This is a genomic window from Paenibacillus wulumuqiensis, from assembly GCF_000971965.1.
Taxonomy (GTDB): Bacteria; Bacillota; Bacilli; order Paenibacillales; family Paenibacillaceae; genus Saccharibacillus; species Saccharibacillus wulumuqiensis.
Map to the genome: position 1 here is coordinate 173,014 of NZ_LAQP01000004.1, position 115,343 is coordinate 288,356.

Below are 115,343 nucleotides of genomic sequence, written 5' to 3' on the forward strand. Positions count from 1 at the left end.
CAGTTTGATAATGCCATTTTGTTCGGCTCCAAAGTCATGATCTGGAAAGACGATCAGCTGATCGAGCCATTTGCGCGGCTGGTCCGTCATAACCGGGAGCGGGTGATTCTCGATGATCATCGCACCTTCACCAAAGCAGATCATCAGTTTGTCGTACGCTCACGCAGGGGATGCTGAGCTGTATAACTGTGCAATAAAACATAACCGTTCACAGACTATCGTCTTTTATACAGGACGATAGTCTTATTTTGGAAATTAAATGGCTTTTTTTACATACAAACCTTCATTCTATGTGTTATTCCTCCGATATTAATAGAGGATTGGATACAGACGATACTATACTAAGGGGAGAAATGAATGACACGTACTGCTAAATTGGGGAATTGGATGCTTGCACTAGTATTGGTCAGCACGATGCTCTTTCCAAGCGGAGTATTCGCGGCGGACACTACTGCGGTATCACTCAAGTTCGATGATAACAATACGCTGACCTTGTCACTTGAGGATGACGGACAGGAACTGAATGTATACACCGTTGACGGTTCAGGCAACACAACAGACGTATCCGACAAAGCAACATGGTCTACCAGCAGTGCAGCTGTAGCTACCGTGAAATCCGGGCAAGTTACACCGGTAAGCGTAGGTACAACGACCATTACTGCCAAGTATGGCGACCTTGCTGCAACCAAGAAAGTGACAGTAACATCACCTTATACCGCTCTCGCACTGTCTCCGGCAGCTGGAACCAATGTAACCATTGGCGAACCTGTTGAGTTCACAGCAACAGCTACTAAGCAGGACGGAAGTACAGTAGACGTAACCGATAGTGTTACATGGTCTACATATGACATTAAAGTAGCCAAAGTAGTCGAAGGCAAAGTAACAGGAATCTCCCAGGGAACAACATCCCTTACGGCCAAATATGCAGGTCTCGTAGCAACGACCGATCTGTATGTACGCTCTTCCTTCCAGGGACTGATGCTGACTCCGGAAGATGATCAGATCATGTTCATTGGCCAGCAGCCGAAGCAGATTGTAGCTGAAGTAGGCGATGCCAGCCGTGTACCAACCAATGTCACTTCCAAAGTAACATGGACATCATCCAACCCGCTGAATGCTACAGTCGAGAATGGCGTACTGACCCCATGGGTAGAAGGTACGTCCACGATCAAGGCTCAATATGAAGACTTTACCAAGACATTCAAAGTAACGGTCTACAAAACAATGACCAAAGTACAGGCAAACGTAGATTCGATCGACCTCGTAACCGGCGGATCGGCAGCATTGCCAAAAGTAACCGGTACAGCAGTGGACGGTACCACCAAGGACCTGTCCAAACTGGTGGACTGGACGATTGATAGCTCCATCGCATCCGTAACCACTACCAAACTGGAAGCCGAAGGCGAAGGCGACACCAATCTGGTCGGCAAAATCGGCGATATGACGGTAACCGTTCCGGTAAGCGTCAAAGCCAAAGCGCTGACACTGACACCGAGCGCATCCAGCCTGAGCATCGTGGTTGGATCTACAGCCAACCTGCCCAAAGTAGAAGCTGTCACTGCAGATGGTAATACCATCGATGTGACCGATGAAGTGGAGTGGACACTCAGCTCCGATAAAGCCCTTCTTCAGGAAGGAAAAATCAAGGCACTGGTCAAAGGCAGCACGTCTCTCAAAGGAACCTACTTGAACAAAAACGTGCGTGTAAGCATCAAAATGGAAAGCAAAATCAATTCCATCACGGCGACACCGGCGATCATTGACCTGAATGTGAACAAAAGCAAATCCATTATGGTTAAAGGCGTTTATGCCGATGGCAAAAAAGCAACACTGTCTTCCAAAATGAACTGGGTATCTTCCAATCCGGCAGTAGCTACTGTCAAAGGTGCCAGCGTTAAAGCGGTTGGTGTAGGTTCTGCTACACTGACAGGTTCATACCAGGGTCTGACAGCAACCGTTAAAGTAAATGTAACCTCCAAGCTCAAAAAGCTGACCCTGTCCGAAAAATCACTGAAGATGACTACCGGTGATGCCAAGACCGTTACCCTGACAGCCGAGTACGATACCGGTGAAATTGTCGATGTAACCAAGGGTGCGATCTGGACGACCAGCAAAGTAACTGTAGCTACCGTAAAAGAAGGCAACATTACAGCAGTAGCCAAAGGATCGTCTTCGATCAAAGCTGACTTCGGCGGCAAACACGTATCCATTAGTGTCTCTGTCAAAGATGTAGCAGCTGCGAAGTAAGCACATTGACTGGATGGTACATGCCAAACAGCATAAACTGCCTGTAGATCATGAACAGGCGAAAAGAACCTCTGCTCTCCGGCAGAGGTTCTTTTTTTTGTATGGATACAGGCCAATAGACAAAGTTTCCTTGCCAAAAAGCAATAGAGAGTATAGAATAGGAACATATGTTCTTTATGTGAAGCCACACCTTTACAGCAGAGGAGGAGAATCATGCTGGATGATTTTGAAAGGAAGCTGCTGCGCGTATTATTTAATTTCTTTGCCCGCCACCGCCGAATGCCGAGCTGGCGTGAACTGTCAGCGATGACATATCGCTCGGCGGATGAACTGGTACATACCCTGAAGGCGCTGGAGAACCGGCAGTACATAGACTGGAATAACAAAAACGATCCATCAACCATCATCATGATCCAAGGCTGGGAGCGCCGGGAGAAGCGTCCGCGGACTACTACTGCACAGGTGACCGACTCTTCTTACTGGACACAGTACTGACCGAATCGGTAGGACTGCTATGGATTAGATAACGGATAGTATTTATTGTATGCCTGCTTTGAGGTGTCTGGCTTTCTGGAATCAGCAAGTTAGATATTGACAGCCCTTATCCGATTTGGTATATTACTTCTTGTGATTGTAATACGACCTGTTAGCTCAGCGGGAGAGCACTATCTTGACAGGGTAGGGGTCAGTGGTTCGATCCCACTACAGGTCATACCGAAAAGTCCTTGATTTCTCAAGGACTTTTTTTATTTGTCTTTTTATTTATTCAAATGAAATGTTTGCAATTTAGGTTTAAACATAACAAACAACAATCGGCCCAGTAAGTTTTGAAACAGCTGTAGAAACTCGGTCTTGTTCAGTTCCGGGCCTTTTACCATTACTTCATAACATTCCCCCGCTTGAATCATACGATAAGCTGCATTCTTATATCCATTTTTCAGATAAAAGTCTTTACGTTTGACTCGCTGAGTATAGTTATCGGCAGTCGAATCAAGTTCTTCAATATTCAGCACCAGTCGGTGTTCGGGATAATCCGCTTCAATCATGGATAAAATGGTTTTGCCATAGCCTTTGGATCTTCTGGAAGCGTCGATAGCCAAATAGAATATAAAAGTAATATTGTTCCTGGAGAACATGTAGGCGAATCCAATAAATTCTTCGCGGTCATAATAAGCAACAAAATGTACACCTTCTTTTTTCGCTTTCCTCAATAAAACAATCATCGGAATTCGCTCTCTTTTTGGGAACGCTTTATGATAAAGTTTTTTTACAAGGTCCATATCTTCAAAATGGTTGTCAATTTTTCTGGTATCTAACATGGTGCCAAGTCTCCTTTGATAATAATGATCTGTAACCAATCCGGTAAGACCATTTCATAATTGGCTGAGAATTTTGCGGCAGATTATATCTTTTCTTCGTTTGTATGTCGGCTTCGTACCATGACTTTTTCTCCATTGATATCCAGTTCACCATTAAATCGGAATCCAAATTTCTGATATAGATACAGAGCCCCGTGATTATCATCAAACAGGCTAAGATAAATGTCGCTTGCATCGTAAAGTCGATCCAGATAGCTAATTAAGGCATCCAGCATTAGGGTTCCCATTCCCTGACCTTGATATTGTTCATCGATCAGGAAGCGGTCCAGCCATACGCGCCCATTCATGCCTTCGCCCGGAAATCGTCCATACATGGCAAAGCCGACCAGTGCATCATCTGCATACAAGGCAGCCGGTTGATAAAGGGAACAGTCCTGCGCTTCCTCGAGGCATTGGGCAGTATTCTCAATATAGGAAGTCTGGTGTTGAGCTACGCGGAGTGCCAAAACGGCAGAAAGATTATCTGTAGTTACCTGTCTGATTTCTATTTTCATAGGATCACCTGATCGTTCTGGAGAGCAGAGAGTCTGTTCTCCTCAATTTGGAAGACATGATTTAGAATAAGGTATACCGTAACCGGATAGTCAAGGGGGCACCATGGAAAAAAGAAAAACGGAAGTGTATTTAATAACGGAGAATTTGCGCGTTTATGCAAGGTGAACAAGCGAACGCTCTTTCACTATGATGAGATTGCAGTGAAAAATCCAGCAGACTATGTCTCCAAAATTACGATTGGAGTGACAGCGAACAGGTCCGATTGAGCACAGAAAACAGCAAGCGAAAGTGGCAGTATTTTGAATAAAAAAATAGCCAAACTTGAAATCGAGCATATACCTTTTCATAATAGAAAACAAAGGAGGGAGAGCTGCATGGCTGAACAAGCGTACGCATATATTGACCGGACTGCTGGACAGGTATTCCATGTACTGACCGACTATACACTGGCTCAGCGGGAAGCGAGAGATCGGGTGATTGAATATCGTGGTGAGCATGAAGGAGGCTACCCGGTTGCCGATCAACGGCAGCTCATTATCTATACCGGGCAGCGGATCGAGAAAGACAATTATCCGATTCCGCTTTATATTCAGGCAGCGATTGACGCACTCGGTTGATGGAGAATGATTATTTTGCCAGCTCCCGGTAGCGGGGGCTTTTTGCTTTGTGTATAATGGACTTTTGGAACACAGGTAATTGCACACAATGTAAAGTAAAGGAGCTAACATCATATGGGTCAGCGTTACCGAATTACCCGGGAAATGCAGCAGGAAGGCAGCGCCCAGCAGCCAATTACGCTGGAAGAATGCAAAGCTTATTTTGAACTGCAGCCTGATATTGTATACACACCGGTCTTCACGGTCAAAGGAGAAGCCACCATGTCGATTGAGGGTGACTTTTTCCTCTGGGAGACAGAAGGGGCTACGATTCCTTTCCGTCATTTTGACGGCGATCTGTATGTCTCCGGCATGAATGAAGCCGTTATTCCCAAAATGATCGAAATTGCCAGCGCGCTGCGTGCGGATATTGCTGAGGATTGATAAAGTGCAGGCTCAGTTTCCTGACAGACTCTGGGCTGGCAACATGAAAGACGAGATTGGAATTTATATAATTGATGCAGAGAAGCTCCTGTACAACAGGGGCTTTTTTGCATCTTCTTTTATAAAAAACTACTAATAGAAACTACCAACTCCCCAAAAAATAATTAAAAAAATTCGCAAATAACTGTTTGAAATTTACAGCTGCGGGGTGATATTAGATAGACAGCGAAATTATATTTTGGAGGCATGAGAAACGTGGAAAACAGAAACGAACAGTATGGCTTTGACATAGAAAACGAAATGGATTCCTTTATTATGCAGGTGAGCCAAATCGTTAAAAACCGTGATAACTCGGATCTGGCAGTACGAGGCAAAGTGACTCAACTCCTCAGCCAGTACATGGAAACCAACTAAACCAACAATTTAATATAGCATTGATCCGGAGGACATTTCCTCTGAAATGAATGATGTATGTAACGGACAGCGTGCAGGCTCAGGTATCCATGGATATCCGGTCTGCACGTTTTTGATTTATACCGTGCAGATGGACGGTGGCTGCTGCCAAATGGGAACCGGGATGAATGGTACTTAAACTCTGCTGCTTTTTTTGTTATGATACATAGGTTATGAAGAAGTCTACTACGATCTCTGGTGAAAGCGGAATGCATTATCGTTTACCAGACTCTATGCATAGATAAACGCTCGCCCAACGCAATATTGCGATTCACGCAGGAAAGGAGAATAACCGCCATGAAGAGAATATTCCCTGCTGCTTCAAAGTCCAAGTACTGGACGATACAGTCGCTGTCTGCCTGGGAGCAAGCCCAGCAGTACGGATTTTTGGAAGGGCATAGCGATCATATTGCCTACCCCGAGCCTTATCACTGGATGATGACCCAGATGACGGAGCGTCTGCCGCTTTATGATGGCAGTTACCCGGTGTGGGTATGGAAAGAAAAACCGGATCTTCTGCAGTTGAATCATTTTACCGGCCGGGAAGAGTGTGTCTGTCTCACCCTGTCCCTGAATCCACTGAATGTATTGCTGTCGGACTTTCAGGAGTGGCATTCGGTATTGAATAATACGTTCAATGCAGTGGACCGGGCAGAGTGGGACGCATTCCAGGCAGGCTGCTCATTACTGACGAAGGAACAGAGCTGGCTGCGCATATTCGATCTCAACCGCCCACTGGATACCGACTGGTCCGGCACACAGGAGAGACGACTGCAGGGTGTCACCGGCAGGGTCCGGCTGCAGCAGGTGCTCAAGGCAGAGTATCTGACCGAATCGAGCCAGGCCAAAAGGTATTATTACTGCTGATGAATTGTACGACGCGTTTACATAAGGAAGGCATCTGAGCTGTATGCTTCGAAAATCGACTTCCATTTGGCAATCTAATATGATGGAGCGACTTGGGCGTACCATCAAGAAAAGCATCGGCTGCGTGCGGATGCTTTTTGCTGTACCAATATGTATCCGAAGAATGAATAGTCATAACCGAACAGTGGTTTAACGTTATCGTTCAGCCATAATTCTTCACACTGTCAAAGTATATTCATATTTTCTACTATTCAATATACAGTACGGGGGTATAGTATATAGAAGAGGTGTATGTATTCATTTTAATCAACAGCACATCAAAAACCAAAGGAGTGTTCCATTATGAAAAAAAGTCTAATCTCCGCTGGAGTCGTCACCCTGCTCATGATCAGCGGCTGCAGCAGCGCTAGCACAGAGAAACCGGCCGATTCCGGCAGCAGTACACCGGCCCAGTCACAGACCGAAGGAATAAATGACAGTTCCATGTCCATGAATAATGAGGGTGACAGTGGAGCCATGCATCATTCCGGTTCGTCTGAAGTACCGGCTGGTCTGCAAACGGCGCAAAACCCTGAATTTCCGGTAGGCAGCAAAGTTATGATGAGTGCAGATCATATGGAAGGCATGAAAGGCGCCGAAGCTACCGTTACAGCTGCTTATGATACGACCGCTTATAGCGTCTCCTATACACCGGTGACAGGCGGCGATCCGGTCAAGGATCACAAATGGGTCATTCATGAAGAGCTTCAGAATGCCGGTGAGCCACCGCTCAAGCCAGGAACCGAGGTCGTACTGAATGCGGATCATATGCAGGGCATGAAAGGCGCGCAGGCAACTATTGATTCGGCTGAGCAGACAACAGTTTATATAGTCGATTACATGCCTACAACAGGCGGCGAAATGGTTAAAAACCACAAATGGGTCACCGAGGATGAACTGACTGCAATGTAAAAGTCAGCAGCCAGGCAGTAGATATGCAGTTCACTGATTCAACTGCACATACAACGGCTATACAATATATGCAGCATATCGATGCTGCCGCCAAATCGGCAGTCAGCTATGTTCATTCGCAGCACTGTGTATTAATATAAATATAGATGATGATCTACGAGGCAAGCCTTTTGCGAGAGGCTTGCTTTATTTGGGCCGTATATACAGAATAAACAGGGGCTCATCGGCAGATCAGACGGCATCACAGCGTTTACCCATTACATTTATACAGGAGGTCCCATGGCTCAGTTTACATATACAGGGTTGATTAATCGGACGATGGAAATCTTTGAACAGCACGGGAGTGCAGAAGCATATCATTTTATAACCGAACATCAGGAAGACGGAGCCGGCAATCCGGCCCAAATATACAATCTGCGTTACAGTCTGGCTGCTTCTTCTGGGATGCACGAAGAGGCGCTGCAACTGCTGCAGGAAGCGATAGTGGAACAGGAGTACTGGTATGCGGCGGAATATCTGTTGGAAGAGGAGTCGCTGGAGTCGCTGCAGGATGATGCGGAGTTTCAGCGACTGATTGGAATCTGCCGGGCACGTGAAGCACAGGCTCTGACCGAAAGCAGTGCCAAGCTGAATATTGTACTGCCTGACCAGGAGAAACCGGCATCCGATTTCCATACCATCTTTGTACTGCATGGCGAACAGGAAAATATGGATATTGTTCAGCCATACTGGAGCTCACTGCTTGAACGGAATTACAAGCTGGCACTGCTGCAGTCTTCGCAGGTGCAGTTCTCGGGTGCTTATGATTGGGTCGATATCGATGCAGGCATGGACGAGCTCAAGCAGTCCATGGAAGAGCTGGCCCGGATCGATAATCCGCAGCTGGAGATTCGGGATTGCCTGCTGCCGGAGAATGCACTGCCTTCCGGCAAAAGACCTGTTCTGGCGGGATTCTCTGCCGGAGCTAGGGTAGCAATGAATACAGCCGCTGAATATTCCACCGGTGTAAGAGGTTTGATTCTCGTCGCTCCCTGGATGCCTGATCGGGAAGAGTGGGAGCTGGGACTGAATGCCTGGAAAGAGCACGGGGTCAAGCTGTATATTATTTGCGGCGAACGGGATGAAGAATGTCTGCCGGGTGCGCAGGAACTGGTGGAAGCACTGGATTTCAAAGGTATTCCTTATGTATTCAAAAACGTGACCGGGCTGGGACATGATTATCCGGCTCATTTTAATCAGATGCTTCAGGAAGCTGCAGCCTTTATTGAAGGCTGAGGCGAGAAGGTGCATCATATTTTCAAACGGAATCGAAATAGTTATAATCAGGTATAAGTGACAAGACATATTATGAATGCTATGAATGCACAGAGGGAAGAGTGAACGGAGTGAAGATAGGGATTTTTGATTCCGGTATTGGCGGCTTGACAGTCATGCATGAAGCGATGAAGCTGATGCCGGACGAAGATTATGTGTTTTATGCGGATACCCGGCACCTGCCGTATGGCGAGAAGCCCAAGGATGAAGTTCGGCAGTATGTGCTGGAAGCTGCGGATTACCTGGCTGCCCAGGATATCAAGGCACTCGTTATCGCCTGCAATACAGCGACCAGTATCGCAGTGACCGATCTGCGGCAAAAGTATGATTTCCCGGTGATCGGTATTGAGCCGGCGGTCAAGCCTGCTGTACAGAACAGTATCGTCAAGCACAAAAAGGTTCTGGTGCTGGCGACCCGGCTTACTTTGAATGAAGAGAAGTTTCATAACCTGGTCAAAAGCATAGATACCGGCGATATTGTGGAAAGTGTACCGATGCCCGGTCTGATCGAACTGGCGGAACAGCGGAAGTTTGCGGATGAAGATGTACTGCCTTATTTGCAGCAGGCGCTGGGTCACCTCGATCTGCGCCAATATGGCACAGTGGTGCTGGGGTGTACGCATTTCCCGTATTTCCGCAGCAATCTGCGCCGCTTCTTCCCGGAGGAAGTTGATATTATCGATGGAAGCAACGGAACAGCACGGCATCTGCAGCATGTTCTGCAGGAGCGCGGACAGCTTGGTGAAGGCACCGGTCAGATGAACTTTATCAAATCCGGTGAACCGGCGGAAAGTCCGGAAGAAATGATGGATTATAAGCATCTGCTGGGATTGTTGTCCTGAGTAGGATGCGGAATCGGGTAGAGTTAGAGCATTGAATTACGGATGCAAAATGACGAGGTGTGTAGGAAGAGTACCGGTCTGGCATTAGCTTAGGATATGGCGAGAGCACAAAGCAACGATACAAGTTGCCATTATTACAATGGCGGGTACCTTTTAGAAGGGGACCCGCCATTTTTTTGTTTATTCCATCTTTGTTTATTTCATTTTGATTTGGGTCACTACTATACATTACAGTGACAGGAGATTGAATGTTAGGTGGGGGAATTGGAAGCCTATAGAAATTGAAGTACAAGGAACTAAAGTACATTGGAGTGGCATCTTACGACACGTGAGATACCACTTTGGTACGTTTGGTGTGTGGGGTATAAGAGGCGGGTTGACGGTAGACTTTGGACGAAGTGGCAGAACGTCTGTGTTGGACTGGAGCAGTGGACCGTGACGCAGCGGAGACAGTAGACTTGGGTGATGGGTTGGCAGTCGATAAGGCTGAACTGGAAGGTGTGGATACCGCTGATGGCGCTCCAGAAGACCTGGATGCGGACGAAGCTTTGATGGTCGAAGCAGCAGCCAGTTGTTTGACGGAAATGGTTGGTCGAATTGCCTTGGAAGGCTGCCAGGCCAATATGTTCTCTTCGCGGAACGTACGTGGTTCCCCAGAGCGGAGACAGTCCGCATACACCAGACCGTTGCGTATTCGCTTGATCTCGATTCGTCGCTGAGTTAGCTTGCCGGTCTGGTCCATATATACAATTTCAAGCAGTTCTCCAATATGTTTGGCTAGCATAATCATCCCTCTAATCAGAACATTTGTTCTCTTATTTATTCTTATTATATACGAACAAGCGTTCTTTTTCAATCCATTATTATAGAGAATGTATGGCGATAGACCGCTTTGTTAAAAGGTAGTCAGCAAGCTCATTACCGGGTACAATGATGAGGATAGTCAGAACAAGAGGATCGGCCTTTTAGTGGTTTGACCGAATGGAGGAGAAGATCGAGATGGCAAGAGAAGTGATAGAGGTTCATACCCAGCAGCAGCTGGAAGCATGTTTTGCAATCCGGCGTAAAGTATTCATTGAAGAGCAGAAGGTACCGGAACATATTGAGATGGATGATTATGACCGGCTCGATAGCAGTGCACACCATATCCTGCTGCTGGAAGAGGGGCAGCCTGTGGCCACAGGACGCATTACGACCTATACGGACGGGTCTGCCAAAATGCAGCGTATTGCCGTACTCGCGGATTATCGCAAAGGCGGATATGGTTCTTCTCTAATGGCAGGAATGGAAGATTGCGCGCGGCGCAGCGGTTATACCGGAGCTGTGCTGGATGCCCAGTGCCATGCAGAGGGATTCTATGCGCGTCTCGGTTACCGCAATATCTCTGCAGAGCCATTTGACGATGCCGGCATTCCGCATGTACGCATGGTCAAGGATTTGTAAATAAAAACAGCCGGGACGGATACTTCACGTTCTGCTGCACGGAAAAAGCTGCTTTTCAGGTCAGCGATACAGGACCTGGAAAGCAGCTTTTTGATGTGGTTACTTGGTTGCGATTAACTATACAAAAGAACTGTACAAAAGCTGCTGCGGCCAATACAATACGCATGACATCGGAATACAAGTACAGCAGCCGGCCAAGACACTCGAACATAAACGCCGATGCAGCAGCCCATGAACAGGCAGGTGATCCGGCGGTTTGTCCTCTATTCCGGCAGTCGGTAGATACGATGCTGCTCGATAAATTCCATGCCGCCCGTTTTGCCGACAAAGTCGTCCTTATCATCATTATAATGCATCAGCTTCACCCGGGAACGCACCGCCTCTGGCAGTGTCATCAGTTCATCCAGTGTGGCATGCACAATACCGGGCGGATGCAGCTGGCAGTCATGCAGAATCTGCTTAACGCCGCGGTCGTGAACGAGCTGTTCCAGCAGATCGGATTGGAATTTCATATCGGCACTGTAGAAAATCTCGTTGTTGATCAGTACGGAATAGCTGTTTTTGCCATCGATATGCGGCGTCTGAATGAGTTCAATTGTTAGCCCGTCAGCGAGCTGCACCGATTGATTGGCTACCAGCGGCTGTACATCGAATACATCCTCGATCTGCTCAATGCCTTCCTGACTCATGCCGCCATAGAGCGTATGCTCCCACAGCGGCCGGATCAGCGTACTGGCGATATAGAGTACCGGCTTGCGGTTATGTACAAATTTGCCGCGGAAGCCCAGCTCTTCCAGTCCGCCGACATGATCCCCATGAATATGCGTAATCAGAATTGCATCGATGTCATTCAGCTTTTTGCCCAGTTCATGCAGAGCCATGGGAGCGGTAATTCCGCAGTCGATCATCAGGGTATAATCCCCGGCAGAGACCAGTGCATTATTGTTGTAATATTTTTTGGCAAAGGCATTGCCAGTACCCAGCATCTGTAGTTCAATTGACATATATATCCTCCTGTTCCCGGTTGAAATGATAATTTCAAGCTTAGCGGACGTGCAGTTTCGGCTGGCCGCTATGGTAAGGCTCTGTTATCACTTTACCATGAGCGGTAAGCAGAATGGAAACGTGCATTTTTGTGCTGGAATTTACCGTAAATCCGGTTCTGCAGCGGCTTAAAAGGTTACAAATTTTTTACCGCAACTGAAAAGAACTTATGGAGTATACATGTATGAAAGATTAGAATGTTACTGAGTGATTAGGATACATTTTGAAGGAGGGGCAACGTATGATGTGGAAAAGAGTAGCTGCCTGCACACTGGCTTTCTTTTTGATGGGAAGCTCGGTTCTGTTTGCAGATTCCGCTTATCAGCAGGTGCGGGTCTGGATTAACGGAAATGAAGTGGATGGCGGTTCTTATGTGATTAACGGCAAGACCTATGTGCCTCTGCGTGAAATGGACGGACTGGTCGATTACGACAATGATGCCAAGACCGTCAAACTGTATAAACCGAATGTACATATCTTTTTGTTCAAAGGGGATACTGCCTTCGGCAATGTCAGCAAGGGCAAACTCAAATTCAATGTATTTACCCAGGTAGACAATCTGGAGACTGATATTGCTGCAGTCAAGGTAGCGATCACCGATCCTTCCGGCAGCCAAAAAGATATTCAGAGTCAGAACATTACCCAGCAAAAAGACAACTTCTGGTTCCGCACGTATGACTTCACCTACAACTTTGCGGCATCCGGAGAATACAGGGTCGGCTTCTATATGAAGAAGTCCAAATCGAGCGATTATGTGCTCGTCTCCGAGAAGGTCATTACGGCGTTAAATCAGTAAGCAAAATGCCTGTACCTGCGTGTTCATGGTTCAATTGACCTGTAGGATGTAAAGTGGTACGATACACAAGTGTTATTTTTAGTATGGAGCTACTGTCCGGATTTGGCAGGTCCATCAAACGTAAAGATATCATCCAAATTGATACGAAAGTGGGTTATCCTATGAGCGATAAACATGTACACGACGAGAACTGCAACCACGATCATGACCATGAGCACGATCACGAACATGATGAGTTTGTACTCAGTCTGACCGACGAAGAAGGCAACGATGTAGAAATGGTACTCGTTGAGACTTTTGATGTAGGCGAGAAACTGTATGCGCTGCTGCTGGAGCGCGGCAACCCGGAAGCAGACGGTTATATCATGCGTCTGGAAGAAGAAGAAGACGGTATGGTACTGGAGAATATCGAAGATGAAGCGGAATGGAAAGCAGTAGAGCAGGCATATGCCGAGCTCGTTGCCGAATCCGAGGAGTAATCTTCCTGTCGGCAGGCAGTTGAGACTGTCTGCGCGATAATATTCAGTACAGAGGAGTTCGGTTCCGCTTGGGAGCCGGGCTCCTTTTGTTTGTCCATAATTGTGCATGGCGGAATCCAGATATGAATTGGCAAAAAGGCGATCTGCTCAGCAGACCGCCTTTTTAATCTTTTTATGGAGAATGTTTTCCTGGGTTACAGAAGAGCTTTTATGAAAGACCCTTTATAGTCTCGTCTATCTGGAATAGTCCGGTCTATATGGTTAAGCCTAGAAAATGGCGTCTGTTTCCACAATGACTTTTACATTGCGAACACTGCGGTCTTCCGGACCTTTGACAGGCAGACCGACTTTGACATGATCGGTAATATAGTCGATATTCTCCTGCGAGATGACTTCACCCGGCAGTAGAATCGGAATACCCGGTGGATAGACATAAATGAATTCCGCAATAATCCGTCCGGCCGATTCTTCGAACGCAATCGTCTCGGTATCCCCGTAAAATGCCTCACGCGGTGTCAGTGACAGCTGCGGAATCTCCGGGATCTTGACGACCAGTTCCTTGATCTCGCGGCCGCTGCCATAAAATGCAGCAGCCATATCGGTTAGAGCACGAATCAGGATATCCACGCTGTCCTGTGTATCGCCGGGAGTCACCAGACAGAGAATATTGTACATATCACTCAGTTCAATCTCCAGATTGTAATGGTCGCGCAGCCAGTTCTCCGCATCATAACCGGTAATGCCCAGATGACGGATATGGATCGTCAGCTTGGTCGGATCATAATTGAATGTCGCTTCCCCGCCGAGCAGTTCTTCGCCAAAGCAGTACAATCCATCGATATCGTTGATCTTGCGGCGTGTCTCCTGAGCCAATCCGATGACACGCTCGGCAATCTCATGTCCGTTTATGGCCAGATTCCGGCGGGATGTATCCAGCGAAGCCAGCAAAATATAAGATGTGGAAGTAGTGGTCAGCATACTGATGATGGTCTGCACCCGCTGCGGGTTCACATGACCATTTTTTACGTTAACGTTCAGTACCGAGCTCTGGGTCATGGAGCCGCCGAGCTTGTGCACGCTGGTAGCCGCCATGTCTGCACCGGCTGCCATCGCGGATACCGGCAGCTTTTCATGGAAATGGATCAGCACACCATGCGCTTCATCGACGAGTACCGGAACGCCGCGGCTGTGAGCCAGATCGACAATTTCCTTGAGATCGGCACATACACCGAAGTAGGTAGGGTTAATCACGAGAACCCCTTTGGCATCCGGATGACGATCGAGCGCCCGGCGTACCGAAGAGGTCGTAATACCATGGTCAATCCCCAGGTTCTCATCACGTACAGGGGAGACAAATACCGGCTTGGCTCCGGCAAAAATAATCGCCGACATGATCGACTTGTGCACATTGCGAGGGACAATCAATTTGTCGCCCGGTGAGCATACGGTCATGATCATCGTCATGATCGCGCCGCTCGTTCCCTGCACGGAGAAATAGGTATAGTCGGCACCGAATGCATCGGCTGCCAGTTTTTGAGCCTGCTCGATCACACCCATCGGCTGATGAAGATCATCAAGTGGTGCGATGTTGATCAGATCTATAGAAAGGGCGTTATCGCCAATAAACTCTCGGAATTCCTGATCACTGCCGAGTCCTTTTTTATGTCCCGGAATGTGAAATTGCACGGGATTGCTGGCCGCATGCTGCTTAAGGGCAGTGAAAAGCGGAGTTTGCGTATGATCCATCGAAGCTGTCACAACCTTTCTAGAGGTGGAATATGGGTAAACATTTTAAAACCAAACAAAAATGAGTATAGCAAAATGAGGGGGGAATGCAATAGTTATCTTATGGGAAACTTGCAGTCCGCCGCCAGGTGCATGCTACAATACAGATGCCAATTGGGGAAACGGAAGGTCTGCTTTACCGGCATTCTCCTGACGGATACCATTGCACCATCTGCTGTCGGAACGTACAGACAGCGGGGCAAGCAGTGTAGATTGCTTGCTGCTAACAACCTGAAGGGAGTATGTCATGTCCGCTACTATCCATCATTCCCGCCAACTGCAAGACCGCAAAAGCAGGTACAAGTTTAACTTTGTATGTCTGTGGCTGCTTATTTTCCTTGTCGAATTTGTAAAGGGTGGGCTGCTCGTAACGCTGCTGCCACTGTACATGGGGCATCGGCTCGGCCTGCCTGCTTTTGCGATCGGCCTGGCTTTTGCACTTCAATATGTAGGAGACAATGTGCTTCGCAGTCCGGCCGGTTGGCTGGCCGAGCGTCTAGGTTTCCGCATGACGATGACGCTGGGCATGATCCTCGTACTGGTATCCGTATTCATGATGGCGACTGTGCAGCAGACTGGCTGGCTGATTGCAGCCTGCGCTATTATGGGCATTGGCAGTGCTCCGCTCTGGCCATGTGTCATGTCGAAAATTACGGATCTTTCCAGCGAAAATGGCAATTATGGCACGCCTATGAGTATTATCGAGATTGCCTCACTGGGAGGCGCCGGACTCGGACCGGTCATTGTGAATTGGCTGAGCAGCCGGGACTCCTATCATTTTACATTTGATATGCTGATGGTGTGTATGGGCGCAGTTATCATTGTAGCTCTCTGTCTGCCGGGCAGAGGGCGGAAGCGGGAGCCGGCAGGTGCTGCACATGCACCTGAACAGCATGGTATTGACGAAGGGTGTTCTAATAAGCTTCAGATGGATGAAGCAAATAACCGCGCAGCCCGTACAGGAATGAATCGTATTCGTTATTATGCCCGTCTGATCCGGTCGCTACATATTCATCCGCTGCTGTATCCGGCTTTGTTTATGCAGTCTTTTGCCCTGGGTATACTGACACCGATCATTACGCTGTACGTGGTCAGGGAACTGGGACTTACTTCTGCTTATTTCAACGCACTGCTGATCGGAGGCGGTGCGGTTACCGTGCTGGGTCTGATTCCGGCAGGACGTTTGATTGACCGTCTGGGCAGTCGGATATTTCTGCGTACCGGATTTCTGCTTGCGGCCGCGGCACTGATTGGGCTGGCTTCGACGCATATGCTTTTTTGGATCTGGGTGTTTGTACTGTGTACAGGATTCAGCTATGCGATGATTCTGCCCGCATGGAATGCTCTGCTGGCCCATCTGGTCCCCCGTGAAGAGAAGGCGGCGGTATGGGGATTGTTCCTGACACTGCAAGGTTCCGGCCTGGTGATCGGGCCGCTCGTATCCGGCCGGCTGTGGGATGCGGTTAGTCCACAGGCGCCCTTTTTCGTCAGTTCGGCAGCGATGCTGTCGTTGTTCGTTATTCACTGGCTGATGACCCGGCGTCGTCCCGATTTGAAATAGCAATTGTTTTGATGAGTTTAAATATCAATTGCTGCAGCACACATCATGTATATATGCGCACAATTTATGAATACAAATGAAAAAGCAATCTTTCCAGCTATACCGGCTGCCGGAAAGATTGCTTTTTTTGTTGAATGGATATTTCTATTCAGGCAAAAGCCATTTTATACAATGGCAGCAATTGCTCAAAGGTCTGTTCGACCGTTTTGACAAAAGCATCGCCGTCACTCAGCAGTGGATCATCCTTGTCAATACGCAGTCCGCAGATGACTTCGGATTTTTTGACATTTTGCAGTTTGCTGCCGATCTCCAGCAGCTGCTGATCATTCAGCTCGGACTGGAGAGTTCCCTGGGGCGACATATGATCGGTCGACCAGTAGAAATGATCCGGCACGGTTTTTCGGATCTCCTGCAGGCGGGAAGCTATGGCTTTGCCAAAGTCCACTTTGCGCGGGCTCTCGTAAATGATCGCAAATACGACAAATACATGGCTGCCAAACATGCCGACTTCAAAATGCGGCAATGCCTTGTAACCGCGCTTGTTGGCAGCCCAGGCTACCCATGTATCCTTGGGAGGATTAACCGTACGGCGTGCATGTTTGGCTACATGCACATACATTTCTTCACCGCTCAGAGCGGACAGATGCGGCTGGATCATCTCGCCCAGCATGGTGAGCTTGGGCCGTACGCGGTCGATCAGGGCTTCCATACGCGGTTCCAGCCCGTCAATCGAGAATACTTCAAAATCGCTTGTCTTAAATCCTGGAAAAACAGTTGCATTCATTGTTGTAAAGCCTCTCTTTCTAACGGTTCCGACTTCTAGCCGAATTATAGCACAGGATCTGCCTAATATTTCATGAAGATTATATGTGTCTCCAATGTTAACTGCTTAGATAATCCGGCAAACGGGTAAAAATAAACAAGTCAAACCAGTAATTATTCCTGCATCAGACTTCTATCTTACTACAATTTATATTGCACAACATCCAGAATGGATCGTTTATACATGAGTGGTTTTACCAATAAATAATACAGGGAAAAGGAGGGACTACCATGAACAAAAGCTATGAAGTGGAATACTGCAATCTGGAACTTCGCTTTGAACGCCGTGATATTCAGAATCTGATCCGTGATTTGATCAAAGAGGGATATTCACTGTACTGGCGTGAAACGGAGGATTCTTTTATCGTATCGATTCGGACCGATGATCACATGACCAAGCTGCGGTTCCAGCAGACACAGGAAGGCTACAAGCTGATCGGTGACTACCGTATCCACGATGCACGGCTGGCGGAGTGGATGGAAAAGCTGATCGGTGATACCAAAGGGCATGCGATTGTGAAGAGGTTCCGGGATCAGCAGATCCTGGTAGAGAATATCCTTTTTGGTGAAGTGATACGGATGGTGGAGATTTCCGGATTCGAACAGCGTATTCTGTATCAAAAGGAATCCACGCCAACCCGCGAATCGCTGAATGCGCTCTACATGTCGACCGAAGGCGAGCAGCGTATTGAATCGACCGAGCGCAAGATCGATGAAGCGCTGGACCGCCTGAATGAAGCGATCAAAGCAGGCGATGCAGAGCAGATAGCAGAATGCAAAAAAGTGTTGGAAAATCTGCGTTTTGAGCTTGTATGTTTGGAAAAGTAAAGTTAAAGGCGTGATATGCATGGTAATCGTAAAAATAGTTTGAATTTTACGTAAAAAATTCAACATTTTTATGAACTTTCATGGGATCACGCCTTTAGACTTTCTTTATAACTATAAAACATGTAAAATGTTGAATTGACTCAACTGAGAATATACAGATTAGTGAATAAAAAATATTGTAGTAAAGGATGGAGAACCAGAAATGTCCAAACAACAAATTGGTGTAGTTGGTCTTGCCGTTATGGGCAAGAACTTGGCTCTTAACATCGAAAGCAAAGGGTTCAGCGTAGCCGTATTTAACCGCTCCCCGCAAAAAACGCATGACCTGATGGAAGAAGCCAAAGGCAAAAATATGGTTGGTACGTTCTCAATCGAGGAATTTGTCCAGTCTCTGGAAGTTCCACGTAAAATTCTGATCATGGTTCAGGCGGGCCCTGCTACAGACGCTACCATTGAACAGCTGGTTCCACATCTGGATCAAGGCGATATTATTATTGATGGCGGTAACGCCCATTTCCCTGATACACAACGCCGCAGCAAAGAGCTTGAAGAAAAAGGCTTCCGCTTTATCGGAGCCGGCGTATCCGGCGGTGAAGAAGGCGCACTGAAAGGTCCAGCAATTATGCCGGGCGGACAGGAAAGTGCCTACAAGCTGGTAGAACCGATTCTTACAAGCATCTCTGCACATGTAAACGGCGACCCTTGCTGTACATACATCGGACCGGACGGTGCGGGCCACTATGTGAAAATGGTCCACAACGGTATCGAGTACGGCGACATGCAGCTGATCGGCGAAGCGTATAACCTGCTCACTTCTGTGCTGGGTGCAGATACCAAAGAACTGCATTCCATCTTCGATGAGTGGAACAAAGGCGAGCTGGACAGCTACCTGATCGAAATCACAACCGATATCTTTACCAAATACGACGAAGAAACCGGCAAACCGATGGTTGATGTCATCCTCGATGCTGCCGGCCAAAAAGGCACAGGTAAATGGACTAGCCAGAGCGCCCTGGATCTTGGCGTACCATTGTCCATGATTACCGAATCCGTATTCGCACGCTTCCTGTCCGCGATCAAGGAAGAGCGCGTAGCTGCAAGCAAAATCCTGAGTGGACCGAAGACAGAAGCTTTCTCCGGTGACAAAGCGGAATTCATCGAAGCCATCCGCAAAGCACTGTACGCTTCCAAAATCGTATCCTACGCTCAAGGTTTCGCACAAATGCGTGCAGCATCCGATGAGTACGGCTGGGATCTGAAATACGGCAACATCGCGATGATCTTCCGCGGCGGCTGCATTATCCGTTCCCGCTTCCTGCAAAACATCAAGGACGCTTACGACAAAGACGGCGGCCTCAAAAACCTGTTGCTCGACGACTACTTCAAAAACATCGTCGAAAACTACCAGGACGCATGGCGTGAAGTCGTAGCAACAGCTGTAAAATATGGTATCCCGGTTCCTGGCTTCTCCAGCGCACTGGCTTACTTCGACAGCTACCGCACCGAACGTCTGCCAGCCAACCTGCTGCAGGCACAACGCGATTACTTCGGCGCTCACACCTTCAAACGTGTGGACAAAGAAGGAACATTCCACTACGAGTGGATGAAAGAACAATAATCCATTCTCTAATCCCGCATCTCCAACCAAGAGATGTCCGGTAATAAGTAAATAAGCAGTACTTCAGCTTCTAACTACAATTCAGCTGTACCCCAAAAACCTCTCTTTCTGCCACCATAGAAAGAGAGGTTTTTTCTATCTTCATTCCCGCTGCCCCTTGGAGGAGGAACTTGATATTTGAAGATCGCACGAAGCGGAGAGAAGGAAAAATGCCATAAGGCCGACATTGAAGAGGGTAGTTTTTACCACCTTTCCACCTATTCGGTCAAAACTCCCCTCTTCACCGGAGGCCGCTAGCATTTTCCTTCCCGCAGCGGTCCCCGCGATTCGCAGCGATCCATTCCTCACCCCACTCTAAACCATTGTCTAAACTTTCTCCCATATGGTATGATGTGTGGAATAAAACACATGCTGAAAGAGGTGTAGCAATTGCATCAGGAAAGTGAAATTCAGCATTCCAATATTATTCTGGTTGGCATGATGGGTACGGGCAAGACGACCGTCGGTACACTGCTGGCTGGCATGCTGGACTATCCGCTGGTCGATATGGATACATTGATTGCAGAGCGAGAAGGGATATCCGTGCAAGAGATTTTCCGCACCCGGGGTGAGCCTTATTTCCGTGATCTGGAGAGTCAGGTACTGGAAGAAGTGCTAAGTCGAAAAGGGCAAATCATCTCCACAGGTGGCGGCTGCGTGCTGCGTGCCGGTAACTGCTCGATCATGCTGGAAAAAGGTCTGGTCGTTGCACTGACAGCGGATGCGGATCATATTGTGAACCGGGTATCCGGAGACAACAATCGTCCACTGCTGGCAGGAGATACGCGGCAGCGGGTCCAATCCATTATGGAAGAGCGCAAGGATGTGTATCGATTTGCACATGTTACGGTGGATACCTCGCTGCTCACACCGGAGGAAGTAGCTTCTCATGTTTTAACACGTTACCGCGTTCAAGCTTTTTAGATTTTAGGCGAGAAAGGAAAGAAAAACCAGAGTGCGGATGTACAGTGCACTCTGGTTGATGGGATTATTCCTGTCCAGCAGGACAGAGAAGCAGGGAGCGAAGATTATTCGCTGTCTACCCAGTCGATCATGCCGCCGGACATGTTGATGCAGTTGGTATAACCAAACTGCTGTAAATATTCGCGTACACGTTCGCTGCGATAACCGCTGCGGCAGATGAGGATTGTCTCGGCGGACGGATCAATCTCTCCCATACGATCGGGGATCTGGCCCATGGGGATATGGCGTGCGCCTTCGATCATGCCCTGAGCGACTTCTTCGTCTTCGCGTACATCAATGAGCTGTAGCTGCTCGCCTGCAGCCAGGCGCTTCCGCAGTTCATCGGTAGTAATCTGTGTATGTTCAGTCATGGTTCTCGACCTCTATTCTTTAAATTTTAACGATGTGTTCATCATACCGAAGCACCGATAAGACTGTCAATTGAGTATACAGGGCTGCAAGCAGGCAAAAGATCGGTCAGCAGCGAATGGAATGCTGTCTGTCCAGACTAACTATATGATTATTGAGGAGAATGGAAAATGGATGTAATTGTAACCCCTACCCCAATTTTAAAAGGAGAGATTGGAGCATTATCCTCCAAAAACTATACGACACGCTATCTGCTTGTTGCTGCGCTGGCAGAAGGCACAAGTACGATTCATTTCCCGGCACACAGTGAAGACAGTGATGCAATGCGCCGCTGTATCCGGGATCTGGGTGCTGTGCTGGAAGAAGATGAAGAGAAGATCGTTATCACCGGTTTTGGCAGCAACCCAAAGGATATCAAAGAGCTGAATGTAGGTAACGCCGGAGCGGTACTGCGCTTTCTGATGGCGATTGCAGCGCTCTGTCCGGAAGTTACTTTTGTGAATACATACCCGGATTCGCTCGGCAAACGGCCGCATGATGATCTGATTGAATCGCTCGGTCAGCTGGGTGTACAGGTAGAGCATCAGAATGGACGCCTGCCGATCACTATTCGCGGCGGACAGCCAAAAGGCGGTAAGATCACAGTATCCGGCAGTGTCAGCTCCCAGTATCTGAGCGCCTTGCTGTTCCTGACACCACTGCTGGAGGAAGACAGCGAGATTACGGTGCTGCATGATCTGAAATCCAAAGTGGTCGTTGGACAGACACTGGAAGTGCTGTCCCAGGCAGGCATCGTGATCGAAGCGAGCGAAGACCTGATGCATTATCGCGTACCCGGTCGTCAGCAGTACAAAGCCCAGGAATACACTGTACAGGGAGACTATCCCGGTTCGGCAGCCGTGCTGGCCGCTGCAGCTGTCACCCAATCCGATGTGACCATTCATCGTCTGCCGGTAGAGAGCAAGCAGGGAGAGAAAGCGGTCGTGGATGTACTGCAGATGATGCAGGTGCCGCTGACTCACGAGAATGATATTGTGCATGTGCAGGGCAATGGCAAGCTGAAAGCTGTTGAATTTGACGGGGATGCCGCTACCGATGCCGTCCTGGCGATGGTAGCTGCTGCCGTATTTGCCGAAGGTACATCCCGCTTTTATAATGTGGAAAACCTGCGGTACAAGGAATGTGACCGGATTACCGATTATCTGAACGAGCTGCGCAAAGCCGGAGCCAATGTGGAAGAACGCCAGGCCGAGATTATCGTTCATGGCCGTCCAGAAGGTGTGGAAGGCGGCGTGACCATTGATGCGCATTATGATCATCGTGTAATCATGGCGCTGTCCATCGTCGGACTGCGTGCCAAGGCACCGATCCGTATTCAGGATGCCCATCATGTGGCCAAATCCTATCCGCAGTACTTTGATCATATCCAGGCGCTTGGTGCCAAGGTAGAATGGGTATAGAGTCTAATAGTTCATTGTGACAAAGGAGGCGGACAGGATGGCTTTTGAGAATCCTTCCAGGGAAGAAATTAAGAAAATACTTGAAGATGTAGGTACAATCGCGGTGGTAGGGCTGTCGGACAAGCCCGATCGTACTTCCTATATGGTAGCCGGAGCGATGCAAAGCCGCGGTTACCGCATTATCCCGGTCAACCCGATGGCTGCCGGTCAGCAGATTCTCGGCGAGACCTGCTACGCCAGTCTGCGGGATATTCCGGAGCCGGTCGATATGGTCAATGTGTTCCGGCGCAGTGAATTCTGCGCAGACGTAGCGCGTGAAGCGGCAGAAGTTCATGCCCGTACGCTCTGGCTGCAGCTGGGTGTATTCAGTGATGAAGCGGCAGAGATTGCCCGTCAGCACGAGATGAAGATCATCATGGACCGCTGTATCAAAGTCGAAGAAGCCATTTTGCGCCCGGTGAGAAACTAGGGCAAGGCGCCCGTCTGAGTGGCAGAAGAGAACTGGGCCTTTCCAGGCATCTCCTGTTCAGAGTTTTTTTAACTTCAAACCCAGGATCTGTCCCGGCTGTTTCTTTTTTGACTTGGCAGGATGCCGAGACAGATATATCTTCATGCGTCGTATAATTATGAAGTGCACCCTTTAAAATGAACATTAGAACCCGCTTCAGGCCATCTAATGCGCATTTTGGGGTGCATTTTGCATGACAGGCATTCAAAAAAATGGATGCCGCCTCTCCATCAGTAGTCCATCATACATACAGGCGATTTGCAGGCTGCAGACCCGCTTGAAAAATAGGACCAATCGGCCGATCATCTCCTCTTTTCAGAGCATAAATTGGTGGATACAAAATAGGGTGCATAAAAAGTGGAAACTGCTTTGACAAATGCAAATCAACAGCGTACCATCAGGTATAGGAAGGGGGAAGGCGCGTTGAACTGGCTAGGTTCCCTGCAGCAGTTCGGAAGGGCAATTATGCTGCCAACGATGGTACTTCCGGCTGCGGCCATACTGCTCAGTGTTGGCGGATTACCCTGGGATGCATGGGGCGCACCTGTGATCTCGGAAGTCGCAACTGTAGCAGGACAGAGTATCTTTCATTATTTACCTTTCATCTTTGCGATAGGTGTGGCGCTGGGACTTGCCAATCAGGAAGGACCTGCCGGTCTGGCTGCATTTGCCGGCATGGCGTTATACGACTATGTTATCAGACATTTCAGCAGTGAATTAATTCAGCCTTCCACATTAATCGGCATTATTATGGGTGTGATTGCCGGAGCGGCCTACAGGCGGTTCAAAAATGTGCGGCTTCCTGAAGCGATCCAGTTTTTTGGCGGATCGCGTTTTGTTCTTTTATTTATGGGATTATTCTCATCTCTGTTCGCCTGTCTGATGCTGTGGATGGCTCCGCTGCTTCAGGATGTATTAAACGGGCTAACCTGGGTGTTATCTACGATGGGTGGTCTGGGGCTGTTTTTGTATGGGGCATTGTACCGCGTACTGTCGGCATTTGGACTGCATCATCTGCTTAATAATATCGTCTGGTTTCAGATTGGCTCGTATGAAGCGCATGGCGATATCGTGCAGGGCGACCTGCCGCGCTTTTTCAGCGGTGATCCGACGGCAGGCATCTATATGGCGGGATTGTATCCGGTAATGATGTTTGCGCTGCCTGCTGCGGCGCTGGCGATTATCCATGAAGCGAGAGAAGATCTCAAACCCAAAGTCCGTAAAACCTTTATGCGGGCGGCTCTTGTCTGCTTTTTGACAGGGGTGTCCGAACAGATTGAGTTTGCGTTTCTGTTCGCTTCACCGGGACTGTTTATGATTCATATCTTCCTGTCCGGGCTGGCGATGTGGATTACGTATGCACTCGATATCCATCATGGATTTTCCTATTCTGCCGGCGTAATTGATTACGTACTGAACTATCATCTGTCCACCAATGCCTGGCTGCTCATACCGATTGGTATCGCGTATGCGCTGGTCTATTATGCCATTTTTCGGTTCGCCATACGAAGGTTCCGGATTCCGACGCCCGGACGTGAGGAAGCTTCTACACTGGGCGATTGGGTCGGCAATATTCCTTATCAGGCACCGCTTATTTTACAGGCGCTTGGCGGCAAGGATAATATCGTACAGGTCGAGGCCTGTATTACCCGCCTGCGCCTCACGGTGGTGAATGACCGTCTGCTCGATAACCGTGCACTCAAGGAACTCGGATCGGCCGGTCTGATCAAGCTCGGCGGAGGCAATGTACAGATTGTGTTCGGTACCTATTCGGAGCTGATCCGGGAAGAAATACGCAAGCTGATGGAGCACGATCTGTCTCATGTGAAGTTCTGTGCGCCGGTACAGGGCAAAATGATTCCGCTGGCGGAAGTGCCGGATCAGATTTTTGCCGGCAAACTGGTGGGCGAAGGGGTAGCCTTCATACCGGAGAGCGGCGAGTTGGTCGCTCCGGTAGCAGGTACGATTATTCATATGTATCCGACCATGCACGCGCTTGGCATACGAACGGTAGAAGGGGTGGAAATTCTGCTTCATATCGGAATAGATACATCCCAGCAAAAGGGATGCTTCGAAGCTCATGTAGCTGCCGGAGATGTAATAGAACCCGGGCAGCTGTTAATCAAGTTTGATCTCGATACCTTGCAAAAAAACGCACCGTCTCTTGCGACGCCTATGGTAATTACCAACCCTGATCGCGTAAGATCCTGGAGCTATGCTCCATTTAAACAGGTGAAAAAAGGACAGGGAACAGTAATGTCGGTCGTATTGCATGACAAGAACGGTGGGGAGGAAAAAGCATGATTCAAGGAATTGCGGCTGCTGCAGGAGTAGCCATTGGAAAAGCATTTGTACTGCCTACCTGGGAATGGGATGTACCGGATCAGAAGCTGGATACCGTGGACCTGACCCAGGAGTTTGAACGTTTATATGAAGGAATACGTACATCCAAGCATGAGATCGAATCGATGAAAAATGAGTTTGAGGAAATTGCGGGTCCGGAAGAATCCAGCATTTTTGATGCCCATATCGCAATTCTGGAAGACCCCGAGTTTATGAATGAAATCCGGGGCCTGATCGAACGCCAGTACAAAGCGGCAGAAGTAGCGGTACAGGAAGCGACAGACCATTTTGTCACGATGTTCGATTTGCTGGATGATGAATATATGAAAGAACGTGCTGCCGATATCAAGGATGTGGGTAATCGTCTGCTCAAACATCTGCTTGGTGCACCGGAAGTTACGCTGCCGACCGATACACAGCCCTACATCCTGGTAGCCAAAGAACTGCCGCCGTCCCAGCTTGTGCATCTGAATCCGCAGCATGTGCTCGGAATCGTGACGATGATGGGCGGCAAAACATCACACTCGGCGATCATGGCGCGCGCGCTGGGCATTCCGCTCGTATCGGGCCTTGAGAATGAGCTGGAATCATTGATCCAGACCGGCGAAATGCTCGTCGTAGACGGGGACCATGGACGGGTGTATGTTGAGCCGGATACCGCGATTGTAGAGTCTTATCAGCGTCTGCGCAACGAACAGCAGCAGCGCAAGCGTCAGCTGGAGCTGCTCACTTCGGTTCATCCGGTGACGACAGATGGCATCAAAATGCGTCTGTCTGCCAATATCAGCTCGATCAAGGAGCTGGATATTGCTTTGAAAAATGGAGCCGAAGGAGTCGGTCTTTTCCGCACCGAATTCATGTATATGGACCGCAAATCGCTGCCCGAAGAGCAGGAACAGTTTGATATTTACCGGTTGGTTGCCGAGAAATGCAAAGGCGAGTCTGTCGTTATCCGTACACTCGATATCGGCGGCGACAAGGAGCTGGATTATTTTGAACTGCCGGAAGAAGAGAATCCGTTCCTCGGGTATCGGGCGATCCGGATCTGCCTGGATTATCAGGATATGTTCAAAACCCAGCTGCGTGCCATTTTGCGTGCAAGCGCCTATGGCAAAGTCAAAATCATGTATCCGATGATCTCCTCACTGGAAGAGCTGCGCCGGGCGAATGAAGTACTTGAGCAGGCCAAGCAGGAGCTGGATCAGCGCGGGATTGACTATGATTCGGATATTGAAGTCGGGATTATGATCGAAGTGCCAGCAGCTGTAGCCATCGCCGATCTGCTGGCGGATGAATGCGACTTTTTCAGTATCGGCAGCAACGATCTGGTACAATATGTACTCGCAGTAGACCGGATGAATGAGCATATTGCCCATATGTATAATCCGTATCATCCGGCGGTACTGCGGATGCTGCGCGCGACGGTAGAGGCCGCACGTGCCAGCGGCATTCCGGTAAGCATCTGTGGAGAAATGGCAGGAGACGAGCGCTCTCTGCCATTCTGGATGCATCTTGGGGTAAGGCAGCTGAGTATGTCCCCACAATCGCTGCTGCGGATCAAGCAGTCCATTTTGCATACTTCATCCACCGAATCTGCACGGGAAGCCGCGCGCTGGATGAAACTCAAGACTGCTGGCGAGATTGAGCAGAGGATGAGCAGTTATAATGCTGCACTGCATGAAGCGATAGCCGCGGATGAGCAATTGCTCTGCTCTCCCATCTCGTGAAAGAACCGATTTAACTCATAAATCATAAATAAAAATAACCGAGTAAGCCAAACAGCCGCTTCCCGATTCAGTGGGAGCGGCTGTTTACTTTGTGCATGATTACCTAAAAGAAATGTATCAGGTGTATTGGCAATGCTGTATATCCACAGATCATATATCCGCATCCTACAGGCCTAGCTTAGAGCAACCTATTTAGAGAAAGGAGTCTCAACATCCTGCAGGTGCAACTGCAGCGATGCCAAAAGCAATAAGAGTAATCCTGTTACTCACCCGCAAGTGCATCGCAGAATGCTTTGCCGTAAGGAGGCAGATCCGGCGGACGGCGTGCCGAGATAATATGTCCATCGACGACAACGGCTTCATCTTTCCAGATGGCGCCTGCATTTTCCATATCGTCACGAATACCGGGGGTGGAGGTGACCGTTACTCCCTCGAGAATCTTGGCCGAAATCAGTACCCAGCCTGCATGGCAGATCTGCCCGATCGGCTTGCGGGCTTCGTTCATCTCACGCACCAGTTCCAGTACTTTCGGATAGCGGCGAAGTTTATCGGGTGCCCAGCCTCCCGGAACGAGAATACCATCATAATCAGCGCTGTCCAGCTCGTCAAAGCTGTATTCCGCTTCAGCGGGTACGCCGTATTTGCCGATATATTTCTTGCCTTTTTCCGCACCGGCCAAATGTACTTCGGCACCTTCCTCGCGTACACGATATACAGGAACCCACAATTCCAGATCTTCAAATTCCTCATCAACCAGAGCGATTACCTTTTTGCCTGCTAATCTCATTATGAACTTCCTTTCTTTACCAATCTTTTTTGGAATAAAAATACAAGAATGATCCTGCCTGATAGCCTGTCGCTATGGGCTATATTGTAACAAAATAACAAAACTCAATCAAAATTAAAGTCTCAATCTTGTTTCACAGCACCAATGTTAAGGATAATTAGATATAATTGCATATAAATGTATACTTCATGAAATCAAAATGAGAACGTTCATGAAAGTGACTTTCAAGCGTAGAAGCCTAAAAAAGCGGTAACAATGACAAAAAAATAGATTTTTCAGCCGTTTTTTGGTAAGATACTTATGATAGTTAATCATGAAAACGTTCTTACATTCTGGATAGCAAAAAAGGGGATGTGTGGATAATGGCAAATGTAAATCAACTGACAACGATTGATCAATTACAGGAAGCGCTCGACCATACTGCACAAAGACCACTTCTTGTATTTAAACATAGTACCCGTTGTCCGATTAGTGCAGGCGCATATAGTGAATTTCAATCTTACCTCGGTGGCAGTCCAAGCGAAGAGGTGGATTACGGATTGATCTATGTCGTGGAGAATCGCGATGTTTCGAATGCAGCAGCCGAGAAGCTGGATCTCAAGCATGAATCCCCACAGGCAATTTTGATCAAAAACGGAGAGCAGGTATGGAACACATCGCATTCCCGTATTACTTCAAGCGCATTACGTAAAGCACTGTCCTAAGCATCATGTCCTATGATTGCATACCATAGTGTTTTATCGTATCATGAACGTAATTGAAAAATTAAGAAAAATGTTGAAAATGTAACGAAAATTTATTGGTAATGGAGAGAAGGCACGTGACAGTAACTATTTACGATGTAGCACGCGAAGCTGGCGTATCCATGGCTACCGTATCCCGGGTAGTGAACAATAACCCTAACGTTAAACCGCAGACCCGCAAAAAGGTCTATGAAGCGATTGAACGTCTGGGTTACCGCCCGAATGCCGTAGCACGTGGATTGGCAAGCAAGAAGACAACAACTGTAGGGGTTGTTATTCCGGATATTTCAAATTCAATCTTTGCAGAAATCGCTCGTGGTATCGAGGATATCGCAAACATGTACCACTATAATATCATCCTCTGTAATGCCGACAAGAAAAAGGAAAAAGAAATTCGCGTTGTGAATACACTGCTGGAGAAGCAGGTGGATGGCCTTCTGTTCATGGGCGGAACCGTAACAGAAGACCATTTGCAAGCGTTCCAGACAGCAGCAGTACCTATTGTATTGTGTGCTACACGAGATGAAGAAGGTATCATTCCTTCTGTTGATATCGATCATGAACAGGCTGCATTTGATGCAGTGAATACCCTGATCCGTCACGGACACCGCGATATCGCGATGATCAGCGGTACGCTGCAGGACCCGGCCAATGGATATGCCCGTTTCCAGGGATACAAAAAAGCACTGGAAGCAGCTAATATCGAATACAAGGAAGATTGGGTACGCATCGGTAACTACCGCTACGAATCCGGTGTGGAAGCGATGAAGTACTTTATCGGACTCAAAAAACGCCCAACCGCTATTTTTGCAGCAACCGATGAGATGGCTATTGGTGCTATTCACAGCATTCAGGATGAAGGACTCAAAGTACCGGATGATTTCTCCGTTATTTCCGTCGACAACATCCGTATGGCTTCCATGGTGCGTCCACAGCTGACAACGGTTGCGCAGCCAATGTACGATTTGGGTGCAGTAGCCATGCGTCTACTCACCAAGCTGATGAAAAAAGAAAACGTGGACAATCCCCGCGTTATCCTGCCGCATGAGACTATCCTGCGTCTGTCTGTGAACCAGCGTTAATTCCGGCTTATTCATTTCGTTCAAGATAAATAAAACCTCCTGTTCTTTAAGAGCAGGAGGTTTTTGCCTATAAAAGTAGTTGTTGCATTTTAGTAGGTATCACATTAATGAGGAAGCATAGCAGGAGAAGTAGGATTAGCAGAAGGAGTAGGGGAGCAGTAAATAAAGTTTAGTACATCCATAAAAAAGCGCATGATCCCGAAATCAGCTGATTTCCAGGTCATGCGCTTTTGAGTGTATTTTATTCTCGATAGGCGACTGCGGAAGTGGGCTTGGAAGACTGATTGCCATTCACAGCCACTACATAGAAGAATCCCCGGATCGCTGAGCCGGTATTGTATTGATACACCGGATCTTTGACATCGCCGATCAGACTGTAGGGACCACCGATTGAGTGGCTAAAGTAAACCTTGTAGCCGGTCGTTGTCTTGGATGGAGCACTCCAGGTCAGATTGGCAATGCCGGAGCCGCCTGACTTCACGCTAAGTGATGAAGGGCTATCCGGTGCTCCGGTGTCGCTCTGTTCCTCCTGTTCATCCCGATCTTCATCGTCAGAGCCACCACCCAGCTCACTGCCCTCCATCGGTTGATCGTCCGGAACGACTTCTTCCGGTGCAGGCACAGGGCTGTAACTTACAGCGCCGCTGGCTGACGATTCATGACCGCCGACATCCACGGCAGTTACATAGAAGGAGGAAGCTCCATCACCCGGTACGCTGGAGCTAAAGTAATTGCTGCCCAGCTGGATCGACTTCTGATACTGGTACGATCCGCCACCGGTTGAGCGGTAGAGACGATAGCCGACTACATCCGAAGAGCCGCTGGAGTTAAAGGTAATGCTGGCACTGCCGCCGCTGATGGAGATGCGGACATTGCTTGGTGCTGCTGGTGCACTGCCATCATCTCTGCGCGGGTCGACCGCTGTTGGTGCATCTGCACCTGCATCTTCCGGCAGATAATGACTCAGCGAATATCTGGCGCCTGATGAGCTGGACAGGGCACGCTGCAGATCTTTGATCAATTGTGAAATAGGCATTTCACGCTTGACGACAGTACGCTGGTTGACCATATCATCTGGTGTACTATCTTGAGGAATATAATTTACGCCATTGTAGGTAATATATTTGGCATAGGATACTCCATCATCAAAGTCTTTCGGTACAAACTTGGCATTGAATATATCCGTAACGAGCTTGCCGGACCGGCGGGTAGCACTGGTCGGCAGCTTGCCGCTGTAACCCGAGACTGTCTGGGTAACAATCCCATCCGGTTTGGTAAAGGAATCGGTCTTGAACAACTGTGGATCACTGTCCGTTACCCGGTTCATAATGGTTGCCCACAGTGTACGGGCACGCTTCTTGCCATCTTCGGATAGCGTATTTACCGGCTCACGATAACCGGCCCATACGCCAAGCGTCACATCCGGCGTAAAGCCCATGAACCATACATCCGCATAATTCTGGGTAGAGCCCGTTTTGCCGGCAATCGGAATCTTGCCGTATTTGTTAAACATCGTCTGCAGAGAACGTCCCGTACCATCGGAACCCGAGATAACGGTACGCAGCATATCGGTCATCAGATAAGCCGTCTGCTTGGAATAGACACGTTTTGGTTCTGGTTTGTGCTGGTAGACTACATTGCCATACGGGTCAACGATTTTGCTGATCATATAGGCATCATTGAATACTCCCTGGTTGGGAATCGAGCCATAGGCATTGGTCAGTTCTTCTACGGTGACTCCGTATTTCAGACCGCCGAGTACTCCGGTCTGTGCGGAATAATCATCCTGGGTAATCGTTGTAATACCAAGTTTCTTGGCAAATGTCCAGGCTTTGGCAATACCTACCTTCTGATTGAACACTTTGAGTGCAGGCAGGTTCAGCGACTCATTCAGCGCTGTACGTGCTGTCACCAGACCCTGGTAACGTCCATTGGCATTACCTGGGATATGGTACCCCTTGCTGCCATTTTCCATAATCAGCGGAGCATCATCCAGAATACTCGCCGGCTGAACGACTCCGGAATCAAGTGCCGGCAGATAGGCTGCGATCGGCTTCATCGTCGATCCTGGCTGACGAGTCATCTGGGTCGCATAGTTCATCTGTTCTTCCTGGAAACTGCGGCCTTCGATCATGCCGAGAATGGCGCCGGTCTTATGATTGATCATCATCGCGGCGGTCTGTTCCCGGCCTTTGCTGCTGCTGTCCGGTGAGAAGTTGCTGCTGTCTTCGGCAATTTCATGCATCGTGTTATAGATGGTTTTGTTGATAGTCGTGTACACCCGGTAACCGCCTGTGAGCAGCTTTTGTCGAGATTCTTCCAGGAGTTCGTTATATTCCTGGGAAGAGAGCGCTGCCTTGTCCAGATCCGGATTGTTCAGATTTAACAGAACCTGTGCGCCCTGCCGCTCGGTCTCCATCATGAGATAAGGATAAGTGGAGTAGGCTTTGGCCGTCGGCTTGGCGAGCGCACCCTTGATATCAAAAGCCAGTGCTTCGCGATACTCGCTATCTGTAATTTTTCCCAGATCCTTCATGCGCTTCAGCACGAGCTGCTGACGTTCCACTGCACGGTTGAAGCCTGTTTCGTTAAAGCTTCCTCCACTGTTAAAGGCAGAATATGCGCTTGGAAGCTGCGGCAGGCCCGCCATATAAGCGGCTTCGGCAATATTGACCTCACTCAGATCGTTAATGCCGAATATGCCTTTGGCGGCTGCTTTGATTCCAAAAATATTGTATCCGCTGGAGCCTTTACCAAAAGGCATTTTATTCAGATACGCCGTTAAAATCTCATCCTTGGTCAAGAAACGCTCGATCCGCATGGATAACAGCATTTCCTTGATTTTACGGTCATTGGTCTTATCCGCACTCAGAAATACCCGTCTCGCCAACTGCTGGGTGAGTGTACTCCCGCCAGTCTGAACCGATTCATTCAGTACTTTCTGCTTGACTGCGCGAAGGGTACCGTTCATATCCACACCCATATGTTCATAAAAACGGTTGTCTTCTATGGATACAATAGCATTGATAACGGATTGCGGAATCTGATCAAAAGTAACGAGTCTCCGGTCTTCTTCGGTCCTGAGCTGACCGATTGGAGAAGCATCACTAAAATAGGCAAAGCCGGTTACCGCATTTTCATCAATCGACTTTACAATTTCTGCACGTGAACGTACCGGTTCATCTTTTACAATGGAAGAGACGTAGCCCAGCAAAATACCGCCTGCAAACAGACAGAAGGTAAATCCTGCAATGAGTATCCACTTGACAGCGGTCCATGTCTTACGGCCCCGGAAGCGGGTACCGGCAGACGAAGCAGGTTTTTTTGTTGGACGATTGTCCTTCTTTTCAGCCATGATTCTTCCCCCTTTTACCAGCCACTATTATAGCATAAAACAAGTGAGTATAATCAGTTTCTTACGACCGATAAGCAGGGTATAGGCACAAAGTCTGAACCGACAGCGTTGACTTGCCTGTACGAGTGTGATATAAACGTAATATCCTGACAGCCCAAAGGTCTATTCGGTCAGGTTGGTGTCATTGCCATCGTAGAGCAGCTTCAGGGAAGCAGTGCTGGGCAGACATGCTGCAGATTACGAATCTGCACATTTACGCAAATTATATCCGACAATTGTATATAGCAAAGGCTGAGAAAGACACCCAGTAGAAGTGAAGATCATCCTGAATCAGAGAGCCGGTGGTTGGTGCGAACCGGAGAGGACTTCCTTTGAATTACAGGTCTGGAGCCGTCCGGTGAAAGATGCATACACGGCCCGAGAGGGCAGATGGAGCAGATGTAAGCCAGGACCGGAATGAAATATTCCGTTATGAATAATGAAGTGAGAATCCGGTCGGTTCCGTTCATGATCGGTGTGCTGTAACAGCAGCCGGTTTGTGAAGGCACATGATTCGATTCTAATTAGGGTGGTAACGCGAGGCCTGCTCGTCCCTTTATAGGGGTGGACAGGTCTTTTTTGCGTTTATACATACCGCGAGCCTGCCCATCCCATCAGGAACAGATACACCATATTCCAATGAATTCATTGAAGGAGCGATTATTATGACAAAGTGGGAAGAACTATCCACAGATCAGCAAAATGAAGTAGAACGCCAGCTAAGCGTCATCCGCCGCGGAGTGACCGAGATTGTACCGGAGGACGAGCTGCGCCGCAAAATTATCAAATCCATTACAACCGGCAAGCCATTGACCGTCAAACTCGGTCTGGACCCGTCTGCCCCGGATATCCACGTCGGCCATACGGTCGTCCTGCAGAAGCTGCGCCAGTTCCAGGAACTCGGTCATGTGGTCCAGCTGATTATCGGTGATTTTACTGGACGAATCGGCGATCCTACCGGTAAATCCGAGACACGCAAACAGCTTACCGAGGAGCAGGTCAAGCATAATGCCGAGACCTACCAGAAGCAGATTAACAAAATCCTCGATCCTGCCCAGACCAAAGTATACTTTAACTCCGAATGGCTGAGCCCGATGGACTTTGCCGAAGTGGTCAACCTGGCTGCCAAAGTAACTGTAGCACGCATGATGGAACGGGATGACTTTACGAAACGGTTCCAGAGCGGACAGCCGATCAGTATTCATGAATTCTTCTACCCGCTGATGCAGGGGATGGATTCGGTAGCGCTGGAGAGCGATATTGAACTGGGGGGTACGGATCAGAAGTTTAACCTGCTGATGGGACGTACACTGCAAAAAGAATACGGCAAAGAGCAGCAGGTAGCGATCATGCTGCCGCTGATCGAAGGTCTCGATGGTGTGCAGAAGATGAGCAAGAGTCTCGGCAATTATATCGGTATCGATGAACAGCCGAACGAAATCTACGGTAAAGCCATGAGTATTCCGGATGAACTGATGGTAAAATACTACGAGCTGACGACCGACATGTCCAATGAAGATCTGGACCAGCTGCGCAAAGGTCTGGAAGACGGCAGCGTACATCCACGCGATGCCAAGATGAATCTGGCGTACACTTATGTCCGCATGTACCATAACACCGAAGCCGCTGAAGCCGCGAAAAACCATTTCGTTACTGTATTCCAGCAGCGCGCACTGCCGGATGATATCCAGGAAGTGACGCTGGAGCCGGCTCTGCTTACCGATGGCAGCATCGGTCTGATCGATCTGATCAGCCATCTGGGCTTTGCTTCTTCGAAGAGCGAAGCGCGCCGGAGCGTACAGCAGGGAGCAGTCAAGATCAACGAGCAAAAAATCGATGATGTCAATGCTATGGTTACACCGGCAGATGGAGATATCATCCAGGTCGGCAAACGCAAATTTGCCAAACTGAAAACCATCTAATCGAAGTATTCTTTATTAGCGGATCTTGCTTTATAAATAGAAGCAAATGAGCTTTCTGGCACATTCTCTTTTCACTGGATTACAGGGGAAAGATCAGTCTGATTTATAACAGATTGCTATCATTTATATGCATTAAGGGAATAGAATATGATTCTATTCCCTTTTTGTAATGTGCATAACTATACAGAAGCCGCTCAGGCTCTTATAGACTCTCATTTCTACGTTTATAATTAGACACAGTACATTTGGCAAATAGTTTTACACTTTTGCAGAATAGGGATACAATTGCATATTTTACTGCTGTAGTGATTTACTCTATTCATTTTATCCAAAAATGTCGATAAAAGGAGGTAGATAACTATCCCACTATGGAAAGGAAGAAAGACTTGACCAGATACCGATTCAAAAGCATTCAGGCGCGAATGATGTGTACTGTGATGCCTATCATATTCGTAGTGCTTTTAATGATCAGCGCAATCTCCTACGAGTTCGCCAAGCAAAAGCTAAACGAACAGATTAACAACAGCGTCAGTCACTCTCTCAGCAATGTAACCGACAATATTACGAATCAGCTGTCCAGCCACTCGCTGCTTGTATCTTCATTCGCAGGTACAGCAGGCCAGCTCGGAACGGATATTACTATTGACCGCTATACAGATATTGTCGAAAAAGACGTGGAGCAAAGCGATATTACCTACGGAATGGGAATATTTTTTGCGGCTGATGCCTATGCTCCCGGTGTAAAATACCGCTCTGCCTATGCCTATCATGATGGGCAGCAAATTGCTACCACGCATGAATATGATGATCCAGCCTATGATTATCTCAACCAGGCCTGGTATACAGGCACAGTAGCAGCCAAGCAAAAGATGTACTATTCGGAACCTTATCTGGATACGAAGCTCAATGTATCCATGATTACAGCAGGTCAGGCGATCCATGATGCCAACAATAAACTGCTCGGTGTAGTAACCGGTGATCTGGATATGAGCAATATCCAGAATATCGTCAGTCAACTGAATGTAGGAATGGGAGGTACAGCAGTACTCACCGACCATCAGGGAAACATATTGGCCAGTGGTAACCCGGCACTGAAAACAGGGGCATCCATGTCTACTGCTGCCGGAAGTGCATTCGAACAGCAGCTTCAGGGTGGTGACTCCGGTCAGGTGGATTTCTCACTCGGTGGAGAAGAGCAGCATTTTCTGTTTCAGACGATAGAGCAAACCGGCTGGAAAGTCGGTGTTATACTGCCTGAAGCAGAAGTTCAGAAGCCTACCAATGAGCTGCTGCTTTTGCTGAGTGTCATCAGTCTTATCGGGATGATTATTATCCTCAGTACACTCTGGATGAACAATCGCAGTATGGTCAAAGAAGTTCGCAAGATCCGTCAGCTGAGCGATTACATGGCTCAGGGTGATTATTCGCATGAATTGACCAGTGACCGTCAGGATGAGTTTGGCCAGATGTCGAACGGATTCCAGCGTGTACTAAATTCCACATCTGCTGTTATCGGACAACTGCGTCAGGAATCGAATACGGTAAGCGAGACAGCGGGGCATCTGTCAGATGGCATGTCGCAAGCGGCTAGCGAAGCCCAGCAAAATGTAGAGCAGATGGAAAAAGTCAAGCACGGAGCGGAAGTTCAGTTGGTCGCTGCTTCAGAAAGCACGACAGCGATGGAAGAGATGGCAATCGGCATTCAGCGTGTCGCCGAGTCGGTACAGCAGGTATCCGAGGCTACGCAAGGGATTGATCACAAGACTCGTCAGGGCAATGCCAAGCTGGCTGAGCTGAATCAGCAGATTCATACAGCCAAAGGTGCACTGGATCAGGCGGGCATGGTCGTTAACTCTCTGGATGAGCGTTCCATTCAGATCGGCGGCATCATCGATATTATTCAGGAAATCAGTGGACAGACCAAGCTGCTGGCACTCAATGCCTCGATTGAAGCGGCACGTGCAGGGGAACATGGCAAAGGATTTGCCGTGGTAGCTTCGGAGATCAGCAAACTGGCCGAGAATGTAAGTTCGTCTGCGGGGCAGATTACGACACAGGTAAGCGCGATGCAGATAGAGACCCGTGCCGCACTGCAGGGAATGCAGCAGGGCAGTATGCAGGTAAATGAAGGACTGCATGTACTGGAAGAGATTGAAGCCAGATTTATCGCAATCAGCCGTGATATTGAGCGGGTAGCTGATGAAGTACAGGAAGTTTCTTCCGCTTCCGAGCAAATGTCGGCCGGCTCCGAAGAAGTGAGCGCCTCGATCAGCCAGCTGGCGGATATCGCCAGATCTTCTTCTTCAGGTGCGACTGATGCTCTGGAGCGTTCCAGACAGCAGTTGTATTCGCTGGAAGAATTGAACCAGTCTGCACAATCCCTGAATCAGGTATCGGATGCACTGAATTCTGTGGTCTCACAATTTAAAGTACAGATGTCTGATCAATAAGCTGAAACTCCAAAATATCATTGCATGGGGAGACGCATATCATCACATTCTGGAACGCAGTTAACAGGAATCAAGTGAGCATGAAACGGTGATATGGCGTTGTTCGATATTTAATTCTGTTAGATTACGCTCCAACCTACCTAATATTGATGCACGCAATATACAACCGATAAGGCAACCTACCTGTGTGGTTACACAGATAGGTTGCCTTATTTGTGATGTATACTAACAGTCTCCATATCCATTACACTCACTAGAAAGCATAAAAAAACCGCCGGAGATTCCGGCGGTTTTGATTCGTTAAGATTAACGGTTGTACCACTCAACGATTTGTCTTTCATCGATGTCTTGAGTCAGTTCGGAACGCTCAGGCAAACGGATGAATTTACCTTCTGTCGCGCCTTCGTTGAACTCAACGTAAGCTACCAGATGAGTGCGGTTTTCCAGAGCTTCTTTAACAGAAGTCAGGCCACGGCTTTTTTCACGAAGACCGATTACATCGCCTGGTTTTACAGAGTAAGAAGCGATGTCGACTTTTTTACCGTTTACAGTCACGTGACCGTGAGCTACCAGCTGACGAGCACCTGGACGGCTGTTTGCGAAGCCGATACGGTAAACGAGGTTGTCCAGACGGCTTTCCAGCAGGAACATGAAGTTCTCACCAGCGATGCCTGGCAGTTTTTGTGCTCTTTCGAACAGAGTAGCGAATTGTTTTTCACCCAGACCGTACATGAAACGCAGTTTTTGTTTTTCTTGCAACTGCATACCGTAGTTGCTCATTTTTCTGCGTTGGTTAGGACCGTGTTGTCCCGGAGGGAAAGGGCGTTTCAATTCTTTACCAGTGCCGCTCAGGGAAATACCTACGCGACGGCTTAATTTAAATTTAGGACCAGTGTAACGTGCCATTTATAGCAAGCTCCTTCGTAATTAAAGTATAGTTTTTGATAAAAATACGGGGCTTTGGGTCTTTGATTCAAGTTGCCGCTTATGATTTGTCGTGAGGCAGGATAGAAAACCACACTACTGACAGGAATGTTCAGCCGCAGTCTTGTCAGCAACCATAAGCGTGAGGGTGAAACAACGTTACGCCCAAATCAGAATCTATCCATTCTTCATCAAGAATAAATTATAGCTTGAACACAATCATAAAGTCAATCATTTTCACGCAATAATCAATGAGAATTTTTGTGTTTTCTACGTTTGCAATTATACGTGCAATCCGCGAGGACAGCTTGTAAAATGAAAATAATTCATATTTCAAATTCACCGGCCGAATATGCCGTATCAAGAGGAGGATTTTATGCCAGACCATACAAAGAATTCGTCAGCACAGAGCTGGCGCGCTGAAGCCGGGCATACCTCCTATCCTGTAGTGCCTGTCACGGATGACACATTCTGGCTGCAAAAGGCGGATATCAGCGAATCTGATTTTCTGCATATTGAGGCACTGCTTGAGGAATCTCTCAAAGACTGGTATGAACAAAATCGCTCTATTCATAAAGTCCGGCATTCAGCCTGGTTTCTGCTGAATCATGAACGCAAGTATATAGGAGGAATCGGCCTGCTGCCCGGACAGGAGTCCCTGATCCAGCAGATAGTGAGCCATCATCATTTGCATCCGGATACAGCGGATAATCCTTCCATGGAACAGATCGAGACGGCTTATCAAGAAGTAATAACGATTCCTCTTTATACTCGCACGAGCGGCACATTGTTCGTGCTGCTCGGCTGTATTGCTCCGGCAGCAGATCCAATTACAGCCGATGATCTGGAGATGCTTGGGCTGCATTACAAATCCTTGTTTTACAAACGGTTTGAATATACGTTTGTTGCGGATATGTTGAGCTCGCAGACGGTCATGGAGCGCGAAGCCCAGCGTCGTACCGTGCTGTTTCATATTATTCAGCGTATGTATGACAAATTCGAAGTAGATGCGATCATTACGGAAATGTTTGCCATTGTGGATCAGATGTATCCGTTGGTGCGTTTTGAACTGCTGGTATCCCAGGGGGATCAGAATCTTAATCCGCGCGTCAAGCCGCTCATGCTGCAATCTTCGCTGGATGATATGCGCGTACGGACTTTTTCTACAGGTGAGGTATCGGTAACTGTTCATCCGGGCACAGATGGAGTTTCGGATAGGATGGAGGCTGCGATTCCTCTAATGGGCAAGCAGGGCATCTATGGTGTCTTTCATGTCGTTTCGGATTATCCGCTGGAGGAAGAAGATATGGAGCTGCTGGTTGTTATTTCCGAAGCGGCAGGTCGTACTTTTGAAAATGCGAGACTGTATGAACAGTCCCAGCTGCTCAACGAAGATCTGCGTCTGATCAACAATATTACCCAGCGGCTGAACCAGAGTCTGAAACTGGAGGAAATATTTGAATTTGCAGTGGGAGAGCTGCTGAAAGTGTTCAAGGCAGAGCATGTGATTGTGCTGTATCTGAATCCGAAAACAGATCGGTTTGAGGTGGTATCCGGGAACGTTCCGGCTCTGGAAGGCGGTTCGGTCGGCAAAGACGAAGGTTATACAGGCCTTATTTACCGGAACAGAGAGCCGATTATGATGTCCGATTACTGCGGCGATCCAGGCAATGAATCCATATTCATGAAGGCAACTGCTTCCAACTCGATGATTGCCTCGCCGCTGATGAGCAGCGGTGAAGTGAATGGAGCCATCTATCTGGGACATCCGCAGCGCCACTATTTCTCCTATGATAATTTCAAATTGCTGCAGGTGATCACTACCCATATCGGATTGTCCGTATCCAATGCTGCGCTTCATTCGGAAGTGCAGCGGATGGCAAGCCGGGATGCTCTGACCGGACTGTACCAGCGCAGGTATCTGGATGACTCCATCAGCAATTATCAGAGTGCTACCTACAGCGGATCGCTGCTGATGGTCGATATCGATAAATTCAAAGTGGTCAATGACACCTATGGACATCAGGTAGGTGATGAGATCCTCAAGCAGGTGAGCCAGATTATTCAGCGGCTTATCCGTGAAGGCGATATTGCTGCCCGATGGGGCGGCGAAGAACTCGCAGTCTATTTTCCACAGGTAGATAAAAGTCGTGCTTATCATATTGCGGAAAATATCCGGAAAACGGTAAGTGCAGAAACCGATCCGCGAGTAACCGTATCCGGCGGAGTCTCCGACTGGAACTGGAAGGACAAGGATGTCAGTGTAGAGTCCCTGTTTTATCGGGCTGATATGGCTTTATATCAGGCCAAGCATAATGGACGCAATCAGATTCGAATGGATGCGGATATGCGCTCCTGAGCCCATTTCAAGCATATAAGCAGCACAGCGGGTTACCCTTGAGGGAGGACCGGCTGTGCTTTTTTGCAGAGGACAAAAAATGGGTGCTCATGGTACACTGTTTTTTGAATAATTAACCGTTGTTCAAAAACAGTTGGAAAAGGGGACGAGACAATGCAGGATCCTAGAATAAAAGTGCTCGCCAGAAATCTGGTACAGTATTCCATTGATGTACAGCCAGGCGAGAATGTACTGGTCGAAATGATCGGCAGCGAGCGTGATCTGTTAAATGCAGTTATCCATGAGGTGGGCGCCAGAGGCGGGAATGTATTTGTACAGCTGACCGACCGCAAAGTGCAGCGTGCCATGCTGATGAATGCAACCGAGGAAGGTCTGGCCGCATGGGCTGCACTTGATCTGGAGCGCATGAAGCAAATGCAGGGTTACATCGGTATTCGTGCCGGCGATAACATCAACGATCTGGCCGACGTGCCGGAAGAGAAGATCAAAATGTACAACCGACTCTATCAGCACACGGTACATAGCGAACAGCGTGTGAAGCACACCAAATGGGTCGTACTGCGTTATCCGAATGCGAGCATGGCACAGCTGGCTGGCATGAGTACAGAAGCTTTTGAAGACTTCTACTTTGATGTCTGCAACCTGGATTACGCCAAAATGGATAAAGCTCAGGACGCGCTGCAGGCGCTTATGGAGCGTACGGATAAAGTGCGTCTGGTCGGCAAAGACACCGATCTTGCCTTTTCCATCAAGGATATCGGTGCCAAAAAATGCTCCGGTCAGCGCAATATTCCCGATGGTGAAGTATTCAGCGCCCCTGTACGCGATTCGGTCAATGGTACGATCACGTACAATACCCCGACTGTGTATAACGGTATCAGCTTCGAGCGGGTAACATTCCGTTTTGAGAACGGCAAGATCGTGGAAGCCTCGAGTAATGATACCGAGAAACTGAACAATATTCTGGATTCGGATGAAGGGGCACGTTATATCGGCGAATTCGCGATTGGCTTCAATCCACATATTCTGCATCCGATGAACGATATTCTGTTCGACGAGAAAATTGCCGGCAGTTTCCACTTCACGCCGGGACAGGCTTATGAAGAAACGGATAACGGCAACCGCTCTTCCATTCACTGGGATCTGGTATTTATCCAGCGTCCGGAATACGGCGGCGGCGAGATTTACTTTGACGATGTGCTGATCCGCAAAGACGGCATCTTCGTACTGCCTGAGCTGGAAGCACTGAATCCCGAGAACCTGAAATAGGCAATATTCGCAGACATTACAGTACGTCTGCAAAATACTGTTATTCATAGCTTGATCAAATAGGCAAAAAGAGGTTATATATGGATAGGGCGCCTGATAGGCGACTTCACGATATAACCTCTTTTTCTCTGAAAACGGACCTAAGAAAGAAGTTGCATAAGAAAGCGTATTCATTTATGATGTAAGGGAAAACGAGGTTTAGTGAAATTCAAAGCAAAAGTAGGAGGGGTTCTCATGGCAACCAGTAATACGAATAATGCAGCAGTAGTGGAGATTGCACAAACTGCGGGTCAGTACACTTCTTCAATCGTACTGCAATATGAGACAAAGTTCATCGATGTCAAAAGTATCCTGGGACTGTTCACTACGCTGGTAGCCAATCACGAATATGAGCTGCACGTACACGGACCGGATGAAGAAGCCGCAAGAGCGGCGGTTGTCGCTGCTTTTGAAAAGCATGGTCTGAGTGTCAAAGTTGCAGATAAGTAAAAAAATCAGGGATGCTGCCGTCTGCATGACGGTAGCATTTTTGGCTTTTTCATAGCATAAGGCATGACTTTTTGCAGTTCATTACCCTGCAAATATGCAGAAAATGGAAGGATTACCGGGCAGCGGGGAACGATATTTTAAATATAAGGTATTTCCGCCCGATTTACAGGGAGGTTCTTGTATTGCCCTCCAATTTCGTCTAATATTAAGAATAGTAATGGCCGAGAGTTCTTGAACATGGGGGGGAAGAACATGACTTCATCTGATTTGCAAGAGCAGTTGAATATAAAAGCATTAAATCTTCTTCAAGAAGATGCACATAAAATTGAAAAATTGATTGAAATCCAGATGGAGAATTTGGATACCCGTTACTGTCCTCTCTATGAGGAAGTGCTGGATACCCAGGTATACGGCTTTTCCAAAGAAGTGGATTTTGCTGTACGTGCTGGTCTGGTGTCGGATCCTGTAGGCAAGCAGCTCATCAGTAATCTGGAGCGCAATTTATCCGTATTGTATGAAGCGATGAATAATAAGACACAGTCTGCAGAGTAGCAGACTTGAATGACATAGAAATGCCTGTACCTCATTATGGGGTACAGGCATTTTTTGCTGTAAAAAAAGGATATCGCGAGAGTACGATACATACTATCGATCTGCCGTATTATCCATTTGCGGTCCGAACGGGAAAAGACCCCATCCGCTGGCTATGTAGAGCAGCAGATGGAGTCAATGTTGCAGGTGTATCTTACTTTCTAGACGAGATAGAAGGATACACCAAGAATGATATAGACGACGAGCAGCAGGGTACCTTCATACCAGTTGGTCGAACCGTCCTGGATAATCGACTTGGCGATAAAGACCGATACCATAATGGCTACCAGCTCCAGCGTCGTGAAGACGATATCCATCGTATTGCCCAGGAAGAAGCTTATAAAGATCAGTACAGGTGCTACGAACAGAGCAATCTGGAGACTGCTGCCGACTGCGATTTCGACAGAAGCACCGATTTTGTTTTTCATGGCGAGCATGATCGCTGCACTGTGTTCAGCTGCATTACCGATGATAGCAACCACAAACGCACCGACGAACAGTTCACTGAAGCCAAAGTCTTCGGTAAAGGTCTCCAGTGTGCCGACCAGCCATTCACTGACAAATGCCGTCATCACGGTTGCGATAACGAGATAGAGAATGGATCTGCCTTTGCTCCAGTCCGGTGACTCGTGTTCATCTCCGCCTTCACTGGCTACATCCGCGAGATAAGCCTTGTGGGTGAACATGGAGAAGACCAGCCAGGCGATATAGGACAGGATCAACAGCCCGGCAACAATGAGACTGAGCGTATCCACCTCGGTGCTGGTGATGGAGTGAGTGTTCAGGAACAGCGCCGGTACGAACAGGGCGATCACTGCCACAATCATCAGCGAGCCGTTCATGCCGGCGAGGGAGATGTTGAAGTTCTGTACTTTGAACTTCACACCACCCGCGAAAATACTGAGACCGAGTACCAGCAGCAGGTTCCCGATAATGGAACCGGTCAGACTGGCTTTGACCATATCATACAGTCCTTCACGCAGCAGCATGATCGCGATGATCAGTTCTGCCGCATTGCCGAATGTGGCATTCAGGAAGCCGCCCAGCCGCTGTCCTGCATAGTGTGCCACGTTCTCTGTCGCACGTCCGAGGAATCCGGCTACCAGTATAACGGCAATCGCCGATACGATAAACTGGAGAATCGGATTCAGATGGGCATAATGAGCGACTGCACTGAGTATGAAGAAAATAATAAGCAGAATGGTTGATAGATTTTTTTTCATTGTGCCACCTCACTTTTGAATAGGTTTCTTTTTGATGTTCTACATACTGCTGATGCTTCCGTGAAAAGAAATGATGGGATGAACAGGGCTGCCGTACTCTGACGGTGTACCGTACGGCATAATCTTCCTATTCATTAACCAATCATTCACAACATATGACAGTGACCCGATTGCAGCCATATGGGTATGAACATAGGAAGGACATCATACTAACTATGTAAATTCTTTAACAATATACCCAAAATAAATGCAAATGTAAACGAAAGTGAACGAACGTTTCAGAGCCGCAAACAGCGGGTATAAATATTGTTTTTGAATATCTGGGCAATATGCAATAAAATAGAGAGGTAAACATTATGGTTAGTTGCATCCATGCCGTAATACTGCGAACAGGGATGCAAGCTTTGGAGGAGGATGGACATGACCGAATCATTACAGTTGGAGATGGGCACAATCAAAATTGCCGATGACGTCGTAGCAAAAGTGGCGGGCATGGCCGCACTGGAGACACCAGGCATTGCTGCTATGTCCGGCGGGTTATCCGAAGGATTCGCCAAACGTCTAAGCGGTAAAAATGTGCAAAAAGGGGTAACAGTTGAAGTCGGACAAAGTGAGGCAGCGATTGATCTGCGGATTATTGTACTGTACGAAACTCCGATTCATGAGGTATGTCGTATGCTCCAGCAAAATGTGCGTGAAGCAGTAGAGAACCTGACCGGTCTCAAAGTGGTTGAAGTAAATGTCAAAGTAGAAGGCGTAGCCTTCAAGGATGACATGATCGAGACCGAGCCGCCAGTTCGTTCCAGATCATAATCAGACCTTACAACAGCATACTACGATTGCACATACAAAAACGGCGGGGAATTCCCCGCCGTTTTTTATATGGTTTATTCGTTTTTTATTTCATGCGCATGGAGACGGACTGACGGCGTGTATAGCCATTGCCGGACTCCTGCTTTTCAGCAAGTGCACGGTTGGTCTCGCGCGAGATACTGAGCATAATGCCCATACTCAGCATCATGATCACGAGTGACGTACCACCATAGCTGATAAATGGCAGTGGTACACCGGTCAGCGGGATCGTCTTGGTGACGCCGCCGATATTGATAAAGGCCTGGATCGCAAACAGCCCCATAATACCAACACCGGCCAGCGTACCGAAAATATCCGGACACCTCAGTGAAATGATAATGCCTCGCCAGATAAAGTAGGCATATACCAGCAGGAACAGCACCGTGCCGATCAACCCAAATTCCTCACCGATAATGGCAAAAATAAAGTCATTATATGGATTGGGCAGATAATGCAGCTTTTGGATACTTTTACCGAAGCCGGCACCGGTCACACCGCCTTCGCCGATCGCGGTAAGGGACTGAATCATGTTATAACCGCTGCCCCTTTCATCCTTGAAGGGGTCAATGTAAGCCTGAATCCGGTCAGCTCTGTAATTGCCCTTGGTCGGTTCATCCTTTTCGAACAGGGAGTTGATCCCGAATACGATGGCCGCTCCCAGCGCAAGCAGCATAACAGACGCCAGAATATGCTTCATACTGGCTCCGCCCACATAAATGATCAGTCCGGCTGTTGCCACGAGAATCATACATGAACCAAGGTCAGGCTGCAGCATGATCAGTCCGGCGACCAGTCCGACAATCAGCATTACCGGAATGTAGCCGGTACGCAGATCCCGCAGTCTGTCGCCTTTCTTGGCAATCAATGCCGAGAGGTAAAGGATAACGGCCAGCTTGGCAAATTCCGCTGGCTGAATGGAAGCACCGCCGGGAAGATGAATCCAGCTTCGGGCACCGTTCAAATGGACACCAAAAACCAGAACGGCCAGCAGCAGCACAAGTGTCACGAGAAAAAAAGGTGCAAACCATTTTTTGTATTTGCTGTAGTGGGCCTTCATGGCGAAGAACATCGCTATCGTGCCAATAATGGCGAATATAATATGACGCTTCGTAAAATAGAGTGCATCATTATTGTAATTGGCATTGGTCAGTGCAAGACTCGAGCTGGCACTGAATACCATCAGAATCCCAAAGCCGATCAGCACAAAAGTCAGGACGAGCAATTGAAAATCGGGTGCGCCCTTTTTGATCACTTTGGGAGGTGACTGTGAAGGTCTGGGCATATTGCGAACATTGGAATTTTTGGAACGGTAACGGTCTGCAATACTCTGGTTGGTGGAAGATCTCGATGTAGTTTGTCTTATTTTATTCATTCATGTATCCCCGGTAATGGAACGGATATGTACAAATCTGCAGCACGGTTGTCTGTGTTCAGACAATTTTTCATCATGCACAAATCCTCCTTTTGAAATAAAAGCATTTAATTATGTTAAGTTTATCTTTCATGATAGTACGTTTTAAAAGCAGGTGCAAGCTTTTGCTTGCTTTTGGAAGAGTATGGAGAAATGCATTTTACAAAAGATCCTTTTTGCTTCAAAATAATGCCTAACCAATTATTTAACCTGCTTTATACAATTGAAACATATACACATGGCCAAATTCATTATAAAGCGAAGGGATGGAATTGCAGATGGGGGATTACAACTGGAAAGCATTATATCCGGAGATGGTAGAATGGCGGCGGCATCTTCACCGGCATCCGGAGCTGTCTTATCAGGAACATCAGACAATGGAATTTATCGCTGAGCGACTGCGTTCTTTTGGTGTAGAGACACAGGCCGGCGTAGGAGATACCGGAGTGGTGGGGATCATCCGGGGCAGTCTGCCGGGCCGTACCGTAGCGCTGCGCGCAGATATGGACGCTCTTCCGATCCAGGATGAGAAAGATTGCGAGTATGCTTCACAGGTTCCGGGTGTGATGCACGCCTGCGGTCATGATGGCCATACATCGGGACTGCTGGCAGTCGCACGCTATTTTAGTGAACAGCGCGAGCAGCTGCGCGGTGAAGTGCGTCTGATTTTCCAGCCGGGAGAAGAGGTCTGTCCCGGCGGAGCCCTCAAAATGATTGAAGCAGGCGCCATGGAAGGTGTGGATGCGATCTACGGGGTGCATCTGTGGACTCCATTTGCCGCAGGTACACTGGCAAGTGCTCCAGGGCCTGTTATGGCTTCTACCGATGAATTCTTTATCGAGATTACAGGGAAGGGCGGTCACGGCGGTATTCCGCATGTAACGGTGGATAGTCTGCTGACCGGCGCACAGCTGGTTGTCCAGCTGCAGTCGATTATCAGCCGCAATGTGAACCCACTTCATCCGGCGGTATTGACGGTAGGAACGATCCAGAGCGGTACGGCGCAAAATATTATTGCAGAGAACTGCCGAATTACCGGAACGGTGCGTACCTTTGACGAAGAGACACGAACGCTGATCCGTCAGCGGATCGAAGAGGTGAGCCGTCAGCTGTGTGCACTGAATGGAGCGGCGGTGGATATTGAGTACATGATGGGATATCCGACCCTGGTAAATCATGCGGGCGAGACGGATCGCTTTTTCCGTGTAGCTGGCGAACTGTTTGGCCGGGAACAGGTATTCCAGACCCCGCCGATGATGCCGGCAGAGGATTTTGCCTATTATGTACAGAAGGTACCGGGCTGCTTTATCTTCGTCGGAGCAGGCAACGAGCACAGCGGAGCCATCTATCCGCATCACCATGCCCGCTTCGATATCGACGAGTCCTCCATGCTGAATGCCGCACGGATTCTGGCAGCGATGGTCGAAGATTTTCTGAACGAACCGGAAAAGGAATTGTGCTAACTTGCTTATGGCAGAATCCGTAACATGCTGTCCATCGATTTTGGAAAAAGACTTCTAATCTGCCAATTCCTTATGATATGATGAGAGGGACAGCACGTATAATCAACACGTACTGTTGCTGTCCATTATATACAGGAATGGGATGAACTTCATGAGCGTAACCGAGACCAGAACGGTTGATATGGCCGAAGTCTTGACATGCGCCTATGATTTGGGCGATATGATCAACAATTCTATCGAAGTCGCGAATTATCTATATTGGAAAGAACGGATGCAGGTTCATCCGGAAGTACAACGCTTGGTGATCAAGCTGAACAGCAAGAAGGAGCTTTTCGAGGAAACCCAGCGTTTTGGTCATTTTCATCCGAACTATCATGCCGCGATGCAGGAAGTACAGGCGGTACAGGAGGAAATGCAGCGTATTGAGGAAGTTCGCAGATTCACCGAAGCTGAGAGCAACCTGGATCGCATGCTGTATGAGATGTCGGAGATGATCGCACATTCGGTCTCCGAGACAATCAAGGTTCCAAGTAATGATCCTTTACCAAAAGGAGGCGGATGCGGTAGTGGAGGCTCATGTGGATGCGGCGGATAACAATCCGCGCCAGGAACAGGAACAAGCCATTTTTCCGGAACGGATCGGATATATTATTTGGGTCAGTGATGTAAAAGCGGCTCGCAATCTTGAAAAGTACGGTTGTGTACACTATATTTCACGCCGTATGCAGTATGTGGTCATGTATATGAATTCCGAGAAAACGGATGATATATTGAAAAATATGCGCAGACTGCCTTATGTACGCAAGATCGAGCGTTCCTACCGCAATGAAATCAAGACCGAATACAGCAAAAATGTACCGGATCAGACGCAGTTCTACGGTATCTGATTCAGCAGTTTATAAATAATGGAGATGCAGGCAGCGCTCTTTTGAAGGGCGCTGCAGCAGATCCAACCGGAATATAGCAGCGGCCAATAGGTCGCTTTTTTTATTCTTTTTTAGAAGCGGTTTCATAAATGGGTGATAATTGGTATAAAATAGTAAAATATATCATATAATTTTTAACTTTTTGACTTTATGGGTTAAAAGAGAGTAAGGAACTGTCGATATACTCTGTAGTGGGACTCAAGAACTGTAGAAGTAGTACAGTTGGTTAATTAATATGATAAAAATGACACCGTATCGTAGTCTGGGCCGTAAAATAATATATCAATTGGTAGCTTTCTCGCCCTATTTTAGGTCTTTGGATTTATTTATTTATAATCAATAGGCAATAATACTTAGGCGGAAAGACCTGTGAAGATGGGGAGTGAATAATTATAATGAGAGACAAAGTAATGGAGCGCTGGAGTACTTATGAACCATTTCACGTTGCACTGGGTGAGAAAAAAGTAGCAGATGTGGTAATTACCCATCATGCTATCAGTCGTTATAATGACCGAATCGCCAAAGCAGATACTCCGACAGAGGATATCGCTGCCTTTATGTGGGATAGCCTCAAACAGGATCGCATCATTTCCTATTACCGTAAAGAAGAAGATGTGTATCTGATTGATGAAGATGTGGTCGTTGTCGCGGAATTTGCTGAACTACCCGGTGAGTATGATCTTGCAGGCAATCCGCTTCACAAAATGATCGTCGTTACCTTCCTCGGCAAAATGTCCGAAACGATCGAGCTCCGTGATCTGAAGTCTTATTATTCATGGTTGAGACACTCTCGCCGCATGACACTCATCAAAAATAGCCGCAAACGCAAATAACAGCACTTTACAGGTACATTCAAACGATGGCCCACCTGCCGCTCCCGAGCGGATCAGTGGGCTGCCCATAATGGTACGGACTCCAAGAGCCTGCAATCGCAGGCTCTTTTGTTATGGGCTTTTTTTGCGGTACAATTAAGGTACGACCAAGGAGGGAAACGGCATTGGCTTTTAACTTTCATCAGTTACATATATTTTATACGGTGGCCGAGCGTGGAAGCTTCTCGGCAGCAGCCCAGGCGCTGTATATGACCCAGCCTGCAGTGACTATGCAGGTACAATCACTGGAGGAACATTTCGGAACCAAACTGTTTAACCGTACGACCAAACGAATCGAGCTGTCTGAAGCAGGGCATGCGCTTATGCCTTTTGCCCGCCGGGGGATTGAGCTGATGCGGGAGACCGATGCGGCGATGTCCCGTTTTACCGACAATATGGCTGGGAGGCTGCTGCTGGGCGCCAGCAATACGATTGGCGAATATGTACTGCCCCGGCTGCTCGTGCCGCTCGGCCAGCGCTATCCCGACATGAAGATTATGCTGAAAGTGATGAACACAACACAGATTCTGGATGAAATTAGCCGCAATCAGCTGGACTTTGGGCTGATCGAGGCGCCGGTGGAGCATCCGGATATGACAATCAAGCCGGTGATGCAGGATGAACTAAAGCTGATTGTGCCTGCCGGACATCCGCTGGAGAGCCTGGAGAAGATTACACTGGAGGATGTGCTGAATTATTCGTTTGTGCTTCGGGAGAAAGGATCGGGTACAAGACAGGTGATGGAGGAAGAATTTATTCGTCATCATATGGATCTGGATCGGATCAATACCGTAATGGAGCTGGGCAGCACCGGAGCCGTCAAATCAGCCGTAGAAGCGGGCCTTGGCATTACGATTCTGTCTCCGTCTTCGGTCAAGCATGAAGTGGCACTGGGCCTGCTCAAGGTGCTGGATATTGAGGGTGTATCTTTTCAGAGACAATTCTATTCGATACATCTCAAATCAACGCTGCTGAGCATACCATCGATTGCCTTTTTGCAGTTTTTGCAGGAATATTCACTAACCTAGACGATAGTTAAAAAATCAACAGGCAGGAGTGAGATCATATGAATCATACAGACTCTATCTATCTGGGCTATGCCGACCTGCATAGCCATACACAGGCTTCGGATGGAATGAATACCCCGGCTGAAAATGTGCAGCTGGCTGCGGAAGCCGGGCTGACCGCACTCGCCATTACCGATCATGATACCGTGACCGGTGTGGCGGAAGCGCTGGCAGCCGGTGAACAGCATGGAGTGACTGTTGTGCCGGGAGTGGAAATCAGTACGATGGAAGACGGCAAGGATATTCATATTCTCGGCTATTACATGAATATCGAAGATGCTGTTTTTCTGGACAGGCTGGCCGGGCTTCGCCGGATCAGGGACACGCGCAACGAGATGATTCTGGCAAAGCTGCGTGAACTTGGAGTAGAGATTACGATGGGCGATGTGCTGAAGCAGCTGGGACGCGAACTGCTGCCGGATGAGAGTATCGGACGACCTCATATGGCGGATACGCTCGTAGCCAAAGGATATGCCGAAGACATGCGTGATGCATTTAACAAATATCTGGCTCAGGATGCAGCCGCCTATGTGTCTCCGCCGCGTATTCGTCCGCATGAAGCAGCACAGTGGATTATCGAGGCGGGTGGTGTACCGGTCATGGCCCATCCGGGAATTTATGGAGACGATGATCTGGTCGCCCGTATACTGGATGAGAGCGAACTGGCCGGACTGGAAGTATATCATTCGGACCATTCTCCCGAAGATGAACAGCGTTATCTGAAGCTGGCAGAGCAGCGCTCGTTAATCGTTACCGGGGGCTCGGATTATCATGGTGAGCGTCAGGGCAAGGTGTTTCACGGTCCGCTTGGTGGCAAACGAGTGCCGGCAGATGTGCTGACCCAGCTGCTTGAGCGGGCTTCGAGCCAGGTATAGAGCTGCAGATCAATAAACATACACCTATACGGCAATGTGGCAAATACATGTACGCAAAATGGTAAATACATGCATACAAAAAAAGCGTTCCTTCACGTCGAAAACAGACGCTAGGAACGCTTTTTGTATACACATTAGTATGGGTTAGGCAATCATACTATTCAGCTGTAAATACAGAAATGGACTGCCGGAATGAGTGATTACATTTTGATCGTGCTGCTCAGACGCTTGATCACATCTTCTTCGGGGGTGATGAACAGGGTCGTCTGATGATCGTAAATGACAAAGCCCGGCTTGGAGCCGCTTGGCTTGTGCACATGGCGGATCTGGGTATAATCGACCGGCACGCTGCTCGATTCCTTGGCCTGGCTAAAGTAAGCCGCGAGCTGAGCCGCTTCGGCCAGTGTGGCATCACCAAACTCGCTGCTGCGGATAACGACGTGCGAGCCGGGGATATCCTTCGTATGCAGCCAGGTATCATTATTATTTGCCATTTTATTGGTAATGTATTCGTTTTGCAGGTTATTTTTACCCACATACATTTCGATGCCTTCACTGGACGTATAAATGTGCAGGGTAGGGCGATTGTCTTTCTTTTTCTTTTTGTTCTTTTTGTTGCGGTTGCGTACATATCCCTGCTCGGCCAGTTCCTCGCGGATCTCATCGATATCCTGCAGTGCCGCACTTTGCAGCTGCTGCAAAAGGGAATCCAGATAGGCGATTTCCTCATGGGTGCGGGTCAGCTGCTCTTCGATAACGGCAAGACTGTTTTTGTATTTGTTATACTTTTTGAAATAACGCTGGGCATTGTCGGAAGGGGAGAGCTGCGGATCGAGCTGAATCTTGATCGGACGCTGCTCTTCATCATAGAAATTGATCAGCTCGACTTCCTTGTCGCCTTTGTTGATCTGATGCAGGGAAGCGAACAGCAGTTCACCTTGAATCCGGTATTTCTCGGCATCATCGGCTTCCAGCTGATCTTTGCGCAGGTTGTCGAGCTTTTTGATATTTTTGCTGCGCTCATTTTGCAGGAAACGAAGCAGATCGCTTGTTTTCTGCTTGACGGTGTCGCGTTCTGCCTTATTTCCATAATAGGCTTCAATACATTCACTCATCGATGCGTAATGCTTTTCTTCATCCTGGATCAGCGTGAGCGGTACTGCCGAGAAAATAAGTTTGCCTTTGGCATTGAGTCCGCTCACCGGATGGAATTCTCCCTGACGTACCTGCTCCATCAGGGTATCGAAGGTTGTCCACAGAGCTTCCGCATCAAGAGACTTGTAAGCGTTCGAGTGCTCTGACGAACCCGGCTCAGTCTGTACACCACTGCTGGCCGGAGCGGTATCTGCTGAGGAATCTGATTTGGCAGAGTTCGTACTGCCGCTGAGCGTGCGATTTACAATTTCACTGGCAATCAGCGGACTGATACCTGTAAAGGCATCGAGAATGAAGCGGGCAGGCGTGTCCGTATGAGATTCATACCCCGTCATAAACTGCTCCCGGTCCGTTTCCAGCGGATTCAGCTTGTTCTGCTGCGGCGGTTCCTGATAGCTGAAGCCGGGCATGATCACCCGGTAGCTGCTGATCGCTGGAGTAACGTGTTGAATACCATCGATAATCGTATTGCTGGAGGGATCCAGCAGAATCAGATTGCTGTGTCGTCCCATCAATTCGACGATAATCCGTTTAACCGATACATCGCCGAGCTCATCGCGCTGGCGAATCTGGAAATGAATAATGCGCTCCATGCCGACCTGTTCGATCGCTTCGATAATCCCGCTTTCACAATGCTTGCGCAGCAGCATGCAGAACATGGGCGCTTCCTGTGGATTCATAAAGGACTGTTCGGTAAACTGTACGCGCGGATACGTTGGATTCGCGCTGAGCAGCAATTTGCGATTCTCCCGCTGTGCCCGGATTTGAAAAACTATATCACTATCTGTAGGCTGATAAATCTTATTAATACGCGACCCGACCAGAATCTGCAGATCCTGGACAATCGCGCGGGTTACAATACCATCAAGTGCCATGTCGTTTATTCTCCTTTAGCGTCTAAGCTTAATCAAACGCGCTATCCAATAAAAAAGTAATTTATACAACGTAAAATTAGGTTGTCATTCGTACTACAATACACCTATTCTATCATGCCACAAAGCATTCGCAATTTATAGTCGTATCATGTATGCTTACCCAGTAGGAAGTGATTGAACAGCATATTCAGGGGAGAGAATGACGATGGAATTTACCAAAATGAACGGACTTGGCAATGATTTTATCGTGGTGTACGGTGAGCCTTCTCTGCCCGCCAATGCGGCGGAGCTGGCCATCCGGCATTGCAACCGGTACTTTGGAATCGGCGCGGACGGGCTTGTATTCATACTGCCTTCGGCCCGTGCGGATTATATGATGCGGATTATCAATGCAGACGGATCGGAAGCGGAGCAGTGCGGCAATGCCATCCGCTGTGTAGCCAAATATGTATTTGACCGCGGTCTGATATCCAGCGCCGAGATTCAGATCGAGACGATTGGTGCAGGCGTACAGGCAGTCACGGTACAGGCGGAAAATGGCAAAGCGGTTACGGTACGTGTCGATATGGGTGAGCCTATATTGGAAGGTTCCCTGATCCCGGTAGCCCTGGAAGGCAATCCGATCATCAACCAGCCGATTGAGGTGGAGGGGAAGCTATTTCATTTTACCGCCGTATCGATGGGCAACCCGCACTGCGTCATCTATGTCGACGATGCGGTGAATGTTGACCTTCATAAATGGGGACCACTGCTGGAGACCCATCCGCTGTTCCCTCGCAAAGTGAATGTCGAGTTCACGACCGTACAGAGCCGCGAACGGATCGACATGAGAGTATGGGAGCGCGGAGCAGGGCCGACACTGGCCTGTGGTACCGGTGCCTGTGCCACACTGGTGGCTTCGGTACTGAATGGATATTCCGATCGCAGTGCCCATGTGTCGCTCAAAGGCGGCGACCTGTATATACAGTGGGATGAACGCAGTAATCATGTCTATATGACCGGTCCGGCAATGACCGTATACACCGGACAGACGCTCGACTGAGGCCCGGTTATACCTTTTAACTATATCAGCCATTTTCGCCTGGATTTGCTTACGTTTTGTGATACATTAAGCGTAAATTGATACAGCGAGGTGTAGCAGATGAAGCCGGATTTGCGAGCAAGATGGACAGAAGGTGTCATTGTAGGCGACGGAGCAATGGGAACGTATTTATATCAGTTGGGATTCCCGGTAGGTATTTCCTATGAGGAACTGAACCTGCTGAGTCCGCATATTATTGAAGATGTGCATCGTCAGTATGTCCATGCAGGGGCAGAGATGCTGGAGACGAATACCTTTTCTGCCAATCATGAAAAGCTGGCCAAGTACGGGCTTGAACATAAAGTGGAAGAAATTAACCGTGCTGGTGTGCGGATTGCCCGCAAGGCTGCTGGTGAGCAGGCCTATGTGGTCGGCTCGGTCGGAGCGATCCGGGAAGGCAAGCGTTCGAATACGCCGCTGCCGGAGCTGCGCAAATATTTCAGACAGCAGCTGAATGCGATTCTGGAAGAAGGGGTGGACGGCATTTTGCTGGAGACCTTTTTTGAATTGGAAGAACTGGCTGTTGCGCTCAAGCAGGTGCGCAAGCTGACCGATATTCCGGTCATCTGCCAGCTGACGGTCGAAGATGCGGTGCGTACGCTGGACGGGTACAGTCTGCCGGATGCTTTTGCCATATTAACCGAGGCAGGGGCGGATATGGTCGGACTGAACTGCCGGGTAGGCCCCAACGGAACGATGCGGGCACTGGAATACGTACGGGGCAAAGTATCATTGCCGCTGTCCGTGTATCCTGATGCCGGAGTAGCCAGCTATGTGGATGGCGAATACCGCTATAAGGCAAAGCCATCCTATTTTGGTCAAAGCTCGATCCGGCTCGCGGAGCTGGGTGCGAGAGTGATCGGCGGCTGCTGCGGAACGACGCCAAAACATATTGCCGCGATTGCGCGTGCGCTGGCGGATTATGTGCCAGCTCCGCTCGATTTCTCGAAGGTGCAGGTTCCCACGCCGCAGGTGAGCATTACGATGGAGAAGGACATTCTCGGCGGCTGGGGTTCCGACCGCGAAGATACGCCGCCGACGCTGGTCGAACTCGTCAACGAAAGACCGACAGTGATCGTGGAACTCGATCCGCCGCGTGATCTGGATATCACAGGATTTATGGCCGGCGCGGAAGCACTCAAAAAAGCCGGCGCTGATGCGGTCACGATGGCTGACAATTCACTGGCGGTGACGCGGATGAGCAATATGGCACTCGCCCATCTGGTGCAGCGAGAGACGGGATTGCGCCCACTCGTACATGTGACCTGCCGGGACCGCAACATGATCGGCAACCAGTCGCATATGATGGGACTGAATGCGCTGGGGGTGGATCATGTGCTGGCGGTAACGGGTGATCCGTCCAAATTCGGCGATCTGCCGGGTGCCAGCTCGGTATATGACATGACTTCATTTGATATGATCAAGATGATCAAGCAGCTGAATGAAGGGATTGCTTTCTCCGGTAAAGTGCTCAAGCACCGTGCACGCTTTGTGGTCGGGGCTGCCTTTAACCCGAATGTAAAGCATCTGGATAAAGCTGTTCAGCGGCTGGAAAAGAAAATCGCTGCGGGAGCCGATTATATTATGACCCAGCCGGTCTATGACGAGCAGCTGATTCGTGATATGCGTGAAGCGACCAGACATCTGAGTGTCCCTGTATTTATCGGCATTATGCCGCTGGCAAGCGGGCGCAATGCCGAATATTTGCATAATGAGGTGCCGGGCATTCAACTGCCGGATCATATCCGCGGCCGTATGGCCGGACTGGAAGGCACAGACGGAAGACAGACCGGGGTGGCGATTGCCAAGGAACTGCTCGATGTGGCGCTGGAGTATTTTAACGGGATTTATATTATGACTCCATTTATGCTGTATGATATGAGCGCACAGCTCACCGAATATGTATGGGCAAAAGCAAAGCAGCGTCCAAACCCCTTGTTTCATGGTAAATAATCAATTACAATAGGATAACGGATGTGATGCCGATGTCATTCAGTATGACCGGATACGGTCAGTCCGCCGTGCAATATGGCGGCTACAAAATCCAGATTGAAGTCAAATCCGTCAATCACCGCTACTGTGAAGTGATGCTCCGATTGCCCCGTGAATGGGCCGGTCTCGAGGATACGCTGCGCAGGCTGGTACAGAGCCAGCTCAAGCGGGGACGGATCGACGTGTTTGTGAATAAAGAGCAGGATGGCGGCGAGCGGGCAGCACTGAAGCTTGATCAGGCAGCAGCCCGGTCCTATATTCAGGCGGCCCGCGAGCTGCAGCAGCTCGGGGAGCTGGAAGGCCAGTTGGATATTAATCAGCTGCTGTCGCTGCCCGGGGTCATGACCGTTCAGGAGAATGGGAACGATGATGATCCGGAGCAGTGGAGAGAGCTGCTGGAGCAAGGTCTAGGCGAAGCGCTGACAGGCCTGCTTGAGATGCGTGCCAGAGAAGGACGTCATCTGACGGAAGATCTGCGCGGACGGCTCGACCATCTGGAGCAGATCTATACCGAGATGCGCCGACTGGCTCCTACGGTAGTGGAAGAACATCGACTCCGGCTGCGGCAGCGCCTGTCAGAGCTTCAGGACGGAAGCTTTCACTGGGATGAATCCCGAGTAGGGATGGAAATCGCCATCTTTGCGGATCGTTCCAATATTGACGAGGAATTGACGCGTCTGGCGAGTCATTTTGAACAGTTCAGGAATCTGCTGCATGCCGATGACCCGATCGGACGCAAAATGGATTTCCTGCTTCAGGAAATGAACCGGGAAGTGAACACGATTGGTTCCAAAGCTAATCATCTGGCTCTAGTTAACCATGTCGTCGAGATGAAAGCGGAGCTGGAAAAAATCCGTGAACAAGCCGCCAATTTGGAATAAAGACCAACAAGCGACCTTATTTCGGCGCGATTGAGTCAAATGTATAGGGGGAAAAACCTGAAGATGGCAATCAAACTTATCAATATTGGCTTTGGTAATATTGTATCCGCGAACCGGATTATTTCAATCGTAAGCCCGGAATCCGCGCCAATCAAACGTATTATCCAGGAGGCACGTGACCGTCATATGCTGATTGATGCAACCTACGGAAGACGTACCCGTGCGGTCATCATTACAGATAGCGACCACGTCATCCTCTCGGCTGTACAGCCGGAAACGGTAGCACATCGCCTGTCTCTCAAAGACGACGATAACGACGAATAAACAAAAACAGGCTGTCGGCCTCTTTGCTCCTGCAACGATGGTCGGCAGCCCTGCATTGGAGTGTACCATGGCTAAGGGATTATTATTTGTATTATCCGGTCCGTCCGGTGTGGGTAAAGGAACCGTAAGTGCAGAACTTCGTATCCGCAAGCCCGAGCTGATCTATTCCGTATCAGCGACGACTCGCCAGCCGCGAACCGGCGAAGTTGAAGGTGTGAACTATTTCTTCAAAACGCATGATGAGTTCAAAAAAATGATTGATAACGATATGCTGCTTGAATATGCAGAATATGTGGGTAATCATTATGGAACTCCTCGTGATTTTGTGGATAGAACACTGGAGGCAGGAAATGATATTTTCCTGGAAATTGAAGTACAGGGCGCACTTAAGGTAATGGAGAAGTTCCCGGAAGGCGTATTTATTTTCCTGACCCCTCCATCTTTTGAAGAACTGCAGAATCGTCTGCAAAATCGCGGTACCGAGACGGTAGACACGATCAACAACCGTATGACAGTTGCTGCGGATGAGCTTGAAATGATGAAGCATTATGATTATTCCGTTGTAAATGATGAGATTGATCTGGCATGTCAGCGCATTGAGAGCATTATTATCGCCGAGCACTGCAAGATCCGCAAATAAGAGGCTGGAAGCCTGAGCTTTCAGCACGATGAAGAGGTGCGTATTCATGTTATATCCTTCCATTGATGAAATGATGAACAAAGTAGACAGCAAGTATTCGCTCGTTGTAGCAGCTTCCCGCCGTGCCAGACAACTGCGCGATGGCAGCAAAAGTGAACTGCATGATGCGCGTTCCCACAAATATGTAGGTGTTGCATTGGAAGAAATCTACAATGACAATATCAAGATTGAGCGCAGAACCGAAGCTGAACTGGAGCAAAGCGACCGCGAAAATAACTAACCCTTACTGCAGAGGCGTCAGCAGGCTGGCGCTGTTGGTAGTGGATGAATACACCTGTCGGGCAACGTGTCGACAGACAAGGATAACAACCGTGAGGTTGTTATTTTTTGTGTGCAAAAGGTCAGAACTGTACAGTTTGGCTTCCAAAGACAATGCACCGATCAGCCGGTGAAGGAACGGTATATTTTAGCCGCCATCCGAATGATATGGGTTACCGATAACTTAATTATTTACTGCATATATAACCGGAAGAAGCTCTTTCTTCCGGTTACTTTTTTTTCGAAAAAGAGGTATAATTAAAGGATTGAACATGATCTTGTCAGAGGGCTGAATGTGCGCTCTTTTTTACAAGAATGGCTCTATAGACAGGCTGAAATTTATCATCATACGATATATTTCGACTATATATGAAGGACATTTTTCAATCCCATTACTCTACAGGAAAGCAGGGGAAATAGATGCTAAGAGGTAAAAAGATCGTACTTGGTATTACCGGCGGTATTGCGGCCTACAAAGCGGCTGCACTGTGCAGTGGTCTTGTGAAGCAGGGTGCGGACGTGCATGTCATCATGACGGACTCGGCATCCAAATTCATTACAGAGCTGACGCTGCAGACGCTTTCCCGTAATCCTGTTCATATCGATACATTTGACGAGCGCAATCCGGAAGTGGTCACCCATATTCATCTGGCGGATCTGGCCGATCTCGTGCTGATTGCCCCGGCGACGGCCAATACCATTTCCAAAATGACACTCGGTCTGGCAGACGATATGCTTTCTTCCATGCTGCTGGCGACAACGGCTCCGATTATGATCGCTCCGGCGATGAATGTGCATATGTATCAGCATCCGGCGATTATGCAGAATATGAATACGCTGGTCAGCCGCGGCGTACTCATGATTGAACCGGGTGAGGGCATGCTGGCCTGCGGTTATGTAGGCAAAGGCCGTCTGGAAGAACCGGAGACAATTATTCGGGTAGTCCATGATTTCTTTGCTGCCCAGCAGCAGCGTGAAGAGATGCGTCATCTGATGGCTGGACGTAAAGTGACGGTGACGGCAGGAGGTACGATTGAGCGAATTGATCCTGTTCGTTATATCACCAATGACTCTTCCGGCAAAATGGGTATTGCGGTTGCTCGTGCCGCTTATGCAATGGGTGCGGATGTACGGCTCATTGCCGGTTCGGTGCAGGTACCATTGCCTGAAGGAATCGATACCGTACGAGTACAATCTGCACAGGACATGTATGAGGCCGTAATCGGAGAATGGAGTCATACGGATATTATGGTCCAGACTGCCGCGGTCGCCGATTATCGTCCCAAGACGGTTCATGCGACCAAAATGAAAAAAAATGATGAAAATCTGGTGCTCGAACTGGAAAAAACAACCGACATTCTGGAAAGCCTCGGTCAGCGTAAAAACAATCAGTTCCTGATTGGCTTTGCCGCCGAAACGAATAATGTCGCAGAATATGCGATGGGTAAAGTCATACGCAAAAACTGTGATCTGCTGGTGGCGAATGATGTCACTATCGCCGGAGCAGGCTTTGGCACCGATACCAATAAAGTACAGATTTATGATGCTCAGGGACTGGTAGAAGATCTGCCGCTAATGAGCAAGGACGATGTCGCCTTCCGGCTGCTGTCAATTGCTGCAAGCCGACTGAACGGGGTGTCTGCTTCATGAGCAGAATTGCCCAGGTTATTGTCGATGTGCCCAGCCGGGGGACAGATCGGCCGTTTGATTATATTATTCCCGAATCGATGAAAGGCTGGCTGGAGATCGGCAGCCGGGTTGGGGTTCCCTTTGGTCCGCGGACATTGCAGGGATTTGTCGTGGGATTGAGCATGGAGTCGGACACTCCGCCAGTCAAGCTCAAGCCAATCAAGGAACTGCTTGATCTGACGCCACCGTTATCCGAAGATCTGGTGGAATTGTCGGAATGGATGAGCGGCCGGTATGCCTGTCACCGAATTACAGCTTTACAAGCCATGCTCCCCGCCGCGCTCAAAGGCAAGGCGGAGCGCTATATCCGGGTAACCGATCGTTCGGAATGGGCAGAACGGGAAACGGATTTGCAGCATCAGAATCTGGATGAATTGGTGCTGTTCGAGACGGTGGACGAGCTGACTGATAGCGAAGCCCAGATCGTTACCTATATTCAAAAGCAGCAGGAAGTGCGTATGGAGCAGCTGACGCGCAAGTTCGCCAATCAGGCGGATGTGATCAAGCAGCTGCTCCAGCGTGGTGTATTATCCGAAAGCCGCAGCATCCGTGACAAAGTGCAGAAGAAAACGATTCGTACGGTTGCCCTGCATTTACCGGAAGATGAGATTCGTACCATTATTGAAGAATTCCCGGTCAAAGCGCGGCGTCAAAAGGAAGTACTCACCTTTATCGCAGATACGGGTGGCGAGATTCCGCTCAAGGACATCATGACCGTACTCGGTGTGACAGCCGGAACCGTCAAGTCGCTTGCGGATAAAGGATACATTGTGATCCGGGATATGGAAGTGTTCCGCGACCCTTACAAAGACCGCAGCTTTGCACCGAGTCAGCCGTTTGTGCTGACCGGTGAGCAGCAAATGGTCTATAACGCGATTGTTGAACGCCTGAACACACGGACCGAAGGCGAATTTCTGGTTCACGGCATTACAGGCAGCGGTAAGACAGAGGTATATTTGCAATCGATTCAGCGCGTCATAGAGCAGGATCGGCAGGCGATTATGCTCGTACCGGAGATTTCCCTGACCCCGCAGATGGTTGAGCGCTTCAAGAGCCGGTTTGGCGATCATGTGGCAGTAATGCACAGCCGCCTCTCCAGCGGAGAGCGTTATGACGAATGGCGCAAAATCCGCGAAGGTCAGGCACTGGTGGCGATCGGTGCGCGTTCGGCGATTTTTGCTCCTTTTGCCAATCTGGGATTGATCATTATGGATGAAGAACATGAGACTTCTTACAAGCAGGAAGAGAGCCCCAAATATCATGCCCGCGATGTGGCGGTACACCGTGCTCATCAGCATGGAGCTGTCGTCATTCTCGGTTCGGCTACTCCTTCCCTGGAGAGCTATCATGCAGCCCGTTCCCAGAGCAGCGATGAATTCAATCCGGCACTATTGGAAATTCATGGCCGTGCGCTTGGAAGTGAACTGCCCGAGGTGCATATCGTCGATATGCGCGAAGAGCTCAAGGAAGGCAACCGCTCTATGTTCAGCCGTCCACTGCATCAGGCGATTGAAGACCGACTGGAGAAAAAGCAGCAGATCGTACTGCTGCTGAACCGGCGCGGCCACTCCACCTTCGTAATGTGCCGTACATGCGGATATGTGGCGGAATGTCCGAACTGCGATATCTCGCTCACGTTCCACCAGCGCTCCAACAATCTGCGCTGCCACTACTGTGGTCATGCTCAGCCGGCGCCAGAGACCTGTCCGGAATGCAATAGTGAGCATATTCGCTACTTTGGTACAGGTACACAGCGGGTCGAGGAAGAACTGGCCAAACTGTTCCCCGGCATCCGCGTCGTACGGATGGACGTGGATACAACGACACAAAAAGGTTCTCATGAGAAGCTGCTGAACCGTTTCCGGGACAAGCAGGCCGATCTGCTGCTCGGTACGCAGATGGTCGCCAAAGGGCTGGATTTCCCTGATGTAACGCTTGTCGGCGTCATCGCTGCCGATTCGGCGCTGCATCTGCCCGATTTCCGTGCCGCCGAGAAAACGTTCCAGCTGCTGACCCAGGTCGCCGGGCGCGCAGGGCGCCACCATTTGCCGGGTGAAGTAATTGTGCAGACGTACAACCCGGATCATTACTCGGTGGTCCATGCGAGCCGGCATGATTATGCTTCCTTTGTACGTGAAGAGCTCAAGCATCGCCAGGTACTCAGCTATCCGCCATACTGCCGGCTGGCACTGATCACCTTTTCCCATGAAAAGCTGCCGCTGCTCGTGCGGATTGCCGAGAATTATGTGCAGATGGTCAAGGATCAGGCGCACAAGCTGGGCTGGCTCGGCAGTCTGGAACGCTTCTCTACTGAAGCGCTGGATGTGCTGGGACCGGTCGCTTCCCCGATTCCAAGGCTAAAAAATAGATACAGATTCCAATGTATGATAAAATGGCGTGGAGATATGGACGTTTCCCGGCTGGCAGAGCATATATCTGAGCAGCTTCAGGACAGCGTACGTGATAAGGATCTGCAGATTAGCATCGATGTGGACCCGCAGGTATTGATGTGATCAGCCGGGTAATTATTAGCGGCATTCTGTAGAGTAACCGATGCAATATGCAGAGGATAGATAGGAGTGAAGGGCAGCAGCTGTTGAAGTGCTGCCCTGTGCTCTGCGTACGTGTATGAATGATCGTCAGGTAGAGCGGTAACGAATCGTAATAGCTGCGGCAGAGGCTGCAGAACAACAAGATGATGGAAAACAGATAAAGGATGGGATGCACGATGGCAATTCGTATTATTGTAAAAGAACCGGATGAGGTATTGCATAAGAAAGCAAAAGAAGTTACCAAAATTACTCCCAACGTACAAAAGCTGCTGACCGATATGGCAGACACCATGTACGACGCGGATGGAGTAGGTCTGGCCGCACCACAGGTCGGCATACTCAAACGCGCAATCGTAGTCGATGTAGGAGATGAGCATGGTCTGATCGAACTCATCAACCCGGAGATTGTAGCGAGCAGCGGAGAGCAATTCGGTTCGGAAGGCTGCCTCAGTATTCCGGCATTGAACGGAGAAGTGCGCCGAGCGATGGAAGTAACGGTCAAAGGTCTGGATCGCAATGGACAGGAAATTACCATTACCGGACGCGAGCTGCTGGCACGTGCCCTTCAGCATGAGATTGATCACCTGAATGGTGTATTATTCACCGATATTGCCGAGCGTGTCTATGACCGCAGACTGGACGAGGAAGGAGAATAAGCGTTGACTGTTAAAATTGCATTTATGGGAACACCCGAATTTGCCGTAGCCAGCCTGAACGTACTGCTGGAAGAAGGCATGAATGTGGTCTGTGTAGTGACGCAGCCGGACCGTCCGCAAGGACGTAAAAAAATACTGACACCTACACCGGTCAAAGCAGCCGCGCTGGAGCATGCTCTGCCTGTACTGCAGCCGCAGCGCATGCGCAGTCCCGAAGCTGTAGCCGAGCTGGCTGCCTATGAACCGGATCTGATCGTAACTGCAGCCTATGGACAGATTCTGCCCAAAGCGGTGCTTGATCTGCCACGTCTTGGTTGTGTGAATATCCATGGCTCACTGCTGCCCAAATATCGCGGCGGAGCGCCGATTCAGCGTTCAATCATCAACGGAGAGACAGTGACCGGCATTACACTGATGTATATGGCCGAAGGTCTGGATACGGGCGATATGATCTCCCGTCTGGAAGTGCCGATTACCGATGAAGATACTTCAGGTACATTATTTGCCAAAATGAGCGAAGCAGGCGCTGTACTGCTGCGCCAAGAGCTGCCGCGTCTACTCGAAGGTCCCCTAGAAGCGGAGCCGCAGGATGACGAACAGGCGACCTATGCACCGAACCTGACACGGGACGACGAGAAGATCGACTGGTCGAAGGATAGCCGCGCCATCTATAACCAGATTCGCGGACTGGTGCCTTTTGCCGGCGGATTCACGCTCTGGAATGATGAAGTATTCAAAGTATGGAAAACCCTTCGTCCGGATTCATCAGCTTCACTGCCTGCAGGAGCAGCCGATGCAGTTCCGGGAACAGTGGTGGACATGGGGCCGGAAGGCATTACCGTCCGTACGGGCGATGGTGTGATCACATTGACTGAAGTGCAGCCTGCCGGTAAAAAGGCGCTGCGTGCAGCAGACTTTGTGCGTGGTACGTCCCTCACCAAAGGCACGGTGTTCCAGTGAGCGATCAGAAGAACAACAGCAGCCATGGACAGGGTAACTCTGCCGGTCAATCAGCCGGAACAAAGCGCAGTACCCATTCGCGCCGCAACAGCGGCAGCTCCACTCGCAAACTGTCGGCCCGTGACGTGGCACTCAATGTACTGACCGATGTGGAAGTGGAAGGCTCCTACAGCAACCTCAAGCTTAATCAGGCGCTTATCCAGGCCAATCTGGAGCGTTCCGATGCCGGACTGGCTACCGAGCTTGTCTATGGTACAATGGCGCATTTGAATACTATTGACTATTTTCTGGATCAGCTGGTCACCAAGGGGATGCAGAAGCTGCAGCCATGGGTGCGCAGCTTGCTGCGCATGAGCTTTTACCAGCTTTACTATCTGGATCGCATCCCTGCACATGCAGCAGTGAACGAGGCGGTTAATATCGCCAAGCAGCGTGGGCATCAGGGCGTATCCGGCATGGTAAATGGCGTTCTGCGTAATGTGATTCGACAGCTGGATGAACTTGCGATCCCTGAAGGGCTTCCGGCAGCGCAGCGCATTTCTCTGCAGTATTCCCATCCCCAGTGGATGGTCAAACGCTGGATCAAGCAGTACGGGGAAGAGACAGCAGAGCAGATCTGCATGTCTAACAATGAGCCGCCTGCTGTCAGCGTACGGGTCAATACATTCCGCATTTCCCGGGAAGAAATGATGCGTACATTGAATGAAGCTGGTTATTATGCACAGCCCTCTGCAGTAGCGCCTGATGGCATACTGGTAGGAGGCAGCGGCAATATGGCACTGACGGACTGGTATCGCGATGGACTGATCTCCATTCAGGATGAGAGCTCCATGCTGGTCGCCGAGGCCGTGCAGCCGCAGCCCGGCATGAACGTGCTGGACTGCTGCGCAGCTCCCGGAGGCAAGACGGCGCATATGGCGGAGAAAATGAAAGATCAAGGATGTATTGTCGCCAATGATATCCATGATCATAAGCGCAAGCTGATCGACGATCAGGCAGAGCGTCTGCATCTGAATGTGATCGAGACGGCAATTGGGGACGCATTGACACTAGTGGATCGTTACCCGGCTGCTTCCTTTGACCGTATTCTGCTGGACGCTCCCTGCTCGGGACTTGGCGTAATTCGCCGTAAGCCGGATCTCAAATGGAACAAATCCCCACAGGATATTCAGGATATCTCGGAATTGCAGCAGCAGCTGATCCAGCAGGTATCCACACTGCTGAAGCCGGGTGGTATTCTGGTCTACAGCACCTGTACGATTGAATACAGCGAGAATGAGTATGTGGTGCGCCGCTTCCTGGATCACAATTCTGACTTTGAACCGGCAGATACACCGCTGAATCCGCTCAAGGAAGCAGCACAGCAGCGCGGCTCAGCCGGCAAGAAAAGCAATGAATCCAGTATCGGACTGCAAATTTTGCCGCAGGATTACCATTCGGACGGATTTTATATTGCGGCTTTGCGCAGAATGAGTTAGTATATGGTCTTAGCACAACCGATCGATGAACAATAATGGCCTACAGCAGGTACGTCAGACGATGCTCTCGCTTTAAAACAGCAGAAGCTGGCGGGTACCTCTTTAGGCTTTCTTTTTTTTGTGCTAAAATAGTAAAGATGCAAACCCGATGTAAACCGTATTGTAAATGAACAAAAATGATTTACAAAATAAGATATGAAGAATAGGTGTGATAAATTCAATGAAACCCTTTATATATGATTATTCCCTGGAGGATCTCCAGGCATGGGTGCAAGAAAATAACGAGCCTGCTTTCCGTGCAGGGCAAATTTTTGACTGGCTGTATGTGAAGCGTGTATCTTCTTTCGAGGAAATGACCAACCTTTCCAAAGGACTGCGCGCCAAGCTGAACGACCAGTTTTCTTTTGTGACACTGAGCGAGATTACCAAGCTGCAATCCAAGGATGGTACCGTAAAATTCCTGTTCGGTCTGCATGATGATCATGCGATTGAGACGGTTATTATGCGTCACAACTATGGTAACAGCATCTGTGTAACGACACAGGTCGGCTGCCGGATCGGCTGCACATTCTGTGCATCTACCCTTGGCGGACTGAAGCGTAACCTGACAGCCGGCGAGATTGTAGCCCAGGTTGTTCAGGCGCAGAAGATTCTGGATGAGACCAATGAGCGTGTCAGCAGTATCGTTATCATGGGTTCCGGCGAACCGTTCGAGAACTATGAAGCGACCATGAAGTTCCTGCGCATCATGATTCACGAAAAAGGCCTGAATATCGGTCAGCGTCATATTACAGTATCCACAAGCGGTATCGTACCGAATATCTACAAATTTGCAGATGAAGAAACCCAGATCAACCTGGCGATCTCCATTCACGCGCCAAATGACAAGCTGCGTTCCAAGCTGATGCCGGTTAACCGCCGCTTCCCGTTTGATGATGTGATGAAATCCCTGCATTACTATATGGAAAAAACCGGTCGCCGGATTACGTTTGAGTATGCGTTGATCGGCGGCGTCAACGACCGTCCGGAGCATGCCGAAGAACTGGCAAACGTCCTCAAAGATATGATGTGCCACGTCAACCTGATCCCTGTCAACTATGTGCCTGAACGTAACTATGTGCGTACACCGCGCAAGGATATTTTTGAATTCCAGCGTATACTGGCGGACAAAGGCGTTAACGTAACGATCCGCCGTGAGCAGGGACACGATATCGCTGCAGCCTGCGGACAGCTGCGTGCGAAGCATATGGAGTCGACAGCGAGGTGAGCAGAGTTGATTAGAGCAGCGCAACTGAGTGATAAGGGACGCGTTCGGCAGGTTAATGAGGATTCGGTGTGGATCGGCAATATACAGGAAGAATATACACTTGGTATTGTAGCAGACGGAATGGGCGGCCACCGGGCAGGCGACACAGCCAGCCAGCTGGCCGTACAGACGATAGTTAGTGATCTGCAGGGACTGGAAGCCGGATTGTCGGCTGAAGCTTTTCGTGCGGCGCTTCATGACGCTATTTTGCATGCCAACGATATTGTTTTTCATATGGCAAAGACGAACAGCGATTACTATAACATGGGTACCACGGTAGTAGCGGTGCTGCTGCGCGGCAATCAGGGCGTGATCGGGCATATCGGAGACAGTCGTGCCTATCTGGTCGGTGAGGATGAACTGCGTCTGCTGACGCAGGATCACAGTCTCGTCAACGAGCTGCTCAAGACGGGACAGATCAGCCAGGAAGAGGCTGCGGCCCATCCGCGGCGCAATGTGCTGACCCGAGCACTCGGTACGGATTCTGAAGTGAGCGTGGAGTTGGATGATATTCAGCTCTCCTCCGGAGAAGTGCTGCTGCTCTGCAGCGACGGTTTGACCAATATGGTCACCGGTGATCAGATCGAGACGGTTGCACTGGCGGGGATTCCGCTGGAAGATCGTGCCAAGCATCTGGTCACACTCGCACTGGAAGCCGGTGGCGAAGACAATATTACGGTTGCCCTGTTCGAAATCAATGACTCTGCACCCGGGTCGGATACAAAGGGGTGGACATCATGATAGGACGTATTCTCGGCGGCCGCTATGAAGTACTGGAAGAAATCGGCGGCGGTGGTATGGCACTCGTCTACCGGGCCAAGGATGTACTGCTGAATCGTCATGTAGCGATCAAGGTACTGCGCCAGCAGTTTGTATATGATGAGGAGTTCATCCGCAGATTCCGCCGTGAAGCACAATCGGCGGCATCGCTGTCTCACCCGAACGTCGTCAGCATCTACGACGTCGGACAGGAAGACGATATTCATTACATCGTTATGGAGTATGTCAATGGACAGAACCTGAACGAAATTATCAAAGAACGTGCTCCGCTGCCGGTGGAAGAAGCCGTACGGATTGCGACGCAAATCTGCGATGCGCTGGAACACGCCCATCATAATCAGATTATTCACCGTGATATCAAGCCTCATAACATATTGATTGGCCGTAATGGACGGGTAAAGGTAACAGACTTCGGGATTGCCCGGGCGGTTACTTCCACCACCATTACGCAGACCGGCTCTGTGGTCGGTTCTGTACATTATTTTTCTCCCGAGCACGCCAAAGGTGTAACAACAGGAGAAAAATCCGATCTCTATTCGCTGGGGATTGTTCTTTACCAGATGCTGACCGGCAGACTTCCGTTTCAGGGAGAAAGCCCGATCAGTGTAGCGCTGAAGCATCTTCAGGATGAATTTGAAGATCCGAGACGCATCAATCCGCTGATCCCGCAGAGCGTAGAGAATATCATACTGAAAGCCATGCGCAAAAATCCTGCAGAACGCTATCATTCTGCGCACGATATGCTGACGGATCTGGATACCTGTCTGCTGCCGGAACGCAGTACGGAATCCAGAGTCTACTTTGCAAGTAACGATGATGACGAGCAGACCAAGGTCGTATCGGCGATTCGTCCCAATTCCATCCCGGTCGGTCTGCCGGATGATGAGGTGCGAAGCATGGAGAGAGACAGAGGCAAAAGCAAAAGCACGGCGGCTTCCAAGCAGCAGAACCGCAAAAAAACGATCATTATCGTTTCTTCGGTGCTGGCTGTGCTGCTGATCATGTTCCTCATTGTATTTTATGTAAATAAGACGCTGAATGAGGACGAAATTGCCGTACCGAGCGTCACCAACATGACTGAGCAGCAGGCTCAGGTGGAACTCGCAAAATATGGCCTAGACGTTGCGGAAGAGGTTCATCGTGAGTATCAGGAAGGCATTGCTCCGGGTACGGTATATGAACAGGACCCGCAGCCAAATGCAATGGTCTCAAAAGACACTAAGATCAAACTCAGTGTCGCCATGGCCAAGGAACTCAAAAAAATGCCTGACTTTACCAATTCATCCTATGATGATGCCCGTAAGGAATTGATTGAGATGGGCTTCAAGGATGACCAGATTGTAAGACAGGATGAGAATAATGAAAGCGTGGAAGCGGGCGTAGTATTCGATCAGAAGCCGGGTGCCAATGAAGATGTCGATCCGGAATCCCAGCCGGTCACACTCATCGTCAGCAAAGGAGTATCGACGACTTCAGTACCATCTGTAGCCGGAATCAGCCAATCGGATGCACAGTCCAAAATCTCTTCAGCAGGTCTGAAGGCAGGCAGTGTGCAGCAGGAAGCAAGCTATACGGTCGACAAAGGCAAAGTAACCCGCCAGAATCCACAGCCTGGCGGTTCAGTAGCCAAAGGAAGTGCGGTTGATATTTGGGTAAGTACCGGTTATCCGCCGGAAGCATTGAATTATACGTATACCGTATCCGTACCACCGGCTACCGCCGGCAAGACAAGCAAAATCAATATTGTCTATACGGATGCACGCGGAGCTGACCGTGATTGGGGAACCAAGACGATCGACTCCCGCAAATCGCTTCAGGTCAATATGGTGCTGGACCCGAACCAGAATGGCGTCGTGAAAGTCTACCGTGATGGACAGTTCCTGGACACGTTTGCGATTGGTTACAATGAAGCCAAGCAGGGTACACTCCCGGAAGGTGTAGTGGAACCTGAAAATACCGGAGAAGTTACGCCTCCACCGACGACTCCTACTCCACCAGCCGAGGAGACAACTCCTCCGGAAGATGAGGCAACCGATGATCCAACTGCGGTTAACGGTGAAGGTAAAGGTAATGGAAAGGGCAATGGAAACGGCCAGGGAAATGGCAATGGTCAGGGAAACGGAAATGGCCAGGGCAATGGAAATACCGATGAGATCGGCAGTGACACAAGCACCCCATAACCGAATGTCGTTATCCAAAATGCAAGATCAATGAGAGGACGGATTACATGCCAGAAGGCTTAATCGTCAAAGCGCTAAGCGGATATTATTATGTGAAACCTCAGCAGAATGATGAAGAAGTTCCCGCAGGCCAGCCGGCGACCATTCAGTGCCGCGGCCGCGGAATCTTCAAAAAAAGAGGAGAGTCTCCTCTGGTAGGCGATCAGGTTATCTATTCATTGACTGAAAATGGAGAAGGCACGGTAGAAGAAATATTGCCACGGAGGACGGAATTGATCCGTCCTCCTGTGGCTAATATTCGCCAGGCTGTCCTGCTTTTCTCGGTCAAGGAACCCGATCTGAGTCTTATCCTGCTGGATAAATTTCTGGTACATATCGAGCATGCGGGCCTGGAACCGTTAATCTGCTTTACCAAAATGGATCTTCTGCGTGCAGAAGACAAAGAAGATACCGGAATGCGCGAAGCGGTGGAGCGGGCCAAAAAGCTGTATGAAGATATTGGTTACCAGGTAATTCTGACCAGTGCCGAGCTGGATATGGGTACGGATCAGATCCGTCAGGAGCTGAACAACAAGATCAGCATGTTTGCCGGACAGTCCGGTGTGGGCAAGTCTTCCTTGCTGAACAAGGTCATTCCAGGCAGTGATCTCAATACAAGCGAGATCAGTATGCGCCTTGGCCGCGGTAAGCATACGACCCGTCATGTAGAGTTGATCGAACTGGAAGGCGGCGGTTATGTCGCTGATACGCCAGGTTTTAGCCAGTTGAACTTTACACAGCTGGGAGTCGAAGATCTTGGCTCATGCTTCCGTGAATTCAACCGCTATTCGGGCGGCTGCAAATTCCGTGGTTGTACCCATTTGCATGAACCGGACTGCAAGGTTCTGGATGCACTGGATAACGGTGAGATCGCCAGTACCCGGTACAAGCACTATGAGCAATTTTATCAGGAAATGAAAGATGAGAAGCGGAGGTATTAATTATGCATAAGGTGAAAATAGCACCTTCCATTCTGTCGGCCGATTTTGGTAAACTGCTGGCAGAAGTAGCTGAAGTCGAGCGCGGTGGAGCGGATTGGGTGCATATTGATGTAATGGATGGACACTTTGTACCGAATATTACTTTCGGTGCACCTGTTATGCAGTCCATTTCAGCCCATACCGGTCTGTTCAAAGACGTGCATCTGATGATCGAGAATCCGGATCGCTATGTGGAAGATTTCGTCAAAGCGGGTGCACAGATGATTACAGTTCATGCAGAAGCCTGTACGCATCTGCATCGGGTTATTCATCTGATCAAGGAACACGGCGTCAAAGCAGGTGTAGCGATCAATCCGGCTACTCCGGCAGCAGCGATTCGTGAAGTGCTGGAAGATGTCGATCTGGTGCTCGTTATGACCGTGAATCCGGGCTTTGGCGGACAAGCATTTATCCCTCGTACCGTGAACAAGATCCGCGAAATTCGCAAATGGGCCAATGAAATGGGCCATACGGCTCTGCATATCGAAGTGGATGGTGGCATTACCGCTTCCACAGCCAAACAGGTTGTCGAAGCAGGTGCGGATGTACTCGTAGCAGGCAGCGCTGTATTCAACACACCGGATCGTGCCAAAGCGATTCAGAGCATTCGTGACAGCCTGCACTAAGCAGAATCACATAATGAGAATTTGTTGTACAGAGCATTCTAGAAACAGACGGGATTGGAAGCCAACCAACTTCAATCTAATGCTATTGACTGGCTAAAAAAAGCGCCGATACCTCATCGTATCGGCGCTTTTGCTATATGTTCTACACGTATAATTCCAGGATCATAAGATCAGAGGATACAAAAAAGACAGCAAAAAAGCATCTCTATGTAAGTAGAGATGCTTTCTTCATCGACATATCATTATACGCGGGTAACTTTACCGGATTTCAAAGCACGAGTACTTACGTATACGCGTTTTGGTTTACCGTCTACGAGGATGCGAACTTTTTGAACGTTCACGCCCCAAGTACGGCGGTTACGGTTGTTAGCGTGGGATACGTTGTTACCGCTGCCAGCTGTTTTACCAGTTACATAACATTTACGAGCCATAGTTACACCTCCTATTTCCGAAAAAGTGCATGAAAACAACACTCATAACATATTATCACAATCGAGAAAGCAACGTCAACACTTCTAAATACTTTATTTATTTCTTTACAGGGTTATAGTACAATATAAGGTAGTTCAATATGTGTTTTTTTTGCATGATCAGCAGGCTGCAATCTGCTGGCTGACAGGGTGGCAATGCGGCTCTGCAGAGGTCCGCATGCAGCGGTACAGACCGCATCACATAAGGCTTTGCCCATTATTGGTACTTGGTACAAGTACGTGGTTCTAAATTATTTGGAACGGGTGAAGAACAAGCAGCGTATAAGTAACCCATGTACGCTCTTTTACACTACCAATTAGATGACTACTGAAAATGAAAACTCAACAATGCGTTCTGTCCAAATATCAACCCGGACAGAGCTGGTATGGATACATGAGGAAGGGGAATTTTCTTTGAGTAAGCGTTCTTTAAATGGAACTGATTTTACCGCTATGGTACTGGCGGGAGCGGAGCGTCTGCATCAGCATGCAGAGCACGTCAATTCCCTGAATGTATTTCCTGTGCCGGACGGCGATACAGGAACCAATATGAATCTGACAATGACTGCCGGAGTTACGGAGTTGAAGCGCAATACTTCTCCGCTGATCGGTCAGACCGCCACGGTGCTGTCCAAAGGACTGCTGATGGGCGCACGGGGGAATTCGGGCGTTATTTTATCCCAGCTGTTCCGAGGGTTCAGCCGAGCAGCAGCATCACGTGATGAGCTGAATGCAGCACAATTCGCAGCAGCTCTGCAAAATGGCGTAGAGACAGCCTACAAAGCCGTCGTCAAACCCGTCGAAGGTACCATTCTGACCGTAGCCAAGGAAGCAGCCAAGCATGGCTCTTATTATGCGCGCCGTACAACGGATATTACGGAACTCATGGGCGAGATACTTCGCCGTGCTCAGGAGACGCTGGCACAGACACAGGAAATGCTGCCAATACTAAAGCAGGTCGGTGTCGTCGATTCCGGTGGTCAGGGACTGGTATACATTTATGAAGGTTTCTATGAATATCTGCTGCATGGAACAGCGACTTCTGCAGGTGCGCAGGCACAGGCAGCGAGCCGATCTGTGATGCAGCCGGGAATTACCGGCACATCGAGTCAGGCATCTGCTGCTGCGGTTGCCCAGGTGCCTGCATTTGATACACCGATGTCGGCTCAGGCACGTCTGGAGACCGAAGATATCGAGTTCCTGTATGATATGGAGTTTTTCATCAATCGGCAGCTGGGACAGAACCGGAATGCCCGTTTTGAAGAAGAGAAGTTCCGCCAGGCGCTCGCTGTTAATGGAGATTCCATTATCGTGATTGCCGATGATGAAGTAATCAAGGTCCATGTGCATTCCAAGGCACCGGGCGAAGTGCTCAATCTGGCACTGCAGTATGGTGAGATTACCCAGATTCATATTCTGAATATGCGTGAGCAGCATCGCGATCTGCTGTCGGCCGGACTCGATATTGCCCCGCCGCCGGATCTGTTTGCCGAGATTCCACAGGCGCCGCTGGATCCCCAGACGGCTGCGGTTCCTCCGGCTGAAGAAGTGGCCGCTTACGGACTGATCGCCGTCTCTTCGGGCGATGGCATCTCCGAGATTTTCCGTAGTCTGGGCGTCGATACGATTCTGGCTGGCGGACAGACGATGAATCCAAGCACGGAAGATTTCGTCAAAGCGGTAGAGAGCCTGTCTGCACGTCATATCTTTATTTTACCGAATAACTCGAATATCGTACTGGCTGCACAGCAGGCACGTGATCTGCTGGAAGGAAGTCGCCAGATTACCGTTATTCCGAGCAAAAGCATTCCACAGGGAATTGCTTCCGCTTTTGCCTTCCAGGAAGATGAGAGTGTGGACATGAACGAAAGCAACATGACCGAAGCGCTGAGCCATGTGAAGTCCGGTCAGGTTACGGTCGCGGTACGTGATACCACGATGGAAGATATTGATATCAAAGAAGGACATTATATCGGGATTCACAATTCCAAAATTGTCGCGACGACTCCTGCGCTGCTGAACACCTGCCAGGAACTGCTGTCTTCCATGATCGAAGATGGTCAGGAAGTCATCACCGTGCTGGTTGGCAGCGAAGCGGATGATGCGGATACGAGAGCTCTCGCCGCATGGATCAGCGAGACTTATCCGGATGCGGAAGTGGAGATTCATGAAGGTGGACAGCCAGTGTATCATTATCTATTCTCCGTGGAATCCTGAGTGGCAGAAATATTATAGAGCGAACACTGTAAAATGTCTGATACAGCTGTATTGGGCATTTTATAGCAGTTGTGTTATTTTGGAGAGAAGGAGGGATAGGGATGGCCCATACCATTATTGTGACAGAGAGCACGGCAGACATTCCTGCAGAGCTGATATCCAAATATGATATACGTATTATCCCGCTGAGGTTATTTTTTGGAGAGCAGACTTATGCGGATGGAGTCGATATCACCTCTGCTGAATTTTACAGCAAACTATCCTCTTCATCGCAGCTGCCTACCACATCCCAGCCTTCCCCTGCTGATTATACAGCCATGTACGAGAAGCTTACAGCAGAGCATCCGGGCAGCGAGATCGTATCGATCCATCTGTCCTCCGGTCTCAGTGGTACGTATCAGTCCGCAACAATCGGACGCTCCATGCTGGATGAGCACAGCCATATTACCGTAATCGATTCCAAATCCGCTTCCTACGGGTATGGACTGGCGGTAGTGCATGCAGCCAGACTGGCGCAGCAGGGCCGTAGTGCCGCCGAGATCGAAGCGGAAGTAGCGCGTATACTGAGCCGCCGCGAACTGTACTTTATGGTCGATGATCTGGAATATCTGCGCAAGGGAGGACGGATCGGCAGAGCTTCGGCTGTACTCGGTACGCTGCTCAATGTCAAACCGATTCTCTCAATCGATGAGAACGGAGTGATCTATCCGGTCGAAAAAGTGCGCGGTCAGAAAAAGGCTATGATACGCATCGTCGAGATGATGCGGCAAAATCTGAATGTACGTAAAATCAATCTGGCTCTTGGACATACGGCGAACCGGGAATCGTGTGAACCCTTGCTGCAGATGATCAGAGAGCATTATGAGATTGGCGAACTGGTCTTCTCAGAAGTGGGGCCTGTTATCGGCACCCATGCGGGGCCCGGGACGATTGCCATGTTTGCATGGCCGGATGAGGAATAGATGAGGGATGATGAATATCAATCTGGATCAGATTGGCGTTCGGCAGGTCAATGGCGTGAGTGCTTCCAAGGAACAGGAGCTTCACGCCTTTGGCATCTCTACTGTACTTGATCTGCTGGAATATTTTCCATTCCGGTATGAAGATTATCGCCTGCGTGCGCTTCAGGAGGTCAAGGACGGCGACAAAATTACGGTCGAAGGCAAGATTGTCGGCCTGCCGATATTACAGCGCTATGGCAAAAAATCACGTTTGACCTGTAAAGTAATGGTGGATGACTGGATGGTGACAGCCACCTGGTTTAACCGCCATTTTCTCAAAGACCAGCTGACCTCGGGCAGAACTATTATTCTGACCGGTAAATGGGATCAGCGCCGGTCCACCATGACGATTACCGATTCGGAATTTCCGGATAAAGGAACCCAGCGCAGCGGCAGTCTGCAGCCGGTCTATTCGATCGGCGGCAAGATTACCCAGACCTGGATTCGCAAAATGATCGGTCAGGCGCTGGATCAATATGGAGAAATGATTCCGGAAGTACTGCCGCAGGAGCTGATTCGGCAGTATAAGCTGATGCCGCGCAAACAGGCGATTCGCCAGCTGCATCAGCCTGCAGATGCAGGTGAGGGCAAGCAGGCACGGCGGCGGATGGTATATGAAGAGCTATTCCTGTTCCAGCTGAAGCTGCAGGCTTACCGAAGCATGAACCGCAAGCGTACGACAGGCATTGTGCACACGACCGACAATGCGACGATCCGCGAATTTGTGCGCAGTCTGCCGTTTGAGCTGACCGATGCACAGAAGCAGGTCGAACTTGAAATACTAAAAGATATGCGCTCCCCCTACAGCATGAATCGTCTGCTGCAGGGAGACGTGGGCTCCGGTAAAACAGTTATCGCAGCGATAGCATTGTTTGCCACCGTTCGCTCGGGTCATCAGGGAGCGCTGATGGTGCCTACCGAGATTCTGGCGGAGCAGCATGTGCGTTCACTCAAGCGCATGTTTGAGCCGTTTGGCATTACCGTGGAGATGCTGACGAGCAGTGTCAGCGGACGCAAACGCAAGGATCTGATCGCTTCCCTGCAAATGGGCATGACCGATATTATCGTCGGTACCCATGCGCTGATTCAGGAAGATGTCTTTTTCCGCAGCCTTGGTCTTGTGGTCACGGATGAGCAGCATCGCTTTGGGGTGAATCAGCGCAGTGTGCTGCGGCGCAAAGGGTTTGACCCGGATGTGCTGACGATGACGGCTACGCCGATTCCGCGTACGCTGGCGATTACGGCATTTGGCGATATGGATGTATCGACCATTTCCGAACGTCCCAAAGGGCGCAAGCCGATCGCCACGTACTGGGTGAAGCATAATATGATGGACCGGGTCATGGGCTTTATTTCCAAGGAGATCGATCAGGGGCGTCAGGCATATCTGATCTGTCCGCTGATCGAAGAATCGGACAAGCTGGATGTGCAAAATGCGATTGATCTGTTTGTGCAGATGGATCAGGCTTTTCCGGGTTATCAGGTGGGGCTGCTGCACGGCCGGATGAGCGCAGCCGAAAAGGAAGAGACGATGCGTGCCTTTTACAGCAATGAAATGCAGCTGCTCGTCTCCACGACGGTTGTCGAGGTCGGAGTCGATGTACCGAATGCTACGCTGATGATCATTATGGATGCGGACCGGTTCGGGCTTTCCCAGCTGCATCAGCTTCGCGGGCGCGTCGGTCGGGGTGAGCACGAATCGTTCTGTATCCTGATCGCCGATCCCAAATCCGAGATCGGGCAGGAGCGGATGCGGGCGATGACCGAGACGGATGACGGCTTTGAAGTATCTCGCCGTGACCTGGAACTGCGCGGGCCGGGGGAATTTTTCGGTACCAAGCAGAGCGGTCTGCCGGAGTTCAAGATCGCCGATATGGTCAGCGATTTTGAAGTGCTGGAGATTGCCCGTAATGATGCGGCCCGTCTGGTCAGCAATGATTTCTTCTGGACGTCACCGGAATATGAAGCACTGCGCGAATTCTTGAACAGACAGCAGGTATTTCAGGGTGAACTGATTGACTGATTGCTGGGACAATTAGTGATACAGGGTATATTGATCTGTCAATATGATATGGAATAAGTATGATGATCCATTTATACATCAATGAATCAATATACCATTGCTGCTAAGCGTATAAATGAATAGGCAAGTAATAAAAAGGTTGTATTTCCATCTGTCAGGAGCCATCAGGCTTGGCAGAACAGGAATACAACCTTTTTGTTGAGTAATATGCTTTTGGATATTCTTTGGCATGGTGGAGTATACTCACACATCGGTGTTGACAGCCATCCACTAAATACTCAGGTCATTCCGTATGCAAATCAATGCGTTCAATGTGGATAAAATGATGCATCAGGCCTTTTGTTTACGGATATTTACTTAACGAATATCAATCAGCCGCTGGATCTGCTGTGCGGCAATCTGCAAATACTCTCCATACTGCCGCTGTGTAATTTGTCCGGAAGCTTCGGCTTCCTTGAGGGTCATACTTATGTGTTCGAGCAGCTGTTCGCTGAACTGTGTGGCAGCGAGACCCTGATGTTCTGCCATATGCTGTATGCTGTCCCCATCCTGCAAATACTGTCTTAATTCCAAAGCCGTCAGTCCCAGCAGGCTGGCTGCGCCATCGAGAATATACGTCAGGGTACGTTCAGGGTCGATATCGGAATGAACTGTACAATAATGCTGCTCTGTATATGAATCCGAATTGGAACGATGCTGCAGGTACGATGATGTTTTACTTTTGTCCGGGATAAATCCTGCAGCAGACAGCGTGCGACCACTGCCTGTCTTGTATCCGGCTGCAGCGTACAAGGGTGCGCTAAATGTTGAACTGCCTATGGGAATTGCCAGTGCCATTGAACGACTGGTAGGAATATGCTTCATCTCCATGCTGCTTCCTGCCTCTCTGCTGTTAAGAATACTGCTTTCATTGTACCCTGCCTCCATGAACAGTCTGTTAAGGCAAACTTAAAACCTGATGAAATTCCGGCAAATTCCCATTCTTTTTGCAAACCTGTCACACACCAATCGAGTACATCGTTTATACTATAGATTATGGGTTTTAACGACGAAGCTGGAGGCATTGGCATTGAGCGGGAACTATACAGGTATTATATTGCTGCAATTGTTCGAACGGGCAGCGCTGCTGCTGATCTGTTTATTTTTACTGAGTAAACTACCGAATTTCCGGCAGATATTTCAAAAGGAAGTGCTGGATACCAAGGATCGGATTATTTTATCGGTTATTTTTAGCGGTTTTGCTATCCTGGGAACCTATACAGGGATCAATGTGGAAGGTTCTCTTGTCAATGTGCGCATTATCGCGGTCGTCTCGGGAGGAATCCTGTTTGGCTGGCCGGTGGGACTGATTACCGGGGTAGTCTCCGGGCTGCATCGCTATCTGATCGATATCGATGGAGTAACCTCGGTTCCCTGTCTGATTACGAGTATTATCGCCGGGATTCTGTCCGGTTATATCCACAGCCGGATCAGCCGCAAGCGCCGCTGGATTGTCGGTATTGCGGCAGGCATGATCTGTGAGGCACTGACGATGCTGCTCATTCTGCTGATGGCCAATCCGGCAGAGTTGGGACAGGAGATTGTATCGATCATTGCCCTGCCGATGATTCTCGGTGAGGTGAGCGTCGGATTGATCGTCCTGTTCGTCCAGGGCGTTGAAGGAGAACGGGAGAATATTGCTGCCCGGCAGGCCAAGCTGGCACTTGATATCGCCAACAAGACGCTGCCGTACTTCCGTTCGATCAACAGCGATTCGCTGCGAAAAATATGTACAATTATCAGGGAGGATATTCAGGCGGATGCGGTAGCCATTACCGATACACGCTTTATCCTTGCTTATGTGGGGGTGGGGGAGGAACGTTATAATATCGGCAATGAGATTATTACCGATGCAACCAAGCAGGCGATCTCCAGCGGAGAGATTGTCATTATTAACGACGATACAGAGGGCAAAGTCCCTCATATCCAGTCGCTGATCATTATTCCGCTCAAGGAGAAAAGTGTGGTCACCGGTGCCCTGAAAATCTACTACAGCAAAGCCTACAAGATCACCTATTCCCTGCAGACGCTGGCTGTCGGTCTGTCCCAGATCATCTCCACGCTCATGGAGGTATCACGGATTGAGCAGATGAAGCAGATGGCGAACAAAGCCGAGATTAAAGCACTGCAGACGAGCATTAATCCGCATTTTCTGTTTAATGCGCTGAATGCCATTGCTTCCTCGATCCGTATTGATCCGGATAATGCACGGGAGATGATTATTAATCTGTCCGGTTATTTGCGTCACAGTCTGGAATGGAGCGACGAGCTGATTGATATCAACAAGGAACTCGGTCAGGTGGTCAATTATGTGGAGATCGAGAAAGCGCGTTTTGGCAGTAAATTGACGGTAATTTATGATGTTGATGAAGATGTAGAAGTGAAGATTCCGAGTCTGATCATCCAACCGCTCGTGGAGAATGCGATTGTACATGGCATTCTCAAGGGAAGAGGTTCGGGTACGGTAACCCTGTCTGTCAAGGATCGGGGAGAACAGGTGGAGATTATCGTCGAGGATACGGGTACAGGTATTGACGACGAAATTATCCGGAAAGTATATACGAGCCAGATGCCGGAGAACCGGATCGGTCTGTCCAATGTACATCAGCGGGTAAAGTTGATCTATGGAGAAGGTCTGCATATTCAGCGGTTGGACAAAGGAACACGTATTCAATTTAGAGTCAGAAAGGAGCGCGTATGAGAGCAATCGTAGTGGAGGACGAGTTTCTGGCTCGCCAGGAACTGGAATATTACATCAAGACGTACAGCAGTATCGAGATTATGGGGAGCTTTGACGATGGGCTGGATGTGCTGAAATATGTACAAAATCATGAGGTGGATGCCATATTCCTCGATATTAATATTCCGTCGCTGGATGGTGTACTGCTCGCCCACAATATTAGCAAATTCTCGCGCAAGCCGTATATCATATTCATTACCGCATACAAGGAACATGCCGCTGAGGCATTCGAGATTGAGGCGTTCGACTATATTCTCAAGCCATACAGCGAATCCCGGATCACTTCCATGCTGCGCAAGCTGGAGAACACGTATGAACGTGACCATCGGCCGGATACGGGCGGTAGGGGAGGCAGCGTTCAGACTGAACATTCTCTACCCTTATCAGCTGCCACGCAGTCTACAGAAGGCATAGAGCCTACTGCGCATCATGTAGGCAGCAGCCAGGCGTTTGTACATCATCAAGCCGGCCAGACTGCTCATACGGCGCATGCGCTGCAGGGCAAGATCAGTCTCTGGAAAAATGACAAAATCCAGGTAATCCCTGTGGATGACGTCTATTATGCATCAGCGAGCGAGAAGGTCACCCATGTGTATACCCGACGGGATGAGTATACGGTCAGTGCGAGTATCAGCGATTTTCAGGCGACGCTGCCCGAGGAATATTTTTTCCGCTGTCACCGTTCCTATATCGTCAATATTAGCAAAATCCGCGAAATTGTACCGTGGTTCAACAACACTTATTTACTGCGTTTACATGATCTGGAATATGAAGTTCCGGTCAGCCGCAGCAAAGCCAAAGAGTTCCGGCAGATCATGAATATATAAAGGCATTTCATTCCGTAAATACCGCATTTCATTCCACATTGGTTATAGCGCCTATATGGTAGGGGTATACTTGGGGTGTAGAGAATTCTCGTTAAACGGACTGCTTTACCAGAATACCAAGCAGCCTGCACAGGTTGAGAACCTTTCACCTGTATACACACACTATACTTTGCGGTAATTACGGAAAGGAACATCCATTATGAGCCAAATGTTGAATCACACGCAAGCTTCAATGTCCTCAAAAACAGCCACTTCCAAACCGGCAAACCGTTGGCTGATTGCTCTCGGAACTGTCATTGTACAGATGGGACTTGGTACCATCTACACCTGGAGCCTATTCAATCAGCCGCTCGTCGACAAGTTTGGCTGGGAACTCAGCTCGGTTGCCATCACATTTTCCATTACCAGCTTTGCACTGGCATTTGCCACTTTATTCTCCGGTAAATTGCAGGAAAAATGGGGCATTCGCCGCCTGATCGGAACGTCCGGTATTGTGCTCGGGCTAGGGCTAATGCTCAGTTCGCAGGTATCCTCGTTGTCTCTGCTGTATTTGCTGGCTGGCGTCGTTGTCGGTTTTGCAGACGGTACCGCCTATATGACTTCCCTCTCCAATCTGATCAAATGGTTCCCGGAACGCAAAGGACTGATCTCCGGCATCTCGGTCGGCGCTTACGGAACAGGAAGTCTGATTTTCAAATATATTAACGGCTCGCTGATCGGCTCGGCCGGTGTATCGATGGCGTTCCTGTACTGGGGTATTATCGTCCTGCTGATGATTGTGATCGGTTCCCGATTTATTCGTGAGGCCGTTGTCACAGATACGGTGCAGGCAAGCAGCAATCAACAAGTGAAAAAGGGTACAAACGCTCATAAACCTCTGTCTCCATCGGGTCCAACGGTAGTTACTCATAACTATTCGGTCAAAGAAATGCTGAAAACAAAAGAAGCGTATCTGCTGTTCATCATGTTCTTTACCGCATGTATGAGCGGTCTGTACCTGATTGGTATCGTCAAAGATATCGGTGTGCAGCTGGCAGGTCTTGATCTTGCTACAGCAGCCAATGCAGTAGCCATGATCGCGATCTTCAATACGGTCGGCCGGATTATTCTGGGCGCCCTGTCGGATAAAGTAGGCCGGATCAAAGTGATCTGTGGTACCTTTATCGTTACAGCTGCGGCAGTAGCCGTGCTAAGCTTCGTTCCTCTGACCTATGGTATCTTCTTTGCTTCCGTAGCGGCCATTGCGTTTTGCTTTGGCGGTAATATCACCGTATTTCCTACCATTGTCAGTGACTTCTTCGGTCTGAAAAATCACGGCAAAAACTACGGTGTGATCTACCAGGGCTTCGGTATCGGGGCACTGTCCGGTTCCATTGTGGCAGCCTGGATGGGCGGCTTCAAGCCAACCTTTATCGTGATTGGTATTATGTGCATTATCTCTTTCCTGATTGCCGTGTTTATCAAACCTCCGGTCACTCCGCAGGCGGTACAGGAAGAAGCACCCAAGGAAGCCAAATGGAATGCCAAACCGCATACGGCTCGTGGATAATGTTATCCTTGTGAGCAGAAGAAGTGACAGTGAACAGGGTATCAATCCAATTATAAGCAGTAGATTATCAGGTAATAAAACAGCCTGCTATCCGGAAACAAGCCTGTATCTCCGGATGACAGGCTGCTTTCTACCATGAATGTACTTTGATGAAATATGGAAATGAAATTACAAAATTTAGAAAAATGATTCTTAAAGCCGGGAATATAGTAATATTGAATATAACTATCTCTACCCCAACCCAAAAGGAGGAGTGAGACATATGTCGCAGATTCGATTATGTACGCGCCCGCAGGTCATTTATATGAATTTGTTGGAAGCGCTCTCCCGGGAAAAAAGTTTGTCCATGCTGAAAGCACAGCATGAATCAAGAGAACGAAAAGAACTGTCAGCAGAAGCAGGTTATTATACATTTCTCATGGAAGATCAGTCTACGCTAATTTATGTCATTATTGATCAGTCCACCAGCATTCCTTATTTGCTGTTATCCGGTCCGGCAGCAGACGATGCTGCTCGTCTGCTGTATAATACCGGAATGGTAGGTTCGATAGACGAAGTGATCGAGTGGTGTACCAAGGCAGATAACACCGGAGATAAGATCGACGCCATTTGCCGTCTGGGTATTGCATCTTATTTTGAAATGCAGCCGGATATTCTGGATATTTTCACCCGATATATGCAGGATACAGATGTACGGGTAAGGCAGTCTGCTGTATTCGCCACCAGCTTTGTCGGCTGGCCGGAATTTGAAGGAATGCTGAAGCGTACAGCTGAAAAAGACCCTGATGAACGGGTATCGATGATCGCCAAAAGTGCAATTCGTATTATGCGAGAAAGTGACTGGAAAGCTGAAAAAACACCGGGTTAGATCACCAGGAAGCAGCCGACGCATGATTCATATAGGGAAGCGGGAAATAAGAGCAATGGCTAGCTGTGAAGCATGATATCTTCGGTTTTTTTACCTGACCAGGGATAAACATGCCTGATAAGCGTCCAGGCTCTTATTTCTATGTGCAGCCATCTAAGTATCAAGACATAAACTTCATCATTATGGTATATAAAATACTTCTACCGCTATGATTTTGATCTATATTCCTCGAAAAAAGCGAAAATTTGCCGAAATCGGGCAAATTTCTGCATACAGGGAATCACATTCTGTGTAATTCGTGCTAAAATGGCTATAATGATGCCATACATGACATGACCATGCTGCTTGACTATTCATCAGCTGCTCATCTGTACGGCTTTCTATTTATTCCTTGCCGGCAAAGGCGTACCTATCGATGATGTACAGCCCATCCCGAAGGAAGTTGCGAAAAGGTGGACGATGAATATGAAAATGACCAATCCGGCCCTTACCCGCAATCAGAAGCTTGCAAATACATATCAGATTCGCCGTACGTTATCGGTCAGCGAATTATCTATTGTCTATGTGGCAAGACATATGGAGAAGGGTACACTGCATGTAATCAAGGAATTTTTCCCTGGTGCACTGGTGGAGAGAAGCCGTGACCGTCGGTCGGTGCAATGCTCCCAGGCAGGGCTGAAATCTAAATATACCGAGATGCTCTCCACCTTCCGTCAGGAAGGCAGCATTCTGCGTGAACTGAACCATCCGGGGATCGTCAAATATGAGGATGAATTTGAGGAGAACAACACCGCCTATCTGGTGATGGAATACTGCCGCGGGATTACGCTGGATCGGTATATCCGTCAGTCTTCTCCCCAGACAGATCCTGCGTTTATGCAGTCCCGGCTGCTGCCTGTTATTGAGGCGCTGGAGCATATTCATCAGCACGGTTATATTCACAGGGATGTGAAGCCGAGCAATATTATGCTGGTGGAAGACGGGCAGACCAAACTGCTGGACTTTGGTTCGGCTGTACGTTATGAGAACAAGACGCACAGCATTCTGACGACAGCGGGGTATTCTCCGATTGAGTTTTACTCTGGTCGCTCCTGTCAGGGGCCGGTATCGGATATTTACAGTCTGGCGGCGACGTTTTATTTCTGCTGTCAGGGCAAAGCACCCGTCGATGTACCCAAGCGTCTGTTCAATGATACGCTGGAGAAGCTGGGGAGCGAGCAGGTGGCTTCACCGATCCTTTCCCGGGTAATTCACTGGGGACTGGCCGTATCGGCTGACAAGCGCTGTACGTCGCTCAAATGGTTCAAAATCGCTGTTCAGGCCGAGCGCTTCTGGAAGCGGAATCTCGTACTGACACGCAGCCAGAAAAAGCATCGTTCTGCCGAAGCGATAGATGGGGTGAAAGCGACCAGCCTGTCATCGGTATCACTCGATAATCACATGGAAGAGGTTCTGAAAGAAAGCGAGCATTCAATAAAATAAGCGGAAATGCCATCAGATAACAATAGTACAAGCCCAAAACCACACGTCAATCGTGTGGTTTTTTGTTAAATAAATGTAAAACTTTCTTTCAAATCATTTTACAAAATAGAAAATAATTACAAATAGAAAGAACGATGTGCAGTACATTTAAAAAAAACGATAAAAAATGGACTATTTTTGGAATCATATTTATGCAAATAAAAAATAGGTCAAAAGTTTCGGTGAGTATTATAAAGTAAATATAAAAAAATCTAAGTTGAAAACTGATACTTAAGAATGAATTATTGTCTTTTTGATATCGCCCAGTAATCTAAAGGGAAATTCAAATTCTTTACATAATAATCTTTTAATTGAAAATGCGAACATGCTTTCCCGTGAAGGGTCTAAAGACCCGGAGTCATTAAAAATAGTATAATTTTCATTAAAAGTAAGAAAGTATTAGAAATTAATTTATATTGTTATTTTTTCGACATTATTTTTTTGATGAAAGGAAAAATTCGATAGTTTCGACAATATCCCTTATGTATGTATAGTCGTATTTTCCTATAAATAAGGCTGAATTCAAAAAATTGACAACCTCTACTATTCATATTGTATGATACATTTTGTAACTCGGAAGTCATGGAACTAAAGTGGGAATTGCAAACACCGTTTTAATCGTATTCGTACTTTCCTCAGCTGCTTCCCGGCTCCGGGTGTGAACGTTGTATACATAGCGTGAAGGCCAGAATGGAGGAAACTGCGTTGGATATTATTAATCAAACGAACCGTACAATGCTCTTTGAAGAAATTAACCCGGAAAAGCTCGATCTAATCACCCTGGTTGGTGATGTTAAAGGTATCGATAGCCTCAGTGACGATAAAATCAAGGAAATCAGCCAGCATTTGTTGGTGCGCAGCTTTGATGATTTTCTGAACAAATTTACACCGACCGTATATTCTTTCTTTAATGCGGCTAATCAGAAAGTGGTCTATACACTTAAAAAGCCGGAAGGAATTGCCGACGATTGCATTTCCGAGATCCGGATTGACCAAAACAACGATTTCCTGAAAATGCTGTTTACCCTGATCGATACCAAGCGCAGCCAGGGAATCACTAACGTTGACTTCAAATTCGAGAATCTGCTGGATATGATCTCACCTAAAAAAGTGATGGACGATATCCGTCAGGTACGTAAAGAAATTCATTATATGTACGGACAGTACGATCAGCTGGATGAAGCGGATCCGAAAAAACTGGAAATGGGTGACAAGCTCAACCAGATGTTCGAAGAAGCGAGCCAGAACTACAACAATGTTATGGCGATGCTGCCGCTGGCCATCGAAGATATCAAAACCCGTCTGCTGCTGGGAGGCACTCAGGATGATCAGGCGGCTGAAGAATTCCGCATCGGTATGCTGACCATCGGTGAAGGCGGCGAACTGCAAATCGTGGAGGCACCAAAAGCCCACACCACGGAATTGATGCTGCTCGATGATAATGGCACAAACGAACTGATCTCCGTATTCGAAGAAGATTACGAAAGCGTCAGCGAGAATCCTTCCATGTATGTCAAAGACCTCGTGGTCCGCACCTTCTGTCCACTTCCTGCCGTAAACACCGAAGTGAACACGGAGCTGGAAGTACAGAATTACAATACGTACCTGGAATTCTACAAAAATGCTAAAGATGAATTCGTCAAGGCGGTTAAACCTCTGGTCGAGAAACTGCTTGGTGTGAAGATGTTCTTCGACCAGTATGCAACCAAAAACCGTGGTATGGCACCAACCCTGCTGATTACCAACACCAAGCTGGATATGCTGGTGAAAAGCACGAATGCACCACGTCTGGAGACATACCTGAACACGGTCAACTCCAAAAATGACTTTACCGATACGATCTGGTTCGGTATTGTGCCATCCATTGAGATGGAAGCAGCAGGCAATGTGCGTGTTAGTCGTGCCCGCTTCAAAGGTACAGAGAAGTCGGCCAAGCAGGAAGGCAACACACTGGAGTCCATGTCGATGCTGCTGCAGATCGTCAAAAACTACAAAGTACAGTTGTTCTTCAACTTTGAATCCGGTGAAGAGACGACATTTAACCATGTGGCCACTTCCGGTATCGACAAGTTCATGGAGAAATGTACACCACTGCTGCGTCAGGATTACAGCGAATTCGCGATTCCTTGCGTACCGAACTTTACGATTATTCCAAAAGACAAATCCGGCGTCATTATCGACAGCCGTATGATGCAGACCGAAGCCGGTGTGCAGCTGTCCAAGGAAAAAGAAGATATTCTCAAACTTTGGATCGAAGGCGTGTATGTAGGAGCTGCCTATGTGGCTGCCGGTCTCGTCTCTGCGTACCAGTGCCCGGAATATCTCAAGGAAATGTTCAAGGATGTACAGCGTGACGCACCAGGCGTACGCTTTGATATTGAATCCGGCGATAACAGCCTGCGTTTTGTAACGACAATGGCCAAGGAAATTACCGGCTTCACCAACAGTATCAAGGATTCCATTAACCGCCGTAACTTCGGCTTCGTCTTCTCTTCGGAAAATGCGCAGCTGCAAGGTAAGGATATCCGCAGAATTACCGTATACAAAGCAAGAAGCCTGGCGATGTCCGAAGATGGATTCGATTCCATTTACAAGACACTGGTCAGCACTTATGTGGAGCGTATCCTGCGCTTCCAGACGAGCGATTTCAAATACGAGAACATCGTCAAATTTTTCAGCAACAATCCAAGCAGTCAAAAGAGCCGCTGGCTGGGTGCCAAAGGCGCTGTCAATTCCATCGTTCAGGACGGCGACGATCTGAACTATGTGATCGACGAGAAAAACAATCTGTGCAATATTGATCTGGTATTTAACGGCAATGTGAAGAACCTGGAAGTCACTATCACCAAGGCAACCAGCGCTGCCCGAGCCTGATCATAAAAACTGCAGCAGGACACGGCAGGGATTCCGCAACGTGATGACGGGTATAACCGTCTGGAATCCCTGCCTCGCCTGATGCCCTGCCCGGAGAATGAGGCAGAGAATCAGGTAACAAGCCGAAATCATTATACATAGAGCGATCGGCAGTATGCTTACTTAGGACTTATTACAGGAACTTCATAGCAAGCGTAATTGTGCCGGTACTCGGGTATGATGCTCAGGTTGTATGTTGGGAGTGCCCTTACGGGTCTACTCTTTTACATAAATTAAAAAAGCATTTATATCAAGGAGGAACACAAATGGGTTTCACACTCAAAGTAGAAGGCGCAGAAACAATTGAACTGGGGATGGACAACATCCAAACGGTGATCTATGACACAGATACACCGGACGATTCCAACGCACGCTCCACAGACGTTGGTTCCACACTGAGAATCACAGGTAAAATCATCACAGCTACCGATGGTGACAACGCAGATGACACTATGAAACTGGCTCTGTGGTCCCTGGTACCTGCTGAGAAAGCAGATTGCTACCGTAAAGTAACACTGGAAGTTATCGCTGCTGATCAAGTGATCCGCAAAATCTACTTCCCGAACGCTTTTGTTGTAGATTACACAGAGCACTTCGGCGATGTAGAAGGCGTAGGTCAATTCTCGATCTACATCAAACAAAAGAAAGACAAAACCGAACTCGCGAAAATCGAGGGCGGATACGCAGTTTAATCCACCAAGTTGGAGCCGTGCAGCTGCGCGGCTCCATAACTTACTTTTAGGTAACTTTTGTGGATGGATTTCATGAAGTGAATTGTATATGAACAAAGGAGGCAAGAATCGCTTGATCAATTATTATCAGGTGCTTGGTCTCTCCCAGACCGCTACACCGGCCGAGATCAAACAGACATACCGCAGGCTCGCCAAGCAGTATCATCCCGATACGAACCAGGGCAGTGCTGAAGCGGAACAGAAGTTCAAGCAGGTGCAGCAGGCTTATGAGACGCTCGGCAATGAAGATGCCCGTCACAAGTATGATCAGAAGCTGGCAGGAGCATCCACAGGTTCTACCGGACCAGCCGGACAGGCAGCAGGAAGCCGCACCACCCGGAGCTCGGCAGCATCGGCAGGAGACAAAAATTTTGATCCGCGTGATGTGCAGACCCAGTTTGAACGCTTTTTCGGCTTTAATCCGAAAAGCAATGATGCGTCTATCAAAAAGGACGACAAAAAGAAAAATCCGCTGGATACCTCAGCGATATTTGAACAATATTTTGGCCCCCGAAAAAAATGATCGTGAAGTGATGGAGGTTGTACATAAGTGAAATCGGAAAGAACCGTAGGTCTATGGTGTATTGATATCGGCATTGCGCTGATCTCGCTGTCTACACTGGTGTATATTTTTGTAATTCCATCGATTTTGCTGAAAATTATAGCTATTCTGGCCATGGTCATTGCCTTTGGCTGGTATGCGTACCACCATTTTTTCAAAAACCAGACCGATGTGCCTGTCTATCAGGAAGTAACGGAGATCATTCTGATCGATGAATTCGGTGAGCGAATCAAAGGTTGGGATATCGTCGGTGAGACCAGCATGCTGATCGGCAAAAACACCCGTCACAACAAAGTGGATATTGATCTGTCCGGCAGTGATTATGCGTCACTGATCAGTTCGCAGCACGCCGTACTGAACTGCGTCAATGGCGAATGGTATGTGGAAGATGCGGATTCCAGCAATGGAACCGGTATTCGTTCGGCTGCCCAGAACAAATCCAATAAAATCGAAATCGGACGTCCCTATCAGATTGGACCGGGAGACGTTTTATATATTGCCAATACCAGACTACTCGTAAATTAAGATTGGGAGATGAGCACAAATGAGTTTGACAAGATGCCCGAACGGACACATGTTCAGCACGAGAAGACACGGAAGCACTTGCCCTTATTGTAATACTGTCGTAGCTGCAGAGGCGGCCTATCCGAATCAGCGTCCTGCGGTACGCGTTCAGGATGAAGAAGATAAGACAATGCCCTACCTCGGAGAGACGGTTGGTATTCATCCGGTAACCGGATGGCTTGTCTGCATTGAAGGACCACAGCTGGGCCAGGATTACCGTATTATGGCCGAAAAGAACTTTATCGGACGTGCCGAAGAAATGCATATCCGCATTATTGGCGACAACACCATTTCCAGACGCAATCACGCTGTGATCGTCTATGATCCGAAAAAGCGCAACTTCTATCTGCTGCCGGGGGATGCTTCCGGTCTTGCTTATCACAACAACGAAGCGGTCTACTCACCGGTAGAACTGAATGCCTATGATGTGATCCAGCTGGGACACAGCAAATTTATCTTTATCCCGCTGTGCGGCGCCCACTTCGAATGGGAAAATAACGCCATGATTGCAGAATAGGAGAACGAAATCGTATGAGTGGAACACCTTATATTATCGTGCTCTGTGCCTGCATCGCCGTAACCGGCCTTGTTTTCTGGCGCCGCCGGCTGACAGCGGGGCTGTATGGAGATGTGTCGCTCGCAGGAGAGGCCGTCAGAGAGGCGTCCCAGGTACTGATCGGCAACGGTCAGACGATCGGGACACGCTCCGAGCAGGATGACTACTTTGCCAGCAAGACAACCGCGGCCGGTACACTCGCTGTGCTGGCTGACGGGATCAGCGGTCTGGCCAATGGACGGATGGCGAGCACGCTGGCAGTAACGACTTTCCTGCGGGAATATGATGAAGTACAGAGTTACCAGCAGATTCCGGATTATATGGAAGAAGCGGCTTATGCGAGCAATCGGGAGATTGTACAGCAGCTCAAAGGCAATCATGGTGGCACAACGCTGGCAACCGTGGTCATCAGCGGACATCATCTGTACTGGGGAGCGGTGGGCGACAGCATTATTACCGTGTTCCGCAACAGCAGCTTCATCCCGGTGAACTCCATGCATACACTAGGTGCGGTACTGCAGCAAAAAGTACTGGCCGGCGAAATGACCCGGGAGCAGGCGGAGAGTAGTCCGCAGCGCAAGCAGCTGGTCAATTATCTGGGCTATGAAGCTTTTGACAGTATGGAGATTGGTGATTATCCGTTTGTACTGCGTCCGGGGGATAAAGTGCTGCTGTGCAGCGATGGGATTCATGACGCACTGACAGAAGTAGAATTGGAAGCCATTTTGACGACGACCGATGATCCGCAGGATGCTGCCGATCAGATCATTGAAAGTATTGAGCAAAAAAATCTGAAGCATCAGGATAACGCGACTGTCATCATTATGCAGCAGGGCTAAACGGGGGTACCGATGAGAAGGGAAAATAGCGATGTAAAGACGGCTTTTGTGTCGGAAGCAGGCTCTTTGCTCGATAATCGTGATTATTTTGCATATACGGAACTGGATGATATGGCTTGCTACGTACTGGCGGACGGGCTGGATGAAGATCAGCAGCAGCGCAGCGCCGAACTGGCAGCGAAGATTATTCTGGAAAACTTTATGGAAAAGCCGACGATGTCCAAATGGCGCATACGCAGATGGTTGAAAGAAGCACATGAGACGCTCAAGTTCGAGAGCCGCCGGATGCGCCTTAAGGCCAGTCTGCTTGTTGTCGTTACGGACTATACCAAGTATGTGTGTGCATCGAGCGGGAATACCCGGCTGCACCATCTGCGCAATGGTCGTCTGCTGCTCAAAAGCAATGACCAGAGTCTGGCCCAGATCATGGCGGACCGTGGCAAATTGGCGCCGGACCGTGTATATCATCACGAAGAGAGCAGCAATCTGATGCAGTATCTCGGCATGCCGGAAGGGTTTGGCATGTCCTTTGTCCGCAAGACACGTATGGTGGATGGCGATGTGCTGCTGCTCAGCAGCGCAGGTCTGTGGAAAGGATTGGATCTGACCGAAATTCTGGATTCATTGTCCGAAGCCAAGGGACCGCAGGAATTCACAGATACACTGGAAGAAGTTCTGCTCAGCAAGCAGTCCTATTACTACGACAATTACACGGCAGCAGCCATTTACATGAACAAGGTATATCAGGATGATCCGAAGAAAAAATGGCGGATTATCCGCCGGATTCTGATTGCAGCGTTAGTATTTTTTGTACTTGGCGGCGGGGTGCTCTGGGCGACCTACCGCAATATCGAGAAAAAGGCGGAAGCAGCGGCCAATCTGATCGAATACCAGCAGACCGGCGACCAGTACACTCAGCAAGGTGATTACAGCAAAGCACTCAAAGCCTACAGTGAAGCCCGCAATGCGGCGATCAAGATCAAGGATCGCCTGCACAAGGTTACACTGACCGACAAAATGAAGATCGCTCAGGCACTCGTCGATGGCGACGGTCACATTAAAAACCAGGAATATGATAAAGCGATTATCAGCTACCAGAGCGCACAGAAGCAGGCGGAGAACTATCCGATCTTCAGCGAAGCGGATATCCAGAAAAAGCTGGAGCAGACCAAGACATTTGCCGCCGTAAATGAAACGGTCAAGGCAGCGGATCTTAAATTCCAGTCCGGTGAATACAGTGCAGCCAAAAAGCTGTACGAGCAGGCCAGCAAGGAAGCCATTCAGGCATCGTATACGGATGCGCAAAAAGATGTGGCTGCCAAGCTGACCGACACACAGACCAAGCTGGATGAGATTCAGCAGCAGACCCAGGAACTGCGGGCGGAGAAGCAGGAGAAACGCGGCGACAAGGCGCTGGATGCCGGCAATTATGATCTGGCCGTAGATGCGTATGGTCAGGCACAGGGCATTTACCAGGAGATCGACAAGCTGGAGAAAGTCCTGGCCATGGAACGCAAAATTGGCAAGGCCGAAACCGAACAGGATAAGTTGGCCCAGGAGGCCAAAGATGCAGCCGATGCTGCCTCAGCGGCATCCGCACAGGCAGCAGCATCTGCAGCGATGAACGGCAGTCTGCCGGTGCCTACATCGGCACCAGGTGCTGGTATGAGTGCCGCCAGCCCGGCAGCGAACGGCTCCGGTACAGCATCTTCCGATACTACAAATGGGGCAGCAGCAGGTACAGGCACCCAATATGGATTGACCGACAGCAAAGTTGCCAATTAATAACATATCCATATCCAGAATAGACAGCAATGAAAGGAGAGGGTGAGCCATGAAAGAAATGCTGGAGTCCCTCATGCAGGACCGGATTCATAAGTTGAGCCAGCTGGAAGACCGCAAGCTGATGCGCCAGCTGGTCAATGAATTCCTCGTTAATATGGTCGATTACCAGGAGCAGATGCTGGATAAGCTGGAACAGCGGGTTCTGGAAGAAAGCAAGACTGTGAGCAGTCTGTATGATATTTATACAACCGTATATCGTCAGGAAGACTGGGATGCGGCACATGAATTTTTGCATCCGGTACTGCCGGAAGATGTGCAGCCGCAGGTGCTCAGCCTGCCGGAACTGCTGATGGTACAAGGTGAAGCGGAGCAGGAGCCGAAGAACAGACTGTTCCGCCTTTTCCTGGAGATGGATAGCACTCAGGTGCTTGCCCTCGCCCGGAGCGGTCGTATGTTCAGAGCACGAGTGACGACAGATGCTGGCGTATACCATGTCGGTGTACAGCTGCGGCCAAGTACCGATTATCAGCGTGAGCTGGAGCGGTTGTATCATAATTTCCAGGTCAATGGATTGGCCTGGCGGACCGTACATCATCCTTATATTTATAAATTTGTAGACGTCATGTTACATAGCTGGGAAGACAAGCCGCAGCAGGAAGAATCGATCGTATCGATCACTGTGGATATGGAAGAATACGAGCCGTATCAGCGTCCGGGCTGGATTCCGGTCTGGAATGTACAGCGGCTGAAGATCAAGAACAGCGGCTTCCCGATTCCGGCACTGGACCGGATTCATTATGAGCATATTATCTCCCTGCACAAGTATGGTACCGAGCATGGATATCTGGCGGATGGTGCAGCCGCGGACATTCGTTACATCAAGCGCAGCCCGGGTGAGATGGTCATCGTCTCTCCGGGAGACCGTTCCGGTTTCTGGGATATTATCAAAATAAACCGCCCTGTGGAGCAGCGCTGGACCTCGTCAGCCTATCCACTCCTCAGCAACGGTCTGCTGGACCAATTTGTGCATCATCATGCAGCCGGTCAGATTCTGCCGGTGCGTACAATGGGAGAACTGACCAGAATCGTTCGCGCCCAGCAGGCTTCTGCAGGGGTGGAGCTTCACAATGTTCAGGTTCGACAGGATACACCGGAAGCTGCTGCTGTACAGGCAGATGTGGAGACCGTGGAACTGAATCCATTTCTCGGGGACAACATCCGGCTCGATGTTCATCGACCGGTATTGGAACTTTCTTTCCGCCGTCTGCCGGAGCACCGCCTGCCTGCTTTTCTGCATGGTGACCAGCTGGCTTATCTGACGGCCGAGCTGCAGCGTCAGCTCCCGGAATACCGCTGCAAAGGAGTCTGGCTGTGAACTATATCTGGGATTTGATGATCAAGGCGCAGGATAATGGTATGCAGCCGGAGCAGATTCATTTCCGGCCGGCCCGCTATTATTCGCCGTATATGGAGCTCAGTCTGTATGATCTGAATGCCACGTCGGTGGATACATATGTGGAGCTGAATCCGTATTACCGTTTTGAGCAGTTGTTTGGCAGCTGGTTTCATCCCGATCTGGAAGAGGATGAAGAATTCCGACATGCCTTGTTCGATATCATTGTCCATTTTCTGGCGCAGATGGATATGTATCAGGGAATGACCCGGAGAGAATATCATATCCGCTTTATTTTGCGGGATATCGAAGAAGGTGTATTTGGGGAAGAAGCGGTTCGTCAGCTGGCACTGCTCAGCCGTGAAGAGCGTGAACAGCTCGGAGAGCAGCTGCTGAGACTGTATGAGGTCGGAGAGCCGCTGTCTCTGCTGCGCCGGATGTTCCGTGACTGGTTCCCGCGTTCACTCATCTATGTGAATCGTGAGGAAAAGGAAGAATTGATGATCTATGTCGGCAAGCAGGATACACCGCCGAATATCGCCAAAGTACAGCTGCTGCTGACGCTGTTCCTGCCTGTGCATTTTGAGGTAAGGCTGTATTGGACGCATCATTTTGGTCTGATCGGCACGGGAGAGACGATGATTATGGACCGGATTGCAATGTATTGATTGAGGGAAAGGAATGACCGCTATGAATAAAACATACTCCTACCGGCTGCACAATCATCCGCTGGAACCCCAGGGCAGCAAAGGGCAGGCGCGTTTTACCAGAGAAGAACTGGAAGAGATGACCACCTTTGAGCTGCGCAATATTTGTTACAAGGAACGGCTCGTGGAAGGAATCGCAGGTACACTGGATCGCGAGGAACTGATTCGTACCATTCTCAAGTTCCGCGGCATGCAGAATACCCTGCGTATCGAACAGTTTCGCAAAGGCGGGTTCGAGCGAATTCAGTCGGTACTGGGACGCTATCTGAACGCCCAGAAGCCGGATCATGGCAGCATTAGAGTACCTGCCCGGATCGTTCTGTATCAGGGCATACGCCTTGGCAGACTGGACGGGTATAAGATCGAATCCGGCACGGTGATCGGCGAGAATGTGCTGCTGGTGAACGGCAATGGAGAACTGTGCGGCATTCTGAACGTCAAGATGATCGAAGACCAGCCGGGCAAATATTTACTGACCGCGCCGAGTCACTGGGAACACCGGATGACATCGAACCAGAATTACAGTCTGTATTTTACCCGCCGTCAGGATTCGGATTATCTGTATCATGCCTATTACAGCGATCGTCCGCTGATTCCGGCCAATCTGCATTATTACCGTGTACCGGTAGCGGAGCTGGAGATTCGGATGCCGGAGCCGACCGATACGGTGTTGGCAATCGATTTTGGTACATCCAATACGACAGCAGGTGCTTATCTCGGCAGCGGTTATGGATCGATGATCCAGCGGGAAGATTCCCCGGTACGCAGCACAGATCGTCTGCTTGGAGAAAGCAATGCCTATCGTACCCAGGATGCCGTCAATTATGTCGTATTTCCCAATGTAACCGACAAGCAGGAGCAGTGGCTGGAGCTGCTGCCGACACTGGCAGCGGCAGCGGATTGTGCGGACCCCGAGAATGTCCGGCTCGTCTATGGTTATGATGCGCTTGCTTATATTCAGCGTAATGGTCATAACAGCCGAGCGACCGTATTCCGCGGCATGAAGCGCTGGGTGAATGATTATGAACGGGTAGAGGAACTGATGGATGCCGCAGGCAATACCGCCTATCTGTCCCGCAGCGAGATTCTCAAAGGGTATATCTCCTACGTGGTCGAGACGGCCGAGCAGCAGTTCAAATGCCGATTTGAGCATTTGCATATTTCCAGTCCTGTCAAGCTCAAAACCCAGTTCCTCGACATGTTCAACCAGATCCTGCCGGATTACCGGATCGAAATGAATGATGCACTGGATGAGGGCATGGCTGTACTGTATAACACGATTGCCGACCAGATTGACAAAGGAACTTATATCGACGGGGAAGAATACCAGGCGCTTGTCATCGACTGCGGCGGCGGTACAACCGATCTCAGTTCCTGCCGCTTCAGTATCCACGAAGGCCGCATTTCCTATGGTCTGGATATCCATACCAGTTATGAAAATGGTGATACCAACTTTGGCGGCAACAATATTACCTACCGGATTATGCAGTGGATGAAAATTGTATTTGCCGAATGGTACAGCGGCCAGCAGCGCCGGATCGACATGGACGCACTGATCGATATTCCGGGTGCTGAGCTGTTCCGGTATGTGGACGAATACGGCATCAAAGCTGTGTACGAAGGCATGGAAGCACGCTATCTGGAAGCTGAGAAGATTATCCCGACGAAGTACCGGGATTATGAGCATCACAGCCGGGATGAATACCAGCGTGTACGCGGCAATTTCTACTTCCTGTGGGCGATGGCTGATCAGATGAAGCAGGAATTTTTCCGCAAAACCGGTATCCTGCGCAGCCGTTTCCAGGATGATAATGAGACCATTCTGGACAGTGATATCAAGATTACCAAAGTCGACCGCTGGTTCCTGTCCATCAGCGAGCCGGATGGACGACTGCGTAATGAATACCGTCCGCCGGATGTGGTCTTCAATATTCGCGAGATCAATCAGCTGATCAAAGCGGATATCTATGAAATTGTGCGCAAGTTCCTGGACGAATTCTACCAGGATGGTCGTCTGCAGGACTATTCGATTATCAAATTGACCGGACAATCCTGCCGGATCGACGTGTTCCGCGAAGCACTCAAGGAATTCGTTCCCGGCCGCAGTATCGAGTTCCGTCAAAAGGCCAAAGAGAACAGCCAGGTGCCGGATCTCAAGCTGGCCTGTCTGCGCGGCGCTATCCGTTATCTCAATGCCAAAAAGATCGGCATGATCAAGCCGGTACTCACCAATGAGATTCCAGCGATCCCTTACTCGGTCAGCGCCTATACGCACACCCGTCAGGAGAAAATGCTGATCCGCAGTCTGGAGCGCCACCATACGTACGGTAACGTCTCCCGTCCGCAGCATACGTCCGAGATCGAATTCTTCGTCTGGGCCGACGACGGCAGTCTGCGTCACCGTTATGTCTACAAAGGCTGGGCACCAAGCTTCCGTCAGGTTGTATATGAGGAGATTGCCGAGATGTACGGGGATCATATCATTCAGGACGAGACGGATTCGATCAGCAACGGCGAGACCAAGTTCTTCGTCTTTGCCGGCGATCAGCGCTGGGGCTTCAACGTGGTACCGGTACTGCGGGACAATGAACAGCTGTATGTGGCAAACCGCCAGTTCTTTGCTTTTGAAAATGATCTGTCGGAGCTGGATTTCTTCGATGGTACCAAATAAAGCACCAAGTAGTTGGTTGTTATTATTATTCCCGGCGATATATCGTCAGGCAGGTTATGCAAGAGGCTGCAGAGCGGAGCACATCTCCGCCTGCTGCGCTTCTTCAGAGTGATTCTGTTACCTCCGTTTGTGTTCTCCGTACTATTGACGCAGCCAGGCATACCATTTGTTCCAGATATCATACTATAGGCAGTTCCTTGATATGGAATCTGCCACTTATCCATCAACCGGTAAAGGCCGGTTCTCTGCTGAGAGATTACAGGTAGGCACCTGTATCCAACAGTACGAGATATCAGTAAGAGCAAGCAGTATTAGCAGTATTAGAAATACCCGCAATACGACAATGTGAGAACTACCAGAGCTATTAGAGCTGCCAGAACTGGTAGAATCACCAGAACTGTTATAACCATAAGAACCGCCTTAGTTTAACAGCATGTATACTCGATAAGTTATTACTACTGGAGCAGCATCACACCGGAATATAAGCCCAGGCACAGAGCAGAAGCAACAGGGTCACTCTGAAGCAGCGGAGCATTTGCCCGATGCAGATAACCCGAGCATTATCATGGATTCACGCATTTGGCAGCATGAGTGCAGCAATCTAATTATCAGGTTGGCAAACATCATTTCATCATGCCCAACAAACGATTTAACCTATACAGTTCACTGCAGAAAAGGAAGGGAGGAACCGGCATGTTCCAATACAGTTATCCCCGGTTCGAAAAAGGACGCGTACTCAAAACAGAAATGCTCGCCAGTGTAAGGGATTATCCTCGCAGTCTGGTCGATGTTCGTTACCATGAGTACAGCGACGGCATTATTACAGGTGCACAGGTGACCGTCAATGAACGGGAGCTGACAATTGCCCCGGGACTGATCAAGCATCAAGGTCGGTTGTATGTGCTGGAGCAGGAGCAGCAGATTGAATACGATGCGACCGGTGTGGAGACTATATTGAAAGTACGGTTTTACGAAAATGGATCCGACCGTGACTTTGAACGATATACCGGCGAGATTGTGCTGGAAGAAGAGATCGTGAGCGAGAGTGAAATCGAGCTCGGCCGATTCAAGCTGAAGCATGGTGCTGTACTGCGTTCGGAATACGTGGACTTTGCCGACCTGGTGACGGAGTATAACACGTTTCATACCGTGCATATACAGTACAGCGGCATCGGAGCAGCGACGATATCACCTTTTGTTTTCCGCTGGTTTGCCCGTGAACTGTTCGCCCAGGGAGCGAGCCACCCGAACCCGCTGGACTTGTCCTTTGCACTGCTATGCCTGAATCAGGAGCGGATCGAGCGTGCAGCTGTACTCAGCTACCTATCGGCCCGATTCGGTCACCCTTACCGGGAGCTGGATAATGCCAAGATTCATCAATCGCTGGAACGCGTACTGGCCGAGAACGGCGGACGCCGTGGCAAGTCAGGTATGCAGCGCTCCGGACCACAGCGAATGCTCGTGGATTGAACATTTTATTAAGAATAAAAAGTAAGTTGAATAGCAGTATAGATAATCTCAAAGTAGGATTTGGTAATCAGAGGCATTGCATGCGTAAAAGATCGGCATCATTATTTGCAGTAAGAATGAAAGAAGGTACTTGCTAATGAAGCATATGGATGAGTATATTATCTCGCGAATGTATGGAACTTTTTCTACAAGCTCCAGTTCAACTACCGAACTGAAGAATGAAGAATCTGTCTTAAATACAGCAGCTGAGCGCTCACAGGAAGAAACAGTAATTACCATAGATGAAAAACCGATTCGCTTTACAGCTGTAGAACTGTCGGAAAAAGGTATAGCGTGTCTGCTTCCTGATTACTTTGCTCCAATGCCTACAGAAGAAGCACGTATGAAATATCCATCTGAGCAGCGTCCAACTGTAATTTACTGTAATCCGGAAGGCACAGTGGATTTCACGCTCAATCCTTCCGATATGGAGGCCGAAGATCATGAACTGGAACAGATTGCCAAGCAGCTCTCTGTTATGCTTCGTGACGTACAGCCTATACGCAGCTGGAAAGGCATGGAGACACTGACAACGGAACATATGACACTAATTATCATGCGCTTTGTGACATCCGCGATCGATGGTCATATTTATAATGAGATGCTGCTGTTTAATCGTAATGGCAGGCTGCAAATCGGTACTTTTCATTGTGAAGCCGAACAAATGGAGCAGTGGGAACCAGTGACGGAAGTCATTATCCGTTCATTGCGTCTTCTGACAGAAAGGGAGCATACATATGAGTCTGGATTATCATAATTTGCAAATACAGCCGTTTCCGCTAGTAAATCTGGAGCAGTTCACCTTAACAAAGAAAATTAATGAGCACACTCACTTATACTTTACAGGAGTTATTCCTGAAGAAATGAAGGATAGCTATATTAACAGTACGGAGACAGATACCATTATTCAAGTAGGGCAGCTGGATGAAAGTAGACAAATCAAGCCTTTATTTAGCGGGATTGCACTCTCTATTGAAGTGAAGGTAGTACGCGGTGTGTATTATCTGGAAGTGGAAGCTGCTTCCCATACGTATCGGATGGATGTGCAACGTCGAATCCGTTCTTTTCAGGATGTGGAGATGACCCTACCCGAACTGCTAAAACAAATCGGCAAAAATTATGAAGGTTTGGACGTAATCGATGGAGCCACAGGCGGAACAGCAATGAAACGTATTGCTGTTCAATACAAAGAGACGGATTGGCAATTTCTCCGCCGACTCGCCTCACGTTATCATACGAGTCTTATGCCAGTAGCGCAGTTTGATGAACCGAAATTTTATTTTGGTATTCAGGATACGTACCAGCCTGTAGTCCTGGACCATACACGTTACACGGTGCGCAAGCGTATGGTACCTTTCCGTTATTTTCAGCAGAATGATGGCACAACTATGGAAGAAAATGATTTTGTGGTATATGAAGTAGAGACCGATGAAGTATTGGATTTGGGCAGCCATATTCATTTTCAAGGAAAAAGTCTGTATGTAACAGAGGCCTACATGGATATGCATAACGGCTTAATCCGTCACCTCTATGTGCTGAGTTCCTACAAGGGTCTTCGCCAGAAAAGCTATTATCAGGAAATACTCGCTGGTGCCTCGCTGAATGGCACGGTCATTGATGTTCGAGGCGATCAAGTGAAAATACAGCTGGATTGTGATGAAAAACAGGATGTATCCAGAGCGCATTGGTTCCCATATTCCACAGTCTATAGTGCAGGGGATCATACAGGTTGGTATGTAATGCCTGAAAAAGGAGACCCGGTCAGTCTGTATTTCCCGGGCAGCAGAGAAGAGGATGGATTCGCACGAGGAGCCATTCGCAGAGCTGCAAGAAACGCCCCAAATAATAAGCTTTCCAATCCGGCTGTAAAAATATGGCGTACTCCTTATGGACGTGAAATACAATTGGCACCGGATGGAATTACTGTGAGCGCTCAGGATGGCGCTGTATATATCCATCTGGATAATAAAAATGGCATCCAGATTGTCAGCAATCAACAGGTAAGTATCTCGGCAGGTGGCAATCTCAGTCTATCGGCAGGCAAAACGATGAGCTTATCGGCAGGCGGATCACTAACACTGGATTGTAATGGAAGCCATATTAACCTAAGTGGAACAGCAGATGTGAAGGGTGCCGAAGTAAAATCGAATTAACTTATAGTTTAGCTGCCTTACTTTCAAAAAATGCCGAAAAAACAAGCAAAATGGTGTTGCTCAATGTAAGTACAATCTGTATTAAGTCGGTAAAAATCAAAACCATATCCAAGCCCATTATGGGTACGGCAGAAAATCTGTAACAAAAATTAATAGATCGGATGCAGCATATCCAAAGCAGGTGAGAAGCAATGTTTTTAAACAGGTCCTTAATAACTGCAGAGCAAAAGGAAATTATCCGTAGTCAGGTTAGAGCGCGTATTCAGCAGCAGCTGAGAAGTGATTATCAGGTATTTCGAAATGACTGGTTAGAAGAGATCAAAGCGAACTTTATCTCCTGCTGTCGTAATATTTGTATTCAGCAGGCTGCTGGTGCCAAAGAAGCGGTCGATTATATTTTGTATTCGCTTCTGCGTACCGGTTTGATGGATGATCAGCCTGCCTATCTGATTCAAGCGACAGATGAAAACAATGTCTTTGACCGCAATCCATTGGAATATGAGTATGACGGTAATTGTCTATACCGCTATTGGAAACTGCTGTTGGAAGAGCTGACTGCAGAAGCAAGTAGCAGCGGCTGGCAAATCAGTGTAGTCGAAATGGACCATATCCGTCTGGAAGAAGCGGATTATTTCCATCATGCAATAATACCTTTATTGCGTAAAGCGGTTCGCCAGGCCGTTCAGCTGCCGGAGTATATGAAGATGAATCGGTCAGAACAATTGGAAATACGAGCGGGTGAGTACCTTGATCAGAGCATTTTGATTTACAAAGAAAATCGTACTAACCCCAATGCTGCCGAGATACATCTTTGGCTCTCAGAAAAGAATCCTTATACCTATGGGTATCAGCATATACATGATATAACGCTTTCGATGAATGATTATAAGGAAATGGATTTTAGATACACTACTTTTCGTTGCGTTCAAGTGGAGCTATGCCGCCTGGATTTCTCGATTCTGGCAGGCACCCAGTGGCAGGAATGCAAACTGGAAAAGTCGGCTCTTCCATTCAGTCTGCTGCATGGAGCTGATTTTAGTGGTTGTACATTACAGTATGTATTGCTGGATGGAGTTATGGGATCAGCAGGAACAGAGGAACTGGATTGGGAGCCGCTTGGATATGATGGTGTAAATTTTACGCAGACACAAATCTCGCATTGCTGGCTGCGGGAGTCTAAGCTTCGGGAAGCCTGTTTCCAATACAGCCAACTCGATCAGGTCGATTTTAGCAAAGCAGGTTTGCGACAGGCCGATTTCCGGGAATCCCGGCTTACGAATATTATTTTTCAGGATGCCGATCTTCGAGATGCCTGTTTTGATCACTGCAACTTGGATAATGTTTCTTTTGCAGGAGCTAATCTGCAGGGAGCATCTTTTAACGGAGCGAAGCTGAAAAATATAGATTTTACTGATGCTGTGTTATCGATCAAACAGCTGGACGCACAGCAGCGTCATAATGCATACGGTATCGATGTAGCCGGAGGTAGATTGCAATGAGATATTTTCAACTATCAGGTGATGATCGCATACCGAATACGATTAAGCCACCAGCCTGGTCAATTCTGCAGCAGCGTGAAATCTTGTCTTCGCTATCACTTCCCGGTCGAGAGCTGCCTCCGTTAACCATTCATGTACATGAAGATGATTATACTATTTATCCGGATATGCTGAACATTCCGGCACCGCTCGTATCGGATTCACTCAAGCAGTTGTTGGAAAAGTTCTTGCCGAATAAAGGATGGCGTGCGGTGATGCTGTCGGATATCGATCGTGGCCGCCAGCATCTATACTGGCTGCTGCAGCCGGACGTTGTTGAAGCCCGTTCTGTTCAAAGTATATTTCGCCCGGATGGTACCTTGGAGCAGCTTGTACTACATCATGAAAAGATCCAGCAGCCTATTTTTCGGGTTGCTGGATTGCGTGAACCGTATGTCTATATCAACCTGGCTGCAGCAGAAAGTTTGCTGCGCCGATCCTATACAGGAATTCGGCTGATCAGAATACCGACAGTAAGAGCAGAATAAATATATTATTCTGGCGTGGAAAGGAGAGACTTATGGAGAATTCCCAGATTCAGGCAGGCAATGGTGCCAAAAAAAGCTATGTGGTAGCAGGGGCTATTCTGAGCTGCAGTTACGGTACGCAGCCTACCCGGCTAAAGCGCCCGTTCAGTCATGGCGTCTATGTCAAAAACAAGGCGCAAATGAATATTGGTGACTATCTGCCGGGGACAAATATCAGTTCATTTGGCAATTGTTCTTGTCTACAAAATCCTGCTGTGCAAGCTAGCAATATGGTAGATATCTATGGTGTCAAAAAGGCGCCATGCATACCAGCAATCACACAACCATGGCTAAATGGAAAGTCGGATGTGCTGATTGAAGGACAGCCTGCACTTACTCATAACTGTACCCATCAATGCCTGTATGGAGGAAATATCAAGATTGAGAATGATGGACAGGAATTAGATTTCTAGAATAGGAGACTACATACCTTGACTTTACTATTCAAAGGGATTGGCTATGAAAGTCTGCGGCTGGATGGCCCTATTCATCCCCAGCATTTCAATGAGCTGACCATTACCCGCAAACTCAATGAACATGGTTATATGATGGTCACCGGGGTATTGCCAGAAGAACAAGGGGCAAGTATGATTCATCATGAGTTGGAAGGGCAACCAGTGGTGCTTCGTCAATTGGATACGGAGGGTCATTCGGTTCAGCGATTATTTCATGGGATCATTACTCGCTTCACGGTTCACTGTATTCGAAGTGTCTATACATTTGAGCTGGAAGCGATCTCGCAATCAGGGCAAATGGATGTGGAGCGTAAACGGCGATCTTTTCAGCATACCAAGCAGACGTATGCTGAACTGGTCACTGCACTGGTACGCGAATATACGTATGGAGATGCTATTGATACCATAGCGAATGCTACCCCGTTAGGTGGCCTGGTATTGCAGTATGATGAGACTGACTGGCAGTTCCTGAAGCGGCTGGCCTCCCGATTTGGTTCGGTACTTGTACCGGAGATTACGGCGGCTTCGCCCAAAGTCTTCTTTGGCGTGCCGGAAGGAAAATCCTATGCGCTCGGTGAAGATACCTTTTACCGGATTCGTAAAACTTTTGGACAGATTCGCTCAGCGGATGGAGATGTAGAAGACTATAGTGCCAATGTAAGTACCTCTTCTAATAACAAGCACATGTCTGGTTATATCTCCTACTTTATTGACAGCCTGCAGTATTATGCACTGGGGGATCATCTTACCTTACCAGCGAGTGCCGGATCAACCGAGTTGGTTGTGGTACAAGCTCATACCGTGCTGCGAGATGGATTACTTGAGACTTCTTATGAATTGCAGCATCCCCAGCAGATCCGATTCTACAGCTATGACAATGAACAGATGATCGGGATCACCCTGACCGGTACGGTAGAGGAAGTAGCGGCTGACTTTGTCCGCGTGAAGCTGGATATCGATGAGGCGTATCATCGTAAGCATCCGAGAGCAGCAGTTAACCAAGAACTTAGCTGGTTTCCGGTCAGTACACCCTATGCCGCTGAACAGCATACCGGCTGGTACGACATGCCCGAGAAAGGGGAGCAGGTAGAGCTGCATATCCCCAATTCCCTGGAATCCAATGCCCATGTGCTGGGCAGCTTGCGCCAGCAACCTGCCAGTGTTAGCGATCCGGATACCAAAATATGGAGCCACCCGGCAGGCAGTCAGGTGCAGATGGATGGACAGGAGCTTCGCTTGTCCACTTCCGGTCACATGACCATTTCTCTGCAGCCGGAGAGTGGAATAGAGATCAGCAGTCCCGGTCATATCGGCATTCAGGGTGGCAGTGTACAGCTCAATGCCAGCCAGACGTTGTCGCTAGAAGCTGGAGAAGCGATTCGTCTGAAAGGCGGCCAGAGCAGCATGATTGTAGATGGTGACACCGATCTGCATGCGCCGACGATTCATGAGGTAGGGACCGTAAAAGCTCCTGTAGTTGTAGCCGATCTTGCCCTGGTGCCAGAGCCGCCGCTAATGACGATAGAAGCGTACAAAGCCGGTCAGGCCGCAGCGCAGCAGCAGAAGGCGAAAGCTCAGGCAGTAGCTGCACCACCCAAAGCGAAAATCACTCCACCAGCCGAACAGAAAAAAGCAAGCGGTCTGCTGGGGTTGCTATCTAAGGTAACTGCTGCCATTCCGATGAAGACGACGAGCAAGGTGTTGATGGGAATCAACAGCCCGCTGGCAAGAGTGGCAGGAGTGATGATGCAGGTGAATGCCACCGTGCCAGCACGCCGATCCGGTGGCGGAGGCAGTGGTGGTGGGAAAAGCTCCTTATTAGCGAGTGTCGCCAGTTCGGTATGGCAGGGAATTGTAAGACAATATGAACATGATCAAGAGCAGCGAACCCACTATGATCACTGGATTTTAGGGAAGGTATTCACCAGCGCTCGTAACCTCATTACATCTTCTAGCCCTTTAGATTTTGTGAAAACACTATGGAATGAATCGTTATCGCTCACAAATGCATATCAGCAAGTGCCGGACAAGATTAGAAAACAGTGGAACAAAGAATATACAGAGCGAGAATTGAAACGACTCGGAGAAATGGACATCAAAGATTTAACCTTAGCTGAGGTGCTGCAGTTAAATCCTGGAGGATGGAAATTTTTTGATAAAGAAGCTGAAGGTTACTATATTACGCAAAACTATTATACGTTATGGATGTATGGTAGCAACGCCTATAAGCGTCTAGATAATGCGATGTATGGTAGCGGTTATTTCTTGCCCAAGTTAGAAGAGATGCGTAAGCAAGGAAAGGATCTTTCTCAGCTTACTGTAGCTGAAATGGATGAAATGAGTCAGAGTGAAGCAATCAAATTGGAACGTATTAGCCTAGCTACTACACTTGCTTTGGACTTTACAGGTTCAAGGAGCATAAGTAGTGGATTTTCAGAACATCTTCCTATTGGAAAAGGAACGGGAAAAAGTAAACCTTTACTAGAGCCTTCATTTGGGAATAAAAGCGGTAAATTATCTTATACTCACGACGCAGATGATCATCTTGTAATTGGAAAAGCATTGGTTCAGAGAGGAAAAGGCATCAAAGGAGTTAAGGGTGCACATAACAGAGACAGTTTCATGGAAATTTTGAAAAATGATGCTGAGAAACATGGTTATAAATTAGAAGATTACATTGTTGATGTAATACCTCTTCCCAATGCTAAAGGGGTATACGAAGTGAAATATAGAATCGCTGCACAAGAAATAGATAGGAGTATTTCTGTTAAACCTAACGAGCCTCCAGTAATGAAGGTAGTTCCTGGAGTATTTACAGATATAAAAAATCCTAAAACTATATATGATCCTCATATAATAAGTGATGAAGCAATGAAAAAGATGGCAAAAGAAGCTTTAGAGCAAGGAACACAAAATGGAAGCTTATTGAAAGGCACTTATAAATCAGATGAATACCCAGAAGGATTGAATTTTACTGGGCATTTAGATAAGGAAGGTAATATCACTTCTTATTATCCTTCATCTAAATAAAAAAGGAGTGTATTCACTATGTTGTCACAGATAACTGATAAAAAAACACAGCAAGAATTAATGGAAAGATTTTTTTGGTTTATTGGGGATGGATATTTTTTGGATGCCTTACATGCATACAAAAAAGGGGAGGGATTTGGAATAGAGAGTATAGCTTGTTTGTTTCATGATGAATTTCAGCCTTGGGAAGAGACGTACTTTGGAAATAGCGGAGTAGCCTATATAGAAGAACAAGATCCATATGAAGAGAGCTTAATGTTTGTAATGAATTATCAAGAGTTTTATAGACATCTTCAACAAAATAGTGATAAATATCTAATAAAATTTCCACAGAAGAAAATTGAAGTTGAGGAATGCTTGAATGCTTATAGAGAAAAATTTAATATTAATGACTTATCTAAGGAGTGATAAGCAAGTTTAATTAATTCAATATAAAGTTAGTCTTAAAATAAAATTTTAATAAAATTGAGAAGAACTAGGATGTGTCTGATAATGAATGTATAAGGGTAGGTTCTACTTATTTTTCAATGGATATTGATTTAGAGGATGAAGAGTATATAGAACGATATCGAAAAGAAAAGTTTAAATGTATGGTGTAAATACTAACATATTTAGTAGTGTTCAATTTATATCCTGTACTTTTGATAAGGGATAGCTAAAGTTTCTTGAGTTTGTTGGGAAGCTATTAGAAAATAATGATCAGGATTTGATTATTGAAGATGGTTATAGTTATCCATTATTAAAAAGAATACAGGGGAATTTATTTATAAATAGTAAACTTGATGAAGAAACGTCTTGGTATGTAATGAAGAAAATGTAAAGCTACTTAATTAGCCATACCAAGAAATAGATTTTTAAGTGAAAAATCAGGAAACTTAATATTATTAGCAAAGCAGATCACAATTCAGGATTATTGCTTGTATTGTGATTTTTTTTGTCTGCAGGTTAATAGTTCATCCAGGAAAGGGGCCTTTTATGCAGCATGTAGTAACATATGACCAGATTGAGATTATGCCGTATAAGCTAGTTCGGCTCCATGATTTTAAAGTGACCAAGACCGTCAACGATCATGCCCGAATGACATTTACCGGCATTATCGACGAGAAGAAGCGGGAGCTGTATGTACAGGCTTCGGATGAAGATACTCAGATCAAAGCCTTTATCAAAGACGAAGCCGGTAACCGCCATCCCATCTTCCGCGGGATCGCCATGGAAGTGGAAGAGCATGTCGTCAATGGGGTACATTACCTTACCGTTGAAGCGATTTCTCATACGTATGAGCTGGATATCAAGCGCCACAAGCGCTCTTTTCAAAATCCGGGCCTGTCTTACAATGCATTGATCCAGAAAATCATCGCACCTTATGGCAAAGCAGAAGCCCAGGATATGGTCACCGACGGACAAGCGATCGGTACCTTCGTCATGCAGTATGATGAGACCGATTGGGAATTCCTGAAGCGCCTGGCTTCCCATTTCTATTCACCGCTCATCCCGGCTGTCGGCTACGGCGTACCCAAATTTTACTTTGGACTGCCGATGGGACTGGACAAGGGCGAGATTGATTCGATCAATTACAAAGTCAACAAACGTGTAGCCGATTACCAGCGCGCTGCCGAGAATCATATTCCCGGTGTTCAGGATCAAGACTTTATCCAGTACGAAGTGGAATCAGTCAAAGTACTGGAGCCCGGCTACGAAGTGAAATTCCGCGGACAGAAGCTGCTCGTGAGCGAAGCCGTGACCGAGATGAAAGGCAGCATCCTGACCCATACGTACAAGCTGTCCCCACGCAGCGGCATCCGCCCGATCAAAAATTACAACCGGACCATCATCGGCGCCTCGATCTACGGTAAAGTCGTCGGCATCCACCGGGACAAAGTACAGATCAAGTTCAAAATGGACGAACAGCTGGATACCAGTACTGACTTCTGGTTCCCGTATTCGACTATCTATGCATCGGCAGATAATACCGGCTGGTACTGCATGCCGGAAGAGAATGACGATATCCGCATTTATTTCCCGTCTTACCGGGAAGAGGAATGTTATGCGATGAGCTCGGTGAAAAGGGACGCGCCGGCGCCAGCAGCTGCGTCAGCAGCACACGCAGCGCCAGCACCGACTGCTTCCGGATCGCATTCATCCGGCGGTAGGGGAGCATCATCTCCGACAGCATCCGCAGCACCAGCAGCATCTGCAGCTGCGAGTCAGAAAACTATCGAATCACAAATGGATCCGCGTCTGGCTCAGGATCGTATGTCCGATCCGGCAGTCAAGACGATGAGAACAAAAAGCGGCAAGGAAATTATGCTTGCTCCACACGAAATTGTCATTTCAAGTGGCAGCAACCTGTATATCAAGATAAGCGATTCCGAGGGCATTATTATTAATAGTCCTTCTAACGTCAATATAACGGCAGGTACAGAAATGACACTGTCTTCCAAAGATATGAAATTGAATGCAGGTACGATTGAATTAATGGGGAATGGCAACAGCATCCGACTGGATGATAAAACTACCTTTATGGCTACGGAAGTCAAAATGAATTAAATCGGAGTGTTTACACAATGAATAAGCAGGAAGCACTTCTGCATTTTAAAGAACATATTGTACAGGAGTTGTTGGAACAGCGTTTGAATGAAGTTCAGCAGATATTTAATCAGCGGCATATCGAACTTACAGCCGACTTAATAGCAACTTTTCAACAATTTTGTCAGCAAGTATTGGATATGCAGGATAAAGAGAAGAAAGCAGATATTGCATTTATTAACTTTTCCATGCTGCGTACATCGATCTTATCCGGATCCTATGTATATCTAATCGAAGCCTATTCAAATGAGTGGTATGAAGACCCGAATAAATGTCATTTCACCTATGATGTCTCCTGGTTGTATTCTTGCTTTGCTCTATTGATGGCTAATCTGAAGCAAGAGTCCAAAAAGTATATGAGTATCCTGAATGAAGCAGATGCAGAAATAGCGGCTCTTGAGACGCTTCCTTATTTCCATCAATTTATTGTTGCTTTGGTGCGTTTTGCTATACCTAATTTTGTAGAAAGTTCTTTGTATCAATCGATCCGTAAATCCACAAAAGTTACTATACGTGTGGGTGAATATAAAGATATAAGTGAACAGATATATGCAGTTGATGAGGAAGCGGCTGTGATTGAGCCGTCTATACTGCAGAATCAGGATGGATTCGCTTATGGCAATGCCCATAATGCTAATTTACATGGGTTGTATATGGAGCGTCAGGATATGAGGTATAGCGATTTCACCGGTGCACAGTTGGGAGCAGCCCGATTCAAGGAATGTTTTTTGTTTGGAACGCGTTGGTATCGTGCTGTAATGCCAGGATGTGATTTTGGAGGTTCGGTTATTAGTGACGCAGATTTCCGTTATGCCGATTTGCAAAATGCAATTTTCTGCCAAGCCAGTGCTCAACGATTGAATCATAAAGGTAAACGCCTGCCAGGAGTAATGGGCCTCCGTTTTGAATATGCCAACTTGGATAATGCCGATCTAACGGGCATTCACTTTTTTGAACAAGCCTATTTTACGGGAGCTTCCATGAACCAGACTCGCATGTATGTGCATGATCGAGACAAATTCATCTTCAGCGATGAACAGCGAAAAGCAATTCAGTGGGTGGAGGGTGAACAAAGTAATGAAACTGCCGCAATACTACTTACTGCAGAATGATGAACGGATAGAACGCAGAATCCAGCCATTCTCTCCGCTGGCGAATGGAAAAGATTTCGCAGCGATGCCTCCTGTACAAGTATGGAATACAATCGCACCCAAAGATGCGGAGTATACCGATTATTTGTCTATTGGTAGTACGGTATTATTTTCAGATCCGCTTAAGCATATTTTAAGTAAATACAATCTAAAATCGTCTTTCAAACTGATTTATCTAATGAGCCAGAATACAGGAGAATCACATTCCTATTGGGTATGTAATATGCCTGGTATACATGCATTATCTGTAGAAGCGGAATTTTATCCGCATAATCAAGCGTTAAAGCGTCTGGTGCTGGATGCTTCCCAATCGGAAGGACATCACTTCTTTAAATTGGAAGGGATTCGTGAACCTCATATCTTCTTGAGTATGGATGCTGCAGAGAGTCTGCTTCGCCGGTATTTGACAGGATATGTATTGCAACCGGTAGACATTCAGTAGGGGGATAAGCGAATGCAGGAATATTGGGATGAATTATTTCTGGACATCCATAACCAGAGAATAATAAATGATGAGATGAACTCCATAGAAACGGATGACTCCTGGATGAACTGGAATGTCGAAGAATGCATGCATGGGATTGCATCCGGTCATCTAACCGGCAAGGACGATCAGGAATGGCGAATAACAGCAAAAGGGTTGTATGAAGGACGACTGGTCCTTCATTTGCCGGAATCTTTTGTAGAGAATCACCAGATGAGAATAGGCCAATCATCAGATTCTATTCCAAGCTATATGTTTCAGGACAATCAGCAGCAAGTTGTTATTGGTGTTAAGCCTATTATGGAGAGGTTGAACGAAGATCAAATCAATACGATACTTGACCGGATGCTTGAGCAGACCAAACAGGCTCAGCCTAATATGGAGATCATGACAAGAGATATATTGTATATGGATGCTGCAGATACAGATATTCCTTATTATGAAACGGTTTTTTTATTAAAACCCGATCCTTTTATGCAAATTTTGTTTATTCGGACACTGGCTGAACGATCCTTTATTGTGAGTATGCAGTTCAAGCTGGAGGATGTGGCGTATTGGCAGCCATTGGCTCATGCCATCTGCTGCTCGATGCGATGGTTGGAAGAGTAAACGTTAATAAGTATTGATGAATAGAAAGGGGAATTGTGTATGTTTGGACTTGGAATGCTGGTTCAGGCGCTGGCCATGAATGTACTGGGTGGAGACGATTCTTATGTATCCAGAGGTGCTATGCTAAAGTGCAGCCAGGGTACGGACCCAGGTGTACTGAATCTGCCTATCGATCATGGAGTGTACGTACATGACCCGGAGAAGCCGCTACTTAACGTAGCTGATGCCATATGTGCACCCAATGGCAATATCAGTTCGGAAGGTGCTTTTGGTTTCTGTAAAGTAACAGGGAGCCTCTGCAAGCCAGTGATCAACTTCGGTACGAAGTGGAGTAATGGACAAACCAATGTACTGATCGATGGTGAACATGCTTTGTTAACCCGATCGACACTGCCATGTGCCTGTCAACCTGTGGTAACGGATGAATATGTCTTTTACGGGGGTACGACGACGGCAAGTTATACCAAAGTGAGCAAGCCATCATCGGACTTATCCGGTGGAGTGATTACCATAGAGACCAATGGTCAGGATTAATTGGAGATGTCTAAAAACAAGAGGTGATTGGAACATTGCAGCTTCCCGGCTTATTAACTTATAAAGATATGGAACTGATCTGGCCGTATGGTCATGTACGATTGCATCATATTGAAATGTATCAGGAAATGGATCATCATGCACGGATGCAAATTATCGGTATGATTAGTGAAGATCAGGAAAATGCTATCATTAACCATGCTGCCAGTCAGGATCCGGTAGAGCTATGGTATACCCAGAATGGCCAAAAAAGACCATTGTTCATGGGTCAGATCCATAACATCGAACTGCAGGGCGTACATAATAACCTACAGATCACATTGGAAATAGTCTCTCATAGTTTCAACCTGGATATGAAACTCAAAGAAAGATCATTTCAGCAGATTGACTGTACGTATATGGACATTGTAGATAGTGTACTGGACGACTATCCCAGGTCGGATAGATTGGATGAAGCATTGGGTGACCGTTTAACCGGACAATTCATTATGCAATATCAGGAGACCGATTGGGATTTCCTGCGGCGTCTGGCTTCACATGCCGGTGCGATGCTGCTGCCTAATATTACCATGCATGGTGTACAGATATGGATTGGTCTTCCGGAAGCACGCCGACATATTGACCTCCAAGATATACCCTTCCGGAATAAACGCACTATTGCTCCGTATATGAAGGACGCCGCTAATGGCAAGCAGACATCGGCTATCGACTATACAAGATATACATTTGAATGGCATAATATACTGGATATTGGAGATACCGTTATCCGGCACGAGATTAAATATGTTATCGTTAAACGTTCTGCCCAGATGCAAAAAGGGCAGCTGGTCTGGTCTTATGAATGTGCTCTTCCCGAAGGAATTAAAGTAACACGGATCCGCAATACGGTGATTACCGGGGCGGCAATTGAGGGCAAGATTCTGGATGTTCACAAAAACCAGGTCAAAATCCACCTGGATATCGATGATTCACAGGATCCTCAGCATGCTCGCTGGTTTCCTTATTCGGCAGAAGGTAATCAGGTCTGGTACCTGATGCCGGAAAAAGGAGCGCAGATCAAGCTTTATTTCCCAAGCGCAGAAGAGGACAGAGCCATGGCCATTCAGTCTGTCCGTACCAGCGCATCGCAACCTTCTCCGGTTGCGGCGCCAGTAGGTGCTCCAGCAGCGACATCATCAGCTCCGGCACCCATGGCGTCAGTTGTGCCAACCGAGAGTCCGGCAGCCCGTATGGAACGCAAAATGTCTGATCCAGGCACCAAGTCATTCGCCAACCCTCAGGGCAAGGAAGTCAGCATGAGCGGATCGGAACTGGCACTGAATGCGCAGGAAGGCGCTCTGTATCTGTCCATGCACATCTCCAAAGGAGTTAATCTGACCGGCAACCAGAACGTGTCCATCCATGCAGGTGGTTCCCTGGAATTGAACGCCAGCAAGATTTCCCTGACTGGAGCGGACCAGTTGCAGATGCAGACCCTGACCGATGTACTGCAGCTGAAGACGGATGCCTCAAGCAAAAGTGCGGAGATTACACTGGAAGCCTCGCGGCATGGTGTGCATGATCATCTGTTGTCTCCATTTGAACAAGCTTTGCAGAGCAAAGGACTGGCTGCGATTGAGAAGGAACGCAAATCTGCCAGCGCACAGGCGCAAATGGATGGAATGAAAGATGCCGGGGTGGAAATTGCTAAAGGGTTATGGGGACTTGTCGTCGATGTCGGTGATCTGACAACGACCACTATCATGGGAGATGCCGGTGCCCAGACGCTATACAGCTGGGTCAGTGGTAAGCCGGTCGGTACCCTGATGGAACGCAACGAGACGGTCAAAGGTACCGTTGAAGGGGCCAAAGCAGCAGGCACCTACGCCTGGGATACGGTAACATTCCAAAAATCGGGGAGCCAGCTCAAGTCTGATGCCGGAGCAGCCATCGATACGTACTTACAGCCTTTCGAGCAAGCGTCCAAGCAGTCGACCCTGAACCCGCTGACGAGCAGCAAAGAAGAGTACTATAGTGTCGGTTATGGAGGCGTCAAATCCCTGGAGCGCGTGATCGATACAGTTGGCGTTGCCAAAGGAGCTGCCAAACTAGTTACCAAAGCCGGTAAAATCGGCAAAAGTATGGCTAAAGCCGGAGCGAAGGAAGCGGCGGAAGAAGGAGCAGAAGCGGCTGCCCGTGCTGCCGGAGGTGGCAAGCTGCCAAACTCC

Annotated in this window: 99 protein-coding genes and 1 tRNA gene (2 of these 100 only partly in view); 85 read left to right on the forward strand and 15 right to left on the reverse strand. The window is 48.5% G+C overall.

Annotated elements, in window-relative coordinates; all coding sequences use genetic code 11:
• The 4 genes from WH45_RS12795 to WH45_RS12810 form a co-directional block, all read left to right on the forward strand.
• Positions 1–177, forward strand: the end of a protein-coding gene (locus tag WH45_RS12795) for a hypothetical protein (protein ID WP_052723765.1). 255 nt of this gene lie to the left of the window's left edge; only the last 177 of its 432 coding nucleotides appear in the window; its start codon lies off the left edge, out of view; it ends in the stop codon at positions 175–177.
• A gap of 180 nt (positions 178–357) precedes the next feature.
• Positions 358–2,247 (forward strand): Ig-like domain-containing protein, encoded by a 1,890-nt coding sequence (locus tag WH45_RS12800; protein WP_052723766.1) that lies wholly within the window; start codon positions 358–360, stop codon positions 2,245–2,247.
• Positions 2,248–2,460: 213 nt separating this feature from the next.
• Positions 2,461–2,742 carry a helix-turn-helix domain-containing protein gene (locus tag WH45_RS12805; protein ID WP_046214811.1) on the forward strand — a complete coding sequence of 94 codons (282 nt, stop codon included), beginning with the start codon at positions 2,461–2,463 and terminating at the stop codon, positions 2,740–2,742.
• Between the two features lie 145 nt (positions 2,743–2,887).
• Positions 2,888–2,959: transfer RNA gene (locus tag WH45_RS12810), tRNA-Val, on the forward strand.
• A gap of 46 nt (positions 2,960–3,005) precedes the next feature.
• On the opposite strand, the gene WH45_RS12815 is transcribed toward WH45_RS12810, so the two are convergent.
• Positions 3,006–3,566, reverse strand: coding sequence for a GNAT family N-acetyltransferase (locus WH45_RS12815; protein WP_052723767.1), 561 nt, complete (start codon positions 3,564–3,566; stop codon positions 3,006–3,008).
• An 83-nt stretch (positions 3,567–3,649) separates the two neighbouring features.
• The gene (locus WH45_RS12820; protein ID WP_046214812.1) at positions 3,650–4,120 is read right to left on the reverse strand and encodes a GNAT family N-acetyltransferase; all 471 of its coding nucleotides are present in this window, start codon (positions 4,118–4,120) and stop codon (positions 3,650–3,652) included.
• Positions 4,121–4,495: 375 nt separating this feature from the next.
• Between WH45_RS12820 and WH45_RS12825 the strand changes: the two genes are divergently transcribed.
• The 7 genes from WH45_RS12825 (at position 4,496) to murI (ending at position 9,588) form a co-directional block, all read left to right on the forward strand.
• A complete protein-coding gene (locus tag WH45_RS12825; protein WP_046214813.1) occupies positions 4,496–4,738 on the forward strand; it encodes a hypothetical protein in 243 nt (80 codons plus the stop codon).
• Between the two features lie 114 nt (positions 4,739–4,852).
• Entirely contained in the window at positions 4,853–5,161 is a 309-nt protein-coding gene (locus WH45_RS12830) for a hypothetical protein (protein ID WP_046214814.1), read from the forward strand.
• A 255-nt stretch (positions 5,162–5,416) separates the two neighbouring features.
• The gene (locus WH45_RS23600) at positions 5,417–5,575 is read left to right on the forward strand and encodes a hypothetical protein (protein WP_156075159.1); all 159 of its coding nucleotides are present in this window, start codon (positions 5,417–5,419) and stop codon (positions 5,573–5,575) included.
• Between the two features lie 336 nt (positions 5,576–5,911).
• Positions 5,912–6,481 (forward strand): DUF3841 domain-containing protein, encoded by a 570-nt coding sequence (locus WH45_RS12835; RefSeq protein WP_046214815.1) that lies wholly within the window; start codon positions 5,912–5,914, stop codon positions 6,479–6,481.
• 342 nt (positions 6,482–6,823) lie between these two features.
• The gene (locus WH45_RS12840) at positions 6,824–7,432 is read left to right on the forward strand and encodes a YdhK family protein (protein WP_046214816.1); all 609 of its coding nucleotides are present in this window, start codon (positions 6,824–6,826) and stop codon (positions 7,430–7,432) included.
• A gap of 279 nt (positions 7,433–7,711) precedes the next feature.
• On the forward strand, positions 7,712–8,707 hold the full coding sequence (locus tag WH45_RS12845; protein WP_046214817.1) for an alpha/beta hydrolase: 996 nt from the start codon (positions 7,712–7,714) through the stop codon (positions 8,705–8,707).
• Positions 8,708–8,817: 110 nt separating this feature from the next.
• A complete protein-coding gene (gene murI / locus WH45_RS12850) occupies positions 8,818–9,588 on the forward strand; it encodes a glutamate racemase (protein ID WP_046214818.1) in 771 nt (256 codons plus the stop codon).
• Between the two features lie 319 nt (positions 9,589–9,907).
• Here murI and WH45_RS23170 read toward each other — a convergent pair whose 3' ends face one another.
• Positions 9,908–10,372, reverse strand: coding sequence for a hypothetical protein (locus WH45_RS23170; RefSeq protein WP_082096770.1), 465 nt, complete (start codon positions 10,370–10,372; stop codon positions 9,908–9,910).
• A gap of 215 nt (positions 10,373–10,587) precedes the next feature.
• Here WH45_RS23170 and WH45_RS12860 point away from each other — a divergent pair, with 215 nt between their 5' ends.
• Positions 10,588–11,031 carry a GNAT family N-acetyltransferase gene (locus WH45_RS12860; RefSeq protein WP_046214820.1) on the forward strand — a complete coding sequence of 148 codons (444 nt, stop codon included), beginning with the start codon at positions 10,588–10,590 and terminating at the stop codon, positions 11,029–11,031.
• Positions 11,032–11,294: 263 nt separating this feature from the next.
• Here the strand turns inward: WH45_RS12860 and WH45_RS12865 are convergent, their stop codons facing one another.
• Positions 11,295–12,035 carry an MBL fold metallo-hydrolase gene (locus tag WH45_RS12865; RefSeq protein ID WP_046214821.1) on the reverse strand — a complete coding sequence of 247 codons (741 nt, stop codon included), beginning with the start codon at positions 12,033–12,035 and terminating at the stop codon, positions 11,295–11,297.
• A 281-nt stretch (positions 12,036–12,316) separates the two neighbouring features.
• Here WH45_RS12865 and WH45_RS12870 point away from each other — a divergent pair, with 281 nt between their 5' ends.
• Positions 12,317–12,871, forward strand: coding sequence for a copper amine oxidase (locus tag WH45_RS12870; RefSeq protein ID WP_046214822.1), 555 nt, complete (start codon positions 12,317–12,319; stop codon positions 12,869–12,871).
• A 161-nt stretch (positions 12,872–13,032) separates the two neighbouring features.
• On the forward strand, positions 13,033–13,350 hold the full coding sequence (locus WH45_RS12875) for a DUF1292 domain-containing protein (RefSeq protein ID WP_046215159.1): 318 nt from the start codon (positions 13,033–13,035) through the stop codon (positions 13,348–13,350).
• A gap of 267 nt (positions 13,351–13,617) precedes the next feature.
• On the opposite strand, the gene WH45_RS12880 is transcribed toward WH45_RS12875, so the two are convergent.
• Positions 13,618–15,096 (reverse strand): aminotransferase class I/II-fold pyridoxal phosphate-dependent enzyme, encoded by a 1,479-nt coding sequence (locus tag WH45_RS12880; protein ID WP_046214823.1) that lies wholly within the window; start codon positions 15,094–15,096, stop codon positions 13,618–13,620.
• Between the two features lie 286 nt (positions 15,097–15,382).
• On the opposite strand from WH45_RS12880, the gene WH45_RS12885 reads away from it, so the two are divergent.
• The gene (locus tag WH45_RS12885) at positions 15,383–16,696 is read left to right on the forward strand and encodes an MFS transporter (protein ID WP_046214824.1); all 1,314 of its coding nucleotides are present in this window, start codon (positions 15,383–15,385) and stop codon (positions 16,694–16,696) included.
• Between the two features lie 148 nt (positions 16,697–16,844).
• Here the strand turns inward: WH45_RS12885 and WH45_RS12890 are convergent, their stop codons facing one another.
• Positions 16,845–17,480, reverse strand: coding sequence for a YktB family protein (locus WH45_RS12890; protein WP_046214825.1), 636 nt, complete (start codon positions 17,478–17,480; stop codon positions 16,845–16,847).
• Between the two features lie 269 nt (positions 17,481–17,749).
• Between WH45_RS12890 and WH45_RS12895 the strand changes: the two genes are divergently transcribed.
• The 3 genes from WH45_RS12895 (at position 17,750) to WH45_RS12905 (ending at position 20,927) form a co-directional block, all read left to right on the forward strand.
• Positions 17,750–18,346, forward strand: a complete 597-nt coding sequence (locus tag WH45_RS12895) for a hypothetical protein (protein ID WP_046214826.1) — start codon at positions 17,750–17,752, stop codon at positions 18,344–18,346.
• Positions 18,347–18,548: 202 nt separating this feature from the next.
• Positions 18,549–19,964 carry an NADP-dependent phosphogluconate dehydrogenase gene (gene gndA, locus WH45_RS12900; RefSeq protein WP_046214827.1) on the forward strand — a complete coding sequence of 472 codons (1,416 nt, stop codon included), beginning with the start codon at positions 18,549–18,551 and terminating at the stop codon, positions 19,962–19,964.
• 429 nt (positions 19,965–20,393) lie between these two features.
• Positions 20,394–20,927, forward strand: a complete 534-nt coding sequence (locus WH45_RS12905) for a shikimate kinase (protein ID WP_235338366.1) — start codon at positions 20,394–20,396, stop codon at positions 20,925–20,927.
• A gap of 104 nt (positions 20,928–21,031) precedes the next feature.
• Here WH45_RS12905 and WH45_RS12910 read toward each other — a convergent pair whose 3' ends face one another.
• Positions 21,032–21,337, reverse strand: coding sequence for a rhodanese-like domain-containing protein (locus WH45_RS12910; protein WP_046214828.1), 306 nt, complete (start codon positions 21,335–21,337; stop codon positions 21,032–21,034).
• 168 nt (positions 21,338–21,505) lie between these two features.
• On the opposite strand from WH45_RS12910, the gene aroA reads away from it, so the two are divergent.
• From aroA to ptsP, 4 genes are all read left to right on the forward strand, one after another.
• On the forward strand, positions 21,506–22,795 hold the full coding sequence (gene aroA / locus WH45_RS12915; RefSeq protein WP_046214829.1) for a 3-phosphoshikimate 1-carboxyvinyltransferase: 1,290 nt from the start codon (positions 21,506–21,508) through the stop codon (positions 22,793–22,795).
• A gap of 37 nt (positions 22,796–22,832) precedes the next feature.
• Positions 22,833–23,264, forward strand: coding sequence for a CoA-binding protein (locus WH45_RS12920; protein WP_046214830.1), 432 nt, complete (start codon positions 22,833–22,835; stop codon positions 23,262–23,264).
• Between the two features lie 462 nt (positions 23,265–23,726).
• Complete coding sequence (locus WH45_RS12925) at positions 23,727–25,607, forward strand: glucose PTS transporter subunit IIA (protein ID WP_046214831.1); 1,881 nt, start codon at positions 23,727–23,729, stop codon at positions 25,605–25,607.
• Entirely contained in the window at positions 25,604–27,373 is a 1,770-nt protein-coding gene (gene ptsP / locus WH45_RS12930) for a phosphoenolpyruvate--protein phosphotransferase (protein ID WP_046214832.1), read from the forward strand. Before WH45_RS12925 ends, ptsP begins: the two co-directional genes overlap by 4 nt.
• Before the next feature lie 262 nt (positions 27,374–27,635).
• On the opposite strand, the gene WH45_RS12935 is transcribed toward ptsP, so the two are convergent.
• The gene (locus WH45_RS12935) at positions 27,636–28,163 is read right to left on the reverse strand and encodes a type 1 glutamine amidotransferase domain-containing protein (protein ID WP_046214833.1); all 528 of its coding nucleotides are present in this window, start codon (positions 28,161–28,163) and stop codon (positions 27,636–27,638) included.
• Between the two features lie 359 nt (positions 28,164–28,522).
• Between WH45_RS12935 and ytxJ the strand changes: the two genes are divergently transcribed.
• Both ytxJ and ccpA read left to right on the forward strand, forming a co-directional pair.
• The gene (ytxJ, locus tag WH45_RS12940; protein ID WP_046214834.1) at positions 28,523–28,864 is read left to right on the forward strand and encodes a bacillithiol system redox-active protein YtxJ; all 342 of its coding nucleotides are present in this window, start codon (positions 28,523–28,525) and stop codon (positions 28,862–28,864) included.
• A gap of 116 nt (positions 28,865–28,980) precedes the next feature.
• Entirely contained in the window at positions 28,981–29,985 is a 1,005-nt protein-coding gene (gene ccpA, locus WH45_RS12945) for a catabolite control protein A (protein ID WP_046214835.1), read from the forward strand.
• 241 nt (positions 29,986–30,226) lie between these two features.
• Here ccpA and WH45_RS12950 read toward each other — a convergent pair whose 3' ends face one another.
• Positions 30,227–33,340: a transglycosylase domain-containing protein gene (locus WH45_RS12950; RefSeq protein ID WP_046214836.1), complete on the reverse strand. Its 3,114-nt coding sequence runs from the start codon at positions 33,338–33,340 to the stop codon at positions 30,227–30,229.
• 704 nt (positions 33,341–34,044) lie between these two features.
• Between WH45_RS12950 and tyrS the strand changes: the two genes are divergently transcribed.
• Together tyrS and WH45_RS12960 are read left to right on the forward strand one after the other, a co-directional pair.
• Positions 34,045–35,301, forward strand: a complete 1,257-nt coding sequence (gene tyrS / locus WH45_RS12955; RefSeq protein ID WP_046214837.1) for a tyrosine--tRNA ligase — start codon at positions 34,045–34,047, stop codon at positions 35,299–35,301.
• Between the two features lie 386 nt (positions 35,302–35,687).
• Positions 35,688–37,751 (forward strand): methyl-accepting chemotaxis protein, encoded by a 2,064-nt coding sequence (locus WH45_RS12960; protein WP_082096829.1) that lies wholly within the window; start codon positions 35,688–35,690, stop codon positions 37,749–37,751.
• Between the two features lie 306 nt (positions 37,752–38,057).
• Here the strand turns inward: WH45_RS12960 and rpsD are convergent, their stop codons facing one another.
• Positions 38,058–38,657: a 30S ribosomal protein S4 gene (gene rpsD, locus WH45_RS12965; protein ID WP_046214839.1), complete on the reverse strand. Its 600-nt coding sequence runs from the start codon at positions 38,655–38,657 to the stop codon at positions 38,058–38,060.
• 394 nt (positions 38,658–39,051) lie between these two features.
• On the opposite strand from rpsD, the gene WH45_RS12970 reads away from it, so the two are divergent.
• The 4 genes from WH45_RS12970 (at position 39,052) to WH45_RS12985 (ending at position 43,344) form a co-directional block, all read left to right on the forward strand.
• A complete protein-coding gene (locus WH45_RS12970) occupies positions 39,052–41,034 on the forward strand; it encodes a diguanylate cyclase (RefSeq protein ID WP_046214840.1) in 1,983 nt (660 codons plus the stop codon).
• Between the two features lie 153 nt (positions 41,035–41,187).
• Positions 41,188–42,303, forward strand: coding sequence for an aminopeptidase (locus WH45_RS12975; RefSeq protein WP_046214841.1), 1,116 nt, complete (start codon positions 41,188–41,190; stop codon positions 42,301–42,303).
• Between the two features lie 234 nt (positions 42,304–42,537).
• The gene (locus WH45_RS12980) at positions 42,538–42,792 is read left to right on the forward strand and encodes an HPr family phosphocarrier protein (protein ID WP_046214842.1); all 255 of its coding nucleotides are present in this window, start codon (positions 42,538–42,540) and stop codon (positions 42,790–42,792) included.
• A gap of 252 nt (positions 42,793–43,044) precedes the next feature.
• Positions 43,045–43,344 (forward strand): Fpa/YlaN family protein, encoded by a 300-nt coding sequence (locus WH45_RS12985; RefSeq protein WP_017814671.1) that lies wholly within the window; start codon positions 43,045–43,047, stop codon positions 43,342–43,344.
• 200 nt (positions 43,345–43,544) lie between these two features.
• Here the strand turns inward: WH45_RS12985 and cax are convergent, their stop codons facing one another.
• Positions 43,545–44,606, reverse strand: coding sequence for a calcium/proton exchanger (gene cax / locus WH45_RS12990; RefSeq protein WP_046214843.1), 1,062 nt, complete (start codon positions 44,604–44,606; stop codon positions 43,545–43,547).
• Between the two features lie 420 nt (positions 44,607–45,026).
• On the opposite strand from cax, the gene WH45_RS12995 reads away from it, so the two are divergent.
• Positions 45,027–45,419: an Asp23/Gls24 family envelope stress response protein gene (locus WH45_RS12995; protein WP_046214844.1), complete on the forward strand. Its 393-nt coding sequence runs from the start codon at positions 45,027–45,029 to the stop codon at positions 45,417–45,419.
• A gap of 85 nt (positions 45,420–45,504) precedes the next feature.
• Here the strand turns inward: WH45_RS12995 and ftsW are convergent, their stop codons facing one another.
• Positions 45,505–46,740 carry a putative lipid II flippase FtsW gene (gene ftsW, locus WH45_RS13000; RefSeq protein WP_046215161.1) on the reverse strand — a complete coding sequence of 412 codons (1,236 nt, stop codon included), beginning with the start codon at positions 46,738–46,740 and terminating at the stop codon, positions 45,505–45,507.
• Between the two features lie 407 nt (positions 46,741–47,147).
• On the opposite strand from ftsW, the gene WH45_RS13005 reads away from it, so the two are divergent.
• The 6 genes from WH45_RS13005 to WH45_RS13030 all read left to right on the forward strand — a co-directional run bounded on the left by WH45_RS13005 (position 47,148) and on the right by WH45_RS13030 (position 52,072).
• The gene (locus WH45_RS13005) at positions 47,148–48,332 is read left to right on the forward strand and encodes a M20 metallopeptidase family protein (protein ID WP_046214845.1); all 1,185 of its coding nucleotides are present in this window, start codon (positions 47,148–47,150) and stop codon (positions 48,330–48,332) included.
• A gap of 151 nt (positions 48,333–48,483) precedes the next feature.
• Complete coding sequence (locus WH45_RS13010) at positions 48,484–48,927, forward strand: YlbF/YmcA family competence regulator (protein WP_046214846.1); 444 nt, start codon at positions 48,484–48,486, stop codon at positions 48,925–48,927.
• Between the two features lie 28 nt (positions 48,928–48,955).
• Positions 48,956–49,219, forward strand: a complete 264-nt coding sequence (locus WH45_RS13015; RefSeq protein ID WP_046215162.1) for a YlbG family protein — start codon at positions 48,956–48,958, stop codon at positions 49,217–49,219.
• 434 nt (positions 49,220–49,653) lie between these two features.
• On the forward strand, positions 49,654–50,091 hold the full coding sequence (locus WH45_RS13020) for a hypothetical protein (protein ID WP_046214847.1): 438 nt from the start codon (positions 49,654–49,656) through the stop codon (positions 50,089–50,091).
• A gap of 164 nt (positions 50,092–50,255) precedes the next feature.
• A complete protein-coding gene (locus WH45_RS13025) occupies positions 50,256–51,158 on the forward strand; it encodes a selenium metabolism-associated LysR family transcriptional regulator (protein ID WP_046214848.1) in 903 nt (300 codons plus the stop codon).
• 38 nt (positions 51,159–51,196) lie between these two features.
• Positions 51,197–52,072 (forward strand): PHP domain-containing protein, encoded by an 876-nt coding sequence (locus tag WH45_RS13030; RefSeq protein ID WP_046214849.1) that lies wholly within the window; start codon positions 51,197–51,199, stop codon positions 52,070–52,072.
• 200 nt (positions 52,073–52,272) lie between these two features.
• Here the strand turns inward: WH45_RS13030 and WH45_RS13035 are convergent, their stop codons facing one another.
• Positions 52,273–54,102, reverse strand: coding sequence for an Rqc2 family fibronectin-binding protein (locus tag WH45_RS13035; RefSeq protein ID WP_046214850.1), 1,830 nt, complete (start codon positions 54,100–54,102; stop codon positions 52,273–52,275).
• A gap of 205 nt (positions 54,103–54,307) precedes the next feature.
• On the opposite strand from WH45_RS13035, the gene dapF reads away from it, so the two are divergent.
• From dapF to rpe, 16 genes are all read left to right on the forward strand, one after another.
• Positions 54,308–55,144: a diaminopimelate epimerase gene (dapF, locus tag WH45_RS13040; protein ID WP_046214851.1), complete on the forward strand. Its 837-nt coding sequence runs from the start codon at positions 54,308–54,310 to the stop codon at positions 55,142–55,144.
• Positions 55,145–55,243: 99 nt separating this feature from the next.
• Positions 55,244–57,136, forward strand: coding sequence for a bifunctional homocysteine S-methyltransferase/methylenetetrahydrofolate reductase (locus WH45_RS13045; protein WP_046214852.1), 1,893 nt, complete (start codon positions 55,244–55,246; stop codon positions 57,134–57,136).
• A 32-nt stretch (positions 57,137–57,168) separates the two neighbouring features.
• Positions 57,169–58,056 carry a YicC/YloC family endoribonuclease gene (locus WH45_RS13050; RefSeq protein ID WP_046215163.1) on the forward strand — a complete coding sequence of 296 codons (888 nt, stop codon included), beginning with the start codon at positions 57,169–57,171 and terminating at the stop codon, positions 58,054–58,056.
• Between the two features lie 63 nt (positions 58,057–58,119).
• Positions 58,120–58,380, forward strand: coding sequence for an extracellular matrix/biofilm regulator RemA (gene remA, locus WH45_RS13055; RefSeq protein WP_017814687.1), 261 nt, complete (start codon positions 58,120–58,122; stop codon positions 58,378–58,380).
• Between the two features lie 67 nt (positions 58,381–58,447).
• Positions 58,448–59,020, forward strand: coding sequence for a guanylate kinase (gene gmk / locus WH45_RS13060; RefSeq protein WP_046214853.1), 573 nt, complete (start codon positions 58,448–58,450; stop codon positions 59,018–59,020).
• Positions 59,021–59,066: 46 nt separating this feature from the next.
• Positions 59,067–59,300, forward strand: a complete 234-nt coding sequence (gene rpoZ / locus WH45_RS13065; RefSeq protein ID WP_046214854.1) for a DNA-directed RNA polymerase subunit omega — start codon at positions 59,067–59,069, stop codon at positions 59,298–59,300.
• A gap of 458 nt (positions 59,301–59,758) precedes the next feature.
• Complete coding sequence (gene coaBC, locus WH45_RS13070; RefSeq protein ID WP_046214855.1) at positions 59,759–60,988, forward strand: bifunctional phosphopantothenoylcysteine decarboxylase/phosphopantothenate--cysteine ligase CoaBC; 1,230 nt, start codon at positions 59,759–59,761, stop codon at positions 60,986–60,988.
• Positions 60,985–63,540, forward strand: a complete 2,556-nt coding sequence (gene priA / locus WH45_RS13075; RefSeq protein WP_046214856.1) for a primosomal protein N' — start codon at positions 60,985–60,987, stop codon at positions 63,538–63,540. Before coaBC ends, priA begins: the two co-directional genes overlap by 4 nt.
• A gap of 215 nt (positions 63,541–63,755) precedes the next feature.
• Positions 63,756–64,235 carry a peptide deformylase gene (gene def / locus WH45_RS13080; protein WP_046214857.1) on the forward strand — a complete coding sequence of 160 codons (480 nt, stop codon included), beginning with the start codon at positions 63,756–63,758 and terminating at the stop codon, positions 64,233–64,235.
• A gap of 24 nt (positions 64,236–64,259) precedes the next feature.
• Positions 64,260–65,195, forward strand: a complete 936-nt coding sequence (fmt, locus tag WH45_RS13085) for a methionyl-tRNA formyltransferase (protein WP_046215164.1) — start codon at positions 64,260–64,262, stop codon at positions 65,193–65,195.
• On the forward strand, positions 65,192–66,673 hold the full coding sequence (gene rsmB / locus WH45_RS13090) for a 16S rRNA (cytosine(967)-C(5))-methyltransferase RsmB (protein WP_082096774.1): 1,482 nt from the start codon (positions 65,192–65,194) through the stop codon (positions 66,671–66,673). The genes fmt and rsmB overlap by 4 nt, the downstream gene beginning before the upstream one ends.
• A gap of 220 nt (positions 66,674–66,893) precedes the next feature.
• Positions 66,894–67,940 carry a dual-specificity RNA methyltransferase RlmN gene (gene rlmN, locus WH45_RS13095; RefSeq protein ID WP_046214858.1) on the forward strand — a complete coding sequence of 349 codons (1,047 nt, stop codon included), beginning with the start codon at positions 66,894–66,896 and terminating at the stop codon, positions 67,938–67,940.
• Between the two features lie 6 nt (positions 67,941–67,946).
• Positions 67,947–68,720, forward strand: a complete 774-nt coding sequence (locus WH45_RS13100) for a Stp1/IreP family PP2C-type Ser/Thr phosphatase (protein ID WP_046214859.1) — start codon at positions 67,947–67,949, stop codon at positions 68,718–68,720.
• On the forward strand, positions 68,717–70,939 hold the full coding sequence (gene pknB, locus WH45_RS13105; protein WP_046214860.1) for a Stk1 family PASTA domain-containing Ser/Thr kinase: 2,223 nt from the start codon (positions 68,717–68,719) through the stop codon (positions 70,937–70,939). Before WH45_RS13100 ends, pknB begins: the two co-directional genes overlap by 4 nt.
• Positions 70,940–70,986: 47 nt before the next feature.
• A complete protein-coding gene (gene rsgA / locus WH45_RS13110) occupies positions 70,987–71,919 on the forward strand; it encodes a ribosome small subunit-dependent GTPase A (protein ID WP_046214861.1) in 933 nt (310 codons plus the stop codon).
• Positions 71,920–71,921: 2 nt separating this feature from the next.
• On the forward strand, positions 71,922–72,584 hold the full coding sequence (gene rpe, locus WH45_RS13115; protein ID WP_046214862.1) for a ribulose-phosphate 3-epimerase: 663 nt from the start codon (positions 71,922–71,924) through the stop codon (positions 72,582–72,584).
• Positions 72,585–72,826: 242 nt separating this feature from the next.
• Here rpe and rpmB read toward each other — a convergent pair whose 3' ends face one another.
• Positions 72,827–73,015, reverse strand: a complete 189-nt coding sequence (gene rpmB / locus WH45_RS13120) for a 50S ribosomal protein L28 (RefSeq protein WP_017814700.1) — start codon at positions 73,013–73,015, stop codon at positions 72,827–72,829.
• Between the two features lie 453 nt (positions 73,016–73,468).
• Here rpmB and WH45_RS13125 point away from each other — a divergent pair, with 453 nt between their 5' ends.
• The 3 genes from WH45_RS13125 to recG all read left to right on the forward strand — a co-directional run bounded on the left by WH45_RS13125 (position 73,469) and on the right by recG (position 78,295).
• Positions 73,469–75,271 (forward strand): DAK2 domain-containing protein, encoded by a 1,803-nt coding sequence (locus WH45_RS13125; RefSeq protein WP_046214863.1) that lies wholly within the window; start codon positions 73,469–73,471, stop codon positions 75,269–75,271.
• Between the two features lie 101 nt (positions 75,272–75,372).
• Positions 75,373–76,233, forward strand: coding sequence for a DegV family protein (locus WH45_RS13130; protein ID WP_046214864.1), 861 nt, complete (start codon positions 75,373–75,375; stop codon positions 76,231–76,233).
• Positions 76,234–76,243: 10 nt separating this feature from the next.
• Positions 76,244–78,295: an ATP-dependent DNA helicase RecG gene (gene recG, locus WH45_RS13135; protein ID WP_046215166.1), complete on the forward strand. Its 2,052-nt coding sequence runs from the start codon at positions 76,244–76,246 to the stop codon at positions 78,293–78,295.
• A 357-nt stretch (positions 78,296–78,652) separates the two neighbouring features.
• Here recG and WH45_RS13140 read toward each other — a convergent pair whose 3' ends face one another.
• Positions 78,653–79,159, reverse strand: a complete 507-nt coding sequence (locus WH45_RS13140; protein WP_046214865.1) for a hypothetical protein — start codon at positions 79,157–79,159, stop codon at positions 78,653–78,655.
• Between the two features lie 229 nt (positions 79,160–79,388).
• Between WH45_RS13140 and WH45_RS13145 the strand changes: the two genes are divergently transcribed.
• The 29 genes from WH45_RS13145 to WH45_RS13285 all read left to right on the forward strand — a co-directional run.
• On the forward strand, positions 79,389–81,035 hold the full coding sequence (locus tag WH45_RS13145; protein WP_046215167.1) for a sensor histidine kinase: 1,647 nt from the start codon (positions 79,389–79,391) through the stop codon (positions 81,033–81,035).
• Complete coding sequence (locus WH45_RS13150; protein ID WP_046214866.1) at positions 81,032–81,901, forward strand: LytR/AlgR family response regulator transcription factor; 870 nt, start codon at positions 81,032–81,034, stop codon at positions 81,899–81,901. Before WH45_RS13145 ends, WH45_RS13150 begins: the two co-directional genes overlap by 4 nt.
• 208 nt (positions 81,902–82,109) lie before the next feature.
• Positions 82,110–83,450 (forward strand): L-lactate MFS transporter, encoded by a 1,341-nt coding sequence (locus WH45_RS13155; protein WP_235338383.1) that lies wholly within the window; start codon positions 82,110–82,112, stop codon positions 83,448–83,450.
• A 262-nt stretch (positions 83,451–83,712) separates the two neighbouring features.
• Positions 83,713–84,318, forward strand: a complete 606-nt coding sequence (locus tag WH45_RS13160) for a HEAT repeat domain-containing protein (protein WP_046214867.1) — start codon at positions 83,713–83,715, stop codon at positions 84,316–84,318.
• Positions 84,319–84,783: 465 nt separating this feature from the next.
• A complete protein-coding gene (locus tag WH45_RS13165) occupies positions 84,784–85,800 on the forward strand; it encodes a serine/threonine protein kinase (RefSeq protein WP_235338367.1) in 1,017 nt (338 codons plus the stop codon).
• A 729-nt stretch (positions 85,801–86,529) separates the two neighbouring features.
• Positions 86,530–88,713 carry a transcriptional regulator gene (locus WH45_RS13170; RefSeq protein ID WP_235338368.1) on the forward strand — a complete coding sequence of 728 codons (2,184 nt, stop codon included), beginning with the start codon at positions 86,530–86,532 and terminating at the stop codon, positions 88,711–88,713.
• Positions 88,714–89,018: 305 nt separating this feature from the next.
• Positions 89,019–89,444 (forward strand): hypothetical protein, encoded by a 426-nt coding sequence (locus WH45_RS13175; RefSeq protein ID WP_017814712.1) that lies wholly within the window; start codon positions 89,019–89,021, stop codon positions 89,442–89,444.
• Between the two features lie 112 nt (positions 89,445–89,556).
• Positions 89,557–90,006, forward strand: coding sequence for a J domain-containing protein (locus WH45_RS13180; RefSeq protein ID WP_046214869.1), 450 nt, complete (start codon positions 89,557–89,559; stop codon positions 90,004–90,006).
• A 27-nt stretch (positions 90,007–90,033) separates the two neighbouring features.
• Positions 90,034–90,570 (forward strand): FHA domain-containing protein, encoded by a 537-nt coding sequence (locus WH45_RS13185; RefSeq protein WP_046214870.1) that lies wholly within the window; start codon positions 90,034–90,036, stop codon positions 90,568–90,570.
• A 19-nt stretch (positions 90,571–90,589) separates the two neighbouring features.
• Complete coding sequence (locus WH45_RS13190; RefSeq protein ID WP_017814715.1) at positions 90,590–91,126, forward strand: FHA domain-containing protein; 537 nt, start codon at positions 90,590–90,592, stop codon at positions 91,124–91,126.
• Between the two features lie 14 nt (positions 91,127–91,140).
• Complete coding sequence (locus tag WH45_RS13195) at positions 91,141–92,004, forward strand: PP2C family protein-serine/threonine phosphatase (RefSeq protein WP_046214871.1); 864 nt, start codon at positions 91,141–91,143, stop codon at positions 92,002–92,004.
• Between the two features lie 12 nt (positions 92,005–92,016).
• Positions 92,017–93,789 carry a PP2C family protein-serine/threonine phosphatase gene (locus WH45_RS13200; protein ID WP_046214872.1) on the forward strand — a complete coding sequence of 591 codons (1,773 nt, stop codon included), beginning with the start codon at positions 92,017–92,019 and terminating at the stop codon, positions 93,787–93,789.
• Positions 93,790–93,838: 49 nt separating this feature from the next.
• The gene (locus WH45_RS13205) at positions 93,839–95,164 is read left to right on the forward strand and encodes a hypothetical protein (protein WP_052723768.1); all 1,326 of its coding nucleotides are present in this window, start codon (positions 93,839–93,841) and stop codon (positions 95,162–95,164) included.
• Positions 95,161–95,850, forward strand: coding sequence for a hypothetical protein (locus WH45_RS13210; RefSeq protein WP_046214873.1), 690 nt, complete (start codon positions 95,161–95,163; stop codon positions 95,848–95,850). The genes WH45_RS13205 and WH45_RS13210 overlap by 4 nt, the downstream gene beginning before the upstream one ends.
• Before the next feature lie 22 nt (positions 95,851–95,872).
• On the forward strand, positions 95,873–98,560 hold the full coding sequence (locus WH45_RS13215; RefSeq protein WP_046214874.1) for a molecular chaperone: 2,688 nt from the start codon (positions 95,873–95,875) through the stop codon (positions 98,558–98,560).
• A 693-nt stretch (positions 98,561–99,253) separates the two neighbouring features.
• Complete coding sequence (locus WH45_RS13220) at positions 99,254–100,030, forward strand: hypothetical protein (protein WP_046214875.1); 777 nt, start codon at positions 99,254–99,256, stop codon at positions 100,028–100,030.
• Between the two features lie 136 nt (positions 100,031–100,166).
• A complete protein-coding gene (locus tag WH45_RS13225; RefSeq protein ID WP_052723769.1) occupies positions 100,167–100,826 on the forward strand; it encodes a hypothetical protein in 660 nt (219 codons plus the stop codon).
• Positions 100,807–102,222, forward strand: a complete 1,416-nt coding sequence (locus tag WH45_RS13230; RefSeq protein ID WP_046214876.1) for a contractile injection system protein, VgrG/Pvc8 family — start codon at positions 100,807–100,809, stop codon at positions 102,220–102,222. The genes WH45_RS13225 and WH45_RS13230 overlap by 20 nt, the downstream gene beginning before the upstream one ends.
• Before the next feature lie 191 nt (positions 102,223–102,413).
• Positions 102,414–103,721, forward strand: coding sequence for a pentapeptide repeat-containing protein (locus tag WH45_RS13235; RefSeq protein WP_046214877.1), 1,308 nt, complete (start codon positions 102,414–102,416; stop codon positions 103,719–103,721).
• The gene (locus WH45_RS13240; RefSeq protein ID WP_046214878.1) at positions 103,718–104,248 is read left to right on the forward strand and encodes a hypothetical protein; all 531 of its coding nucleotides are present in this window, start codon (positions 103,718–103,720) and stop codon (positions 104,246–104,248) included. The genes WH45_RS13235 and WH45_RS13240 overlap by 4 nt, the downstream gene beginning before the upstream one ends.
• A gap of 32 nt (positions 104,249–104,280) precedes the next feature.
• Positions 104,281–104,700 carry a DUF4280 domain-containing protein gene (locus WH45_RS13245; RefSeq protein WP_046214879.1) on the forward strand — a complete coding sequence of 140 codons (420 nt, stop codon included), beginning with the start codon at positions 104,281–104,283 and terminating at the stop codon, positions 104,698–104,700.
• 18 nt (positions 104,701–104,718) lie between these two features.
• Complete coding sequence (locus WH45_RS13250) at positions 104,719–107,772, forward strand: contractile injection system protein, VgrG/Pvc8 family (RefSeq protein ID WP_052723770.1); 3,054 nt, start codon at positions 104,719–104,721, stop codon at positions 107,770–107,772.
• 18 nt (positions 107,773–107,790) lie between these two features.
• On the forward strand, positions 107,791–108,180 hold the full coding sequence (gene cdiI / locus WH45_RS23655) for a ribonuclease toxin immunity protein CdiI (protein WP_046214880.1): 390 nt from the start codon (positions 107,791–107,793) through the stop codon (positions 108,178–108,180).
• A gap of 567 nt (positions 108,181–108,747) precedes the next feature.
• Positions 108,748–110,319 carry a type VI secretion system Vgr family protein gene (locus WH45_RS13260; protein WP_046214881.1) on the forward strand — a complete coding sequence of 524 codons (1,572 nt, stop codon included), beginning with the start codon at positions 108,748–108,750 and terminating at the stop codon, positions 110,317–110,319.
• Between the two features lie 17 nt (positions 110,320–110,336).
• The gene (locus WH45_RS13265) at positions 110,337–111,470 is read left to right on the forward strand and encodes a pentapeptide repeat-containing protein (protein WP_046214882.1); all 1,134 of its coding nucleotides are present in this window, start codon (positions 110,337–110,339) and stop codon (positions 111,468–111,470) included.
• Positions 111,436–111,951 carry a hypothetical protein gene (locus WH45_RS13270; protein WP_046214883.1) on the forward strand — a complete coding sequence of 172 codons (516 nt, stop codon included), beginning with the start codon at positions 111,436–111,438 and terminating at the stop codon, positions 111,949–111,951. Before WH45_RS13265 ends, WH45_RS13270 begins: the two co-directional genes overlap by 35 nt.
• Before the next feature lie 12 nt (positions 111,952–111,963).
• On the forward strand, positions 111,964–112,602 hold the full coding sequence (locus tag WH45_RS13275) for a hypothetical protein (protein ID WP_046214884.1): 639 nt from the start codon (positions 111,964–111,966) through the stop codon (positions 112,600–112,602).
• A 39-nt stretch (positions 112,603–112,641) separates the two neighbouring features.
• Positions 112,642–113,136: a DUF4280 domain-containing protein gene (locus WH45_RS13280; protein WP_046214885.1), complete on the forward strand. Its 495-nt coding sequence runs from the start codon at positions 112,642–112,644 to the stop codon at positions 113,134–113,136.
• Positions 113,137–113,171: 35 nt separating this feature from the next.
• Positions 113,172–115,343, forward strand: the 5' portion of a protein-coding gene (locus WH45_RS13285) for a DNA/RNA non-specific endonuclease (protein ID WP_052723771.1). It continues 864 nt past the right edge of the window; the window shows 2,172 of its 3,036 coding nt (coding positions 1–2,172); it begins with the start codon at positions 113,172–113,174; its stop codon lies off the right edge, out of view.

Excerpts from the sequence above, each read along its gene's own strand:
- WH45_RS12800 (WP_052723766.1), top strand. The coding sequence starts at position 358 with ATGACACGTACTGCTAAATTGGGGAATTGGATGCTTGCACTAGTATTG.
- WH45_RS12805 (WP_046214811.1), top strand. The coding sequence starts at position 2,461 with ATGCTGGATGATTTTGAAAGGAAGCTGCTGCGCGTATTATTTAATTTC.
- WH45_RS12815 (WP_052723767.1), bottom strand. The coding sequence starts at position 3,566 with ATGTTAGATACCAGAAAAATTGACAACCATTTTGAAGATATGGACCTT.
- WH45_RS12820 (WP_046214812.1), bottom strand. The coding sequence starts at position 4,120 with ATGAAAATAGAAATCAGACAGGTAACTACAGATAATCTTTCTGCCGTT.
- WH45_RS12825 (WP_046214813.1), top strand. The coding sequence starts at position 4,496 with ATGGCTGAACAAGCGTACGCATATATTGACCGGACTGCTGGACAGGTA.
- WH45_RS12830 (WP_046214814.1), top strand. The coding sequence starts at position 4,853 with ATGGGTCAGCGTTACCGAATTACCCGGGAAATGCAGCAGGAAGGCAGC.
- WH45_RS12835 (WP_046214815.1), top strand. The coding sequence starts at position 5,912 with ATGAAGAGAATATTCCCTGCTGCTTCAAAGTCCAAGTACTGGACGATA.
- WH45_RS12840 (WP_046214816.1), top strand. The coding sequence starts at position 6,824 with ATGAAAAAAAGTCTAATCTCCGCTGGAGTCGTCACCCTGCTCATGATC.
- WH45_RS12845 (WP_046214817.1), top strand. The coding sequence starts at position 7,712 with ATGGCTCAGTTTACATATACAGGGTTGATTAATCGGACGATGGAAATC.
- WH45_RS23170 (WP_082096770.1), bottom strand. The coding sequence starts at position 10,372 with ATGCTAGCCAAACATATTGGAGAACTGCTTGAAATTGTATATATGGAC.
- WH45_RS12860 (WP_046214820.1), top strand. The coding sequence starts at position 10,588 with ATGGCAAGAGAAGTGATAGAGGTTCATACCCAGCAGCAGCTGGAAGCA.
- WH45_RS12865 (WP_046214821.1), bottom strand. The coding sequence starts at position 12,035 with ATGTCAATTGAACTACAGATGCTGGGTACTGGCAATGCCTTTGCCAAA.
- WH45_RS12870 (WP_046214822.1), top strand. The coding sequence starts at position 12,317 with ATGATGTGGAAAAGAGTAGCTGCCTGCACACTGGCTTTCTTTTTGATG.
- WH45_RS12875 (WP_046215159.1), top strand. The coding sequence starts at position 13,033 with ATGAGCGATAAACATGTACACGACGAGAACTGCAACCACGATCATGAC.
- WH45_RS12880 (WP_046214823.1), bottom strand. The coding sequence starts at position 15,096 with ATGGATCATACGCAAACTCCGCTTTTCACTGCCCTTAAGCAGCATGCG.
- WH45_RS12885 (WP_046214824.1), top strand. The coding sequence starts at position 15,383 with ATGTCCGCTACTATCCATCATTCCCGCCAACTGCAAGACCGCAAAAGC.
- WH45_RS12890 (WP_046214825.1), bottom strand. The coding sequence starts at position 17,480 with ATGAATGCAACTGTTTTTCCAGGATTTAAGACAAGCGATTTTGAAGTA.
- WH45_RS12895 (WP_046214826.1), top strand. The coding sequence starts at position 17,750 with ATGAACAAAAGCTATGAAGTGGAATACTGCAATCTGGAACTTCGCTTT.
- gndA (WP_046214827.1), top strand. The coding sequence starts at position 18,549 with ATGTCCAAACAACAAATTGGTGTAGTTGGTCTTGCCGTTATGGGCAAG.
- WH45_RS12910 (WP_046214828.1), bottom strand. The coding sequence starts at position 21,337 with ATGACTGAACATACACAGATTACTACCGATGAACTGCGGAAGCGCCTG.
- aroA (WP_046214829.1), top strand. The coding sequence starts at position 21,506 with ATGGATGTAATTGTAACCCCTACCCCAATTTTAAAAGGAGAGATTGGA.
- WH45_RS12920 (WP_046214830.1), top strand. The coding sequence starts at position 22,833 with ATGGCTTTTGAGAATCCTTCCAGGGAAGAAATTAAGAAAATACTTGAA.
- ptsP (WP_046214832.1), top strand. The coding sequence starts at position 25,604 with ATGATTCAAGGAATTGCGGCTGCTGCAGGAGTAGCCATTGGAAAAGCA.
- ytxJ (WP_046214834.1), top strand. The coding sequence starts at position 28,523 with ATGGCAAATGTAAATCAACTGACAACGATTGATCAATTACAGGAAGCG.
- WH45_RS12950 (WP_046214836.1), bottom strand. The coding sequence starts at position 33,340 with ATGGCTGAAAAGAAGGACAATCGTCCAACAAAAAAACCTGCTTCGTCT.
- tyrS (WP_046214837.1), top strand. The coding sequence starts at position 34,045 with ATGACAAAGTGGGAAGAACTATCCACAGATCAGCAAAATGAAGTAGAA.
- rpsD (WP_046214839.1), bottom strand. The coding sequence starts at position 38,657 with ATGGCACGTTACACTGGTCCTAAATTTAAATTAAGCCGTCGCGTAGGT.
- WH45_RS12970 (WP_046214840.1), top strand. The coding sequence starts at position 39,052 with ATGCCAGACCATACAAAGAATTCGTCAGCACAGAGCTGGCGCGCTGAA.
- WH45_RS12975 (WP_046214841.1), top strand. The coding sequence starts at position 41,188 with ATGCAGGATCCTAGAATAAAAGTGCTCGCCAGAAATCTGGTACAGTAT.
- WH45_RS12980 (WP_046214842.1), top strand. The coding sequence starts at position 42,538 with ATGGCAACCAGTAATACGAATAATGCAGCAGTAGTGGAGATTGCACAA.
- WH45_RS12985 (WP_017814671.1), top strand. The coding sequence starts at position 43,045 with ATGACTTCATCTGATTTGCAAGAGCAGTTGAATATAAAAGCATTAAAT.
- cax (WP_046214843.1), bottom strand. The coding sequence starts at position 44,606 with ATGAAAAAAAATCTATCAACCATTCTGCTTATTATTTTCTTCATACTC.
- WH45_RS12995 (WP_046214844.1), top strand. The coding sequence starts at position 45,027 with ATGACCGAATCATTACAGTTGGAGATGGGCACAATCAAAATTGCCGAT.
- ftsW (WP_046215161.1), bottom strand. The coding sequence starts at position 46,740 with ATGCCCAGACCTTCACAGTCACCTCCCAAAGTGATCAAAAAGGGCGCA.
- WH45_RS13005 (WP_046214845.1), top strand. The coding sequence starts at position 47,148 with ATGGGGGATTACAACTGGAAAGCATTATATCCGGAGATGGTAGAATGG.
- WH45_RS13010 (WP_046214846.1), top strand. The coding sequence starts at position 48,484 with ATGAGCGTAACCGAGACCAGAACGGTTGATATGGCCGAAGTCTTGACA.
- WH45_RS13020 (WP_046214847.1), top strand. The coding sequence starts at position 49,654 with ATGAGAGACAAAGTAATGGAGCGCTGGAGTACTTATGAACCATTTCAC.
- WH45_RS13030 (WP_046214849.1), top strand. The coding sequence starts at position 51,197 with ATGAATCATACAGACTCTATCTATCTGGGCTATGCCGACCTGCATAGC.
- WH45_RS13035 (WP_046214850.1), bottom strand. The coding sequence starts at position 54,102 with ATGGCACTTGATGGTATTGTAACCCGCGCGATTGTCCAGGATCTGCAG.
- dapF (WP_046214851.1), top strand. The coding sequence starts at position 54,308 with ATGGAATTTACCAAAATGAACGGACTTGGCAATGATTTTATCGTGGTG.
- WH45_RS13045 (WP_046214852.1), top strand. The coding sequence starts at position 55,244 with ATGAAGCCGGATTTGCGAGCAAGATGGACAGAAGGTGTCATTGTAGGC.
- WH45_RS13050 (WP_046215163.1), top strand. The coding sequence starts at position 57,169 with ATGTCATTCAGTATGACCGGATACGGTCAGTCCGCCGTGCAATATGGC.
- remA (WP_017814687.1), top strand. The coding sequence starts at position 58,120 with ATGGCAATCAAACTTATCAATATTGGCTTTGGTAATATTGTATCCGCG.
- gmk (WP_046214853.1), top strand. The coding sequence starts at position 58,448 with ATGGCTAAGGGATTATTATTTGTATTATCCGGTCCGTCCGGTGTGGGT.
- rpoZ (WP_046214854.1), top strand. The coding sequence starts at position 59,067 with ATGTTATATCCTTCCATTGATGAAATGATGAACAAAGTAGACAGCAAG.
- coaBC (WP_046214855.1), top strand. The coding sequence starts at position 59,759 with ATGCTAAGAGGTAAAAAGATCGTACTTGGTATTACCGGCGGTATTGCG.
- priA (WP_046214856.1), top strand. The coding sequence starts at position 60,985 with ATGAGCAGAATTGCCCAGGTTATTGTCGATGTGCCCAGCCGGGGGACA.
- def (WP_046214857.1), top strand. The coding sequence starts at position 63,756 with ATGGCAATTCGTATTATTGTAAAAGAACCGGATGAGGTATTGCATAAG.
- fmt (WP_046215164.1), top strand. The coding sequence starts at position 64,260 with ATGGGAACACCCGAATTTGCCGTAGCCAGCCTGAACGTACTGCTGGAA.
- rlmN (WP_046214858.1), top strand. The coding sequence starts at position 66,894 with ATGAAACCCTTTATATATGATTATTCCCTGGAGGATCTCCAGGCATGG.
- pknB (WP_046214860.1), top strand. The coding sequence starts at position 68,717 with ATGATAGGACGTATTCTCGGCGGCCGCTATGAAGTACTGGAAGAAATC.
- rsgA (WP_046214861.1), top strand. The coding sequence starts at position 70,987 with ATGCCAGAAGGCTTAATCGTCAAAGCGCTAAGCGGATATTATTATGTG.
- rpe (WP_046214862.1), top strand. The coding sequence starts at position 71,922 with ATGCATAAGGTGAAAATAGCACCTTCCATTCTGTCGGCCGATTTTGGT.
- rpmB (WP_017814700.1), bottom strand. The coding sequence starts at position 73,015 with ATGGCTCGTAAATGTTATGTAACTGGTAAAACAGCTGGCAGCGGTAAC.
- WH45_RS13130 (WP_046214864.1), top strand. The coding sequence starts at position 75,373 with ATGGCCCATACCATTATTGTGACAGAGAGCACGGCAGACATTCCTGCA.
- recG (WP_046215166.1), top strand. The coding sequence starts at position 76,244 with ATGAATATCAATCTGGATCAGATTGGCGTTCGGCAGGTCAATGGCGTG.
- WH45_RS13140 (WP_046214865.1), bottom strand. The coding sequence starts at position 79,159 with ATGAAGCATATTCCTACCAGTCGTTCAATGGCACTGGCAATTCCCATA.
- WH45_RS13150 (WP_046214866.1), top strand. The coding sequence starts at position 81,032 with ATGAGAGCAATCGTAGTGGAGGACGAGTTTCTGGCTCGCCAGGAACTG.
- WH45_RS13155 (WP_235338383.1), top strand. The coding sequence starts at position 82,110 with ATGTTGAATCACACGCAAGCTTCAATGTCCTCAAAAACAGCCACTTCC.
- WH45_RS13160 (WP_046214867.1), top strand. The coding sequence starts at position 83,713 with ATGTCGCAGATTCGATTATGTACGCGCCCGCAGGTCATTTATATGAAT.
- WH45_RS13165 (WP_235338367.1), top strand. The coding sequence starts at position 84,784 with ATGAAAATGACCAATCCGGCCCTTACCCGCAATCAGAAGCTTGCAAAT.
- WH45_RS13170 (WP_235338368.1), top strand. The coding sequence starts at position 86,530 with ATGGAGGAAACTGCGTTGGATATTATTAATCAAACGAACCGTACAATG.
- WH45_RS13175 (WP_017814712.1), top strand. The coding sequence starts at position 89,019 with ATGGGTTTCACACTCAAAGTAGAAGGCGCAGAAACAATTGAACTGGGG.
- WH45_RS13190 (WP_017814715.1), top strand. The coding sequence starts at position 90,590 with ATGAGTTTGACAAGATGCCCGAACGGACACATGTTCAGCACGAGAAGA.
- WH45_RS13195 (WP_046214871.1), top strand. The coding sequence starts at position 91,141 with ATGAGTGGAACACCTTATATTATCGTGCTCTGTGCCTGCATCGCCGTA.
- WH45_RS13200 (WP_046214872.1), top strand. The coding sequence starts at position 92,017 with ATGAGAAGGGAAAATAGCGATGTAAAGACGGCTTTTGTGTCGGAAGCA.
- WH45_RS13205 (WP_052723768.1), top strand. The coding sequence starts at position 93,839 with ATGAAAGAAATGCTGGAGTCCCTCATGCAGGACCGGATTCATAAGTTG.
- WH45_RS13215 (WP_046214874.1), top strand. The coding sequence starts at position 95,873 with ATGAATAAAACATACTCCTACCGGCTGCACAATCATCCGCTGGAACCC.
- WH45_RS13220 (WP_046214875.1), top strand. The coding sequence starts at position 99,254 with ATGTTCCAATACAGTTATCCCCGGTTCGAAAAAGGACGCGTACTCAAA.
- WH45_RS13225 (WP_052723769.1), top strand. The coding sequence starts at position 100,167 with ATGAAGCATATGGATGAGTATATTATCTCGCGAATGTATGGAACTTTT.
- WH45_RS13230 (WP_046214876.1), top strand. The coding sequence starts at position 100,807 with ATGAGTCTGGATTATCATAATTTGCAAATACAGCCGTTTCCGCTAGTA.
- WH45_RS13235 (WP_046214877.1), top strand. The coding sequence starts at position 102,414 with ATGTTTTTAAACAGGTCCTTAATAACTGCAGAGCAAAAGGAAATTATC.
- WH45_RS13240 (WP_046214878.1), top strand. The coding sequence starts at position 103,718 with ATGAGATATTTTCAACTATCAGGTGATGATCGCATACCGAATACGATT.
- WH45_RS13245 (WP_046214879.1), top strand. The coding sequence starts at position 104,281 with ATGGAGAATTCCCAGATTCAGGCAGGCAATGGTGCCAAAAAAAGCTAT.
- cdiI (WP_046214880.1), top strand. The coding sequence starts at position 107,791 with ATGTTGTCACAGATAACTGATAAAAAAACACAGCAAGAATTAATGGAA.
- WH45_RS13260 (WP_046214881.1), top strand. The coding sequence starts at position 108,748 with ATGCAGCATGTAGTAACATATGACCAGATTGAGATTATGCCGTATAAG.
- WH45_RS13265 (WP_046214882.1), top strand. The coding sequence starts at position 110,337 with ATGAATAAGCAGGAAGCACTTCTGCATTTTAAAGAACATATTGTACAG.
- WH45_RS13270 (WP_046214883.1), top strand. The coding sequence starts at position 111,436 with ATGAAACTGCCGCAATACTACTTACTGCAGAATGATGAACGGATAGAA.
- WH45_RS13275 (WP_046214884.1), top strand. The coding sequence starts at position 111,964 with ATGCAGGAATATTGGGATGAATTATTTCTGGACATCCATAACCAGAGA.
- WH45_RS13280 (WP_046214885.1), top strand. The coding sequence starts at position 112,642 with ATGTTTGGACTTGGAATGCTGGTTCAGGCGCTGGCCATGAATGTACTG.